Source organism: Streptomyces sp. NRRL F-6676 (genome assembly GCF_000725625.1).
Taxonomy (GTDB): Bacteria; Actinomycetota; Actinomycetes; order Streptomycetales; family Streptomycetaceae; genus Streptomyces.
Window position 1 is genome coordinate 46,745 of sequence record NZ_KL647084.1, and the last position, 115,343, is coordinate 162,087.

Genomic DNA, 115,343 nt, shown 5'->3' on the forward strand with positions numbered 1-115,343 from the left:
CGACGGACCCGACGGTCTCGGCACCGGCGACGGACCCGACGGTCTCGGCACCGGCGACGGACCCGACGGTCTCGGCACCCGCGACGGACCCGACGGTCCCGGCACCCGCGACGGACCCGACGTTCCCGTCGGACCCGACAACGGCGCAGGCCCCTCAGCCCCACCCCGCGGCGGACGGAGCCGCCCCGCCCCGCACCGCTTCCTGACCCGCCCGCCCCCTACCGCCCGGGAGGCCTCCCCATGTCCCGCCCGCACGACCCGTCCGCCGAGCCGTCCCGGGCCACGCCCGCCGCCGAAGGCGCCGCTGCCGCCGCACCCGCTCCCTCCCCGGCCCCCGAGGCGGCCGAACCGGCCGCGCCCGTCGCGGAGCCGGCAGCCGCCGCGCCGGAGAGGGCAGCCGCCCCCGCCGAGGAGAAACGCTCCTCCGGCGAGCCCGCGGCGCAGGAACCGGAGGCCGCGCCCGCCGCCGTGGCCGTCGCCGAGGCCGAGGACCCCGGCGCGGCGGCCGGCACCGCCGCGGCGGCCGCCGCCCTCGCCGAGCCGTCGCCCGGCCGCCCGCGCGCCTCGCTGCTCGCCGCCGCCGGCATCACGGGCACGCTGCTGATCGCCGTCCCCTTCCTCGTCCTCGGGCTGAACGACGACGACGCGCCCGCCGACCGCGTCCGCACCGAATCGGTCGGCGGGGCGACCCTCGACCCCGGCCTGTCCGGCGGCGCGGGCACCGCCTACCGCGCCGAGACCGCGTCACCGTCCCCGACCGCCTCCGCCTCCGCCTCGCCTTCCACGAAGGGCAAGTCCGCCGACGGGGCCGGCAAGGACGACAAGGCACCGGCGGCCGACGCCCCCGCCGCCCCGAAGCGCGAGGAGAAGCCCGCGACGGAGAAGGAGAAGAAGACCACCAAGAAGAAGACGACGAAGAAGAAGTCCGCCGCGGCCACCGCTCGTTCCCGGGCCAACGCCGCCTCCTCCCAGTCCCGCGTCCTGCTGAAGAACGTGACCACCGGCCAGTGCGCCGACGTGCCCAACTACGGCAACGGAAAGGTGGACGGCCCCGTCAATCAGTACCCCTGCAACGGCACGTCCGCCGACAACCAGCTCTGGGACCTCGTCCCGCACCAGGAGGCGGGCAAGGGCCCCGGCGGCTCCGTGCTCTTCCTGATCCGCAACAGCAAGGACGGGCTCTGCCTGGACCTGCCCAACTACGGCGGCGTGGCGGGCGGCACGCGGATCACCGAGTACCCCTGCCAGGCCACCCGGAGAGACAACCAGTACTACTGGCTGGACCGCCGTTCCGACGGCACGTACTGGATCCGGAATCTGGCCAGCCGCAATCTGTGCCTCAACGTGGCCGGCCCCGGCACCGGCCGCAACGACGCGGCCCTTCAGATAGGCACCTGCAACGACAGCGCCAACGACGACGCCCACTGGTACTTCACCCGCAAGTGACGTACCAGTGGGCGCCGTCGGTCCGTTACGCCTTGACCTCGACCTCGGCGTACGGGACCAGCCGCACCGGTCCGACCAGCCCGTAGGCCTGCCGGGCCGAGCTGCCGAAGACGGCGGGGTTGGACACCCGCAGCCGGTTGATCAGCGGCGTCGCCACCTCGACCTCGATGACGTTGGCGCCCTTGCGCAGATGTCCGCCGAGGTCCACGACCGGGTTGATCCGGTCGACGGCCGGCAGCCGCGTGCCGTTGACCGAGACCCGGCAGGTGTCGCTGACCTGGCCGAGTTCCAGGTAGGCGCCGTGCGCGCCGGTCCAGCTCGACGGCAGGGTGACCGTCGTCCGGTAGGTGCCGACACCGGCCACGTCGGCCAGCTCGGTGATCCCCGACCACGGGAGCAGGCTGTCGAGGGTCAGCCTGTGCCGCTTCACCTCGGTGCGGGTGGCGGAGGAGCCGGGCTGCCAGTCGTCCACCTCCAGCGTCCAGTCCGCCGGTGTCACCGGGTCCGGCACCGCCGGGACGCGGGTGGTGACCGAACGGCCCTGGGACAGCCTGGTGGTGTACGTGCCCGCGCTCGCCGCGCGCACGGCGAGCCCGGCGTCGGTGAACAGCGCCCGGTCGGCGTCGGTGGACACCGCGTGCGGCCGGGCCCCGTTGCGGTCGCCGAACAGACCCGGCCGGCCCAGCGCCACGAGGAGCGTCTCGCCCGGCTGGAGCGTCACGCGCAGGGTGACGTCGTCGCCGTCCTCGGTGTACTGGCCCAGCCGCACCGCCTCACCGGTCCACGCGTCCAGGACGTACGGCACCGTCCTGCCGCCCCGGGTGCGGCGCAGCGTGACCTCGTGGTCGATCGCGGCGACGGCCGGCTTGACGGTCTCGGCGTGCTTGCCGTTGCACAGGTAGTAGAAGTCGGCGTCCTTGGTCACCCGGTGCGCGTTGAGCAGCGTCGAGGAGGCCGCGTACCGGACGTCGGGGGCCACGCCCACCTGCGCGAGCGCGTCGCCGACGGCCGTCTTGTCGGTCACGCGGACGACATGGGGCAGGGCGAGCAACTGGTCCAGGACCGCGCGCAGCGCCTCCGTCTCGCCGTCGTCCGGGACGCCCGGGGTGTACGCCTCGTCGAACGCGCCGAGCAGCACCACCGGCAGGCCCGCCCGCGCGAACCTCAGAATCCTGCGGGCGTCGGCCAGGGCGAGGGTGGGGGAGGAGGAGTAGAAGAAGTCGCCCTCCACGAACAGCGCCTTGTAGGCCGGGCCGTCGGGCGCGAGCCGCTTGCCGGACACCTCGGCACTGGGCAGGTCGAGCAGCGGGCCGCTGAGGAACTGGTGGGTCCAGCCCAGCGGGACGCCGGTGGAGGTGAACCAGGAGGCGCCGATGCCGGTGGCGGTGTAGCCGGTCTGCCGGAAGACGGCCACGTCCGCGCGGGCGGTGCCGGATTGCAGCACCTGGTGCACGCGGCCGAGGTAGCCGGAGATGTCCTCGATGTGCGTCCAGGTGGGCTGCCGCGGCCCCCACGACTCGCCGTAGCCCGGTGTGCCGTTGTACGGGCTGAACGCGGCGAAGCCGGGCCAGCTCACCCCGGGCGCGGTCGCGTAGGAGAAGCCGTGGATCACCGTCTGGTTGACGCCGGCCGCGTACGCGCCGCCCATGGTGCGCAGGAACCGGTCCCAGGTGGTGGTGTACGCCGAGCCGGAGTAGGCGCCCGCCTCGCAGGACAGGATGGTGTGCCCGGCCATGTCCCGGCCGCCGGCCAGGCAGCGGTAGTCGTCGAGGTTCTTGAAGCCGAGCGACTCGCCCTCGGGGATGTCCAGGAGCGCCGCCGTGGCGATCGCGTCGGTCTGGAGCCCGTAGGGCTGGGAGCGCAGCTCCATGCCGAGCTTGTGCGCCCAGTCGCGCAGGGCGGTGACGTGGTGGCGGTTGAACAGCTCGGAGACGGTCTCCCAGAAGTCGTGCCGGATCTCCCGGGTGAGTTGCGCCTCGAACGCGAACACCTGGTTGCTGTTGTCGAGGACGAGCGCGGGGAGGTACGGCAGCAGCGGGCGTCCGGTGTGCTTCTCGAACGCCTCCGGGAGCTTCGGCGTCCACTGGAGTCCGTCGGTCTCCAGCTCGATGGAGTCCTCGAAGAAGGCGCCGCCGGCGGCCTTGAGCAGCTTGCGCAGGGAGGGGCTGAGGATCTCCTTCTCCCAGTAGCCGGTGACGGCGGCGGTGCCGGCCGGGCTGAAGTGGTCGACGACGTAGGCGGCGGGGGAGGAGTGCGGGCCCGCCTCGGGCTGCTGGCCCGAGCCGCGCTGCCAGTAGGAGATCAGGACCCAGTCGCCGTCGCCGGGCGCGGTCCAGCTCAGCTTCCCGTCGCTGACCCGGTCGGTGAGGTCGGTGACGCTGTCCGCGTCCAGACCGGTCTCCTTGCGCGTGGAGTTGGCGGTGTTGACGCGGGCGGCCTGCACGGCGACCAGGGTCTGCTCGGTGACGCCCGAGGAGGCCGCGCGGACGGAGGCCGGGACGGCACCCTCGTAGGTGGTGCCGGCCGCCACGGTGGCCTTGCCGTAGGCGAGTTCCTTCACCGCGGCGTCGTCGTCGGGGGTGACGCCGGGGACCGCGGTGGGCCAGGCCGGGCCGAGGGTGATGTCGATCGTCAGTCCGCGTCTCGCGGCCCGCTGGAGGGCGGCCTCGACGCCCGTGCGCCAGGACTTGCTGCCCCAGCCGTGGTGGGCGGTGTCCAGCACGGAGCTGTCGCTGACGCTGTGGTGGACGGCGGCGATCTCGGCGCCCCCGAAGCCGGCGTCGGCGATCTGGTCCACCTCGCGGGCGATCTCGTCCGCGTCGACCAGCCCGTCCGGCCACCACCAGCGGAACTTGGGCCGGACGGCGCGCGCGGGGTCGGCGAACCAGTCCGCGCCGGGGGCCCGGCCGGCCCCGGCCGCCGGGGCCGCGACCGCGCCGGCCGCCGGGAGCACCGGGCCGAGGGCGGCTACGGTACCGGCCACCGCCCCGGCGGCGAGGACCGTACGACGGGTGATCCCGCGACGCTGCGAGAGGGGTTCGTGCATGATTCCAGCCTCAGGTGACGTACTGCTTGCGAAAAGGGGAGCCAGCGGTGAAACGTTTCAATCGAGGGGGGCGCCTGGACGCTAACCGGGCGGTCGTGCGGGGTCAAGAGGTTGAGCAACGATTCAAAGGGGAGGGAAGGGTGACCGGTGGGCGGCGAACGCCCGGCCCGGCCCCGGCGGTTCGTTCGCGATCGTGAAGTGACGGAACGTCAACCGGTGGGTGCGACGGCCGGGGCGCGGGCCCGGCCGGGGGGCGGCCATGGGGATTCCGGAGGGTGTGCGGGCGGTCGAGGGTGCACAGAGGGATAACCCTCGGATGCGGACCGCGAGATGGCATGGACTGGTCAACAGTGTCATGGTCGGTCGGTCACAGCCCCGGTTCCGCCCCCGCACCGGCCCCCGCCGCCCACCCGGCGGCCGGGGCCACGCCCTTCGGGCAGGGGCGGCCACGTCCGCCGGCAGGGCGACCACGCCCGTCCCCGGCGCCCGTGTCCGCGGCCGTGCACGGCACAGCTCGTCCCGCACAGCTCGAGCCAGCCCCGGACAGCACACCCGGCTGCCCGGTCTGTCACCGGCCGCACACCCGCGGCCGCCGCAGATACAGGAGTGCGCGTGAGACGCAACCCCCGCAGACCGGCCGCCGCGGGAGCCCTCGTGGCCACCGCGGCCCTGCTCGTCGTCGGCATCCAGACCGTCCCGGCGACCGCCAAGGCCACTCCCCACCCCAGCCCCCTGCGCACCGGCGGGCTCCCGGCGGACCTCAGCCCCGCCCAGCACACCGCGCTGGTGAAGAACGCGACGGCGAAGACCGACACGACCGCGCGCACCCTCGGCCTCGGCGCCAAGGAGAAACTGGTCGTCAAGGACGTCGTCAAGGACAACGACGGCACCCTGCACACCCGTTACGAGCGCACCTACGCCGGTCTGCCCGTGCTCGGCGGCGACCTCGTCGTGCACACCCCGCCCGCCGCCGAGGCCAAGGGCACGGTGAGCGCCACCTTCAACAACAAGCGCACCCTCAAGGTCCCCACGACCACCGCCTCGGTCACCAAGGCGGACGCCGGGGTCAAGGCGCTGAAGACCGCCGAGTCGCTGGACGCCACCAGGCCCGCCACCGACAGCGCCCGCAAGGTGATCTGGGCCGGCCAGGGCACCCCGAAGCTCGCCTGGGAGACGGTGGTCGGCGGCCTCCAGGACGACGGCACGCCCAGCAAACTGCACGTCGTCACGGACGCCACCACCGGCAAGGAGCTCTACCGCTACCAGGCCGTGCAGACCGGCACCGGCAACACCCAGTACAGCGGCACGGTGACGCTCTCCACCACCAAGTCCGGGTCGACCTACCAGCTGTACGACACCACGCGCGGCGGCCACAAGACGTACAGCCTCAACCGCGCCACGTCGGGCACCGGCACCCTGATGACCGACGCCGACGACGTGTGGGGCGACGGCACCGGCTCCAACACCCAGACCGCGGGCGCCGACGCGGCCTACGGCGCGCAGGAGACCTGGGACTTCTACAAGGACACCTTCGGCCGCAGCGGCATCCGCGACGACGGCGTCGCCGCCTACTCCCGCGTCCACTACAGCAGCGGTTACGTCAACGCCTTCTGGGACGACGACTGCTTCTGCATGACCTACGGCGACGGCTCGGGCAACACCCACGCCCTGACCGCGCTGGACGTCGCCGGCCACGAGATGAGCCACGGTGTCACCTCCAACACCGCGGGCCTCGACTACAGCGGTGAGTCGGGCGGCCTGAACGAGGCGACCTCGGACATCTTCGGCACCGGTGTGGAGTTCTACGCGAACAACTCCTCCGACAAGGGTGACTACCTCATCGGCGAGGAGATCGACATCAACGGCGACGGCTCGCCGCTGCGGTACATGGACGAGCCGAGCAAGGACGGCGGCTCCGCCGACAGCTGGTACTCCGGTCTGGGCAACCTCGACGTGCACTACTCCTCGGGCCCGGCCAACCACATGTTCTACCTGCTCTCCGAGGGCAGCGGCACCAAGACCATCAACGGTGTCACCTACGACAGCCCGACCTCCGACGGCGTCGCCGTGCAGGGCATCGGCCGGGCCGCCGCGCTACAGATCTGGTACAAGGCGCTCACGTCGTACATGACGTCCTCGACCAACTACGCCGCCGCCCGCACCGCCGCCCTGAACGCGGCCGCCGCGCTGTACGGCACGAACTCCGCGCAGTACGCCGGGGTCGGCAACGCCTTCGCGGGCATCAACGTCGGCAGCCACATCACCCCGCCCGCCAACGGGGTGACGGTCACCAACCCGGGCAACCAGTCCTCGGCCGTCGGCACCGCCGTCAGCCTCCAGGTCTCCGCGAGCAGCAGCAACAGCGGATCACTGTCGTACTCCGCGAGCGGGCTGCCCGCCGGGCTGTCGATCAACAGCTCCACCGGCGTGATCTCCGGTACGCCGACCACGGCCGGCACCTCCAACGTCACCGTCACCGTGACCGACTCCACCGGTGCGACCGGCACCGCGAGCTTCACCTGGACGGTCAGCTCCACCGGGGGCGGCACCTGCGCCTCGGCGCAGCTGCTGGGCAACGCGGGCTTCGAGTCGGGCAACACCACCTGGTCCGCGTCCAGCGGTGTCATCACCAACTCCAGCGGCCAGGCGGCGCACGGCGGTTCGTACAAGGCGTGGCTGGACGGCTACGGCTCGACCCACACCGACACCCTGTCCCAGTCGGTGGCGATCCCGAGCGGGTGCAAGGCCACCCTCACCTACTACCTGCACGTCGACACCGCGGAGACCACCGGCAGCACGCAGTACGACAAGCTGACGGTCACCGCCGGGTCGAAGACGCTGGCGACGTACTCCAACCTGGACGCCGCCTCCGGCTACAGCAAGAAGACCTTCGACCTCTCCTCGTTCGCCGGCTCGACGGTCACCCTGAAGTTCACCGGTGCCGAGGACACCTATCTGCAAACCAGCTTCGTCGTCGACGACACGGCCCTGACGACGAGCTGACCCGTACACCTCGGTACGCGCGGGACGCGTGTACGTCCCGCACGCGGAAGCCGTCCGCGTGCGGGACCCGCGTGTTCCCGCGGTGGTGCCGTGCTCAGGAGGGGCTGGGCGCTTCCTTGCCGGACCGGTCCGGCTGTCGCTCGGCCGTGCCAGCGGAGCCCCTTCCGTCCGTGCCGGGCGCCGCCGCGCGTCAGCGGGCCGAAGACCGCCAGGACCAGCGCCCCCACCAGCCATGTACCGGCGATGAAGAAGAACACGCTGTGGTAGCCGCTGCTGTTGTACAGCGCCGCCACGATCAGCGGCCCCGCCGCGTTGGACAGCCGGCCCAGGCCGTAGGAGACGCCCGTGCCCAGCGAACGGCTGCGGGTGTCGAACAGCTCGGGGGAGTAGGCGTACCCGAGGGCCGTGTAACCGCGCTCGAACATGTTGACGAGGAAGCCGAAGACCACGATGAGCACCGGGTTGAACGTCAGCCCGTACAGCAGACCGCACAGCGCGATCACCGTGCCGAAGGCCGCCAGGCACCACTTGCGTTCGAACCGGTCGGTGACCAGGGAGGCCAGATACGAGCCGAGCGGGGCGCCGACCGTGGTCAGGGCCACGAAGAACACCGACTTCTGGACGCTGAAGCCCTCCTTGGCCAGCAGGGTCGGCGCCCAGCTGGAGTAGCCGAAGAAGCCGATGGTCTGGGTCACCCAGAGCACGGTCAGCAGCAGGGTGGGCATCAGGTACCTGCGCTGCAACAGCAGCTTCAGCGGCGCCTTCGTCGACGGGGTCTCCGCCACCGGCGGCGCCGGCTCGGGCAGCGGGCCCAGCTCGGCGGAGACCCGCGTCTCGATCTCGCGCAGGACCGCGTCGGCCCGCTCGTACTCGCCCCGGCTCTCGTACCAGCGCGGCGACTCCTTCAGCCGGCGGGTGAACAGCACCAGCAGCAGGCCCAGCGAGCCCCACAGGAAGACCAGCCGCCAGGACCAGTCACTGAGCGGGACGACGGCGCTCGCGATGAGGTTGGTGGCCGGGGTGCCGCAGATGCCGACGACGATGGCGTACGCCTGGTACTTGCCGCGGACCTTCGAGGGATACATCTCGTTGACGTAGATGACCGCCACGACCGTCATCGCGGACAGCCCCGCCGAGGTCAGCACCCGGAAGACGCCCAGCGAGACCAGGTCCCAGGAGAACACCGAGGCGAACGAGAAGAAACCGAAGAAGACGGTCGTCCACATCAGGGCCCGTTTGCGCCCCCACCGGTCGGCGAGGGACGCGGCGACGATCGACCCGATGAACATGCCGACGAACGACAGCGAGGTCACATAGGCGATCTGGTCCACCGTGATGCCCCACAGGTGGATCAGCTTGGGGGCGGTGGTGGCGAAGGTGTTGATGTCCGCGAACTCGAAGAAGTACGCGAAGGAGACGGCCAGCAGGGTGGCCTTGTGGAACCGGGAGATCGGCAGTCTGTCCAGCCGGTTCAGCGCGTTGGAGTGGTGCATGTGCGGCTCTCTTTCCGGGGCGTTCCGGGGGCGCTTCGTGTCGGGGCGGATCAGACCGCTGTCTCGGTTCCTGCGGACCCGTCGGCTTCCTCGGGCCAGTACAGGCGCATCGGGTTGCCGACCAGGAGCCGGTACTGCTGGTCGGCGGTGGGCGCGAGGTGCGGGATGTGGTCGACGAGGAGTCCGTCGTCCGGCATGTGGCTCTTGAGGTTCGGGTGCGGCCAGTCGGTGCCCCACAGGACCCGGTCGGGGAACTCCTCGACCACACGGCGGCCGAAGGGCACCACGTCGGTGTACGCGTGCCGCTCGCCGTCGAGCGCGGCGGGGCCGGTGACGGTGAGCCGCTCGGGGCAGGTCACCTTCACCCAGACGTCGTTGCCGGCCACGAACCGCAGGAAGCCGGAGAACTCCGGCCCGTCCACCGGCCGGGTCACGTCCGGGCGCCCCATGTGGTCGATCACCAGCGGGGTGGGCAGCGCGCCGAAGAAGTCCGCGAGCTCGGGCAGGTCGGCGCTCTCGAAGTACAGCACGACGTGCCAGCCCAGCGGGGCGACCTTCTCGGCGATGGTGGCGAGGTCCTCCTTGGGCGCGGTGTCCACCAGCCGCCGCAGGAAGTTGAACCGTACGCCGCGCACGCCCGCCTCGTGCAGGTCGCGCAGCTCCTGCTCGGTGATGTCGGGGCGGACGGTGGCGACGCCGCGGGCCCGGCCGCCGGCCGCGCGTACGGCGTCGAGCATGGCGGAGTTGTCCGCGCCGTGACAGGTGGCCTGCACCAGGACGTTGCGCGAGACGCCCAGGTGGTCGCGGAGGGCGAACAGATCCGCCTTGCCGCCGTCGCAGGGGGTGTACTTCCGCTCGGCCGCGAAGGGGAACTCGGCCTGGGGTCCGAAGACATGGCAGTGCGTGTCGACCGTGCCGGGCGGCAGGGCGAACCGGGGCCGGGAGGGGCCGTGGTACCAGTCGAGCCAGCCGGGGGTCTTGGGGGAGAGGGTGCTCATGGGATCTCCGAATAAGGGGAGCGTCCTCGGCGGGAGCGGTGGGGGCGACGGGCCCGTCGGGGAGATGGTGCGGGGCGGTTCAGCGGCCCTGGCGCCGCAGCAGGGCGTCGAGCCGGGGGTAGACGGTGCGGGCGTTGTGCTCCCGCACGGCCGCGAGGTCCTCGGCGGGCAGCTTCGCGGCCTCGGCGTAGCGCCGGGTGTCGTCGAAGTGGAACCCGGTGCAGGGGTCGACGGAGCGGACCGCGCCGATCATCTCCGAGGCGAACAGGATGTTCTTGGTGGGCACGACGTCGAGGAGCAGGTCGATACCGGGCTGGTGGTAGACGCAGGTGTCGAAGAAGACGTTGTTCAGCACGTGCTCCTCCAGCTCCGGCTTGCCCAGCGCCATCGCGAGCCCCCGGAAGCGGCCCCAGTGGTACGGGACGGCTCCGCCGCCGTGCGGGATGATCAGCTTCAGGGTCGGGAAGTCCTTGAACAGGTCGCCCTGGACGAGCTGCATGAACGCGGTGGTGTCCGCGTTGAGGTAGTGCGCGCCCGTGGTGTGGAACGCCGGGTTGACGCTGGTGCTGACGTGGATCATCGCCGGGATGTCGTACTCGGCCATCTTCTCGTAGAGGGGGTACCACGAGCGGTCCGTCAGCGGCGGGGCGGTCCAGTGGCCGCCGGAGGGGTCCGGGTTGAGGTTCAGCGCGACCGCGCCGTACTCCTCCACGCAGCGGGTCAGCTCCGGTACGCAGGTGGCGGGGTCGACGCCGGGGGACTGCGGGAGCATCGCGGCGGGGGCGAAGCGCTCGGGGTAGAGGGCGCTGACGCGGTGGCAGAGCTCGTTGCAGATCGCGGCCCACTGGGAGGAGGTGGCGAAGTCGCCCGTGTGGTGGGCCATGAAGGAGGCGCGCGGGGAGAAGACCGTCAGGTCGATGCCGCGCTCGTCCATCAGGCGGAGCTGGTTGGACTCGATGCTCTCGCGCAGCTCGTCGTCGCTGATGCGGAGGTCCGCGGCGGTGGGGGCGGGGACGGCGGGGTCGGTGAGCGACGCGATCTGCCGGCCGCGCCAGGCCTCCAGGGCGGGCGGGGCGGTGGTGTAGTGACCGTGACAGTCGATGATCATCTGGGGGAGACCTCGGGAGGGGGAGGCGGGGTGATGTGTCCGCCAACCTAACCGCTGACGAAATTGTTGACAATCCCCTCACCCGCAAAAGATTGCGCGGCCCCGCGCCCCGGACAGGGGTACGGGGCTGCGTCGACCTGCGGCTCCGCCCCTTGAAGGGACGGGAAGGGCAGGGACGGCGGGGGCGGCGGGGTCCCGCCGGTCACCCCCGCCCCCTTCGCGTCAACACGTCCCGCACCCGGTCCCACGGCCCCCACACCCTCGCGGCCACCTTCACCAGGGGCGCCGCGGACGGCGCCCCCACCCGCGGACGCGTAGGGGCCCGCGCCTCCACCTCCCGCACCTTCCCACCCAGCTCCCGCAACGTCCCCGGCGGACACATCGCCTCCAGCCGCGGAAACAGCCGCTGCTCCACCTCCACCACATGCCGCGTCACCTCGGTGACCAGCGGCAACAGCAACCGCCCGAACTCCTCGTCCGCCGCCTCCCGCTCCTCCAGCGCCGCCAGGATCTCCGCCACCCGCCGGTGCCCGGCCAGCTCCCGCTCCGCCCACCCGTCACCGTCCAGCACATGCCGCCGCACCGCCGGATACAGATACTCCTTCTCGGCCACCGCATGGCGTACGAGGACGATGCCGGCCCGCTCCACCAGGGTCTTCCGCTCGGCACTGCCGGGCGGGGCGGACCGGATGCGGTCGAACAGCCGCTGCACCTCCCGGTGGTCCGCCGTGAGTTCCTCGATGATCCCGCCGTGCTCGCCCACTGCCACTCCCTCCGAAGGAGACCGCCTGCGCCAGAAAGAGACCCGCACCCAAAAGCCACCGCACCAGAAACGGCACCCGTACCCAAGAGCCACCCGTACCGCTCGTCCCCGTGTGCCCTCACCCCGCCCCCGCCATGCGGCCCCCGCACCGCCGTCGCCCGATCGGGATTGAAAGCCGTGGCCCCCGGGTACCCCCGGGCCTGCCGCGCGGACCGGTCGGCCGGGCGTGCGCGAAGGACGGCATCGAGGCGGAGGGAGCGTGGTGCGGGCATGCTGCTGGGGCGACGGAGGGCCAGAGCCGAGGCGAGGGCCCGACAGGGCGCCTTCCGGACCTATGTGGTCGTGGACCGCCGTACACCCGTGTCCGAGCTGGCCGGACAGCTGCTGCGCAAGGCCTTCCCCGACCACTGGTCCTTCCTGCTGGGCGAGATCGCCCTCTACAGCTTCGTGCTGCTGGTCATCACCGGCACGTTCCTGACCCTGTTCTTCGACCCCAGCCTCGCCGAGGTGCCCTACCGGGGCTCGTACGAGCCGTTGCAGGGTCTGCTGGTCTCCAAGGCGTACGAGTCGACGCTGCACATCAGCTTCGACGTGCGCGGCGGTCTGCTGATCCGGCAGATGCACCACTGGGCGGCGCTCGTCTTCGTCGCCGCCATCGGCGTGCACATGCTGCGGATCTTCTTCACCGGCGCGTTCCGCAGGCCCCGCGAGACCAACTGGCTCGTCGGCGTGACGCTGTTCCTGCTCGCCCTCCTGGAGGGCTTCTGCGGCTACTCGCTCCCCGACGACCTGCTCTCCGGCACCGGCCTGCGCACCGCGTACTCCATCGTGCAGTCGATCCCGGTCGTCGGGACCTATCTCGCCTTCTTCCTGTGGGGCGGCCAGTACCCGGGGGAGGCGATCGACCGGCGGCTCTACATCGTGCACGTGCTCTTCGTGCCCGGACTGCTGGCGGCACTGATCGTGCTGCACCTGATCATGGTCGTCTACCTCAAGCACACCCAGTGGTCCGGCAAGGGCAAGACCAACCGCAACGTGGTGGGCAAGCCGCTCTTCCCCGTCTACACCGCCAAGTCCATCGGTCTGAACTTCATGGTCTTCGGCCTGATCGCCGGGATGAGCGCGGTCGCGCAGATCAACCCGATCTGGACCTACGGCCCCTTCCGCGCCGACCAGGTCTCCACCGACGCCCAGCCCGACTGGTACGTCGGCTTCCTGGAGGGCGCGCTGCGGTTGATGCCCGGCGTCGAGTGGAACGTGGCCGGGCACACCTTCATGTGGAACGTCTTCCTGCCGGCGGTGGTGCTGCCCACCCTGCTGTTCCTCGTGCTGTACCTCTATCCGTTCTTCGAACGCTGGGTGACCGGCGACATCGTGGAGCACCACCTGTGCGACCGGCCCCGCGACCGGCCCGTCCGAACCGGCCTCGGCGTCGCGGCCATCGTCTGGTACGCGGTGCTTCTCCTGGCCGGCGGCAACGATGTGATCGCCACCGAGTTCCGGATCTCCGTCAACCTGCTGACCTGGATCTTCCGGGCCCTGCTGTTCATCGGCCCGGTCGTCGCCTTCATGGTCACCAGGCGGGTCTGTCTCGCGCTCCAGCGCCACGAGCGGCAGCTCCTGGAGGAGGGGGAGGAGACCGGACAGGTCCAGCAGGACGTGGCCGGCGGGATGAGCGAGACCCACCAACCGCTGGAGTCGGAGGAGCGCTACCGGCTGCTGGTGCGGGAGATCCCGCTGCCCCTGGAGAAGCCCGGGCCGGGCGCGCCGCTGCGCGAGCGGCTGCGGGCCGCGCTCAGCACCTGGTACTACAAGGACCGGGTCGAGCTGCCCACCACCGACGAGGAGCGCTTGCAGATCGCCGGCCGCACGGCCGACCCGGTCGCGGGCGGACCAGGGGGAGAGGACTGACGCTCTCCCGGGCATACGACCGGGCATACGACGCGGGGCCGGCGTGACCGGGGCGGACGGGGTGTCCGCGGGTCGCGCCGGCCCTGAGCCGGTTCGGGGGAACGGTTACCGGGGCTGATGCTGCTTGCGCTTGTTCATGCCGACCGTCAACCCCATGGCGGCCAGCCCCAGCAACGCGGTGACAGCACCCGTCACCACATTGCTCCAGATGGCGCCGGTCCGTGCGGTGTGACCGGCGGTGACCACCCAGGGGGAGATCAACAGCCAGACACCGAGCGGCACGAGCACCCACGCCATGCGGAGCATGCGCTCCGGAGCCAGGGTGAGGCCGAGGGCGATCAGGGAGATGGCCAACCCGACGATCAGGTTGTTCGTGCGGAGGTTGGGCGCGGTGAACGAGTAGTGGATCACCCAGGGCGAGATGGCCGCGTAGAGGCCCGCCATGAGGATCAGCCCCTCGAGGGCGATCGCCCGGCCGCTGGACCCGGTCCGCTCGAGACGTGCGCGCATCTCGGCGATCTCGGGGTGCGTCGACATGTCCGAGTGCGAGCCCATCTCGGGGTGCGTCTGCATGCTGCCCTGGCGCGCTCCCGGCCCGTTGGAGTGCTGCGGATACGACATGACTGTCGTCTCCTCTCCGTATGGAGGTCTTTGCTCTGTGACCGTGGAGTGCCCCTGTTCGGGTGATTTATGCCCTTTTTATCTCATCTTTGGTCCTGCCGGCCGGAGACCGGCCCCCGGTCAGGGCGAGGGCCGGTCCGGGGCCGGTGTGGAGGGCGGTGCGGTCGGCAGTTCCGGCGGCGAGACCGGGGGCAGGGTGGGCAGCGGAGTCGACGGCGGGGCCACGGTCGGGGTGGCCGCCGGTCCGCCCTTCTCGCTGGTCAGCACCTCGCCGGTGACCGCGTCCACCTGGTAGGTGCTCAGGTCGTCCTGGTGGATCTCGGCGACGGTGATCCGCCACACCGTCGCGTCGTCCTTGCCGTCGGTCAGCTCGATCTGGGTGACCTTGCCGAAGTACGGCTCCTTGATCTTCTCCACGGCCTCCGAGGGCAGCAGCTCGGCATGGGCGAGGAGGCCGGCCACCCGTGACTTCGCCGCGGCGCTCTGCCCGGCCGGGACCTCCTCGCCCAGCACCCGGCCCTGCGTGGCGTCCATGCGGACCTCGTGCACGGTCCCGTCGGACGTGGCGACCCTGCCGTACCAGACGGGCACCGGCTCGTCGGCGCCGCGCAGGCTCATGGAGTACGGCTCGCTGTCCGGCACCTCGTGCTCCGCCTTCGTGAAGGCCTCGTCGTAGGGGAACTCGACCTGGGTCAGCACCTCGGTGGGCGGGGCAAGCCGGTAGTCGGTGCACCCCGTCAGGGTCACGCCCGCGAGCAGCAGGGCGAGGAGCCCGCCCGGACCGCGGCGGCGTGCGGCCCGGGGGCGCGGGCTGCGCTGCATGGGAGACGTCCTTTCTCGGGGGTGCTCTGCCGGTCCCGGGTGCCCGGCCGGTGCGCGGCGCGCGGCCGGCCGGGCTTCCGTCAGGCGCTGTCCCGGCCGAGGTACTGGAACGCGAGCCCGAAGACGCCGCTGCCGGCGATGCCGACGCCCAGCAGGGCGAGCCAGGCGTGGTAGACGACGCCGATGGCGAGGACCGTGACGCCCAGGGCGGTGACGACCGGGTAGGGACTGTGCGGCGGGAAGAAGTCGACCGGGCCGCCGCGCTCGCGGATCTCGGAGTCCGGGCGGTCCTCCGGGCGCAGCCCCTTGCGCCGGTAGTTGACCATCGAGAAGAACGCGATGATCGCGGCCATGAGGCAGGAGACCAGCAGGGCGACCGTCCCGGCCGGCTCCCGCGAGAACCATCCGTAGGCGGTGGCGGTGACCAGGAAGAACAGCGACACACCGGCGAAGAGATAGGCCTCGTGCTTCATTTGCTCTGCCCCTTCAGCGTGTCGGGCGTCGGTTCGATCTCGCCGCGCGCCTCCGGGTTCAGATACCGCTTGAACTCCGGGTGGTGCAGGTCGAAGGCGGGGGAGTCGGACCGTACGCGGGGAATGGCGTCGAAGTTGTGCCGCGGCGGCGGGCAGGAGGTCGCCCACTCCAGTGAGCGGCCGTACCCCCAGGGGTCGTCGACCTCCACCTTCGGGGCGTACTGCGCGGTCTTCCAGACGTTGTAGAGGAACGGCAGCGTCGACAGGCCCAGCAGGAAGGCGCCGATGGAGGAGATGGTGTTGAGGTCGGTGAAACCGTCGGCGGCCAGATAGTCGGCGTAGCGGCGCGGCATGCCCATCTCGCCGAGCCAGTGCTGGACCAGGAACGTCATCTGGAAGCCGACGAACAGCGTCCAGAAGTGGATCTTCCCCAGCCGTTCGTCGAGCATCTTCCCGGTCAGCTTCGGCCACCAGAAGTACAGCCCGCCGAAGAGCGAGAACACGATCGTGCCGAACAGCACGTAGTGCAGATGGGCGACGACGAAGTAACTGTCGGTCAGATGGAAGTCCAGCGCCGGGGAGGCCACCAGGACGCCGCTGAGCCCGCCGAGCAGGAACGTCACCAGGAAGCCCAGCGACCACAGCATCGGCGTCTCGAACGACAGGCTGCCGTGCCACATCGTGCCGATCCAGTTGAAGAACTTCACCCCGGTGGGGATGGCGATGAGGAACGACATCAACGAGAAGAACGGCAGCAGCACCCCGCCGGTGGCGAACATGTGGTGCGCCCACACGGTCGCCGACAGCATGGTGATCGCGATGGTCGCGCCCACCATGCCGACGTACCCGAACACGGGTTTCCGGCTGAAGACGGGGATGATCTCCGTGACGACGCCGAAGAACGGCAGCGCCACGATGTAGACCTCCGGATGGCCGAAGAACCAGAACAGGTGCTGCCAGAGCAGGGCGCCGCCGGTGGCCGAGTCGTAGATGTGGGCGCCGAACTCACGGTCGATCACCAGGGCGAGCAGGGCGGCGGTGAGCACCGGAAAGGCCAGCAGCGCCAGGATCGAGGTGAACAGGATGTTCCAGGTGAAGATCGGCATCCGGAACATCGTCATGCCGGGGGCCCGCAGGCACAGGATCGTGGCGATGAAGTTGACCGAGCCCAGCGTGGTGCTCAGCCCCGCCACCACCAGCCCCATCGCCCACAGCGACCCGCCCGCCCCGGGGCTCTCCACGGCGCTGTTCAGCGGCGCGTAGGCGAACCAGCCGAAGGGCGCCGCGCCCTCGGAGGTGAGGAAGCCGGAGAGCACGGTCAGACCGCCGAACAGGAACAGCCAGTACGTCAGCGCGTTGAGCCGGGGGAAGGCGACGTCGGGGGCACCGATCTGAAGCGGCATGATCGCGTTGGCGAGCCCGGCGAACGTGGGCGTCGCGAACAGCAGCATCATGATCGTGCCGTGGATCGTGAAGAGCTGGTTGTACTGGTGCTCGGTCACGATCTGCAATCCGGGCCGGGCCAGTTCGGCGCGCATCATCATCGCCAGCAGGCCGGCGAGGAGGAAGAAGGAGAACGACGTGACCAGGTACAGGTTGCCGATCTTCTTGTGATCGGTGGTGGTGAGATAGTCCCGGACCCGCTCACCCACCGAGATCCGGGGATTCTGGTCCGCCTCCACCGGCTTGGCCGGCCCGGGGTGAGTCTGCGACATGTACGCCCTCCGACGCGCGCTGTACCGACGGAGCCGTTCTCCGGCAGGAACGGGGGCGGAGTAGCCCCCGCGGCGTGTTGCTAAACCCCGCGCGCACGGACCGGATGCCGCCGGGCCCCGGGCCTGTCCAGGGACGCCGCCGGCGTGCACGCGCGCCGGGGCCGCCGTCAGTCGCCCGTGGGCACCGCGTCCCCGGCGCAGGCGCCCCCGGCCGGTTCGGCCGCGGCGCCCTTGCCGCGCCCGGCGGGCCTGGCGTGGACGTACAGCTGCCGGCGGTCGCCGACGTCCACGCGCTGCGGCAGCGGCAACTCGTAGTGGACGGGCCGCTGATGGTCGGCGAACTGGCGGCGCGGGTTGTAGACGCTGTTGAACTTCCACAGCATCCGGGCGAAGTTCGTCTGCCCGTGGGCGAGGTTGCGGCCCAGGATCCGCGCGGCACCGAACGCCGTGCGCAGCCCGAGGTGCTTGCGGTTGATGACGCCCTGGGTGCGGACCAGCTCCCGGTAGAAGACGTCCAGCGGCAGCTTCGTCGGGACGACCGCGTGCTGGATGTCGAAGAGCCGGTAGTCCCGGGTGGTCAGCCGCCGCGCCTCGGTGTGCCAGATCTCCGTGCCCGGGTACGGCGTCATCACCGTCAGGTGCACGATCTCCGGCACGGACAGGGCGAACTCCCGTACGAGACGGAACTGCTCCTCGTCCCAGGCGGGGTCCACGATCAGGTTGATCGCCACGCTGATGCCCAGCTTCCGGGCGACCTCCAGGGCCCGGAAGTTCTCGTCCGGACTCACCCGTTTGCGGTACAGGTCCAGGCCCTCGGCGTCGATCGCCTCCATGCCGAGGAACATGTAGCGCAGGCCCAGCCGGGTCCAGCGCTCGAACACCTCGGTGTTGCGCAGCAGTACGTCGCTGCGGGTCTCCAGGTAGTACTGCTTGCGGACGCCGCGCCGCTCCACCTCCGCGGCGATCGCGTTGCCGTGCTCCGGCCGGATGAAGGCCACGTCGTCCACGATGAAGACGTTGGGTTCGCGGATGCTCGCCAGCTCCGCGGCGGCGGCCTCGGGGGAGGCCTTGCGGTAGCTGCGGCCGTAGAACGTCCAGGCGGAGCAGAACGAACAGTCCCAGGGGCAGCCGCGGGTGAACTCGATGGACGCGCACGGATCGAGTTCGCCGATGAAGTACCGCCCCCGCCGGCGCATCAGGTCCCGGGCCGGGCGCGGGCTGTCGATGCTGTGCAGCATCGAGGGCGCCGGGCCGCGCCCGTCGGCGGTGACGAGGCCGGGGACGCCCTCGACACCGCCGTCGCGCACCGCCTCCAGGAGCGGGGCCATCGCCGGTTCGCCCTCGCCCCGGACGACGGCGTCGAGCGCGCCCCCGGCCTGTTCGAGGACCTCCTCGGCGACGAACGAGACGCTGTGCCCGCCGAAGAACACGAAGCAGCCGGGCAGCACCCGTTTGATCGCGCGTGCCAGGTCGATGGCCTCGGGAATGTTGGCGAGGTAGTTGAGCGAGAAGCCGACGACGTCCGGCCGGAACCGGAACACCTCCCGGCGCAGGTCCGCCTCGCGCAGCACCTGAAGGTCCACCACACGGACCTCGTGGCCGGCCTCGCGCGCCGCCGCGGCGACGCGTTCCAGCCCCAGCGGTTCCAGCCTGAGGAAGATCTCGGAGTACATGAGGGCACTGGGATGGACGAGCAGCAGACGCATGAATTCACCTCGGGCCGCATGGTGTGAAGCAGGGGGTAACCGGTCCCGGCCCCCGGGAAACAGCGACTCGGCCGTACGGCGCAGCGGAGGGGCGCGACCTTTGCATACGGCAAACGATGTGGGGCACCCGCTGCTCCAGTCCCGTCTCCCGCCGACAGTACGAGGCCCAGATGACAACGCTGACCAGCTCCGCGCGACCGGAGGAGGACGACGCCCCCGCGGTGTCCTTCGCCGGTGCCGAGGACCCGAGTCTGTGCTCCGAGCGGATCGACGCCCTTGTCGGACGGGTCCACGCGACGCCGCCCGGGCCCGCGCGCCGGGCGGCGCGGGAGGACGCCATCAGCCTGCTCGTGCCCTTCGCGCGCCGGGTCGCCGCCAAGTACCGCAACGTCACCACCGAGGACCCGGACGATCTGGTCCAGATCGCCTGCCTGGGGCTGGTCAAGGCCGTGGACGGCTACGACCCCGGCCGCGGCCACGCCTTCCTCGCCTACGCCCTGCCGACCGTCACCGGCGAGATCAAACGCCACCTCCGCGACCGGAGCGGACTGCTGCGGCTGCCGCGCCCCGTGCAGGAGGCCCGCAACCGGGTGGGCCACGCCCGGCGCGAGCTGGAGCAGCGGTTCGGCGGGCGGACCCCGACGACCGAGGAGATCGCGCGCGTCAGCGGGCTGACCACCGAGGCGGTCACCGAGGCGCTGCGCTCGGAGACGGCGTGCCGGCTGCGCTCGCTCGACGCCCCGGAACGCGGCGAGGACGCCGGCGGGCGGGCCGTCTCGGACGCCGTCGGCGACCACGACCCGGCGCTCGACCTGGTCGTGGACCGGCTCACCCTGGTGAGCGCCGTGCACTGCCTGCCGGAGCGCGAGCGCCGCATTCTCTACCTCCGGTTCTTCCACGACCAGACCCAGCAGCAGATCGCCACGGCCGTCGGGGTGTCCCAGATGCAGGTCTCCCGGCTCCTCACCCGCTGCCTGGCCCGGCTGCGCGAGCGGCTCACGGCCCCGGAACCGGCGACGGAGACCGCACCGGCCCACCCACCGGCCCGTCCACAGGCCCCGGCGCCGGGCCTCCGGCCCGACCCACCCGTCGTTCCCGTCCCCCCTCTGGAGAAGGAGCAGCATGCGTGCCCTGACCGTACGACCCGGCCACGCCGTCACCCCGAGCCCGCAGGAGATCGACGAGCCGGCCCCGGCCGCCGGCGAACTCCTCGTCCGCGGGCTCGCGCTGGGCGTGTGCGGCACCGACCGGGAGATCGCCCGCGGGGAGTACGGACAGGCGCCCGAGGGCCGGGACCGGCTGGTCCTCGGCCACGAGTCGCTGGGCCGGGTGGAACACGCCCCGGACGGCAGCGGGTTCGGCGCCGGCGACCTGGTCGCGGGCGTGGTGCGCCGCCCCGACCCCGAGCCCTGCGGCGCCTGCGCGCACGGCGAGTTCGACATGTGCCGCAACGGCCGCTACGAGGAGCGCGGCATCAAGGGCCGCGACGGCTACGGCTCCGAACTGTGGTCCGTGGAGGCGGACTACGCCGTCCGCATCGACCCCGGCCTCGGTCTCGCGGGCGTCCTGATGGAGCCGACCAGCGTGGTGGCCAAGGCCTGGGAACAGATCGAACGGGTGGGCGCCCGCGCGTGGTTCGAGCCGCGCCGGGCGCTGGTCACCGGCGCGGGCCCGATCGGCCTGCTCGCGGCCCTGCTGGGACGGCAGCGCGGCCTGGACGTGCACGTGCTCGACCGGGTCGCCGACGGGGCGAAGCCGGAGGCGGTGCGGGCCCTGGGGGCGACGTACCACGCCGGTGACGCGACCGACGTGATCTCCGCGCTGCGACCGGACGTGGTCGTCGAGGCCACCGGCGCCGGTCCCGTGGTGTTCGACTGCATGAGCGGCACGGCGGCGTACGGGATCGTCTGCCTCACCGGCGTCTCGCCCGTCGGGCGCCGGCTGACGGTGGACGCGGGCCAGGTGAACCGGGAGATCGTCCTGGAGAACGACGCCGTGGTCGGCTCCGTCAACGCCAACCTCCGCCACTACCGGCAGGCCGCCGACGCCCTGGCCGAGGCGGACGTCGACTGGCTGCACCGTCTGATCACCCGCAAGGTGCCGCTGGAGCGGGCGGGCGAGGCGTTCGAGCAGCGGCCGGACGACGACATCAAGACGGTGATCATGCTGGATCCCGACGCGGCCTGACGTACGGCCGCCGGCCCGTACCAGGGACGTACGACCGGCGGTCGGGGGCAGGGACGTGCGGTCGGCGGTCAGCGGCAGGGACGTGCGGTCGGCGGTCAGTGGTAGGCGTGCATGACCGCGTGGCCCTTGCCGCGGCCGATCATCCACCGGTTGACGGGCGTGGTGACGACGAACGCCAGGGCGAGCGAGAACGCCAGCGAGCCCCAGAACAGGAGGTCGGACAGCCCGGCGGTCATGGCGCCGGGCACGCCGACCATGACGGTGTTGTCGATCAGCTCCATCACGGCGATGGAAACGGTGTCCGAGGCCAGCGCCACCTTCGCCGCCTGCCGCAGCGGCACTCCCGCGCGCAGCACGCTCCGCATGGTCAGCGCGTAGCCGAAGACGAAGGCGAGGGCGACGGACAGCACGACCGTCGCCGCGTTGTGCAGGCCCGCCGCGGTGCCGATCACCATGCCGACGATCTCGCCGAGCGCACAGCCGGTCAGACAGTGCAGCGTCGCCTGCGCCGCCATGGCCCAGCTCGCGCGGGTGCCGGCGTGGTGTGCGTGGTCGTGGTCGTGGTCCATGACCGTCCCCCTTCGGTAGCGGTTGCTGCTTGCGTGGGGTGACAACGGTATACCCCCAGGGGGTATACCTGTGCGGGGGTATTCCTGTGTGGTCCCGTCACTCCTCGCGGAAGCCCCGCGTCGGGTCCTGCACGTGCGGGTGCTCCTGGACCGAGCCGGGGGCCGCCCGGTCGGGTGCGGCGGGGCTGTACGGCGCCTGGGGCGGCGGCGGTGGCCGCAGGTCGCCCGCCGTCCCGGCGCCGGCCTCGGGCAGCCGCAGTGCGAGCAGGGCCGCGTCGTCACCGCTCGGGGCGATCCGTTCGAGGAGCGCGTCGCAGAAGTCGTCCACCGTGTTCCCCGCGGGCCGCCGTGCCAGCACGCCGGCGTGGTGGCGCAGGGTCGCCATCCCCAGGTCGATCGGGCGGTTGCGGCTCTCCACCAGGCCGTCGGTGTACAGCAGCAGGGTGCTCTCCGGCGGCAGCTCCTCACCGGCGTCCGGCCAGCTCAGGCCCAGGTGCAGGGTGGCGCTCATGCCGATCAGCGGGCCGTGCCCGCCCTCGAGGAAGCGCGTGGTGCCCTCGCGGGTGATCAGCAACGGGGGCGGATGGCCCGCGTTGACCCAGTGCAGCCGCCAGGGCCCGCCCTCGGGACCCTCGACCCGGGCGAAGACCACCGTGGCCATCGGCGCGTCACTCGTGTTGGTGACCGCCTCGTCCAGCCGCCGCATGATCAGACTCGGCGGCTCGCAGTGGTCCCAGGCCAGCGCCCGCAGCATGTTGCGGACCTCGGCCATGTGGGCGGCGGCCTTCAGGTCGTGCCCGACGACGTCCCCGATGACCAGGGCCATCACGCCGTCCCCGAGCAGGAAGGCGTCGTACCAGTCCCCGCCGATCTCCATGGCCCGCTGGGCCGGGCGGTAGCGCGCGGCCATCCGCAGGTGGTTCACCTGGGGGAGTGGTGCGAGCAGTTGGCGCTGCATGGTCTCGGCGACGTTGCGCTGTTCGTAGTAGAGCCGGGCGTTGTCCATCACCAGGGCCACCCGTCGGCCGATGTCGGCCAGTACGGCGGCCTCGGCGTCGGTGTGCGGGGTGCCGGTGCGGGCGACGGTGAGCAGGCCGTACGGCCGCTGCCGGGTGCGCAGCGGCACCACGACCGCGTGTTCACCGCCGAGCCGTTCGAACAGCGGCCCGTGGGTGGCGGCGAGGGGCGCGTCCGGGGAGTCGCGCAGCCCGGCGGCGGTCAGCCGGGTGGGGTGGTCGCCGTTCAGCGCCCGGGCCACCGCCAGCCGGGGCTTCTCCGGCAGCGGGGGCAGGGGGCCCTTCAGCCGGCCGGTACGGCGGTGGTGCGTGCTGCGCACGGCGACCCGCTCCAGGGTGGTGGAGTGCTCGGAGCACACGTCGACCGCGGCCCATTCGCCCATCTCGGGGACGAGCAGCCGCAGCAGCCGCCGCATGCTGCCCGAGGTGCTCACGCCCGCCATCAGCACCGAGGAGATGTCGGCGACCAGGTGCAGCCGGGCGGTGAGCGCCTCCAGCGCGGCGGTGTGCGCGGCCGCCTGCTCGGTGGCGCTGCGGTGCAGGCTGAAGTCGTGGAAGACGAGCACCACCCCGGCCCGGCGGCCGTTCAGCCACAGCGGGGTGGTGGCCCAGATGATCGGCACGGGGGTGCCGTCGGCGCGCAGGAAGTACTCCTCGCTGCCCTCCTCGGCCGACTGCGAGCCGCGCAGCGGATCGGTCATCGTGCACTGTTCGCGCGGGACCGGGCCGCCGTCGGCCTGGCGGTGCAGCAGGTCGTGCGCATCCCGGCCGACCATCTCCGCCGCGGTGCGGCCGAGCAGTTCCTCGGCCCAGGGATTGGCGGAGGTGATCCGTCCGCCCGGGTCCATCGTGATCACTCCGGCGCCCAGGTCGTGCAGCACGGCCCTCGGGAAGTCCGCGTCCGGAGTACGGCCGGCGCCGCTCACGGCCCCTCACCGCCTTTCCGTCCCTGTCCGAACCACCATCGGTTCCCCATGGGCCCAGTCTGAACCGTTTCGCGGCATCGGGCCGGGTCGGGAGGCGAGGAGGGGTACCCGGCCGGCGGCAGTGATTACTCAGTCTTGGTTGAGCAGTCCAGACTGATGAAATTAGCGTGGAGCATCATGGGAGCAGGAGCGAAGGCAGGAACGGTGGGCCCCGGCTACAAGTGGATCGCCCTGTCCAACACCACACTCGGCGTACTGATCGCCACGATGGACGCCTCCATCGTGATCATCTCGCTGCCCGCCATCTTCCGGGGGATCGGTCTCGACCCGCTCGCCCCCGGCAACATCGGCTATCTGCTGTGGATGATCCTCGGCTATCTGCTGGTCTCGGCCGTCCTCGTGGTCGTCCTCGGCCGGCTCGGCGACATGTTCGGCCGGGTGCGCATCTACAACCTGGGCTTCCTCATCTTCGCCTGCGCCTCCGTCGCGCTCTCCCTCGACCCGTTCCGCGCGGGCGCCGGCGCGATGTGGCTGATCCTGTGGCGGATCGTGCAGGCCTTCGGCGGCTCCATGCTCACCGCCAATTCCGCGGCCATCCTCACCGACGCCTTCCCCTCCCGGCAGCGGGGCATGGCGCTCGGCATCAACCAGATCACCGCCCTCGCCGGACAGTTCCTCGGCCTGCTCGCCGGCGGCCTCCTCGCGGCCGTCGACTGGCGCGCGGTGTTCTGGGTGAGCGTCCCGGTGAGCATCACCGGCACCGTCTGGTCGTATCTGAGCCTGCGCGAGATCACCACCGGCCGCCCCGGACGCGTCGACTGGCTCGGCAACGTCACGTTCGCGGCCGGTGCCGGCATCCTGCTCGCCGGCATCACCTACGGCATCCAGCCCTACGGCTCCGACGCGACCGGCTGGGGCAACCCCTGGGTCCTCGCCGGACTGTTCGGCGGGGTGTTCCTGCTGCTCGTCTTCTGCGTCGTCGAGAGCCGCGTCGCCGAACCCATGTTCGCGCTGTCCCTGTTCAGGGTGCGGGCGTTCGCCGCGGGCAACCTCGCCGCACTGCTCACCGCGATCGCCCGCGGCGGACTGCAATTCATGCTCATCATCTGGCTACAGGGCATCTGGCTGCCGCTGCACGGCTACGAGTTCGAGGACACCCCGCTGTGGGCGGGCATCTTCATGCTGCCGCTGACCGTCGGCTTCCTGATCGCGGGCCCGGTCTCCGGCTTCCTCTCCGACCGGTTCGGCGCCCGGCTGTTCTCCACCACCGGACTGGTGCTGGTCGCCGCCTCCTTCCTCGGACTGCTCGCGCTCCCCGTCGACTTCGACTACCCGATCTTCGCCGCGCTGCTGCTGCTCAGCGGCATCGGCCAGGGCATGTTCTCCTCGCCCAACACCTCCTCGATCATGGGCAGCGTCCCGCCGGAGTACCGGGGCGTGGCCTCCGGGATGCGCTCCACCTTCCAGAACTCGGGCACCGCCCTGTCCATCGGCGTGTTCTTCTCCCTGATGATCTCCGGGCTCGCCTCCTCCCTGCCCTCCGCGCTGAACAGCGGACTCCAGGCTCACGGCGTACCGGCCGGCACCGCCGAACAGGCCGCGTCACTCCCGCCGGTGAGCACCCTGTTCGCGACGTTCCTCGGCAACAACCCCATCGCCCATCTGCTCGCCGACGGCGACACGCTCGACCGGCTCACCACCGCCCAGCGCGACGTCCTCACCGGTCACAGCTTCTTCCCGCAGCTGGTGTCGGGGCCGTTCCACCACGGGCTCACCATCGTGTTCGGCGTGGCCGCGGGCATGGCCCTGGTGGCCGCCGCCGCGTCCGCCCTGCGCGGCCGGCACCACCCGAGCCCGCGAGACGCGTCCCCCGTCACCGACGACCCCCTCACCGACGACGGCCGGCGCCCCGCGCGCGAGCGCCCGTGACCCGTCGCCGGACCGAGGGCCGGTCCCCTCAGCCCTCCGCGCCGGCCGAGGCCGCCGCCGCGAACGTCACCTCTTTCGTCCCGACCGTCTCCGCCCGGCGGCCCGGGCCGTTGTGGAAACCCCAGTAGAGGTTGGTGTGGGCGATGACCTGCTCGGGGGCCGGTGCCCCATGGGCCGTGAGGTCCTCCGTGGTGTGCGCGTCACCGACGAGCGTCACGTCGTACCCCCGGACGAAGGCGCCGTGGAGCGTGGAGCGGACGCACATGTCGGTCGCCGCGCCGGTCACCACGACCCGCCCCACACCGCGCCCCGCGAGCACCTCCTCCAGCTTCGTGTCCTCGAAGGAGTCCCCGTACTTCTTGTGCACCACCGGCTCGCTCTCCCGGCGGACCAGCTCGGGCACGTACCGCCAGCCCTCGCTGCCCCGCACGAGGCCCTCGTCCGAGTGCTGCACCCACACCACGGGCACGTCCTCGGCGCGGGCCCGGTCCACCAGGGCGGCGATGTTCGCGACGACACCGTCGCGGTCGTGAGCGCCCGCCATCACGTCGTTCTGCACGTCGATCACGAGCAGCGCGGTGTGCGGCCGGCCGGACAAGGTCGTCATGGAAGCCCCCAGTAGTGGTGTCGGTGGTCACGCCGGTGGACGTGCCGGTGGTCGCGGGGGCTGCCGACCCCCGCGCTCTTCCCTCGACACCCACACTAGGCCCGACCACTGACAACGCCTCGGGAAGCCGTCAGCCCTCGACCGCCGCCTCCTTGGCCGGCACGGCGGGGGCGCTCTGCGACCCGCCCGACCCGCCACCGCGCACCGCGGGGATGACCGCCGCGATCAGCGCGGAGACCAGTGCGAGCCCGCCGCCGACCAGCAGCGCCGTGCGGAAGCCGGACTCGGAGGCGAAGGAGTGACCGCCCATCGTCGTGGTCATCTGGGCGAGGATCACGCCGATGACGGCGGAACCGATCGAGGTGCCCAGCGAGCGCATCAGCGTGTTGAAGCCGTTCGCGGCGGCCGTCTCGTCGAGCGGCACCGAGCTCATGATCAGCGCGGGCATCGCCCCGTAGGCCAGCCCCACACCGCTGTTGATGACGATGCCGACGACCATCAGCCCCCACGCCGACCCCATCAGCGGCATGGACACGCCGTAGCCGACGGCGATGACCAGCGCCCCGCAGACCAGCGTGAACTTCGGTCCCCGGGCGTTGGTGAGCTTCCCGCCGAGCGGCGAGACGAACATCATCATGACGCCGCCGGGCGCCATCCACAGACCGGCCGCGAGCATCGACTGCCCCAGTCCGTACCCGGTGGCCTCGGGGAACTGCAACAGCTGCGGCATCACCAGCATGCTCGCGTACATCGCAAAGCCGACGAAGATCGAGGCGGCGTTGGTGAGCAGCACCCGCGGGACGGCCGCGGTGCGCAGGTCGATCAGCGGATCGGTGGTGCGCGTCTCCCACCAGCCCCAGCCCGCCAGCGCCACGACGGCCAGGGCGAACAGGCCCAGTGTGGTGGCCGAGCCCCAGCCCCAGTCGGCGCCCTCGGAGATCGCCAGCAGCAGGGAGACCAGACCGACGGCGAGGCCGAGCGCGCCGGGCACGTCGAAGCGCTGGCCCTTCGCGCCCGCCGGGACGTCCGGGATCAGGAACCAGATCAGGACCGCGACGACGGCGGCCAGACCGGCCGAGCCCCAGAACAGCACGCGCCAGTCCGCGTACTGCGCGACGGCCGCGGCGATCGGCAGACCGAGCCCGCCGCCGATCCCCATGGAGGCGCTGACCAGCGCGATGGAGGAGCTGAGCCGCTCCATCGGGACCACGTCCCGCAGCAGGGCGATGCCGAGCGGCACCATGCCCATGCCCATCCCCTGTAGCCCCCGCCCGATGATCATGGGCGTCACCGAGGAGGACAGCGCGCACACCACCGAGCCCGCGATCAGCGGCACGGCGCACGCGAGCAGCATCCGGCGCTTGCCCAGCAGATCGCCGAGGCGGCCGGATATCGGCACGCACACACCGCCGACGAGCAGGGTGATCGTGATGACCCAGGCGGCGTTCGCCGACGAGGTGTGCAGGATCCGCGGCAGCTCCGGGAGGAGCGGGGTGACCAGCGTCTGCATGATCGCTGCCGTGATGCCGGCCAGGGCCAGCGTGGCGACCACGCCGCCCGAACGGGCCGTGGTCTGGGGGGCGTCCATGGGACTCGACTCCTCGACTGTGTGTACTACCGGAAGACCGCGCGGAGGCTGCGTGCCCCTCGCGTGCCGAACGAGTGCGGCAAGGGATGTGCATCATACATGTCATATGTATCGCGCATGTTATGTGTGTGGTGCACATGCATATGAGACGATGGAGCCATGGACAGTCCGGCGCACGAGGTCGAGTACGAGCAGATGCTGCTCAGCCGCCACACCTTCCTGAACAAGGGCGGCGGCCGCCGCAAGGACGGCGTGCTGGAACGCAGCGCCTACATCCTGCTCAGCCGCATCCGGGTGCAGGGGCCCATGTCGATCGGCGAGCTCAGTGACGCCTTCGGGCTCGACGCCTCCACCCTCAACCGGCAGACCGCCGCCGCGATGCGCGCCGGACTGGTCGAGCGCATCCCGGACCCCGAGGGCGGGATGGCCCGCAAGTTCCGCCTCACCGACAAGGGCGGCCGGCTGCTCGACGAGGAGCGCGAGGGGATCGTCCGCTCGCTCGACCAGGTGATGGCCGACTGGTCCGACGACGACATCGCCGCCTTCGCGTCCTACCTGAAGCGGTTCAACACGGGCATCGAACGGATCGGCGGCCGCCCCTGGCCCCGGCCCTGAACCCCGACGGGCCGCGCGGCGACGCCCGTCACCACCCGACGCCCGTCACCGCCCGATGCCCCTCGGCACCCGATGCCCGTCACCGCACGCCCGTCACCAGCCGGTCAGCAGCAGATGGTTGAGCAGCAGCGCCACCAGAGCCTGCGCGCCGAGCCATACCCGTACGTCACTGACCAGCGCCCCCGCCGGCAGCAGCCACATCGCGAACGGCAGCCAGATCCGTTCGGTCTCCGCCTTGCTCATCCCGGACAGGTCCGCCGCCAGCAGCGCGGCCAGTGCCGCCCCCACCAGCACCGCGAGCCGCACCTCCGCGGACCACCGCGCCGGTCGCGGCCGTACCAGCCGTACGTCCGCCCGGCTCGCCGCGCCGGCCGGCACCGCCCCCGTGCGGCGCAGTCCCGCCACCGTGGCCGGGCCCACCACCAGTACCGTGCACGCCAGGTTCGCCCACACCCAGTAGCCGTACGGTCGGACCCCGCCCGCCCCCTGGTAGTAGCGCCGCACCAGCAGCCGGTACGCCTCCCACCAGTCGAAGCCGAGCCAGGTGAACACCACCGGCACCACCGCACACCCCGCCACCAGCCACGGCAGCACCGCCCGGCGCCGCGTGCCCAGCAGCAGTACCGCGCCCGCGAGGACGACGAACAGCGCGAGGCCGTACGAGAGGTAGACCGTCAGCCCGCACAGCAGCCCCGCGCCGAGTCCGAAGGCCCATGCCCGACGGCCCGTCGCCGCGAGCGCCAGACACGCCACCGCCCACGCCGCGACCCCCGCGAAGTACCCGTCCGCCGAGGTCCCCACCCACACCGCGGCCGGGGCCAGGACCACGAACGGCGCCGCCCGGCGGGCCAGTTGCTCGCCCGACAGCGCCCGCACGGCGACGAGGACCGCGACCGCAGCCGACGTCCCCACGGTCACGCACCACACCCCCGCCCACGCGCCGCCGCCCAGCCCGATCCGGTCGAGCAGGACGAAGGTGAGGGTCGACGCCGGGGGATGCCCGGCCACGTGCGGCGGCCAGTGCTCCGGCGAGTCCAGCAGGATGTGGTGGGTGAAGTCCCGCAGCGTGGCGGGGATGTCGGAGAAACGGTCCACGGCACGCAGATACTCGTAGCGGGTGGTCAGCCGCCGTGCGAGCCCCCGCTGCCACCCGTCGACGAGGGCGAGGGAGAACGTCCACGCCAGCGCCGCACCCCACACCGCGGCGAGCAGCGCCCGCCACGGCAGCCGGGCGGCGAGCGCGGGACCGTACGCCACCACCAGGACCGCCACGGCCACCGCGGCCGGGGTGCCCGGGCCCGTGTGCGGCGCCCAGTTGGCGTACAGCGGCGGCCATCCCACGTGGAGCGTGCCGTCCCGGCGCTCGATCGCGGTGCCGATGAGCGCGGCCGCCGTCACGAGCAGCGCGGCGGCCAGGACGGCGTACAGATCGCGGCGTCGGTCACGGCGGAGGTCCTGCGGACGGTCGGGGCGGCGGAGGTGCGGGCGGCCGCCGGAGCGGTCGCGGAGGGGAGCGCGGTTCACACCGGAACGCTAGGCCGCGGGCGCGCGGGACGGGCGGCGGCCGGGGCGGACGTCAGTGTTTCGTCATGGTTCGCAGCGGCTTCGCGCAGGTGATCCGCGCCTACGGTCGGGCACATGGCACGGACCACCCTCCTCACCCGCTCACCCTTCGCGCCCGCCTTCTGGCGCAGCCCCGTGCGCGGCACCCGCTTCACCGCGCTGCTCGGTGTCGTCCTGCTCGGCGGGATCACCCTGCTCTTCGTCACCGGACTGCTGTCGTACGCCGCCTACAACCCGGATCTGTCACCGGTCAACGACAAGACCCCGGACAAGGGCCTACTCGGCTTCTACCTCTTCGACTGGCCCACCGATCCGCCCTGGCTCTACCGGCTCACCCAGGGCATCCATGTCACGCTCGGCGTCACCCTGGTCCCGGTGCTGCTCGCCAAGCTGTGGTCGGTGGTGCCGAAGCTGTTCACGCTGCCGCCCGCACGCTCCCTCGCCCACGCGGCCGAACGGCTCTCCCTGCTGCTCCTGGTCGGCGGCGCGCTCTTCGAGTTCACCACCGGCGTGCTCAACGTCCAGCTCGACTACGTCTTCCCCGGCTCCTTCTACCCGCTGCACTTCTACGGGGCATGGGTGTTCTTCGCCGCGTTCCTCGCCCACGCGGTCCTGCGGACGCCGACCGCCCTGCGCAATCTGCGCGAACTCCGGTCGCGGCCCGATGAGTCGGCCGCACAGGAGCCCGCCGACCCCACCGTCTCCCGGCGCGGCGCCCTCGGCCTCGTCGGCGGCGGATCGCTGCTGCTGTTCGCCACCACGGCCGGCCGCAGCTTCGACGGGCCACTGCGGCGCACGGCGCTCCTCGCACCGCACGGCGGCGCCGAACCGGGCAGCGGACCCGGTGCCTTCCAGATCAACAAGACGGCGGCGTACGCGGGCATTTCGACGGCGGAGACCGGCGACGAGGCCTGGCGGCTGACCGTCACCGGACGCACCGGCACCGTCCGGCTGACCAGATCCGCCCTGCTGGCCATGGATCTGCGCAGCTCCGCCCTGCCCCTCGCCTGCGTGGAGGGCTGGTCGACCTCGGACCAGTGGTGGCGCGGCGTACGGCTGCGCGACCTCGCCGCGCTCGTCGGCTACGAGGACCCGCCGGACGTGTTCGTCGAGTCGCTCCAACGGCACGGCGCCTTCCGCCACGCGGCGCTGCGCGCCAACCAGGTGGCCGACCCGCGCTCGCTCCTGGCCCTGTACGCCAACGGCGAGGAGCTGACCCCGGACCACGGCTACCCGGCGCGCGTGATCGTGCCCGCGGCGCCCGGCGTGCTCAACACCAAGTGGGTGGCCCGTATGACCTTCGGAGGTGTCAGGTGAAGGGGGCCGTGAGGAGGGCGGGGCGGCGGCTCGCGGGTGTGCGGCGGGCGGCGGTCCTCGGCAGCCCTTTCCAACTCCTGTTGCTCGCCTGCTCGTTCGCGCTCGCCGGATACGCGGGGACGCGGCTGCTGACGGAGGCGGAGGACCGGTTCCGCCTCGTGCTGTGGTTCGTGGGCGCGGCGCTGCTGCACGACCTGGTGCTGCTGCCGCTGTACGCGGGGCTCGACCGCGCCGCCGTACGGGCGTTCGGCGCGGTCCGCCGCCGGGAGTGGGCCGGATACGTACGCGTACCGGCCGCACTGTCAGGGCTCCTGCTGCTGGTGTGGTTCCCGCTGATCGGCGGGCAGGTGGCCGACCGCTACCGGTCCGCCACCGCGCTGCCCGCCGACGGGTTCCTCGGCCGCTGGCTGCTGATCACCGCCGTACTGTTCGGCGGCAGCGCGCTGCTGCTCCTGCGGCGGCTGCGCAGGGCGACGAAGCGGCGCCCGCCGGCCGACCACTGACCGGCCGGGCGCCAGCCCGCGCGCGCGGCGTACCGGAGCAGCGCCGGTGCGCCGAGCCGGGCCCACGGGAACGCGGCGCCGGGTGCCTCGGCGGCGACGCCCGCACCGTACGCCTCCCGTACGAGGCGGACGTCGGCCCGCTCGTCGACGTCCGCCGCCGGTACCGTCTCGGCGAGCAACAGGCCGCCGGAGCGCAGCAGTTCACGCATCCGGGAGAGGAGGGCCACGGGGTCGCCGCCGATGCCGACGTTGCCGTCGACGAGCAGCGCGGTGCCCCAGCGGCCCTCGCCGGGCAGCGGCTCGAAGACCGAGCGGCGCAGCGCCCGGCCGCCGAGCCGGAGCGTGTGGGCCACGGCCGCCTCGCTGACGTCCACCCCGAGCGCGGGCCGGCCCCGCGCCGACAGCGCGGCCACCAGGCGGCCCGGGCCGCAGCCGACGTCGAGCACCGGGCCCTCGCAGCGGCGCAGCACCTCCTCGTCGGCCGCGTCGGCCGCCGCGCACCAGCGCTCCACCTCCAGCGGCAGCAGCCACCCGTCGGAGCGCCGCAGGAAGAGGGGGCCGCGGCCGGTGCGCAGGGCGTCGGCGTACGGGTCCGCCGACCAGGAGACGGGAACCGGCGAGCGTGACGTACGGCCGGGGCGCGGCGCCGGGGCAGCCACCTCGCCCGGGGCCGTGGCGACGGGCGGACGCGCCTCCCGTGCGGTGGTCATCGGACGCCACCCCCAAGGGGCCGGACACCGGCGGCGGCCGGCCGCCGCCCCTCCGCGTCCGCACCCCGCGGGTCCGAACTCCGCTGCCCCCGGACCCCCGTGAGGCGGTCGAACTCGGCCGCGAAGCGGCTTCCCGGTGCCGCCATGGCGACCGCGTGGGCGTCGGAGGCCGTGTCGACGTCGCGCAGCGGGGGCAGTGCGCGCAGCCGCAGCCCCGCGCGGAGCAGGCGGTCGCGCTGGACCGCACCCGTGCGGTCCGTCGACATCGGCACCCCGCGCACCAGCGCGGGGTCGGGCGCGGCGAGGCCCAGCGCCCAGAAACCGCCGTCCTCGGCGAGCCCGAGGTACGCGTCGCAGTCGTCGAAGCCGACCGTGAGGAGGGCGGGCGTGACGTGCGGCGTGTCCATGCCGATGAGCAGGGCGGGGCCCCGGCACTGGGCGAAGGCCGCCGCCAGCCGCTCGTCCAGGCCGCCCGCGCACTGCGGTACCACCTCGAAGCCGGGCGGCAGCCACGGCCCCGGCCGGCCGTCGAGCACCAGGACGCGCCGGGCCGCCGGGGCCGCCGCCACCGCCGCCAGGGTGTCGGCGAGCGCGGCCTCGGCCAGGGCGGCCGCCTGCTCCGGAGTGAACGGCGGCGTCAGCCGGGTCTTGACCCGGCCCGGCCGGGGCTCCTTGGCGATGACGAGCAGGATGGGCGGATGCGCGAGCGTCATCGGGGCGTACCTCCTTCCACGGCGTGGTGCACGGGCGGTTCGGCGAGGACGCGGCGCATGTCGTGGACCGCCTGCCAGGTCCCGCGCCAGGTACCGGTCACCTTCGACGCGCCCGTGCGCGGCAGATACGGCACGTCGTGCTCGGCGACCCGCCAGCCGGCGTCGGCCGCGCGCACCACCATCTGCAACGGATAGCCGCTGCGCCGGTCGGTGAGGCCCAGGCCGAGCAGTGCCTCCCGGCGGGCGGCACGCAGCGGACCGAGGTCGCGCAGCCGCAGCCCGGTGCGGCGCCGCAGCATCCGGGAGAGCGCGAGGTTGCCGGCCCGGGCGTGCGCGGGCCAGGCGCCCGGACCCTGCGGCCGCCGCCGGCCGAGCACCAGGTCGGCCCGGCCCGCGCGCACCTCCCGCACGAACGGGACGAGGAGCGACGGGTCGAGCGAGGCGTCGCAGTCGCAGAAGCAGACGACGTCCGCGGTGGCCGCCGCGAGCCCCGCGTGGCAGGCGGCGCCGAAACCGCGGCGCGGCTCGCGCACCACCGTGGCGCCGAGCGCGGCGGCGAGGTCGGCCGACCCGTCGGTGGAACCGTTGTCCACGACCAAAGCACGCCAGCCGGGCGGGATGCGGCGCAGCACCCACGGCAGGGCGTCGGCCTCGTCGAGACAGGGCAGGACCACGTCGACGCCGACGGCGTCGTCCGGGTCGGAGGAGTGGGGAGAAGGGCTCGTCACGGCCTTCACCCTACGAATCGGAAACGGACATTCCGGGGCGTCCGCTCCTTACGAAACACGGACGTCGAAGGCCGTCGTCGGCGCTCCCGGGGGCGCGGTGGGAGGCTGGTCGCATGCGACAGCCCAACGAGTCCCCGGCCACCGAAGCGACGGCGCGGGAAGGCGGCGGAGTCCCGAACGCCGCCGGAGTCCCGGCCACCGGCGGCGCCCCGGAGGCCGCCGGAGCCCCGGACGCCTCCGGAGCGCGGATTCTGGTCGTGGACGACGACCCGACCGTCGCCGAGGTCGTCTCCGGATACCTGGACCGCGCGGGATACGTGGTGGACCGCGCCGGGGACGGCCCGGCCGCGCTCGCCCGCGCCGCCGCGCACCGGCCCGACCTGGTCGTCCTCGACCTGATGCTGCCCGGCATGGACGGCCTGGAGGTCTGCCGCCGGCTGCGGGAGCGCGGCCCCGTGCCGGTCGTCATGCTGACGGCACGCGGCGACGAGGACGACCGCATCCTCGGCCTGGAGGTGGGCGCGGACGACTACGTCACCAAGCCGTTCAGCCCGCGTGAACTCGTGCTGCGCGTGCAGTCCGTACTGCGCCGCACCCGGCCCGGGGCGGACACCCGGCCGCTGCGCGCCGCCGGTCTCGTCCTGGACCCGGCGGCCCGGCGCGCCACCAAGCACGGCACCGAACTCGCCCTCACCCTGCGCGAGTTCGACCTCCTGGCGTTCCTGCTCGCCCACCCCCGGCGAGTGTTCGGCCGGGAGGAGCTGATGCGCGAGGTGTGGGGCTGGGACTTCGGCGACCTGTCCACCGTCACGGTCCATGTCCGGCGGCTGCGCGGCAAGGTGGAGGACGATCCGGCCCGGCCGCTGCTGATCCAGACGGTGTGGGGGGTCGGATACAGGTTCGAGCCGACGGGGGCGGAGGCGGCCGAGGCGGCCGGGGCGGTCGGGACGGTCGGGACGGCCGAGGCGGCCGAGGCGGCCGGGGGCGCGGGGCGGCCCGCCGAGGGGAGCGCCGGCCGTGCGTGACACGCTGCTCATCGTCCTGTTCGCCTTCCTCGGCGCCGCCGCCGCCGGACTGCTCGGCCTGGGCGCCCTGTGGCTGCTGCGCCGCCGCTCGCTCACCGCCTCCGTGGCCGTCGTCGCCGCCGTCGCCGTCGGGGCGATGCTGGCCGGCACGCTCGCCGTCGCCCAGGCCATGTTCCTGTCCGCGCACGACCTCTCCGTCGTCACCACGGTCGTCGCCATGGCGGCCGTCGTCTCCCTGGCCACCGCGCTGCTGCTGGGCCGCTGGGTCGTCGCCCGCAGCCGCGAACTCGCCCTCGCCGCACGCTCGTTCGGCGACGGCGGGGACTTCGCCGCGCCCGCGAGCCCCGGCACCGCCGAACTCGCCGAGGTCAGCCGCGAGCTGGCCGCCACCAGTGCCAAGCTCGCCCGCTCCCGGGAGCGGGAGCGGGCCCTGGAGTCCTCCCGGCGCGAACTCGTCGCCTGGATCTCGCACGACCTGCGCACCCCGCTCGCCGGGCTGCGCGCGATGGCCGAGGCGCTGGAGGACGGGGTCGCCGCCGACCCCGACCGCTATCTGCGCCGCATCCGCACGGAGGTGGAGCGGCTCAACGGGATGGTGGGCGACCTCTTCGAGCTCTCCCGTATCCACGCGGGGGCACTGGCGCTGTCGCCGTCCCGGATGTCGGTCTACGACCTCGTCGGCGACGCCCTCGCCGGGGCGGATCCGCTCGCCCGTGAGCACGGGGTGCGGCTGGTGGGGGACCGGATCGAGGCGGTGCCGGTGGAGGTGGACGGCAAGGAGATGAGCCGGGTGCTGGGGAATCTCCTGGTCAACGCGATCCGGCGGACGCCGGCGGATGGGACGGTCGCGGTGGCCGCGGAGCGGTCGGCGGACGGGGTGGTGCTGTCGGTCACCGACGCGTGCGGGGGGATTCCGGAGGAGGAGTTGCCGCGGGTGTTCGACACGGGGTGGCGGGGGACCGATGCGAGGACGCCTCCGGCGGGGGCGGGGTTGGGGCTCGCGATCGTGCGGGGGATCGTGGAGGCGCATCGGGGGAGGGCGGAGGTAAGGAATGTGGTGGGAGGGTGTCGGTTCGAGGTGACGTTGCCGGTGGTGGGGGCTTAGGGCGCGTTCAAGCTCGGGGGGTGCTCGTTGGTTGGGCGGGTGCGAGTGGGTTTGTGGTGGTTCGCGCCGTTCCCCGCGCCCCTCACGGGCGCGGGTGCTCCCCTCACGAGTGCGCGAACTCCCGTACCCCCTCCTCGAACGGCACCTCCGGTTTCCAGCCCAGGTCCGCCCGCAACCGGCTCGAGTCGGCCGTGATGTGGCGGACGTCGCCCAGGCGGTATTCGCCCGTCACCACCGGGGGCGGGCCCCCGCAGGCCGTGGCGAGGGCGGAGGCCAGGTCGGCGATCGTGTGCGGGGTGCCGCTGCCGGTGTTGTACGGGGTCAGGGCGCCCCGGGGTGCGTCCGCCTCCAGGGCCGTCGCGTTGGCGGCCGCCACGTCGCGGACGTGGACGAAGTCGCGGCGCTGGCCGCCGTCCTCGAAGACGCGGGGGGACTCGCCGCGGGCCAGCGCCGAGCGGAAGAAGGAGGCGACGCCCGCGTACGGGGTGTCGCGGGGCATCCGGGGGCCGTACACGTTGTGGTAGCGCAGCGACACCGCCGAGCCGTCGGTCGAGCGGGCCCACGCGGCGGCCAGGTGCTCCTGGGCCAGCTTGGTGGTGGCGTACACATTGCGGGGGTCGGTGGGGGCGTCCTCGCCGACCGGCCCGGGGGCGAGCGCCGCACCGCAGCGCGGGCACGGCGGCTCGAAGCGGCCGGCGTCGAGGTCGGCCACCGCCCGGGGGCCCGGCCGCACCGCCCCGTGCCGCGGGCAGGCGTAGGCGCCCTCGCCGTACACCACCATCGACCCGGCGAGCACCAGACGCCGTACCCCCGCCGCCGCCATGGCGGTGAGCAGTACGGCGGTGCCGAGGTCGTTGCGGGAGACGTACTCCGGCGCGTCCGCGAACCCGGTGCCGAGGCCGACCATCGCCGCCTGGTGGCAGACGGCGTCCACCCCGCGCAGCCGGGCCGCGACCACCTCGGGGTCGCGCACGTCGGCGCCGTCCTCCCGCACGTCCAGCCCGACCGTCTCGTGACCGCGGGCGGCGAGGGCGTCGACGACATGGGACCCGATGAACCCGGCCGAGCCGGTGACCAGTACGCGCATGCCGCCCACGCTAGGCCGGTCGGAGCCCCGCACCCGCCCCGCCGGCCCGCACGTCACCGCTCCGTAAGACCTGGAACCGGCAAGAGGGTCACCCCGACGGCGTCGAGGAGGCCGTCGGGGACGTGGTGCGGACGTTCAGGTCGGGGCGCGGGGTGAGCGCCACCAGCGGCGAGCCCGGCTGGGGCGGCGGCGGGGTGAGCTGGTTCGGGTCGAGCTTGGGCGGCGTCGTCTGCTGGAAGTTGACCTGGTCGTGATTGACCAGGCCGGTCTTCTCCAGCACCGTGATGTGGTCGAGGACCGTGTCGTTGGCCTGGTCGGCGAGCTGCCTGACCAGCGTGTTCCGCGTACTGGCACGGATCTTGGCGATGGCTGGGAAGATCTGCCCGTGCGTCACCCGCATGATGTTGACGGCCGTGGAGTCGAACTCCTTGCCCCGCGAGGCGTCCACCGTGGCCACGAACTGCTGCTGTTGCGGGGTCGCCTGGTTGGGCAGGGTGATGTTCAGCTCGGGCGCGATCCTCCGGCAGGTCTCGTCCAGCCCGGCGTGCCCGACGATCAGGTGCCTGCCCGCCTCCTTCATCGCGTCGGTCGTGCCCCGCTCCAGTGCCTTCTCGCCGAGCGGGTACTCCCACAGCCCGGCCGAGCGCACCTTCACCACGAAGTCCCGGTCGCCCTCGGTGAGCGGGCCGTGCGGGGTGTCGGCGATGACACGGTCGGGGTTGGTGGCCGAGTTCCGCATCCCGAGCACGGCCGGGTACGCGAGGGCGGTGAGCGTCAGACTCAGCGCGCCGAACACGAAGACGGTTCCGGCCATGTTGCGGGACATGCGCATGGGTGCCTCCAGACACGGGCTGCTCGTACACCTGGTACGTCTCGTACACGTCGTACGTCTCGTACACCGGAAGGTACGGACGCCGTCGCCGGAACAGTCACCAGGAGCGCGGGTGATTCGTTCCCGCCGTCGCGCGGTACGAGATGAGCCGTGCAGACATTCCTCCCGTATCCGGACTTCACCGAGTCGGCCCGCGTCCTGGACCGCCGCCGGCTCGGCAAACAGCGCGTCGAGGCGCTCCAGGTGCTGCGCGGGCTGACCGTGCCCGGCTACGGCTGGCGCCGGCATCCGGCGGTGCGGATGTGGACGGGGTACGAGGAGGCCCTCGTCCGCTACGGGTTGCAGATGTGCCACGTCTGGCGCGACCTCGGCCACCAGGACAGCTGCGCGGCCACCATGGTCGCCGACTTCGCCGCCCACCGGCCCGGCACCGCGGTACGGGAGCAGGCGGAGCTGGCCGAGGCCGGTGAACTGCCGCCCTGGCTGGGCGATCCCGCCCTGCACCGCAGCCACCGCTCCGCCCTGGTCCGCAAGGACCCCGACTTCTACGCCCCGCACTTCCCCGGCGTACCGGACGACCTGCCGTACCACTGGCCCGGCTCGGACCGCGGCGGCGAGTGAGCCCCCGCGCGGGTCACCCCAGTGGCGTACGCCCGCCCCTGAGATGCTGGCGCCATGCCGACGACCCCGCAGCCGCCCGTGCCCGCCGGACCCGGACCCGCCGGACCGGTGTCCCCGCGGCCCGCCCCCGAGCCCGTCACCCCCGACGCGCCCGCCGCCCTGAAGTGGCCGCTGCTCACCCAGGAGTGGCTGGACCTCGCCTTCGTCCACTGGGCGCTCGACCCGGACGCCGTCGCCCCGCTGCTGCCCGCCGGGACCGTGCCGGACGTGTACGAGGGGCGGACGTACGCCGGCCTGGTGGCGTTCCGGATGCACCGGGTCGGCTGGCTGCGCTTGCCCGGGGTGCCGTACCTCGGCTCGTTCCCGGAGACCAACGTGCGGCTGTACTCCGTCGACGCGCACGGGCGGCGCGGGGTGGTGTTCCGCTCGATGGACGCCGCCCGGCTGATCCCGGTGCTGATGGGCCGGGCCGGGTTCCGGCTGCCGTACGTGTGGTCCCGGATGGCCGTACGCCACAGGGGTGACCTGATCGGCTACACCAGCACCCGGCGGTGGCCCGGACCCCGGGGCGCGTACTGCAAGCTGGTGGTGCGGCGGGGCGAGCCGATCGCCGAGCCGACCGGTCTGGAGCACTTCCTGACCGCCCGGTGGGGGATGCACAACGCCTTCTTCGGGGACACCGGGTTCCTGCCCAACGCGCATCCGCGCTGGCCGCTGCACCGTGCCGAGCTGGTGCGCTGCGAGGAGAACCTGCTGGCCGCGGCCGGTCTGCCCGGCGACTCGGGGGAGCCGGTGAGCGTGCTGTACTCGCCCGGCGTGCCGGTCGAACTGGGCCGCCCCGCCCGCCCGGCGGGCATTCCGACGCCCTGACGGCCCGTCTCATACCCGTCACATACCAGTGGCGCGCAGCCCCGTCAGCACCCGGTCCGGCGTGAGCGGCAGTTCGCGGAAGCGGACGCCGGTGGCGTGGTGGACCGCGTTGCCGACCGCCGCCGCCGAGCCGACGATGCCGATCTCGCCGATCCCCTTGCTGCCCATCGGGTTGGTGTGCGGATCGTCCTCGTCCAGCCAGTGCGCCTCGACGTCCGGCACGTCGGCGTGGGCGGGCACGTGGTACGAGGCCAGGTCGCACTCGACGAAGTCGCCGAACGCGGCGTCCATCGTGCTGCCCTCGGTCAGCGCCATGCCCATCCCCATCGTCATCCCGCCGATGAACTGCGAGCGCGCCGTACGGGCGTTGAGGATCCGCCCGGCCGCGAACACGCCGAGCAGCCGGCGCACCCGGGTCTCCCCGGTGACCGTGTCCACCGTGACCTCGGCGAAGTGCGCGCCGAACGCGTGCCGTGCGTAGGGACTGTCGGCGTCCGCCGACCCGGTGGTGTCGGCCGATGCGCTCAGCCCGCCCTCCGGGATCCGCCCCGCGTGCTCCGCGAGCCGCTCCGTCAGCTCGGTGCACGCCTGGTGCACCGCCCAGCCCCACGAGGAACTGCCGGAGGAACCACCGGCCAGTGAGGCGGGCGGCAGCTCCGTGCTGCCGACCTCGCTGCGCACCCTCTCCAGCGGCACCCCGAGTGTGTCGGCGGCGATCTGGGCCAGGATCGTCCGGGCGCCGGTGCCGATGTCGGTGGCGTTGATCCGGACCACGAACGTGCCGTCGGGCCGGGCCTCGGCGCTCGCGACGGAGGGCTGCACCAGCACCGGATAGGTGGCGGCGGCCACGCCCGTGCCCACCAGGAGCGGGCCCTCGCGGCGGGCACCGGGGCGCGGATCACGCCCGGACCAGCCGAAGCGGCGGGCCCCCTCACGCAGGCACTCCACCAGGTGCCGGCTGCTGAACGGCTTGCCGCTGTCCGGTTCGACGTCCGGCTCGTTGGCGATCCGCAGCTCGACCGGGTCGGTGTTCAGCGCCACCGCGAGTTCGTCCATCGCGGACTCCAGCGCGTACATCCCGGGGGCCTCGCCGGGGGCGCGCATCCAGGAGGGCGTGGGCACGTCGAGCGGGACGACGTGGTGTTCGGTGAGCATGTGCGGCGCGGCGTACATCACCCGGGCGGGGACCGCGGCCTGCTCCACGAACTCCTTGACGCGCGAGGTGTACGTCGTCACTTCGTGCAGCAGCCCGGTCAGCCGGCCGTCCGGACCGGTGCCCAGCCGCAGCCGGTGCAGGGTGGGCGCGCGGTGGCCCACCACGGCCGGCATCAGGCGGCGGGGGAGCGCGACGGTCACCGGGCGTCCCGTGTGCCGCGCGGCCATCACCGCCAGTACCACGTCCGGACGCGGGGTGCCCTTGGAGCCGAAGCCGCCGCCCACGTGCTCCGCGGTGACGGTGATCCGCTCCTCCGGCAGCTCGAACAGCGCGGCCAGCGTGGACCGTACGGCCGTGGCGCCCTGGGAGGAGGCGTGCACCAGCAGCCGGTCCCCGTCCCAGCGGGCGGTGGAGGTGTGCGGCTCCATCGGGTGGTTGTGCAGCGGCGGCACCCGGTAGGAGACGTCCACGCGGGTGGCGGCCGAGGCGAACGCGCCCTCGGGATCGCCTTGTTGACGGCGGCCGGGATACCCGCCGTTGGCCTGCTCGGGGGTGTACGCCGCCGGGTGCCCGGCGGTGAGCGTCACGTCGTGCTCCTCGGCCGCGTACTCCACCCGGACGGCGGCGGCGCCGGCCCGGGCCGCCTCCAGGCTCTCGCCGACGACGAGCGCGACGAACCAGCCGTGGTGCGGCACGCGGTCGTCCTGGAGCACCTTCAGGGTCGGGTCGTCCGGCTCGGCCAGCCGGGGCGCGTCGTCGGGGGTGAGGACCGCGAGGACCCCCGGCAGTTCCAGGGCCGCCGAGGCGTCCAGGGAGCGCACCCGGCCGCGCGCGACCGACGCGGCCACGGGCCACCCGTACGCCCGGCCGGGCAGCGGATGCTCGGCGGCGTACCGGGCCCGGCCCGTGACCTTCTCCCGCCCTTCGCGGCGCTCGGCCGGGGCGCCGACGGCGGAGCCGGTGGCGGCGACGGAAACCATGGGGTCCTCCTGACCTGCCCGGGGGCAGCGGGATGCGAAGAGATGAGGGTGCGGGGCGGGGCTCAGACCGGTGCCGGGGTGCGGGGCGCCAGTCGGGTGAGGACGTCCAGGGCCACGCCCCGGGTCAGCGGCACCTTGTAGGCGTTGTCGCCCAGCGGCCGGGCCGCCGCCAGCTCCAGGTCGACGGCGTGCTCGAACGCGTCCGCCGTCGGCGCGGCGCCCAGCAGCGCCTCCTCGGCCCGGCGCGCCCGCCACGGCCGGTGCGCCACCCCGCCGAACGCGATCCCGGCCCGGTGCACGACACCGTCGGCCACCTCCAGGACGGCGGCCACCGAGGCGAGCGCGAACGCATACGAGGCGCGGTCCCGGGCCTTGCGGTACGCGGAGGGCAGCCCGGCCGTGGCCGCGGGCAGCACCACCCCGGTGATCAGCTCCCCGGGGCGGATCTCGGTGTCCCGCTCCGGGTGCTCACCGGGCAGCCGGTGGAACTCGGCCACCGGCACCTTCCGCTTCCCGTCCGCGCCGTACAGCTGCACCTCGGCGTCCAGCGCGGCCAGCGCCACCGCCATGTCCGAGGGGTGCGTGGCGATGCACCGCTCGGAGTACCCGAGGACCGCGTGGTCGCGGTGCACGCCCTCCAGGGCGCCGCACCCGCTGCCCGGCTCCCGCTTGTTGCACGGCTTGGTGACGTCCTGGAAGTACGGGCAGCGCGTGCGCTGGAGCAGATTGCCGCCGGTGGTGGCGACGTTGCGCAGCTGCCCGGAGGCGCCGGAGAGCAGCGCCTGGGAGAGCGCCGGATAGCGGTCGCGGACGGCGGGGTGCGCCGCCAGATCGCTGTTGCGGACGGTGGCCCCGGCCCACAGCCCCCCGTCGGGCAGCTCCCGCACGTCGTCCAGCGGCAGCCGGCTGACGTCGATCAGGGTGCCGGGCCGTTCCACGTCCAGCTTCATCAGGTCCATCAGATTGGTGCCGCCCCCGAGGTAACGGGCACCGGGGTGCGCGGCATGGGCGTCGACGGCCTCCTCGACGCTGCCGGCCCGCAGATAGGCGAAGGGTTTCACGGCAGTACGTCCTCCACGGCCTCGACGATGTGCGGATAGGCGCCGCAGCGGCACAGATTGCCGCTGAGCCGCTCGCGGATCTCCTCCCGCGTGAGCGGCACCGGCTCGCCGGACGGGGCGGCCGGATCGGTGACGTACGAGGGATGGCCCGCCACGGCCTCGCCGATCGCGCCGACGGCGGAGCAGAGCTGGCCCGGGGTGCAGTAGCCGCACTGGAAGGCGTCCCGGTCCAGGAAGGCCCGCTGCAACGGGTGGAGCGGGCCGCCGCTGCCGTCGCCGTCGGCACCGTCGGTGCGGTCCTCGGGCGTGGCGAGCGCCGGGAGCCCTTCGACGGTGGTGACCTCACGGCCGTCCAGGGCCACGGCGGGGAGCAGGCAGCTGTTGACCCGGCGCCCGTCGAGCAGGACCGTGCAGGCGCCGCACTGGCCGTGGTCGCAGCCCTTCTTCGCGCCGACGAGGTCGAGGTCCTCGCGCAGCAGGTCCAGCAGGACACGCCGGTTGTCGACGGTCAGCGTGTGCGACACGCCGTTGACGCGGAGCGTCGTCGTGGACCGGCAGTCCTCCGGCAGGGTGCCGACGGCACCGCCGCCCGGTGCCTCGGACCCGGTGGGGCGGGCGCCGTCGCGGGCCCGGTCGCCGGTGCCTGTCTCGTAGTGCGGACCGTCCATGGCGTGGGGAGCCTTCCGTCGCGGCGGGACGCGGTCGCGGCCCGCGCGCCGGCCGGGGCCGCGCGCGGTGCCGTGGGAACCGCGTAACCAGGCTGCGCCACCTGACACGTCCCGGCACGTCGGGAGTGCGGCGCGCGAGCCCGCCAGGAGGGGCCGGGGGCTCAGACGGTGACCACGATCTTGCCGTGGGTGTGCCCCTCCTGGCTGCGCGCGAAGGCGTCCGGCAACCTCTCCAGCGGGTACGTCGCGGCGACGGGCACCGTCAGCTTCCCCTCGTCCGCCAGCCGGCCCAGTTCGGCCAGGTCGGCGCCGCTGGGCCGGACCCACATCCACTGCCCGCCCGCCTCGATCACGCTGTTGTCGGCGATGGACGCGTGCCGCCCGCCCTCGGCCAGGACCGCCCGGGTGACGTCCAGGACACCGCCCACGAAGTCGGCCACCACGTCCACCCCGTCCGGCGCCAGCTCCCGCACCCGGCCGGCGAGCCCGTCGCCGTACGCCACGGGCTCGGCGCCCAGCTCGCGCAGCGTGTCGTGCCGCTTCGGCGACGCCGTGCCGATCACCCGGGCGCCCAGCGCCACCGCGATCTGCACGCCCATGGTGCCCACCCCGCCGGCCGCGTTGTGGATCAGCACGGTGCTGCCCTTGCCGGTGCCCAGCCGGGTCAGCGTCTGGTACGCGGTCAGCCCCGCCAGCGGCAGTCCGCCCGACTGCTCCCACGACAGCGACGCCGGCCGCCGGGCCAGGGCGCGCACGGGGACGGTGACCAACTCGGCGAACGTCCCGCCGTGCACGTAGTCCTTCCGCGCGTACGCCACCACCTCGTCGCCGACCGCGAACTCGGGCGCGTCGATGCCGGTCTGCTCGACGACGCCGGCCACGTCCCAGCCGGGCACCACCGGGAAGACGGTGTCCATCAGGTCCTTCAGGCCGCCGGCCATGAGCTTCCAGTCGACGGGGTTGACCGAGGCGCAGCGCACCCGGACGAGCACCTCGCCGGGGCCCACCTTGGGGCGGGGTCGCCGGGTCTCCGACAGCACCCCGTTGTCGCCGAAGCGGTCGTAGGTCATGGCGCGCATCGAGGTGTCCGCGGTCTTCTCCTGGTCGGTCATGGTGAGGTCTGCCTTTCCGGTGGTCGTCGGCCGCCGTCACTGGTGGTCGTCGGGGCGCGGGCGGTGGTCCGGGTGCCAGGGCGCGGGACCGGTGCCGTCACTCCAGGCTTGCAGGGTGTCCCGGTCGACGCAGAGGATGCCGCACTGCTCGGCGTACTCGACGGCGGGCGCGGTGAAGCCGCTCGTGGTCACGACGGCGGCGACCTCGGCCTCGTGCACGGTGAAGCACGTGCCGCCGAAGCGCTGCATGTCCTGCGAGCCGACCTTGTGGGTGTCGCCGTACCGCTTGCACTGGACGACGAGGCGCCGGCCGTCGGGGGTGATCCCCACCACATCCGCGCCGAGGTCCCCGGCGCCGCCGACCACCTCCACCTCCGTGCATCCGTCGCGCTCGCACAGCGCGGCGACGGCCTGCTCGAACGCGTCGGGGTCGAGGAGGCCGTAGTCGACGGCGGTGTACTCCACGGGTTCGGGACCGAGGTCGGGTTCGGGGCCGAGGTCGGGTTCGGGGAGCGGCGCCGTTGTCCGCTCCGGCTCGAACTCCGGGGCGGCGGGCAGGGGTTCGGTGAGCGTGCGCCCGGTGTGTGCCGGCCCGGCCGGGTGGGGTCCGGCGGTGGTGGGCGCCGCGGGGGCCGGTTCCGTCAGGGAGTCGAGCGCCGTCGTCGTCGCGGCGTCGATCGCGGTGACCGCGCGGCGCGCGGCCCGGCGGGCGGAGAAGCGGCGGCGGCCGTGGCGCAGGGCGAGCGCGGCGGACGGCAGCGCCACCAGACACAGCGCCACCGCCAGGACCGGCCAGTCCGCGGCGGCCCGGGCGGCCGTCCGCGCGGCGAGCCCCAGCACCACCACGACCAGGGCGAGCAGGACGAAGAACAGCGAGGTACGCCGCAGGTCGAAGCCGCGGCCGGGGCGCCGCACACGTATCCGGCGCACAGGTGTGGTGGTCATGGACGGCGGTCCCCCCTCGTGGAGCACACTTCGAAGATCACTCTCTCCGGACGTGTGCCCAAGATCGCCGACTTGAGCCGGAACCGGCGGTGGCTCGCGATGCCGTGCGAGCCCCCGCCGGTTCCGGCGGTGCCGCTCAGCGGCGTGCGGTGTACCGCCGCGAGCGGAGCAGGACGACCAGACCGGCGCAGAGCATCAGGGCGCCGGCCGCGGCGGGCCACAACTGCGACCCGGTCTCGGCGAGGCTGCCCTGCGAACCCTCGGCCTGCGGCGCCGGGTTGGAGCCCACCGTGTCCTGGTCGTCGGTGCCCTCGGCCCGGGAGACCGCGGAGGGCGAAGCGGAGCCGGTGGGCGCTTCGGTGGCCTCCGAGCGCTGGGCGTCGGAGGCGACCGTCGACTCGGTCTTCGGGGTGTCGGCGCCGGTGTTGCCGCCGCCCTTCACGGCGTCGCCGCCGGAGCCCTTGGTGCCGTTCTGCGCGTCCTCCCCGGCCTTCCCGTCCTTCCCGTTCTGCTCGTCCTGCGAGCCGGTGTCGTTGCCCTTGTCGCTGTTGTCTCCCTTGCCGGCGCCGTTGTCCTGACCGCCTTTGCCGCCGCCGTTGCCGCCCTGGTCACCGCCCTTGTCGTCGCCGGGCTCGGTCGCAGGCGGGGCGCCGGCGCCGCAGGTGCGGCCCGCGTTGAGGCAGTCGACCATCTCGTCCATCAACTTCTCGTCCATGATGTTGATGAAGTCGTCGTGGTCGTTGATCGGCTTGTGCAGCTGCTCCGGGAATCCGTCGACCGCGTAGGCGTTCTTCACCCGACCGTTCTCGACGGTCGGGGCCGGGACCTCGTACACCAGGCGCATCGTCAGCCGCGGAATGGCCTTGAAGCCGTTGGCGCAGTTGCCGTCCGCGTCGGCGAACGCGACATGCGTACGGTGGTTGGCGCTGTCGATGTTCTGGCCGTCCCAGCAGCTCTGGAAGGCGAACGAGCGGACCACGTCACTGCCCTCGAAGTGCGCGTTGGCGTTGGCGGGGCCGTTGGTGAAGGCCTTGGCGTCACCGGTGATGATGCGCAGGAACTTCGGCATCGCGACGACCTCGGCGGTCTTGCTGCCGACGTACGTGATCTCGGCCTGCTTGGCGGTGAGGATCTTGCCGACGTTGCCCTCCTTGCCGCCGCCGTCGCTGTTCTGGTCGAAGTCCTGCGTGCCGTCCTGGACGCGGACCACCGGCCAGTAGTACGCCGACCTGTCGCCCTGCTCCTCGCAGGAGGTGTCCGCCGCGGCGAACGTGTCGTTGTTGGAGAAGGCGTTGACGTCCTGGTTGCCGACGTAGTCGTGCAGGTGGTGGGCGCCGTTGGTCACGCCGGGCGCCGCGATGACGTTGTCGGTGTTGTAGTTCTTGTTCTCGTTCACCCCGCAGTCGACGGTGAACGAGCCGCGGGCGACGCCGGCCCCTGCCACGGGGCCGCTCACGTTCGGCTTCACGGTCCGGATGTCGACGAAGTCCGAGGCGTCCGGGCCGTTCTCGTTCTGCCCGTCGCTGCCGGACGGGACGGTTCCGCCACCGCCACCGGTGCCTGCCGTGCCGCCCGGGTCCCTCTTCACCTCGCAGGCCGCCAGATCGTCCAGGCCCGACGGCCGCTGACCGGTGCTCTTGTCGATCGAGTCGCTGATCCGGCCGATGCTCTCCGTCCTCGACTCGGCCAGGGGATCGAGGACTTCGCCCTTGACCTTCTCCCCGGCTCCGGACCTCGCTGCCGTGCCCATCGCGGTCAGCCGCTGGTAGGCGTCGGTGATCTGGCTGTCCATCGCGGCCAGTTCGTCGCTCACGCCCGCCCGGGCCTTCTCCGACAGCTCGGGCAGGTGGTCGGCGACCTCGGGACAGTCGATCGTGCTCCCCGCGGCACCGGCCGGCAGTCGCTGGGAGGTCTCCGACGAGCCCGTCTCGGTGGCCGAGGCGTACGTGTTGACCGCGATCAGACCGGCCCCGCCGAGCATCAGCGCGATCGCCGCCGCCGTACTGCGCCGTGCGGCCTTCGGTCTCCTGCGGGTCCCTCCGGTCACGACATCCTCCTCGACTTGCCACCGGACAGGGCGGGAACAGCCCTCGGGCTCTATACGGAGCCGGGACACAGGATGTTCACAGCAGTCTCAGGGGAATCGGGACCGGCCGACCGCGCCGTCTCAGGAGAATCGGGACCGGCCGTCCGCGCCGTCTCAGCCGGGGAGCCTGGCCGTCAGGCCCTTCGCGCCCGCGCGGACGCTGCCCGCCGCGGCCGCCGGGAGCGCGCCCATCCGGGCCGAGCGGCGCACGAGCTTCGCCTCGCGCCGCAGCTCCTTCGCGGTGTGGCGGCCGCGCCACAGGAGCGAGGGGAGGCCCCCGGTGTCGTCGGCGGCGACGAGGAGCCCGCCCAGCATCGAGACGTTCTTGAGGAAGTGGATGCGCTGCTGGACGCGGTCGGCGTCGTCCTCCGCCTCCCAGAACCGGTGGCCCGCCAGCGTCGTCGGCACGAGCGTGCCCGCGAGGGCCAGCGCGGAGAGCCGGGGCATGCGGCCGAGCCCCAGCAGCACGCCGGCCGCGACCTGTACGGCACCGCTGAGCCGTACGGCCTGCTCGGTGCTGTCGGGCACCACCGGCACACGGTCGGACACGGGCCGGACCACGGGCTCCGCGATTCCCGCCACCCGCTCCGGGTGGCGGACGGAGTCCAGTCCGCCCGCGATGAACATGGAGGCCAGCATCGGACGGCCGAGCACTCGCAACAGACTCATGGGATGGCCCTCTCAGACGGGTCGGCAACGGTGGCGAGCGCGGGGGAGGCGCCCGCTGCCGGGTTCCCCACTGGCCGGACGATCAATCCGCCGACCGTCCCGGTCGCCCCGACCGCGTCATCGCCCCGGTCGCCCCGACCGCGTCAACCGCCCCGGCCGCGCACGGCCGCGTCAACCGCCCCCACCACCCCGGCCGCCCGCTCCGGCTCCGTCCACGAGGGACCCGCACCGGCTCCGTCACAGCTCGGGCGGGACCTTCGCCTGCGTCTCGTCGGTGAGGTGACGGGTGTCGAGCGGCAGCCGCAGCGCGTTGCGCCGGTGCGCGGCCTTCCAGTCGGCCGCCAGCGGCGAGGGCGGCACCGCGAGGACCGGGCAGGCGGCGTGGGCGATGCAGTACCGGCTCACGGAGGGCGACAGCAGCCGGTGCAGCCGGCCGCGCCGTCCGGCGCCGACGACCAGGAGGTCACCGGCGCGGTCGGCGATGTGCACCAGGGCCCGGCCCGCCGGCCCCCGGCCGAGGACGGCCCGCAGCGGCACGCCGGGCCCCGCCGTGCCGAAGGTCTCGTGCAGCACCGTCAGCAGGGCGCGCCGGGCCGGCCGCCGCCACTCGTCGAGCAGCGGTTCCGTGCCGGCCGGGCGGTGGGCGGTGAGCTCGCCGCCGGGCGCGTCCCAGGCGAGCACGGCCCACAGTTCGGCGCCCCTGCGCCGGGCTTCCTCGGCGGCCCGGTACAGGGCCGTCCGGCTGCTGAGGGAATCGCTCGTACCGACCACGACACGAGCGGGTCCCACACCGTCGGCTTCAGACATGACTTCACCGTTCCACGTGTTCGTCTCCCGGACCGCCGCCGCGCGGGCGTCGCATGCGCGTGCGCGCTCCCGCGGGGACCACCGTCCGGCTCACTCCCGGCACGGAGTCCCGGGTACCCGCTCGGCGCCGTTCGGCACGTCCGCGTTCGGGCTCGCGGACCGCGCGGCACGGGTCCGGGCGCCGGATACTCGCTGTTCACCACCGGTCGACCGACCGTACACTGCAACCCACGCGTGCGCGGGTGGGGTTGAATGGGGGGAACGGCATGTCCGGGGATCAGAACGGCACGTCCGCAGACGGCTACGACGAGGGCGGCGACCGGCCGCCCGCGATCGGCGAGCCGCAGCATGAGGCCACCGGGGGCAGGCCCGGTCCGGCGTGGGGACCGCCGGGCTCGGCCGGGAACGCGCCGGGTGCCGCCGGGAGCGCGCCCGGTGCGGTCGGAGGCGGGTCCGGTGCGGCCGGGGACCAGGCCGACACCGGCTGGAGCCGCCCCGTTCCGCTCGAGGGCGGCCGGCCCGAGCCGGCCGCTCCCACGGGGTCGCCGTACGCCCCACCGGGTGCTCCGGCCGGTCCGGCCAGTGCCCCGTACGGTCCGGCCGGGGCGCCCTACGGCCCTGCCGGGGGCGGGTTCCACGTTCCGCCCATGCCCGCCGCCCCGCCGGCCGCCCCCGCGGACGGCGGGCGGGCCGCCGCCGTGGGGCTGCTGAACCTCAGCGGCCTCGGCCTGGGGTACGCGCTCGTACGGCGCCCGCTGCTCACCCTGGTGTGCTGGGTCGCGACCGCCGTCCTGCTCCTCGTCGCGCTGCCCGCCGACCCGGACGGCGTCCCGGCGCTCGCCCTCGCCCTCTACGCCGCGCTCCTCCTCGCCGCCGCCGCCCACGGCGCCGCCGTGGGCCTGCGCACCCGGCTGAGGTGGCCGCCGCGGACCCCGGTGGCCCTCGCGCTCGGCGTCCTGCTGCTCGCCGTCCCGGCGGGCGGTGTCGTGCTGTACGACGGCGCCCGCGACGAGGCCACCGAGCAGCTGCTCCTCGACCGGCTGGACGGCGCCGACCACCTCGTCGAAGCGGCCTCCGAGCAGCCGTTCGACAAGGCCGAGCCCGACTACCGCCGGGCCCTGAAGGCCTACGACGCCCTCGCCACGGACCACGCCGGCTCCCGCGCCGCCGCCCGTGTACCGGACCGGCTGCACGACTTCTACACGACGGTCGGCGCCTCCTACGAGCGGCACCGGTACTGCGACGCCGTACCCGCACTGAAGTACCTGCGCACCGTGCCGCGCACGGTCGACCGCGAGCGGCTCGGCTCACTGGCCCACTGGCCGGACGACCGGCTGGCCACCTCCCTCTACAGCTGCGCGTCGGACGGCCTGACCTCGGGCGACGCGGAGTGGCCCGGCCTCTTCGGGGACCTGCTGACCACGTTCCCGCAGTCCGAGCAGGCGGCCAAGGTGGAACCGGCCGTGAAGTCGGCGGTCGGCAAGGCCGTCAAGGAGGTGGACGGCGACGAGCCGTGCACGGCGGTCTCCCGGCTCGAGGGCCTCTCCGCGCAGATCACGGATCTGCCGGGGGAGAAGGCGGGCGTCGGCCAGGCCCTGGCGAAGGACGCCGACCGGGCGGGCCGCGGCGCCGACGAGGGTGCGTACGACTGCGGCGTCGACCAGTACAAGGACAAGGACTTCGACGCGGCCCTCGAAAGCATGAACGACTTCGTCAAGAACAACAAGCACCACAGGAACCGGGCCCGCGCGCAGAAGATAGCCATCGCCGCGGAGGTCGCGCAGACCGTCCCGGCCGCCGGCAAGCGGCTGCCCACGACGGCCTCCGGCGGCAGCATCTCCGTCACGGTCGAGAACGACAGCCCCGACGACATCACGGTCCTCTACACGGGCCCCGTCACCGGCAGCTTCACGCTCAAGGGGTGCGGCAGCTGCTCCGAGTACGACTGGGGCAGCACACTGAGCCCCGGCTTCGAACCGTGCGGCAAGAGCGGGCGGAACTACCCGCAGCGCACGATCTCACTGCCGGTCGGCACGACGTACTTCGTCCACAAGTCGCGGTCCGACGCGACGACCACGACGCCGTCGTCGGACACGGCCAAGCTGCGCCCCGGGTACGTGTACACGGAATGCGCGTACACGACACGGGGATTCGGCACGGGCACCGGCACGGGGACGGACACCTGACAGAGGGGCGCGGGGCTGTGGCAATGTGCGGCGGGCGCGATCAGACGTACCGCGCCCCCACACCGCCTCATCGCGTCAGCGTCTGGGTGCCCAGGACCGTCAGAAGCGCCAGCCGGTCCGCGTCCTCGCTGCCCGGCTCCGCCGTGTACACCATGATCCGCAGATCGCTGCCGGACACCGCGAGCACGTCGCAGTCCAACGTCACGTCCCCCACCTCCGGATGCTCGATGACCTTGCGCGCCGCCTCGTGCGCACCCACCGCCCCCGACTCCCACAACTCCCCGAACCGCCCACTGCGCGCCCGCAGTTCACCCACCAGCCGCCGCAACCGCGGATCCTCCGGATAGCGGGCGACGGTCGCCCGCAGATCGGCGACGAGCGCCCGCTCGAACGCCCGCAGGGACTCCGGCGTGTGCCGCGCCCGGCTGCCCGGCCCGACGAAGTGCCGCCACACACTGTTGCGTTCGTTGCCCCGCCACCCGGACGGATCGCCCATCAGCGCCGCATACGGCGGATTGGCGAACAGCAGCGTCCAGGACGCGTCGAACACCGCGGCCGGCGTCCCCGCCAGCCGGTCGAGCAGCCGCTGCACACTGGGCGTCACATGCGTGGGCACGGTGTCCCCGCCCGGCGCGAGCAGCCCGGCCAGCCGGAACAGATGGGCCCGCTCGGTGCCCGACAGCCGCAGCGCCCGCGCCAGCGCCTCGACGACCTGGGGCGACGGGTTGGAGGCCCGCCCCTGTTCGAGCCGGGTCACGTAGTCGACGGAGATGCCGGCCAGCATGGCCAGCTCCTCACGGCGCAGCCCCGCCGCGCGCCGTTGCCCGCCCGAGGGCAACCCGGCCGCCTCCGGGGACACCCGGTCCCGCCAGCGACGTACCGTACCGCCGAATTCCGCTGTCGCCATGACCCCCAGTGTGCCGCGCCCGCCGCCCGGCTACCTGGTACTGCTGGTCCCATGAAGCGGGGACTCCTGGCTGCCCCCGCCGCACCGGCGCAGCCTGGACCCATGACCACGACACTCATCACCGGGGCCAACAAGGGCCTCGGACTGGAGACCGCCCGCCGCCTCACCGAGGCGGGACACACCGTCTATCTCGGCAGCCGGGACGCCGCCCGCGGCCGCCGTGCGGCCGACGCGGTCGGCGCCCGCCTGCTCGTCCTCGACGTCACCGACGACGCCTCCGTCGCGGCGGCGGCCGAAGCCGTCGAGGCGGACGGCGGCCTGGACGTACTGATCAACAACGCCGGCATCGAGGGCCGCGGCCCCGGCAACAGCGTCATCGGTGCCGCGGACGTCACCGCGGACATGATGCGCGAGGTGTTCGAGACGAACGTCTTCGGCATGGTCCGCGTCACCCATGCCTTCCTGCCCCTGCTGCGCCGCTCCGCCGCCCCGGTGATCGTCAACGTCAGCAGCGGCCTCGCCTCGCTGACCGCGATGACCACCCCGGGCACGCCGGCGTACGGCTACCCGGGCGTCGCCTACCCGGCCTCGAAGACGGCCGTCAACACGGTCACCGTGCAGTTCGCGAAGGCGTTCCCGGAGATGCGGATCAACGCGGTCGAGCCCGGGTTCACCAAGACGGACCTCAACGGCAACACTGGGATCCAGACCGTGGAGGAGGGCGCCGAGATCATCGTACGGATGGCACGGGTGGGGGCGGACGGTCCCACCGGCGGCTACTTCACCGCCGAGGGCCCGCTGCCCTGGTGAGCCGCGGCCGGTCAGTGGCGTGCCCGCAACTTGCTCAGCAGGCGCTGGGCCTGGGCGCGGCGCCGGGGGTCGGCGGCGGCGCGGCGCGCCTGGTCGATCGTGCGCCGGCCCTGCGGGCTCCTGGCGAACCGCTTGATGCGCTCCATGACTCCGGGCATGACGTTTCCTCCCGGCCCGGCCGGCCACCACGGCCGCCGTGCCTTCGCTCGGTGTGCGCGCGCTTCCTCGCGTGCGCTCCCCGCTCCGGCTACCCCGCATCGGCCGCCCGGCACCTGCCGGACGGCCGGCGCGGGCCCCGGCGGCCCTCCGCGGTGCTCATCGGAGCAGCACCCTTTCGGGTGCAATAGAGCGCGCCGTTGCGGGAACACGGGGGTCCTACCGGCGATGAGCGCAGCGGCGTCCACGACCCGTTGCCGCCGTCGCGACCGCTCGCAGCAAGGAGCCACCCGTGGGACACGGCGGAGACGTCATTCACGAACTGACCACCGACCATCGTGAAGTGGAGGAGATGTTCGCCCGATTCGAGGCGCTCCCGGCCGGGGACAGCCGCCGCAAGGAGCTGGCCGACCAGGCCACCATCGAACTCGTGCGCCATTCCGTGGCCGAGGAGATGCACCTCTACCCGGCGGTGCGCGAATACCTCCCCGACGGCGACTCCCTCGCCGACAAGGAGATCGAGGACCACAGCACGGCCGAGCGCACCATGAAGGAACTGGAGGGCTGCCAGGCCGACGACCCCCGCTTCGACCAGTTGATGACCTCCCTGATGAGTGAGATCCGTGAGCATGTCGCCGACGAGGAGAACAACCTCTTCCCGCGGCTGCGCCGGGCGGCCGGCGCGGAGGACCTCGAGAAGCTCGGCGAGAAGGTGCGTACGGCCAAGAAGACGGCCCCGACCCGGCCGCACCCGGCCTCCCCGGACAAGCCGCCGGCCAACAAGCTGCTGGCCCCCGGCGCCGGCATGGTCGACCGGGTCCGCGACGCCCTGTCGGGCCGCGGCAAGAACGGCTGACGGGACGACCGCCGGCGGCCCGCGCGGCCCCCGCGGCCACCTCGCGACCGGTCCGGGACGGACACCCCGTCCCGGACCGGTCGTCGCGTCGTGTCCGAACCGGTCGCGTCGTACGCGGTCGTCACCGTCCCCGCGGCGAGGCGGTGGTCCGCCGGGGGCCCTGACCGGGGTCCGTGGCGGCGGCGCCCGCGGACACGTCCGGAGCGGGCCGGGGGCGCCCCCTCGTACCGCGCATCCGGGGCGCGAGGTGGCGCGGCGCGGCCCATTGCACCCCGGCGCACACCGCGACGACGAGGACGGCCGCCGCCGCGTCGAACCAGAAGTGGTTGCCGGTGACGACCACCACCGCCAGGGTGAGGACCGGATGCGCGACGGCCGTCCAGCGCACCCGCCCGCGCCCCGCCAGGACGACGGCCGCCGCGACGAGCACCGCCCACGCCACATGCACGGACGGCACCGCCGCGAGCTCGTCGGCGACGACGCTCCCCGGACCGCCCCCGTACACGGACTGCCCGTACAGGGCCGCGGTGTCCACGAAACCGAGCCGCGGCACCAGGCGCGGCGGGGCCACGGCGATCAGTTGCAGGAGCAGCGAGGCGACGGTCACCAGCACCACGCAGGTGCGCAGCCGCCGGTAGGCGGCGCGGTGCCGTCGGAACAGCCACACCAGAACCGCGGCCATGGCACCGAAGTGCAGCACCGCGTAGTACCAGTTGGCGGTCTGCACCAGCCACGAACGGGGCAGCACGGCCTGCTGCCAGGAGACCTCGTCGGGCAGTCCGAGCGACTGCTCCCAGGAGTGGATGCGCACCGCCCGCGCGGTGGCCGTGGCCAGGTCCCCGGCCGCCATCCGGGTGGGGATCTGCCACACCAGGAACACCGCGCACACGACCCCGGCCTCGCGGCACAGCACCGGCACGAGCGGCCACCGCCAGCGCCAGCACGGCAGCCCCGCCGCGCACAGCAGCACGGGGGCCGCGCAGACGGCGGCCCAGGCGAGCACTGTCCGGTCCACGACATCCACCGGGTCCAACCGACGCTCCTTCCGTGAGGACAGGGACGGGGAAGCCCTGAGGTAGGGAAGCCCTGAGGTTCCCGCCCCCACGGGCGGGAAACGGTGAGCGCCGTGACCTCACTCCGTCGCGGCGGCACGCACCCCGAGCGGCGGGACGCGAGGAGGCCAGAGTTGCCGAAACGGCAAAACGCGTGGTCGGCGCCGCCGCGCGTGCCGCAGGATCGTCCCGCGTGCCGGCCCGTCCGTACGCGAGCCGTCCCGCCGAGTCCCGACCCGTCCGCACGCCTGCCGTTCCGCCGAGCCCCCGGGAGACCCCGTGTCACCTTCGCCCGCCACCACCGCCCTCACCCACCGCCTGGTGCCCGCGCCCGCCGGGCGGATCCATCTGGCCGAGCAGGGCAGCGGGCCGCTGGTCCTGCTCGTGCACGGCTTCCCGGAGTCCTGGTACTCCTGGCGCCACCAGCTCCCCGCCCTCGCCGCGGCCGGGCACCGCGTCGCGGCCCTCGACGTACGCGGCTACGGGCGCTCCTCGCGGCCCGCGGCGCTGGAGGCGTACCGCATGCGCGAGCTGGTCGAGGACTGCGTCGCCGTCGTGGAGGCCCTCGGCGAGCGGACGGCGGTGATCGTCGGGCACGACTGGGGCGCGAACATCGCCGCCACCTGCGCACTGCTGCGGCCCGAGGTGTTCCGCGCCGTCGCGATGCTCAGCGTCCCCTACGCCCCGCCCGGCGGCCCCCGGCCCACCGAGGTCTTCGCGCGGATCGGCGGCGAGGACGAGTTCTACGTCTCCTACTTCCAGGAGCCGGGCCGCGCCGAGGCGGAGATCGAGCCCGACGTACGGGGCTGGCTGGCCGGCGTCTACGCCGCACTGTCCGCCGACACGATGCCCGCCCCGGGCGCACCCGACCCGCACTTCGTCTCCCGCGGCGGCAGGATGCGCGACCGGTTCCCCGCCGGGCGGCTGCCGTCCTGGCTCACGGAGGACGAACTCGACGTCTACGCGGGCGAGTTCGAGCGGACCGGGCTGACCGGGGCGCTCAACCGCTACCGGAACATGGACCGCGACTGGGCCGACCTCACCGCCCACCACGGCGCCGCCCTCACCCAGCCGTCCTTCTTCGCGGGCGGGGCGCTGGACGCGTCCACCACCTGGATGAGCGACGCGATCGAGGCGTTCCCGCGCACCCTGCCCGGGCTGGTCTCCTCGCACCTGCTGGAGGGCTGCGGCCACTGGATCCAGCAGGAGCGCCCGGAGGAGGTCAACCGGCTGCTCACGGAGTGGCTCGCCGCGCTGCCGGACGCCTGACGGACCGGGGCGCCGCCCAGCCCGTCCGCGTCGGCCCGGGCACGGCTCCTGCTCCGAACGGCGCCACGTACCGCACCGACCGGCGCGTACTGCCGTCCCCGGGGAACCGCCGGACCAGCATGGTGCCATGCCGGACCGCGACCCCCGCCCCCGCACGCCCGCCGCCGCCGAGGCCGTACGACGGGTACGGCCGCGCCGGCCCACGGAGGTCACGCTGTTCAGCGGCGTCTACGGACTCGTCATGGCCGGTGCCATGGCGGCGGCGCTGGACAGCCCCGGCGAGGCGCCCGACCCCGGCTCCGACGCGCTGTGGGTGCTGCTCACCGCCGTGGCCTCCGCGGCGGCGCACGGCTACGCCCACGTCGTCGCCCACCGCGCCTCGTCCGGCGGCAGGGGCGCCCGTGCCGGGCTGCGGGCGATGGCCGCGGAGTGGCCCGTGGTCGCCGCGGCCGCTCCCACCGTCGTCCTGCTGCTGTTCGCCGTGCCCCCGCTGTGGCGGGAGGAGACGGCGGTCGACACGGCGCTGGTGCTCAACGCGCTGCTGCTCACCGGCTGGGGCGTGTGGACGGCGTGGAGCGCGGGCCGGGGCAGGGGCGCGTGTCTGCGCGCCGGGGCGGCCGACCTGGTCATCGGACTGGTCATCATCCTGGCCAACGCCGTGATCAAGTGAGGGAGCCGGGGAAACGTCCGCCACGTCCGCCGTGGCCGCCAAGGCTGTACGGGGCACGAATCAGCCAACCACCGTGGCGGACCGGCCGTTGTCGCGCGGGCGGCCTCGGGATCGTACGGTGCGATCTGGCCGGAACCTGATCGGTGTGCTTCCCTGAATACAGAACCGCACCACTCCGCCCGCAACTCGGCACGCCGCAGTGCCCGTTGCGGGTTGACACATGTCCGCAACCGCTCGGCCCGCGCAGGAGCCGGCGACGAGAGAGCGCACGGGGGGCGATGAAGACGTCAGCGAGCGACGTGGAGTTCGACGTGGTGAACCTGTCCGGTTCGACGGCCGTGGACCTCGACGACCTGCCCGACAGCGCGCTCGGGGAGTCCCTGCGGCGGGTGTTGAGAGACGTCGTCGACGGTTCGTTCCCCGTGGTGGCCGCGTTCGACTCGGCGATCTGACCGCGCGGGTGGCGTCCGCCGGACGCGGAGAGCAGGGGGTGGCACGTGACGGAGGTACGGCCCTTCCAGGAATGGGTGGTCAAATGCGCTCAGCCGTGCAATCTGGCCTGTGACCACTGCTACGTCTACGAGTTGCGCGACACCAGCTGGCGCAGCAAGCCCCGGGTCATGGCGGAGGAGACGGCGAACCGGCTCGCCGAGAGAATAGCGGAGCACGCGCGGAACCACGGCCTGGAGTCGGTGAGAATCGTGCTGCACGGCGGCGAACCACTCCTCGCCGGCCGGCGTCGAATCGAACATCTGCTGTCAGTGCTCAGGAGTGAACTACGGGGCGTCGCCCACTGTGATATCTCTCTCCAGAGCAATGGAACACTGCTCAGTCCGCACTGGTTGGAGCTGTTCCGCCGGTACGGGGTATCGGTCGGAGTCAGTCTCGACGGCGACCGGGAGGCCAACGACCGCCACCGGCGTTCCAGGAACGGACGGAGCAGTCACACGGCCGTTCAGAGGGGGCTGGAACTGCTGAAGAGGCCGGAGAACCGCGCCCTCTACCGCGGCCTCCTCTGCACCGTCGACCTCGCCAACGATCCCGGATCCGTCTACGAGGCGCTCCTCGCCCACGCTCCGCGGCGAGTCGACTTCCTGTTGCCGCACGCCACTTGGGAGTACCTGCCCCCCGGGCACGATCCACGGCGCACGCCCTACGCGCGCTGGCTCGTCGAGATCTTCGAACGCTGGTACTCCGCACCACGCCGCGAGACCGGGATCCGTCTCTTCGAGAACATCATGGATCTTTCTCTCGGCGGTGAAGTACGCTCCTCCAGCGTGGGACTGGCCGCCTCCGACGTCATCGTCGTGGAGAGCGACGGATCGGTCGAGTTACCCGATTCGCTCAAGGCCGCGTACGAGGGAGCCGCCGCCACCGGTATGAACGTGTTCGACCACGACTTCGACGCGGTGGCCCGCTGCCCGGCCGTCGTGGAGGCACGGGACGAGGGGCCGGAGGCACTCGCCGAGGAATGCCTCGGCTGTTCCGTCTTACGGATCTGCGGCGGCGGACTGCGGACCCACCGCTTCCATCCCCGTACGGGTTTCGCCAACCCCAGTGTCTACTCGGCCGATCTGCGGGTGCTCATCACGCACATCCGGGACCGGGTGACGGCCGACGCCGCCGCTCTGCTGGGGAGGGCATCGTGAGCGATCCCCGGACCCTGCGCATGACGGCGGAGGACTTCGCGGCCCTGGCGGGCTGCCGCCCCACCGCCTCCGCGCTCACCGTCCTGCGGGACGGACAGATCAGCAGACGGCTGCTGATGCTGAAGAGCGTGGCGGACGGAGCCCGGCGCGAACTGCCCGGCCTGTGGGAGGAGTCCGGGGCGGCCGAGGGCTGGGAGCTGTGCACCCGGGCCCGCGCGGCCGACGTGGCCGCCTTCGAACGAGTCCTGCTCCATCCGCATCTGGGCGTCTGGCTCGCCCGCTGTCTGCGTGCCCTGGCGGGCGCCGGTCCCGCGACGGGGCTCGCCGTGGACCTCGCCCGGCTCGGCTCCTTCGGAGCCGCGGCCGCGTTACGCGCCGGCCTGCGCCCGCGCCTGACGCTCCGGGCGCCGGACGGACTGCTGTGGCTGCCCACGCTCGGCACCGTGCGGGTCCCGCGGGGGACGCGGGCGATCCCGCTCGACGGCCGGCACGTCGAACTGCCGGGACACACGCTCACGCTGGACGCGCCCCAGGACGAATGGTCCGCCACCGCGGGTCCCCTGCTCGCCCCGCGTCGGGTCGACGTCGCCGCGCGCGGTACCGCACCCCCGCTGTCCGTCGTGCTGGAGGACAGCGATGTCTACCGGGACGCACACGGACACCCGGTGCAGGGCCGCCAGACGCCCCGCCAACTCTCCTTCTGGCGTGGCACGTTGGCGGAGGCGTGGCAACTGCTCACCGACACGGTGCCCGAACGGGCGGCCGCCTGTGCCGCGCTCTGCGCGGCGGTGGTCCCGCTGCGTCCGGGCCACGACCGGCACGGCCGCAGCTCCTCGGCACGGGAGGCCTACGGGGCGGTCGCCGCCGCCCCCGAACGCGATCCGGCGCGTCTGGCGGAGACCGTGGTGCACGAGACGGCGCACATCGCCTTCGCGGCCCTGGCCGACCTGGTCGACCTCGTCGCCCCGCACGACCGCAGCCGTCACCGGGTCGGCTGGCGCCCGGACCCCCGCCCCCTCGGCGCGGTGCTCACCGGGACCTACGCCCACCTCGCGGTGCTCGAGTTCTGGCGGCGCAGGGCCGAGGAACTGCGGGGCCAGGCCGCACGGGAGGCCGGGGCACGGCTGCACCGGCACGGCGCGCGCGTGGCCGGGGCGCTGGCCACGCTGGACGGCCGCCCGGCCCTGACGCCCCTGGGCGCGCGGTTCGTGCAGCACATGAGTGACGAGGCCGCGCGGTGCGGCTTCCCCGTGAACGGGTTCCCGGTCGTTCACCCGGGCGGAGGTCCGCTGGGCGATTCACTCGTCCGGGCGAGTCCGGTCGAGCCCCCGGTGCCGGAGGAACGGCGGGGCGCGGCCCCGCCGATACGGGCGGAGGCAGGCCGTCACGGCGCTGCCGGGGTCGATGAGAAGGCGTCAGCCAAGGAGATGAGGAGGGGGGCATGGGCGGAACCTACGGCGGGGTGGTGCCGCGAGAGCGCGACGGACACCCCTTATTGTGCGTAAGTGGCAGCATTTCTTCTTATCTAGCCCGTATTCCGATGAACAACCGATTCGGTGTGACCGGCGGCAGTGGGGTTGGCGGCAGCTCCTCATCCACCGCCTGGCACACCCCAAGGTCGCCCACGCCCTGGGAACGTGCCATGCAACTGGAGTCACCGTGAGCCACTTCTACCTGAGCCATGTCCGCAGGGTCGACGAAGAGTGGGTCGCGGCATTTTTCCGTGATCTGAGCGCGGCGGTGGGGGCCCGCATCGGGCGGCCCCCCGAAATGGTGGGCACCCGCGGGGATCCGCACTCCCTCGACGTGCCCCTCGACGCCCTGAGCCGTTCCACGGTCCTGGTCCCCTTGCTCTCACCGCGCTACTTCAGCCAGTCGTACTGCGCCGCCGAGTGGAACTACTTCCAGCAGCGGCTCGACGTGCACTGGTCCCGGACCGGCCGCCGCGCCGACGCCGTCGTTCCCGTCCTCTGGGAACCGGAACCGGATCACGCCCCGCCCGCCGCCCTGCCCTACCCGCCCTTGAAGGTGCCCTCGGAGGCCTACCGGCGGGACGGCGTGCTGCACCTGCTGCGGCTGCGGGCGCGATACCAGGAGGAGTACACGGGCGTGCTCCAGGCGCTGGCCGAGCGCATCGCCGCCCACGCCGAGCGGCTCCCGGAGGTGCACGGCTTCCGTGCCGCGTCGGCCGGTGCCGGGGTCCGCTCCGTCACCCGCACGGGCCGCAGAACGGTCGACTTCGTCATGGCCGCCATGCCCCGCCAGGACCTGCCCGCCGACCGGCACGCACAGCAGTTCTACGGCAACCGCGCCCTGGACTGGTCGCCCTACGCCCCCGACGACAAGGGCGCGCTCGCCTCCCTCGTCACGGACGTCGCCACCGCCCTCGACTTCGCCCCGGACGTCCTCACCCTGGACGACAGCGCCGTCGACCGGGTGGGCGAGGACCCCGACCGGCTGGTGGTGCTCCTGGTGGACGCCTGGGTCGCCAGGGTCCGCGAGAAACAACGGCTGTTCGCCGCGGTCGACGGCCGCCCCGGCCGGTCCACCACCGTGCTGGAGCCGCGCAGCGAGGACGACACCGAGTCCGCCGCCCAGGCCGCCGAACTCGACGAGGCCGTCGACCGCATGCTCCCGCTGCTGCGGCGCAGCTTCGCCGAGTACCAGCGGTGGAGCCTGCCCGACGCCGACCGTTTCACCTCCGCGCTCCGCAAGGCCCTCATCCGCCTGCAGAACGACGCCATGAAGTCCGTGGAGGCCGACCGGGCCCCGGCCGCGCCGGCCACCGGCCTCGCCCCATTTCCCCTGCTTGGAAGGCGCTCCTCATGAAGTTCGACTCGGGTGACGCCGGCACCGCGGAGTCCGGCACCATCGTCACCTTCTACTCGTTCAAGGGCGGCACCGGCCGCACGATGTCCCTGGCGAACGTGGCGTGGATCCTGGCCAGTAACGGCAAACGTGTGCTCGTCATGGACTGGGACCTCGAAGCACCGGGCCTGCACCGCTACTTCACCCCCTTCCTGGGGGACCCCGACCTCGCCTCCACCGAGGGCCTGATCGACCTCGTCCGCAAGTTCGAACTGCGCGTCCCGCGCACGACCGACGAGGACCTGCGGGAGTACGCCCGCGTCGAGCGCTACGCCACGACGCTGACGTCCACCTTCCCCGACGGCGGCTACATCGACTTCGTCTCCTCGGGCAAGCAGACCGAGGAGTACTCGGAGACGATCAACACCTACGACTGGCGCGGCTTCTACGAACGCCGCGACGGGGCGGCCTTCCTCCACGCACTGCGCGAGGACATGCGCCGCAACTACGACTACGTCCTGATCGACAGCCGCACCGGCTTCGGCGACACCTCCGGCATCACGACCATGATGCTCCCGGACGTCCTCGTCAACTGCTTCACCCTCAACACCCAGTCGGTGGACGGCGGCGCGGACATCGCCCGGGACGTCAAGCGCGGCGCCCCCCACGTGAAGATCATCCCGGTGCCCATGCGGGTCGACTACGCCGAGCAGGAGAAGCTCGAGGCCAGCCGCGACCACGCCCGCCGGCGCTTCCAGGAGTTCCTCAAGGACACCCCGCGCGCCGCCGACCCCGACAGCTACTGGGGCGCGGTCGAGATCCCCTACCGCTCCTACTTCGCCTACGAGGAGGTCCTGGCCACCGTCGCCGACACCCCCCGGCAGCCCGCCTCCCTCCTCGCCGCCTACGAGCGCCTCACCACCGCCGTCACCGACGGCGCCATCACCACGTTGCAGGCCCCCGACGAGCAGACGCGCAGGCAGATGCTCGCCCGCTTCCAGCGCGTACGGATGCCCGGCGGCGGGCTCGTGCCCCGGGTCCGGCTGGACTTCGCGGTACGTGACGGCGCCTGGGCGGAGTGGCTCGCCGCCCAGATGCAGGCGGCCGGCATCGCCGTGACCCTGCGGGCCAGCAGCCCGTCCGTCCCGCTGGCGGTGCGCCCCGCCGACAGCGCCGACGTGGTCATCGCGCTCCTCTCGCCGGACTTCGCGACCACCCCCGTCGCGGACGAGATCCGGGCCCTGGCCGCCGCACCCGAAGGGCCGCGCATCCTCGGCCTGCGCACCCGGGAGTACACCCCGGAGCCGGCGCTGCGAGGACTGCCCGGATTCGTCCTGGTCGACGTGGCCGCCGCACAGGCGCTCAACCAGGTCTTCGCCCTCCTCGAACTGGAGCCGCCCGCCGACGTCGCCCCCGAGGGCCCCGCCTACCCCGGCCTGGTCCCCAAGGCGTTCAACGTGCCCCCGCGGAACAACTCCTTCACCGGAAGGGACCTGCACCTGGACCGGCTGCGGACCGACCTGGGCACGGAGGCGCTGCGCCAGGACACCCCGGTGGGCAGGGTCTTCCTGTACGGCCTCGGCGGCATCGGCAAGACCCAGATCGCCCAGGAGTACGTGCACCGCTACGGCGCGCAGTACGACGTGGTGCACTGGATCCCGGCCGAACAGCCGGAGACCATCCCGCCGTTGCTCGCGGAACTCGGCACCGAACTGGGACTGCGCGGCGAGTCGGTCGACGAACTCGTCCAGGCCACCCTCGCCGCGCTCCGGACCGGGCTCGCCGGCCGATGGCTACTGGTGTTCGACAACATCGAGAGCCAGGGCCCGGACCAGGCCGACGCGTCCGTGGAGCAGTACATTCCCGCCGACGGCCCCGGACACGTCATCGTCACCGCGCGCCGCTCGCCCATCGGGCAGGGCCAGAACTCCATCGAGATCGACGCCTTCAACCGGTCCGAGAGCATCGCGCTGCTGCGCCGGCGCGTGGACGGAATGACCGCCAAGGAAGCCAACCGGATCGCCGACACCCTGGGCGACTTCCCGATGGCCATGGAAATGGCGGCGGCGTGGCTGCGCCAGACCGGCATGCCCCTGGAGACGTACCTCGAACTGGTGGGCAGCCGTGTCAGCGCGGTCCTCAGCCGGGACGACGGCACCAGTGGCGGGCCGCAGGAGTCCCTCACCGCGGTCTGGCGGCTCTCCGTCGACCGGCTCGCCCAGAACCGCCCCGCGGCCGTACGCCTGCTCGAACTCTGCTCCTTCCTCTCGCCCGAACCCATCGCGCACTCGCTGCTCTACAGCGACGGCATGCGCAACTACCTCGCCGAAGTCACCGGGGACACCTCGGTGTTCGACCCGATGGTGATGGGTTACCTGATCCGCGACCTCGGCCGGTACGCCCTGGCCACGGTGGACCAGCGCAACCGCTTCATCCAGGTGCACCGGCTGCTCCAGGCCGCCGTACGGGAGTGGCTGGAGGAGGACCCGGAACGGTACGAGCAGATCCGCCACCGCGCCCAACTGGTGCTGGCGGGCGCCCTTCCCTCGGCCGCACTTCCGGAGGAGAGCCCGCAGGTACGCCAGCGCATGGCCGAACTGCTGCCCCACCTGGACCCCTCGGGCGCCGTCTCCAGCACCGACCCGCGCGTCTGCGAGTGGGTGATCCGGCAGGTCCGCAACCAGTGGCTCATCGGTGACCACCGGGCCGCCGCCGCCCTGGGCCGCCGCGCCCTCAATGCCTGGACGGAGTCGGAGACCCTGGGCCGGGACCACCCCCTCACCCTCCGAGTGGCCGCCCAGGCGGCCAACCCCCTGCGCTCGCTGGGACTGTTCCAGGAGGCCTACGACCTCGACGAGGACACCCTGCGGCGACAGCGGGAACAACTGGGCCGGGACAACGGCCACACCCTGGTGACGGCCCGCAACTACGGGGCCGACCTGCGGGGCCTCGGCCGGTACCGGGAAGCCTACGAGTCCGACCAGGAGACCTACGAACTCTGCCGGAACCACCCCGACTTCGGTGAGGAGAACGAGGCCACCCTGCGCGCCGGCAACAACCTGGCCGTCTCGCTGAACCTGGCGGGACGCCCCGCGGAAGGACTCGCCCTCGCGAGGGAGATCCACGAACGGAGCCGGAGCGTCCTGGGCCAGCGGAACCGGCGCACCCTCAACGCGCGCAGCGGTGTGGCGCTGGACCTGCGCGAGATGGGCGAGTACCAGGCGTCCCTGGACGAACTGACCGCGCTGCGCAGGCAGTTCGCCGAGTTGCAGGACGAGTCGAACGACGTTCTGCGTACCGACGCCTCGCTCGCGGTGACCCAGCGCAGGCTCGGGAACCACACCGCCGCCGAGGCGCTGACCCGCACGACACTCAACTCGTTCCAGAAGCGGTACGGCGAGCTCCACCCCGACACCATGTCGTGCGGCGCCAACCTCGCCTGCGACCTGCTCGCCCTGTCCGAGACCAACCCCGAACGCCGGGCCGAGGCACTCGAACTGGGCAAGCGCAGCGTGCAGCTCTACCAGAGCCGGCTGGGCGCCGACCACCCCTTCACCCTGGCCGCGGCCACCAACCTGGTGGCGATCCTGTGCCATCAGGGCGAGTCGACGGAGGCGCTGAAGCTCGGTGACGACACGCTGCGGCAGTTGGTCGCGCGGCTGGGTGAACAGCACCCCGCCACCGTCGCCTGCCGCGCCAACCGCGCCGGGGCGCTCTCCGCGCTGGGGCGGCACCGGGAGGCGACGGCGGAGGACGAGAAGGTCCAGGAGGCCTATCTGGCGCTGTACGGCCCGGACCATCCGCGGGTGCTGTGCGCGCGGTACAACACCGCGCTGGAACGGGTCCTCGCCGGGGACGAGGAGGCGGAGACCGCCCTGCGGGAGGCCGGGGAGGGCACGGAGCGCAAGCTCGGGCCCCGCCATCCCACCTGCCGCGCGATGGTGAACCGCCGGCGGATCGACTTCGACCTGGAGATGCCGCCGATCTGATGCCCCGAGCGGTACCGGACGTGTACGTCCCGCGGGCCCCGGCCGACCGGCCGGGGCCCGCGGGCTGTCCGGACGGGCGCCGGGGTCCGCGGGCATTCCGGACGGGCGCCGGGGTCCGCCGCCCCGGTCGACGCGCGTCAATTCTGGCGTGACGTCGCATACTTGCGGACGAAGCGGCGGACCGTGCGGTTCATCTCCTCCTCGCGCCAGGCCGGCAGACCGTCCAGACGGGTGTGGGCGCCGGCCGTGCCCAGCAGGTCGCCGTCGACGACGAACAGGAACAGCACGCCCACCGGGAACTCGGCGTCCAGCGCCCGCACCAGGTCGCTGTCCGGCGGATGCGGAACGATCACCACCACCGGGCCGAAGTCCCGCTCGTGCTCGCGCAGGGTCTCCTCGTCGTAGACGTCGACGTCCTCCAGCAGGTCCCGGATGCCCTCCACCAGGCCGTCCAGCACACCCGTGCCCGCGGTGATCGGCACCACGAAGTGGTCCCAGGCCAGCGGCTGCTCGGTCGCCCGGTGGACGTAACGGCGCGCGGTGTCGGTGGAGCGGGCGGGCAGCACCGCCACCCGGGGACCCGGACCGCACAGCGTCTCGCGCATCCGGGCGGCCTCCGTGCCCGGCACCCGGGCGTGGGTCACGCTCAGCTCGATCAGCTCCCGGGAGTCCCCGGGCCCGGGCAGCGGCAGCAGTTCGGTGAGGGCCGCGCGCAGCGGGTCGGCGTCCGCCTCCTGCTCGCTCGGCCGCTCGGCGAGCAGCCCGGAGGCCAGCCGGTGCTGCTTCAGCGGCGACAACCCGGCCAGCGGCACCCCCAGCGTCGCGCTGGCCCGGTCCAGGCTGCGGTCGGGCACCTCGCGCAGATGCCGTACCACCTGGTGGTGCACCCGGGAGTCGTTCAGCCCGGCCCGCATCAGCTCCAACTGCGGTGCGATGTCCCGCCGTACGGCCTCCAGATCGCCCCGCTCCGGCCACTCGACGGTCTGCCGGCGGGTCGGGTTCAGCGAGTTGAGCCCGCTGCGCTCCAGCGCCTTCAGATCCACCTCCGGCAGCATCAGCAGGATCACCGGGAAGCCGTCGGTGCGGTTGCGCAGCTCGGCCATCGCGAGCTCGTTCTGCACGTGCTCCGACTTCAGGGCGTGCACCGAGACGATGAGCAGCATGCCGTGCGCGCTGCCCATGCCGTCGGATATCGCCTCCATCCACTCCTGCCCGGGCACCAGCGACTCCCGGTCCACGACGACCGGGGCGCAGCCCTCCGCGCGCAGCAGCTCCTCCATGGCACGCCGCGCGGGCCAGCAACTGCACGGGCAGTCCAGGGGTTCGCTGCGACTGAGGAAGACATGGGGACCGGGCATGGTGCTCCTCGCTGAACTGGGGACGGGGCGACGACGGCGGCCGGCGGCTCGCGGCGCGTGTCGTCAGGGGACGGGTGGGCCGAAGGGGTCGGTCGCCTCCGTCGACCGGGGGCCCGGAGCGGACCGGAGCCGGAACCAGCGGGTGCGGCCCGGTCCGACGGTGAGGGTGAAGGCACCGTCGGCGGCCGCGTGCACGGTCTCCGGTCCGGTGGTGGCCGCCGGGTGCGGGGCCGGTGCGTCGTGGGCGATCTCGATCAGTTCGGACGGCGGCTCCGGGGCCGGCCGGGGGAGCCGGGCGACGACGGGGGTGTCCGCCGTGTTCGTCAGGCACAGGACCGTCTGCCCGGCATGGCCGCGCAGGACGGCGGTGAGCCGCGGGTCCCCGGTCGGCTGCGGTGCGAACATCTCGCCGCGCAGGGCCAGTTGGGCGGCCCGCACGGCCAGCAGGGTCCGCAGCGCCGTCGCCTCGGGCGTCTGTGCGTCCAGCACCGCGAGCGGGACCTCGTGGCACCCGGGCAGGGCCAGCAGCAGGCAGGCCGCGGAGTACGGGGCGTCGGGCGGCAGCGCCCAGGGGGGCACCGGGTGCGAGGCGTCCGCCGGGGTCGCGGGCGGGGCGCCGACCACGAGGTGGCAGTGGGTGTCCGCGGCGCCCGGGCCGCCCCCCTCCGGACCGCCTTCCTCCGCCCTCCCCACCAGCGCCGCCTCGGGGAACGCGTCCAGCAGATGGCGCAGGCGGATCAGCAGCGCCTCGGGCCAGCGGGCGGCGTGGCGCAGACGCAGGCCGTCGAACCGCTCCTCCAGCAGGTCGTACGCCCGCCGCAGCAGCGCCCCGTGCGCGGCGGTGTCGTCCGGCGGGTGCAGGTCGGCGAGCACGCGCAGCCCCTGCGCCCGCGCCTCCTCGACCAGTGCGGTGGTCTCCGGCGCCCCCGGCTCGCGGGAGGCGGGCAGGCAGACGTGGCCCACGCCCCAGCGGCGTGCCCGCACCGGCAGCAGGGGATCGTCCGCGGGCAGTGCGACCCCCACGCTGCCCCGGAGCCACGCCGGACCGGTGCCGTCCGGTGCGGCGGGCACGGGGGCGGGGGTGAACAGATGGGTGCGGCCGTCCTCGGACCGGATCTCGACCTCGCCGCCGTGCCCCGTCAGCAGCAGCCGTCCGCCCGGCGCGGGGCACACCTCCTGGACCGAGAAGGGCACCGGCGCCCCCGTGACCGGCCCGCCGTCCGGCCACGGCAGCCGCAGCAGCCGGGGTCCGCCGTCCGCCGCGACGACCAGCCCGGTCGCGGGCGACACCGCGAGCGAGGTCGCCGGGGCCGGCAGCACCGCCAGGACCACGGAGTCGTCCTCCCGGCCGCGCCCACCGGCCCCGTCGTCCTGCCCGTCCCCACCCCCGTCCGGCCGCCATGTGTGCACCCGGCCGTCCGCCGTGGCCCACACCACCGCGCCCGAGGCCGGGTCGCCGCTCAGCGCGGTGATCGGCTGCCCGGTGCCCCACAGTGTCGTCGGCGTGCCGGTGCCGGACGCCGGGCGGTGGACGACGAGGTCGCCGCGCGCGTCGGCCACCGCCACCACCCCGGCCCGGACCGAGCACCACAGGCGCACCACCCGGGCGGAGTGCGTGAGCGTCGCCAGGTCGCGGCGCGGGTCGCCGTCGGCCGCGAGGACCACGTCGATCCCCGACGCCAGGCACAGCACGGTCTGCCGGGCCAGTCGCGACCAGCCCAGCGCCGTCGGCTCCGCCATGGCCGCCGGGAGGCGGTGCAGTACGGCGTCGGCGGAGCCGTCCAGCGCCGTCGACACCACGTGCAGTCCGCTGTCCGTGACCGCGGCCGTGGCGGCGGGGCCCGCGTCCGCCACGGCCAGCAGCCGCGGAGCGCCCGGCAGTTCGAGGGGCAGTACGGTCTCGCCGTCGTCGACCGACAGGGCGGTGCGGCCGTCCGCGGTGACCGCCGTGGCGCCGCGCCCGGCCGCCCGGACACAGACCAGGGTGGAGCCCAGCTCCGCCTGCGCGCGCAGCACAGTGCCGTCGGGACGGGCCTCGGCGACGACGCCGAGGCGCAGCGCGGCCCGCTCGTCGTCGTACAGGTCCAGTTCGTGCCAGCCGGCCCCCGGCAGTGCGCCGCGCAGCCGCAGCCGGACCCGGGCGGCGCCGCTCGCCGGGCAGACCAGGGCGTCGGGCTCCGGCGGCCGGGTCAGGACGAGGCCGTCCGCCACCGGCCGTACGCCGATGTCGACCTCGCTGTGCACCAGGGACCGCACCGCCCGCACCCGGTCGGCGCCGGTGCGGGCGGCCACGCCGGTGGGCGGCTCCATGCCCAGCCGCTCGGCCGCCATCACCTGTAGCCGCCAGGCCGGCCAGGAGCCGTGCACGTCCTCGGGGAGGCGGGGCAGGAAGCGCAGCACCCAGCGGCTGGCGTCGGCCGCCCCGCCGCCGTCGGCGAGGACCTGCCGGAACAGCGGTGCCAGCGCCTCCTCCACCTCCGCCTCGGCCGGCCGCGGCCCGATCGTCGCCCGCCACAACAGCTCCTCGAACGCGCGGACGAGGGGCGGGGCACCGCGGTGGGCCGTGCGGGTGTACTCGCGGACCGAGCCGAGCAGGCTCAGGTCCCGCGCGGACAGCTCCTGCCGCAGCTCGGCGCCGACCTCCGGGTGCAGCACCAGCGCCCGGCTGTCGGCGGCCTCCACCAGCGGCGAGAACCACAGCCTCGCCTCGAGGCCGATGCCGCTGCGCGGCAGGAACCGCAGCCGGGCGCCGCGCACGAAGTACGGCTCGGCCTGCGCCGCCAGGCAGAGCGAGCGCGCCAGCAGCACCACGTCGGGCTGGTCGCGGCGCTGCTCGGCGATGAGCCGGAAGGCGGCGCTGCGCTCGGGCGCCGCCGTCACGACCCGCGCCCCGATCTGCGCCTGCCGCCCCGGGAGCCGGACCGCCCCGCCCGCACCGGGATGCCGCGGTCCAGGGTGAACAGCGTGACGAGCTGCCGGATCGCGGCCGGGTACTCCCGCACGGGGTGCGGGGTGAGGCAGACGACGGGTGTGCCCGCGCGGCACAGCCGGCGCAGATACGGCAGCCACTGGGCCGGGGTGGCGTGGTTCCGGCCGGGCAGCGGCGGTCGCAGCCTGCCGAGGTCGGACATCAGCAGCACCGGCCGGCCGTGCGGCGGGACAGGGTGCGGCTCCCAGGTGCGGCCGCCGTCGCGGCTCGCGCCCCGTCTGAGCCGGAAGTCGAGCACGGTCAGCCGGTCGGACGGCACCACCCGGGCGGCGAGGGCGGCGAGCCAGGCCTGGTCGTCGCGGAAGGGCCGCATCGACTCGCCCCGGTCGAGCAGCAGGTGCACCCCGGCCCGGGTGGTCGCCCGCTGCCGGTAGGGGACCCGGGGGCGGCCGAGGGGGCCGCCGGCCAGGCTGCGGACCACCAGCTCCAGCAGCCGGTCGTGGTCGACGGTGTGCCCGCCGCGGTACGTGCTGGCCACGGCGAGGAAGACGGCGCGCTCGGACCGCGGGTCCCACGGCGGGGCGGGCCGGGGCGGGGCGGTGACCCAGGGGACGTCGAGAATGTCCGGATGGTCTTCGGGTCCGGCCGGGTCCGCCGGGTCGGCGAGGTCCCGCAGGGCGGGCTCGCCGTCGGGTCCGGTGGGGTCCGGCGGGGGGAGCGGCGCCCGGAGCATGAGCAGAGAGGCGCCGGTGGTCTCCGGGGGAGCGGGGTACGGCTCGGGGGCGGAACCGGCGAGCTCGACCCGGCGAACGGCTCCGGCGGCCGTGGCGTCGGCCCCCGTACCCGCCGCCTCGCCGGCCCCCTTCAGCGGCGCCGGCCCGGCCCTGCGGGACGGGGCCGGCGGACGCTCCTGGCGCCCCGTCCGCGGCACCGCGTCGGCGTGCGGCGCACGCACGGGACGCCGCTCGCCGTCCCGCCCGCCGTCCTCGGCGGTGGACGGCCCGCCGGCCGCCTCCGGCCTTCGTCCCGCCCGCCCGCCCACCGGCGCGTCCGCACCGGCCCGGCCGGCCCCCGCCGGCAGCCCCATCGCCTCGGCGAGCCGCGCCACGCCGTCCGCGTCCCGGACGCCCAGCAGACGGGCAGCCCGCAGCAGATCCCCCACCTGGGTCCGGCGACGGCTCATGCGTACGGCAGGACGTCGGGGGAGCCCTTGACCATGGCGAGGCCCGCCACCGCACGCCACTCCGGGGAGTCGGCGGTGAGCCCCAGCTGCTGACAGGCCCGCAGGGTGTCGAGGAACTCCGCGGTGCTCGCCACCGGCCGCGCGGCGGAGGACTCGGCGTCGAACATCTCGGCCAGCTCGTCGGCGAGCAGCGGGTCGTAGGCGGCTCCCATGTGCAACTGGGCGACCCGCAGCAGGTGTTCGCGGTCCGGGGGTTCCAGGACCAGCGGGATGCAGCGGCGCCGGAAGGCGGCGGACAGCTCCCGCTCCTCGTTGCTGGTGATGACCACGAGCGGTGCGTCGATCCCCTCGGCGGCCGTCACCAGGCGGCGGCCGGGGCCCTCGAAGCGCAGGTTGTTCAGCGGGTCGAGGAGCGCGTCCGGCACGTCCGGGTCGGCCTTGTCGATCTCGTCGATCAGCACCACGGCCGGGCGCCCGCGCAGCGCCGGGTCCGGCGCGGTGCCGGAATGGGCACCGGAACCGTCGGCGGCGGCGTCGAAGGCCGGGTCGACGGACGGGTCCAGGGCCTTCCACAGCACGCCGGGTCGGAAGTACGCCGGCGAGTCGGGGGCGGCCAGCTTCCCCGAGTAGGCGTCGTTCAGCTGCCGGAAGGCCTCCTCGCGCCAGAGCAGGTCGTGCGGCTCGGTGCGGGCGGTGACGACCTCGGCGTAGTAGCGCAGGCCCATCAGCCGGGCCACGTTGGGCGCGAGCGTGGACTTGCCGGAGCCGGGCGGGCCCAGCACGAGCAGCGGACGGCCGGTCGCCAGGGCGATGTTGACCGCGAGGACCGTACGCTCGTCGAAGAGGTAGACCTCGTCGTCCGGCCGGGCCACGCCGCGCGGCGGCAGGAGGGGTAACGGGCTGTCGTGCCGGGTCCCGCCGGGCTCGTCGTCGGGGTCGAAAAGCTTGACGTAGCCCACTGGTTCCCCCTGGTCCCAACTGCCGCGAACGCTCCCTCGACGAGGGTAGCCGACACCCCTGTCAGTGCTGAAGGTTGCCTCCGCGGGTCCGGCCCGGGCGCACCACCCGTACGCCGGGGAACACCGCCCCCTGCCTGGGCACACCGCCCGGCCGGGGGGCGGCGTGCGCCCCGGCGCGCGCGGACGGGCGCGCTCCCGGTGACACCAGATCGACCTGGCTGAGCCACGGCATGTCGTACAGACCCTCCGGTATCGGGCCGTCCGGCCACGGGTCGACGGTGAGGAACATGACCGTGGAGGAGGCGAGGGCCGAGAGGTCGGTCAGGGCCGGACAGCGCACCACCCGCAGCGCGCGCAGGGAGGGGCAGGCGTCCAGCGGGGGGAGCGCGGTGCGGGCGGGGTCGTCGGCGAGGACCAGGGTGCGCAGTCCGGGCAGGTGCGGCAGCAGCTCGTCCAGGCCCTCCACCGCTCCCTCGCACCACAGTTCGGGACATCCGGCCCCGGTCAGCGCGCGCAGTTCCGCGGCCGAGCGGACGACGGCACGCCGCGCCGGGGCGGGCGCCGCCGGCCGTGCCGCCGGCAGCCGGCGGAGCGGCCGGTGGCCGTCGGTCAGGATGCCGCGCGGCTCCTTGCGGTCCCGCGCGGCCCGCAACTCGGCCAGCAGGTCCTCCAGTTCGGCCGACCCGGAGCGGGCCAGCAGACGTGCGGCGTCCGCGGGTTCCACGCCGGCGAGGTGGTGGGCCGCCAGGAACGTACGGACCGCCGGGTCGGAGAAGGCGACGGTGTCGGGCCCGGGCTGGTAGAGCGTGCCCGTACGGTCCGCGAGGGCGGCGAGGAGCCGGTCGGGCGCCGGGGCGGCACCGGCCGCGCGGGTGCCGCGGTCGCGCAGCGCGTCCAGCGCCGTGCGCAGCGGGATGCGCGCGCCGTCCATGTCCAGGGTGGCGACGGCCAGGCTGCCGCAGGCCGTGCGCAGCACGCTGTCGGGCACCGCCGCCCCGTCCTCCCGGACCGGGGGCACCCCACCGGGCTCCGGCCGGGCCCGCCGCCACCCGGCGGAGATCCCGGCCCGCAGCAGTTGGTGGCGCGGGACAGGCCCCGGCAGGGCATGCGCGCGGGAGGCCCGCCAGATCGCCGCGGTGGCCGCCGGGCGCCCGGCGACGCCGGACAGCACCGGGTCCTCGTCCAGCCGCCGTGTCAGCGCGCCCGACAGCTGCCGCTCGCCGCCGGCGGCGAGGGTGTCGAGCAGGGCGCGGACGCCCGCGGGGGCCAGCGCGCGCAGCCGGACGGTGCGGAACTCCGGGCCCAGCCGCTCCCAGGGCACGGTGGCCCCGTTGGTGGCGATGACGCACGGGGCCTGCGGGTGGGCGCGCAGCAGGCGCAGCAGGGACTCCCAGACGGCGGTGCGGTTGCGCGAGGGCACCGCGTCGAGGTCGTCGACGGCCACGAAGGCGTGTCCGGCGCGCAGTTGGCGGGCCGCCCAGCCGGCGGGCTCCCGGGCGGCGGCGCCCGGGGCGAGGGCCGGCACCAGCCCGTCCAGGTCGGGCAGCGCCCCCGAGCGGGCGGAGAGGACGAAGGGGATACGGCAGCCCCAGGGCGCCCGGGCGGCGCCGGCCGTGGTGTGCGGGACGGCGTCCAGGGCCTGCCCGGCCAGCCGGGCCAGTTCGGTGCTGTGGCCCGCGCCCAGCGGCCCGACCAGGAGCAGCCGCCGGCCCAGTTCGGGCAGCAGTTCGGCGGGTACGGTCTCGTCCGTGCCGTCGCCCGCCACCAGGGTGCGCGGGATGCGGGGCGCGGGCACGGCCGGCGCCAGGTGCTTGCGGAACTCCTCGGTGAACACGGCGTCGTCCACGGCGAGGGCGCGGGGCGGCTCGCCCGCCGACCGGTCCTGGAGCGCGGGCGCCGTCGCACCGCTCCTGACGGCCTCGTTCATGTGTGCGACGATCGTCGCGAGGACCTCGTCCAGGGCCGCGCGGTACCGCGGCGCCTGCATCGTGAGCAGGGCGAGCCCCAGCGAGCGGTACTCCGGCGGCTGCCCGGCCGTGAAGACGTCGGCCGCCGCCACCGGTTCCGGCAGCCGTTGCGGGACCGGTTCCCACAGCAGCGGCAGCGCGGTGCGGGGCGCGGTGCCGGTACGGGCCTGGCCCAGCGTCTGGCGGTGCGCGAGGACCGCCCAGTCCTGGTCGGCGGGGCCCTCGCTGAAGTAGGCGGGGCTGCACAGGGCCAGCACGACGTCCGCGGTGGCCACGCCGGGCGACTCGGCGGGCGGCGTGTGCCGCGCGTCCTGCGGGGCCGGCGCCGGGACACGGGTGAACCGCGGGCCCTTGGAGGCGTCCAGCCGTCTGCGCAGCTCGTACAGGAAACGGGCGACCCAGGCCTCGTCCCGGCCGCGCAAATAGCTGACGGCATAGCGGTACACGGACACCACTTCCCCCGTAGATCGGCAGGCGCACCGGCTTCTCGTCCCAGTCTGGCACTGCGGCGGGCGACGGGCGTGGCAGAATCCGGCGCAGCACAACTGATGGCCCGTCAGGGCCGCTCGAAGAAATGTACGGTGCCATGCTCGATGTGTCCGAAGGGGCGGCGCCGCCCCTGGGGAAGAAACAGGAGAACCTCCTCGCCGCGATCCTGCGGGGGGTTCCGGTCCTGGGACACGACAACGAGGCCAGACCACTGGCCGAGGGGGAGGCCCGGCGCCTGCTGCGCGACACCCCCGGCCCCGCCCTCGCCCCGTCGGCCGAGGAGACCGCCGAGCTCAACCGGACCAGGCCACGGGTGCTGAACGCGGTGATCGGCCCGGAGGCCCGGCGCACCGGCTACGTCCAGGGCCTGCCCCGGCACGGCGTGCGGCCGCTGCTGCGGGCGGCTAGCGCGGCGGCCCGCGCCCCGCTGGTCCTGCGGGTGGTCTACGGCGCCAGCACGCAGGTCCCGCTGCGGGCGCTGAGCTACGTGCTGCCGGCCGTCCGCATGGCCGCGCGGCTCGCCGCCGGCGGCCACCGCGGCTGCCATGTCCAGGTGGTCCTCGCAGGCACCCTGGGCGGCCGGCTCAACGCGCTCGCCGAGGAGACCGTCGCCGAGCAGACCGCACTGCTCGGCCACTGCCTGCAACGGCTGCTGTCCTTCGTGGGCCCGGTCGACCACAGCGTCTACGGCACCTCGGCGCCGCCCCCGGTACTGGGCGCGCTCACCGACCTCGTGGACGCGCTCCCGCCCGACCGGCGCGCCCTCGTCCTCGACCGGCTGGACGGCAAGGGCGGCGCCGTCCACGCGGACCAGACCCTGCGGTACGCGGCGGCGCACGTCCTGGTGCACGACCGCCCGCACGGCCGGGCACCCGTACCGCTCACCCTGACGCACGGCACCCCCGCCCCCGCCGACCCCGCGGTGATCGACGTCGGCAGCCTCCAGGAACGCCACTTCCACGACGTACGCCGCTGGTTCGCGCGCTCCACCGGGGCCGAGGACCCCGGCGCGCTGGTCCTCACCCGCCACTCCGTGCCGCCGTACACCATGGCCCGGGGCGGCGACCTCGCGCTGCGCGACTTCCTCGACGGCCGGGACCACGAGGGCGACCCCCTCGCCGCGGCGGCCCGGCACGACCTGCGCCACCTGTGGGACCTGCTCCCGCCGGGCCCCCTGCGCCAGCTCCTCGACGCCCCCGTGGGCGCCGCCCGCTGACCGGGCCCGCGCCCCCTCCGGGGCGCCCACCTGGGGGAATGGAACCCCCGTTCCGGGGCAGTCGGCCCGGCGGCGCGGTCGCACACCGGCCGCGCGCCCCGCACAGCCGACACCCCACGGAGGTCACGGTGACAGAAGGCATCTGGCGGTACGCCCCCACGGCCGGACACACCCCGGACGACGATCTGACCGGCTACCGCGTCGAGGCGACCGACGGCCACATCGGCAAGGTCGACAAGCACTCCGCCGACGTCGGCTCGCAATACCTCGTGGTCGACACCGGCGTCTGGATCTTCGGGAAGAAGGTGCTGCTGCCCGCGGGCGTGGTCACCCGCATCCGCAACGAGGACCGCACCGTGCACGTCGGCCGCACCAAGGAGCAGATCAAGGCCGCCCCCGAGTTCGACGAGGACAGGCACCTCGGCGACCCCCGCTACCGCGACCAGCTCGGGGGCCACTACGGCTCCGGCCACTGAGCCGGGGCCCGGGGCCCGGGGCGGGCGGGTGACCCCGGCCCCCGGCCGGGGCCGACAGGACGCCGCGGCACGGCGGAGGGAGACTGGTACGCATGGGCGCCACCGCACTCGTCGTCATCGACATGATCAACACCTACGATCACGACGACGCCGACCTGCTCCTGCCGTCGGTGAAGACGGTGGTGCCGGTCGTCGCCGGACTGCTCGACCGGGCCCGCGCCGCCGGTGCGCCCGTGATCTACGTCAACGACAACTTCGGCGAGTGGCGCTCGCACCACGGCGAGCTCCTCGACAAGGCGCTGGCCGGGGCGCACGCCGACCTCGTCGAGCCGGTGCGGCCCGACGACGCGTCGCTCTTCGTCGTCAAGGCCCGCCACTCGATCTTCTTCGAGACCCCGCTCGGCTATCTGCTGAGCCAGCAGGGCATCGACCGGCTCGTGCTGTGCGGACAGGTCACCGAGCAGTGCGTGCTGTATTCGGCGCTGGACGCGCACATCCGTCATCTGGAGGTGGTCGTTCCGCGTGACGCGGTCGCCCACATCCACGACGACCTCGCGCGGGCCGCGCTGCGGATGATGGAGCGGAACATGGGGGCGGAGGTGTGCGAGAGCGCGGAGCTGTGGGGCGAGGAGTCGTGACGGGGCGCGGTCCCCGCCTCCCCCGAGGGGTGCGGGGACCGCGCCCCCCTCTCACGCCCGCTTCAGCCGCAGCGTCACCAGCTCGAACGGGCCCAGCGGCAGGGTGATCCGGCCGTTCTCCGTCCGGGGCGCCGGGGCGTCCGGCAGCGCGCGCTCCAGCAGGTCCGTGACCGTCACCGACGCCACCTCGAAGCCCGTGGTGAGCGTCGCCGACGTGCGGCCGCCGTGGGCCTCGTGGAAGCGGACCACCACGTCACCGCTGCCGTCGTCGGCCAGCTTGACCGCGGTGACGACCACCGCGTCCTGTGCGACCGACACCAGCGGCGCCACCGCGCCCGCGCCCGTCACCCGCCGCTCCGGCAGGTTGACCCGCCAGCCCTCGCGCACCGCGTCCCCGATCTCCGCGCCCGGCACCAGGGCGTGCCGGAAGCGGTGCACGCCCTGGTCGGTCTCCGGGTCGGGGAAGCGCGGGGCGCGCAGCAGCGACACGCGGACCGTGGTGGTGGCACCGCGCCCGCCGTCCTGCCGCACGGCCCGGGTCACGTCGTGCCCGTACGTCGAGTCGGTGACGACCGCCACGCCCCACCCGGGCTCCGCCACGTGCACGAACCGGTGGTTGCACGCCTCGAACTTGGCCGCCTCCCAGCTGGTGTTGGTGTGCGTCGGCCGGTGGAAGTGCCCGAACTGTGTCTCCGACGCGTACCGTTCGGCGTGCACGTCGAGCGGGAAGGCCAGCTTGAGGAACTTCTCCGTCTCGTGCCAGTCCACCTCCGTGTCCACCACCAGGCGCCGCTCGCCCGGCGCCAGCGACAGCACCTGCACGACCCGGGAGCCCCCGAAGGACCGTACGACCCGCACGGACGCCCCGTCCTCGCCCGCGCGCACCTCCTCCGCCTCGGTCAGGTCGGTGACCGTGTTGCGGTAGAACTCGTCCACGTCCCACGCGTCCCACATGTTGGGGAAGTCGGGGTGCAGTTGCAGCAGGTTGGCCGGCCGGCCCGGGGCGACCGCCTCCCGGCCCGCCGCCAGGTCGTACACGGAGGGCACCAGGCCGCGCGCGTCCACCTCGATCCGCAGCAGCCCGTTGTCCAGCACGAACCCGCCCTCGGCGCGCGGCTGAAGCGCCGTGGTCCCGTCGGCGGTGACCGCGCCTGCGCCGCCCGCCGGAATGCCGTGGCGGGCGTGCGGGGCCGCGTTGAACACCAGCTCCGCGTCACCGCTGCCGGCCAGCGCCGTCTGCGCCGCCTCGACGATCGCGGTCAGCTCGCGCTCCAGCCGCTCGTACGTGGCACGTGCCTCGCGGTGCACCCAGGCGATGGACGAGCCGGGCAGGATGTCGTGGAACTGGTGCAGCAGCACCGTCTTCCAGATCCGGTCCAACTCCTCGTACGGGTAGGCGAACCCGGTGCGCACGGCCGCCGTCGCCGCCCACAGCTCCGCCTCGCGCAGCAGGTGCTCGCTGCGCCGGTTGCCCTGCTTGGTGCGCGCCTGGCTGGTGAGCGTCGCCCGGTGCAGCTCCAGGTACAGCTCGCCCACCCACACCGGAGGTTCGGGATACTCGGCCTCCGCCTTGCGGAAGAACGCCTCCGGCGTCTCCCAGGCGACGGTCGCCGAACCCTCCAGGTTCCGCATCCGGGCCGCCTTGGCCACCATCTCCCGGGTGGTGCCGCCGCCCCCGTCGCCCCAGCCGGTCGGCGCGAGCGAGTGCCGGGCGACGCCCTTGTCCTTGAAGTTGCGGGCCGCGTGCGCGATCTCGCGGCCCTGCATCGAGCAGTTGTAGGTGTCGACGGGCGGGAAGTGCGTGAAGATCCGTGTGCCGTCGATGCCCTCCCACTGGAAGGTGTGGTGGGGGAACTTGTTCGTCTGCGACCAGGAGATCTTCTGCGTGAGGAGCCACTTCGACCCGGCCGCCTTGATGATCTGCGGCAGCCCGGCGGCGAAGCCGAAGGTGTCCGGCAGCCACGCCTCCTCGTTCTCGATGCCGAACTCGTCGAGGAAGAACCGCTTGCCGTGCACGAACTGCCGGGCCATCGCCTCCGAACCGGGCATGTTGGTGTCCGACTCCACCCACATCCCGCCGGCCGGCACGAACCGGCCGTCCGCCACCGCCTTCTTCACCCGCGCCCACACCTCGGGCCGGTGCTCCTTCACCCAGGCCCACTGCTGCGCCTGCGACATGGCGAAGACGAAGTCCGGCTCCTCCTCCAGGAGCGAGGTCATGTTGGCCGTCGTACGGGCCACCTTGCGCACCGTCTCGCGCAGCGGCCACAGCCACGCCGAGTCGATGTGCGCGTGGCCGACCGCGCTGATCCGGTGCGCGGAGGGCACGGCGGGGGAGGAGAGCACCCCGGTGAGCCGCTCCCGGGCCCGCCCGGCCGTGCCGTTCACGTCCTGGAGGTCGACGGCGTCCAAGGCGCGCTCGATCGCGCGCAGGATGTCCCACCGGCGGGCGGACTCCACCGGCAGCTCGGCCATCAGCTCGCCGAGCACCTCCAGGTCGAGCACCAGCTGCCACACCGTCTCGTCGAAGACGGCGAGGTCCATCCGGGTCAGCGTGTACTGCGGCTCGCTGCCCGCCGTCTCCTTGTCGCCGAGCTGCGTGGGCAGGAAGGGGTGGTAGTCGAGGATGACGGGGTTGGAGGCGGCCTCGACATGCAGGCGCACCTCCTCGCCGCCGGCGACGGGCGCGCCGACGCGCACCCACTGGTTGCGCGGGTTGAGGCCCTTCACCGGGGTGCCGTCGGGCCGGTACACCAGGCCCTCGCACTGGAAGCCGGGCATGTTCTCGTCGAAGCCGAGGTCGAGCAGGGCCTCCACGGTCCGCCCGGCCCACGCCTCGGGGACGGTGCCCGTCACCCGGAACCAGCTGGTGCCCCAGGGCGCCCCCCAGCGGGCGCCCACCTCGATCGGCTCCGGCTCGGCGGCGAGCCCTTCGGCCACCGGTACCGGCTCGCCGGGCGCGTGCCACACCGCCACCTGGAGCGGGACGGACTCGGGGTACACGGCGGGACGGATGCGTTCCTCGAGGACGCGCTTGAGGCGGGCTTCCACGAGGCTGCGGTCGTCATGCATGCGTGTTGCTCTCCATGGGTCTGGACAAACAAGTGCGGGTCACCAGGTGTGGGTGACGTGGGCCGGGGACGATGTGGTGTAGACCTCCCCCACCGTACGCACCTCGAACCGTGCCCTTTCCTCCCCCTCCGCCGGTACGAGCCCGGGCACGAAGAACGCGTGCTGGCAGGTGCCGCCGAGGAACCGCCGGGTGCCGTCGGGCAGCACCCGGTGCAGGGTGTACTGCCGCACCTGCCCGCGCGCCGGCCGCCACGCGAACCGCAGGTCGCCGCCCGAGGCCGCGGTGACCCGCAGCCCGGTGGGCGCCTTGGGCCGCGCGGCCGGCCGGTCGCCGTGCCGTACGGCGAGACCGCCCAGCCGCCAGGCGACCGGTGACCCGTCGGCCGCGGTGAGCCGGACACCCAGCGCGTGCACCGTCCCGGAGTGCCCCGGCAGCCGTACGGCGGCGGTCCGCCAGCCGCCCGTGGCCCCCCGGCTGTGCCGTACCGGCAGATACGTGTACGGGGGCGCCGCCCCGGCCGTCGGCTCGGCGGTGGCCACCGCCAGCTCCACACCGGCCGCCGCCCCGCCGTCGTCCCGGTAGGTCAGCTCGACGACCGTGCCGCCGCGCAGTGGCAGCCGCGTCGCGTACAGGTCGAGGGTGACGGGCGCGGTGAGCGTCCCGGAGACCAGGACGCTGCTGCCGCCCCGCCAGGCGTCCGCGAAGTCGAAGGCGACCGCGGGCCGCTGCCCGTCGGTGCGCACCACCCAGCGCCGGGACGGCAGCCGGTCCTGGAGGCCCAGGTGGTTCCAGGGCGTGTCCGAGGTGACCCGGCCCCGCTCGTACCAGCGCAGTCCGTGGCCGGTGTTGAAGGTGCTCGCGAATGGTACCGAGGTCACCGTCGAGCGGTCGGCGACGGACAGCGCCGGGGCCCGCCAGGGGTCCGTGGTGTCCGGGTGGGCCGGGTCGAGGGAACGGCCGGTCCAGAAGCGGTCGTCGGCGGCGTGGAAGTCGGCCGGGGTGTGCCCGGCGGGCAGGTGGTTGCGGGTCCACTCGGGCCGGTAGAAGCCGAGCGAGGTGACGTGCGGGGCATCGGCCGGGACGATCGCGTCCCAGTTCACCGAGCGGTTCCAGCCGCTCGCCTCGACGTCCACCCCGGCCCACAACGCGTAGCGGTCCCGGCCCAGTCGCTCGGCGAGCTGTCCGGAGGAGGCGAGGGAGGACGCCGACCAGCGGAAGTCCACGAACATGTCGTCGGCCGTCGCGAAGAACGCCTCGTTGCGGCTGTTCAGCGCCCCCTGCCAGCTCACCGAGCCGTCCACCGTCATCGCGTCGTACCAGGTCACGCGCTGCCCCCGGGCCGCCGCCCGGGACTTCAGCTCCGTGACGAAGCCGAGCATGGCGGCGCCCAGCGCGGCGTCCCCGCCCCCGGTCTCGGCGTTGACGAACCAGCCGTCGAAGCCGTAGGCGGCGGCCACCGCGACCAGTCGCTCGGCGAGCGGATAGTGCCCGTCGGCGTCGGTCCGCACCAGGTCACGCGTCCACCGCAGCTGCCCGCCGTAGGCGACGGGCGGCAGGAAGATGTTGCCGAGGACCCGCACCCCGTGCCGGTGGGCGGCGTCCACGATCGGCGCGTTCGGGGCGAGGATCAGCCCCTCGCCCGCCGAGCCGCCCCAGAACACCAGCTCGTCGAGGTACGCCCAGTGGGTGAGCGCGTAGGAGTCGGCGGTGGCCGAGCCCTGCGAGGGGTTGCCCGAGGTGGGCCCGAAGGAGACCAGCGACTGGACACGGGCCTGCCCGGCGCGGGCGGTGGTGTTGACCGGGGCCGGGGTGAAGCGGGGCGCGAGCGGCACGGTGGAGGCGTTGAACGCCAGGTCGGGGTCGTCGTCGGCGCTCCAGCCGCGCAGACTCCGCCAGGTGATCCCGGCGCCGGGCTCGCCGGAGGGCAGCGAGCCCGGGTACCAGTAGGAGGCGAGGGGCGGGGTCGCGGCGGGGAGGGCACCGGGGGCCGTGGGGGCGTCGGCCGCCGCCGGGAGCGACGGCAGCAGGGCGGCGGTCGCGGTGGCGGCGCCGGTGAACAGGACGGTGCGTCTGGTGGGGGTCATGGCGGTTCCTCCTCGGGGGTGGGGGAGTACCTCATGGGGGTGGCGCGGGCTCATGGGGGTGGTGCGGGCTCATGAGGGTTCTGTGGGCGAGGGCGTGCTGCCCTAGGCCGAGGGCAGCACCGCGTCGGGCGTGACGACCTCGGTGATGCCGCGCGTGGCGAGATGGTGAGCGTCGTCCGCGCGGCTGTCCAGCACGGTGGTCGGGCGGGCACCGTCGGCGGTCAGCCGGAAGAACGCCTCGAACACGGCGCCGCCCGGCGCGCACCGGGACCGGGCGGCGGGGTCGGCGGGGACGACCAGGGCCGTGGTGCGCGGTTTCGGGGCGCGGGTGTGCTCCCGGGCTGCGCGGGCGAACACCTCCGCGCTCGGCTTCGGCCGCCGGTCGTTGGTCAGCAGGCCGAGCCCGTACTCGAGTTCGGGGAAGTCGGCGAGGGCGCGGGAGACGTCGTGCGAGCACCACCAGGTGATGCCCCACAGCCCGGGGCAGTCCAGGGCGGCGGCGATCGTCGCCTCCGTGAAGGCCGCCGCGTGCTCGGCCGGAACGAGCGGGGCGGGCGCGCCGACTTCCTGGAGCCACACCGGCCGCCGCACGTCGTCGGCCCACGCCTTGCTCAGCTCGATCAGATAGGCGGCGTGGTGCTCGGTGGGCACCGAGGCACGGCCGTGGCGCTGGGCGGTGCCGTCGAAGACCCAGGAGTGCACGGCCGTCATGGCGCCGTGCCGGGCCGCCTGGGCGGGGGTGAACGGCATGTCGTCCTGGTACCAGGTGGCGTCGTACTCGGCGTGCAGATGCAGCGCCCCGGGGGCACCCTCCTCGCAGGCCGTGAGCATGCGCGTCAGCCAGGCGTCGATCTGCTCGGAGGTGGCGCGGTCGGGGTCGGGGTGCGGTCCCGCGGAGAACTGGTTGACCTCGTTGCCCAGCGTCATGCCGAGGAAGCCCGGCCGGCCGGCGAGGGCGGCGGCGAGCGTGCGGAGATAGGCCGCCTGGCCGTCGAGCACCTCGGGGTCGGTGAACAGATTGCGCCGGTGCCAGGTGCGGGTCCAGGCCGGGAGGTAGTCGAAGCTGCTCAAGTGCCCCTGCAACCCGTCCACGTTGACGTCGAGCCCGCGCTCGGCGGCCGCGTCCACCAGCCGTACCAGGTCCTCGACGGCACGGGGGCGGATCAGGGTGCGGTTGGGCTGGAAGTAGGGCCAGAGCGGGAACACCCGGATGTGGTCGGCGCCCAGCGCCGCGACGGAGTCCAGGTCCGCCCGTACGGAGTCCAGGTCGAAGTCGAGCCAGTGGTGGAACCACCCTTCGCTCGGGGTGTAGTTGACGCCGAAGCGCACGGCAGCAGGCACAGGCATACGTGTCCTTGGACGCGGGGGAGGCGGAAGGAGTGCGCGGAGGTGGGAGGTCAGCCCTTGACGGCGCCCTCGCCGACGCCGCGGAAGAAGTACCGCTGGAGGCAGGCGAACAGGACGATCAGCGGGGCCACGGCGATGATGGTGCCGGCCGCCACGAGACGTTCGTCGTTGGCGAAGGTGCCGTGCAGATAGTTCAGGCCGATGGTCAGGGTGAACTTGGACGGATCGCTGAGCACGATGAGCGGCCAGAGGAAGTCGTCCCAGGAGAACATGAACGCGAAGATCGCGACGACGGCCAGGGTGCCCCGCACCGAGGGCAGCGCCACCCGCCGGAACCGCTGCCAGACGTTGGCGCCGTCGACGTACGCCGCCTCCTCGATCTCGTACGGCAGGTTGAGGAAGGCGTTGCGCATGAGCAGCACGTTGAGCGCGCCGACGGAGCCGGGCAGGACGACGCCGATGAGCGTGTTGTTCAGGCCGAGTTCCCGCATGGTCGTGAACTGGGCGATGATGATGCCCTCCGCCGGCACGAGCATCGCGAGGATGAACACCAGCGTGGCGGCCCGGCGGCCCCGGTAGCGCAGCCGGGCCAGCGCGTAGCCCGCGAGCGCCGAACCGACGCAGTTGGTGACGACGTTGGCGGCGGCCACCTTCAGGGAGTTCAGGACGTAGTCCCAGACCGGGATGGTGTCCGCGACCCGCGCGTAGTTGTGCAGGGTGGGATCGCTGGGCAGGAACTTCGGCGGGGAGGTGAAGATGTCCTCCGTCGGCCCCTTGAGGGACGTGGACAGCTGCCACAGGAACGGGCCGATGGTCAGCGCCAGTACGGCGAGCAGCAGCACGTAGCGCAGGGCCAGTTCCCAGCCGCGGACCCGGCGGCCGTGCTCGTCGGTGATCCGGCGGCGCTCACGGACAGGGGTGGGCGGCTTCTCGACGGTGCTCATGTCTCCTCCCTCCGGTCGGCGCGCAGCACCAGCAGCATCAGGACGACGGCGACGACGAAGACGACCAGTGAGAGGGCGGAGGCGTAGCCGACCCGGCCGGTGAGGCCCGTGCCGGTGCGCTGCACCAGCATGACCAGGGTGGTGTCCTCGCCCGCGGGGCCGCCGTTGGGGCCCGCCATCAGGTACACCTCGGAGAACACCTTGAACGCGGCGACCGAGGAGAGCGCGCCCACCAGCACCATCGTGGAGCGCAGGGCCGGCACCGTGACGGTGAAGAAGCGGCGCACCGCGCCCGCGCCGTCCACCGCGGCGGCCTCGTGCAGTTCGCGCGGCACGTTGGCGAGTGCCGCGAGATAGATGATCATGTAGTAGCCGAGGCCCTTCCACACGGTGACCGCCATGGCGCTGAGCAGCAGCAGCCACTGGTCGCTGAGGAACCCGACCTTGCCCACCCCGATCGTTTCGAGGAGCGAGTTGACGAGGCCGCGCTCGTCCAGCAGCCACACCCAGATCAGCCCCACCACGACGATCGAGGCGACGACCGGGGTGTAGAAGGCGGACCGGAAGAAGGCGATGCCGGGGATGTTCCGCCGCACCAGCAGCGCGAGCAGCAACGGCAGGACCACCAGCGCCGGAACGACACCGAGGACGTACAGCGTGCTGTTGCGCAGCCCGATCCAGAACATGTCGTCGTGCAGCAGCTCGCGGAAGTTGGCGAGCCCGACGAAGTGACCGGGGACCAGGGTGCGGCGGTCGGTGAAGGAGTTGAGCACCGTGGAGACGAACGGGTACAGGATGAAGACGGCGGTGACGAGCAGCCCGGGTGCGGCGAACAGCCAGGGGCTGGTGGCCAGTTGGCGCCGTATCCGGACCGCCGGGCGCGGTGTCCGGCCCTCGGGTCCGCCGGGGCGGGCCAGCCGGCCCAGGCGCCCCAGCGGGCCCGGGCGGCGGTCCGGGCGCCGGGGGCGGGTGACGGTGGAGGTGGCCATCGTGTGCCTCAGCCCTGCTGCTGGAGCAGCCGGTCGCAGGCCTTCACGGCGTCGTCCAGCGCCTCCTTGGGGCTCTGCTTGCCCTGGAGCGCCCTGGCCACCGAGTTGCCCAGCTCCGTCTTCATCTGGTCGCTGAACAGCACCGGTGTGTAGTTCACCGCGGTCTTCAGCGACTTGGCGGAGGCCACCCGTACCCGGGTCTCGTCGGTGCCGTCCTCCTTGGTGAAGTACGGGTCCTGGAGGGAGCCCGCGGTGCTGGGGAAGATGGCGACCTTCTTGGCGAACGACATCTGGTGCTCGGCGTCGGTGACGTAGTGCGCGAAGGCCACCGCGGCCGGTGTGTGCTTGGTCCTGGAGTTCACCATCACGCCCATCACGTACATGTTGACGTGGCCGGTGCTGGTGATCTGGTCGGTGATGCCGATGTTCTTGTACAGGTGCGGCGCCTGCTTCTTGAAGTTGCCGAGGTCCAGGGCGCTGCCGGGGTTCATGGCGACGGCCTCGGTGAGGAACTTCCGGCCCGACGACTCGGGGGTGGCGGTCAGGGCCTGCGGGTCGAGGGCCTTGGCGTCGTACAACTCCTTGTACTTGGTGAGGAGTTCGACCCCCTTGGCGTCGTTGAAGGTGAACCCGGTGCCCTCCTTGTTCATCAGCGGGACCCCGTAGCGGCCGAAGTCCTCGATGGTGGGCACGTTGGCGAGGGTGGCGACCTTGCCGTCGGTCTTGTCAGAGATCTTCAGCGCGTCGGCGAAGAGTTCGTCGTACGTCTTCGGCGGCTGGGCCGGATCGAGGCCGGCCTTCTTGAACAGCGCCTTGTTGTAGAAGAGCGGGCCGGTGTTGAGGTACCAGGGGAAGGCGTACGTGCCGTTCATGCCCGGGACCTGATGGCTCGCCCAGGCGCCGGACAGGTACTCCTTCCGGTACTTCGACGCGGCCTTGTCCAGGTCGAGCGCGAGACCGGCCTTGGCGAGCGGGGCGACCAGGTCGGGGGAGACGTTGACGACATCGGGCAGGGTGCCGCCGGCCGCGTCCGCGCTGATCTTGTCGGCGTAGCCCTCGGCGGGCTGGTCCACCCACTTCACATGGGTGCCCGGGTACTTCTTCTCGAAGTCGGAGACCAGTCCCTCGAAGTACGACTTGAAGTTGGCCCGGAGGTTCCAGGTCTGGAACGTGATGTCGCCCTCGACCTTTCCGGAGGCGTCGGTCGAACCGCCCCCGTCGTCCCCGGAGCCGCAGGCACTCAGCGGCAGGACGACGGCGACGGCGGCAGCGGCGGCGAGGGCTCTGCGGGAGAGGGGCACGGTGACACGGCTCCCTTGCGGTGTCGGAAAAGGTGACGGCAGCGACCCTGCCGCGCACCGCCGAGCCGCGTCAATGCATTAGGCGGAGCTAAATGCATTAGTAGCCCGTCCACGCAGGTCAGCGGTTTGCGGATGCACCCTTGCGGGAGATCGCTAATGCGCTTTAGCCTTGATCACTGAAGCGCATTAGTTCCTCCGGGGTGTTGTATGTTGCGCGGTACGTTCCCCGAGACGTTCTCCGACCCGGGCGAGAGGGAGTGGCACCGATGCCGGCCAGACGGTCACCGGCCCGACGGCCGACGATGAAGGACATCGCGCGGCGCGCGGGGGTCTCCGAGAGCGCGGTCTCCTTCGCGCTCAACGGACGCCCCGGAGTCTCCGAGGTCACCCGCGAACGGGTGCGCCGGGTCGCGGAGCAGCTCGGCTGGCGGCCCAGTACGGCCGCCCGTCAGCTCTCCGGGGAGGGCGCGGCCACCGTCGGCTTCGTCGTGGCCCGCCCCGCCGACACACTCGGCGTCGACTCGTTCTTCCTCCAGCTCATCTCGGGCATCCAGGAGGTGCTGGCCGAGCGTCATCTCGGGCTGCTGTTCCAGGTGGTGGAGAGCGTCGAGGACGAGTGCGCGGTCTACCGCCGCTGGTGGGCCGAGCACCGGGTGGACGGCGTGCTGGTGGTCGATCCGCGCGCCGACGACCCCCGGCCCGACCTCCTCGGCGAACTCGGCCTGCCCGCCGTGGTGATCGGCGGCGGCCCCGACGCCCGCCGGCCGGGCACCTCCACGGTGTGGGCCGACGACGCCGGCGCGATGGCCGCGCTGGTGGACCGGCTGTACGCGCTCGGGCATCGGCGCATCGTGCACATCGCCGGGCTGCCCCAGCTCGCCCACACCGAGCGCCGGATGCGGGCCCTGCGCACCGAGGCCGCGCGGCACGGCCCGGCGGCCGAGGCCGGCTCCGTCACCACCGACTACTCCGACGCGGAGAGTGCCGCCGCCACCCGCCGCGTCCTGGGCGCCGCCGCGCCCCCGACCGCGCTCGTCTACGACAACGACGTGATGGCCGTCGCCGGGCTCGCCGCCGCCACGGAACTGGGCTTCGCCGTGCCGGCGGACCTCTCGGTGGTGTCCTGGGAGGACTCCGCCCTGTGCCGTCTGGTCAAGCCCTGGCTGTCGGCCCTGTCCCGCGACACCGTCGGCTTCGGCCGCACCGCCGCGGGCGAGCTGATGGCCCTGCTGGACGGCGGCCCGGCGCGGACGGTGCAGGTGCCGGTGCCGCGCCTGATCGAACGGGACAGCACGGGTGGGGCGCGCGGGGCGGGCGAGGGCTGAGCGCGCGGCACGGCCGCGGGGCCGACACGCGTCACCGCGGGCGGGTTCCCGGACATGGGTTCCCGGACATGGCTTCGTCCAGGACCCGCCCCCCGTAGCGGGTCCTGGGAAGGGCACCACCATGACCGGCGCGGACGCCGCGCGCCATGCGTAGAAGTGCGTATGGGCGCCGGACGGCGGGGCCTGGCAGTGTCGGGGGAGGGGGAGGGGGAACGCGGGGCTCGGCTTCAGGCGCCGGGGGCGGGCACCGGGAGCAGACCGAGGCGTTGCGCCCTGAGGACGGTGTCGACGCGGTCCCGGGTGCCGAGCTTGCGGTAGAGGTTCTCGACGTGTTTGTGCACGGTACGGGGGGAGATGCCGAGCCGGCGGCCGATCGCGTCCGCGGTCAGCGCCTCGGCGAGCAGCAGCAGGACGGTGACCTCGCGCGGGGTGAGGCGGCACTCGGCGGTCAGGTCCTCGGGGGTGGGGAAGCGGTCCTCGTAGGCGGCGGTCCGGTCCTCGTACGCGGCGGTGCGTGACGGACGTCCGGCGTCCGTGGACCGCTCGCCCCCGACCGTGGTCGCGCGCCAGCGGCCCAGCAGTCCGCGCTGCTCCTCGACCGCGGCGAGCAGGGGCTGGATCCGCTCCGCGAGCCGCAGTTCGTCCTCGGTGAAGTCCGCGCCCGGACGGTAGAGGAGGCAGCCGGTGACGGGGGCCACCGGCCGGGGCAGGGGAATGGCCAGGACGTGGTCGGCGTCCATGACCCGGCCGAGCATGTCCGCCGTCGGGGAGGCGGACCAGGCGCGGCCGGCCGCCCGGCGCGCGGTCACCGGCGTCCGGTCGGCGCCCGTCCCGTAGTGCCGCGCGAAGGGGTACCCCTCGCGCAGCAGTGTCAGCGCGCCCGCGCCGAGCGCCTCGGGCGGCAGGGCGGCCGGGAGGCCGATCTCCCCTTCCGCGCCGTCCCACTCGCCGAGTTTGTAGATCAGCGATTCGCCACCGCACAGCGCGGGCAGCGTCTCGGCCACCAGGGGCCACATCTGGTCGGGATCCCGCTCGTGCAGCGCCGCCACCGCCAGTGACAGCATGCGCTCGTAGGCACCGCCCGGCACGCCTGACATCCGCCCTCTCGCCTTCTCACCCGCACATTCGCGCCACCAACCTAAGCGACGGCGCGGGGGCGGGGCGAAACGGTGTGCGGCGGAGCCGCGGATCCACCCGCCCTCGCACCCTTCGAGGGGCGCTGTGGTTCAGCTCACCTCGTGGGCGTGGCGAGCGGTGGAACAAACCCGCATCCGTGGCCGTTCCTACCTACGTGACTGCGGAGGGAACAGTGTCCCCGGGCCTCACCCTCCGCCCATGGGGAAGATCGTTCGGCTGAAGCCCCATGGAGCCATTCGCCGCGAGGCGACCGCCCTCCGTATGTCACCCTGGACGAGCCCCGGCCGGCCTCCCCCGTCCGGCCGGGGCTCTTTTTTCTGTCCGGAGGCGGGGTACCCGTCGCCGGGTGTCGACGAAGCGGCCCGCAAGGGCGGGTGCGCGGGGCGGGTCGGCCGGCGGCTCCGGCCGCCCGGGCACCGACGGCCGCCCCGTGGTGCTCGTCCCCGGCCTGGGCGCCCCCGGCTACCTGCGGCGCACTACCCGCTGCCGCGCCGCCCACGGCCCCGTACGGCTGCTGGACCTCCCCGGCTACGACGACCCGAGGGGGCCCGTCTGCCCCTCGGCCCTGGCACCGCTCGCCGCCACGGTGGCCCGGTGGCTGGCCGGTACCGCCGGGCCGCCCGTCGTGCTCGCCGGGCACTCCACCGGCGCCCAGGTCGCGCTCCGCGCCGCCACGCTGGCTCCGGAGCGGGTGCACGCCCTGGTGCTGCTCGCCCCCACCTTTCCGCCCGCGCTGCGGCGCCCACTGCCGCTGGCCCGCGCGTTCGCCCGTACCGCCTGGTGGGAGTCGCCCGCCGTACTGCCCACGCTGCTGCCGTCCTACGCCAGGGCCGGCACCCCCCGTCTCGTGCGGTACCTCCGCTCGGCCCAGGCCGACGCCCCCGAGGACACCCTGCCCGCGGTGACCTGCCCCGTCACCGTGGCCGGCGGCGAGCACGACGCGCTCAGCCCGCCCGGCTGGATCCGCACCCTGGCCGACCGCGCCCCGCACGGCACCCCCGTCCTCCTCCCCGGCGCCCACGCCTTCCCGCACGCCGACCCGCACACCACGGCCGCCCTGCTGACCCGCGCGGCGGGCGGCCGGGCGGACGACTGGTGAGCGCCGCCCCGGGTACCCCACCCCCTCGCAGAGCCGGAGCACGCGCGACACCAGGGAGCGGGCCATGGGCCGGAACGGACCACCGCGGGCGGACGACGACACCGCCCGCCTGCGCGCCACCGCCGCGGACGTCTTCGGCTGGGACCATCTCCATTCCGCCCAGCTCACCGCCATGGAGGCGGTACTCGCCGGCACCGACACCCTCGTCGTGATGCCGACCGGCTCCGGGAAGTCCGCCATCTACCAGGTGCCCGGCCTCCTCCTGGACGGGCCCGTCGTGGTCGTCTCGCCGCTGCTCGCCCTGCAACGCGACCAGATCGCCGGTCTGCCCCCGGACACCGGTGCCGTCGCCGTCAACTCAGACCTCACCGCCGCGCGGACCGAGGAGGCCTGGCAGGCGGTCGAACGGGGCGAGGCCCGCTTCGTGTACGTCTCCCCGGAACAGCTCGCCAAGGACGACGTCCTCGACCGGCTCGCCGCCGCCCGCCCCGCGCTCCTCGTCGTCGACGAGGCCCAGTGCGTCACCTCCTGGGGCCACGACTTCCGCCCCGACTACCTGCGTCTGGAACGGGCCGCGCGGCGGATCGGCCGGCCGCCGCTGCTGGCGCTCACGGCGACCGCCGCGCCGCCCGTGCGCCGCGAGATCGTCGAACGGCTCGGCATGGAACGGCCGCGCGAGCTGGTCACCGACTTCGACCGGCCCAACATCCGGCTGGAGGTCACCCGCCACCGGGACGAGGACGACCGCCGCCGGGCCGTCGTCGAACAGGCCGCCGCCCAGCCGAAGCCCGGGCTCGTCTACGCCGCCACCCGCAAGGACACCGAGCGCTGGGCCGAGGAGCTGGCCGCGCTGGGCCTTGCCGCCGAGGCGTACCACGCAGGGCTGAAGGCCGCCGAACGCGCCCGTATCCACGACGCGTTCCTCTCCGGCGCGGCGGACGTCGTCGTGGCGACCTCCGCCTTCGGCATGGGCATCGACAAGGAGGACGTACGGTTCGTGCTGCACGCGGCGCTGCCGGGGTCCCTGGACGCGTACTACCAGGAGATCGGCCGCTGCGGCCGCGACGGGCGGCCCGCCCTGGCCGCGCTGCACTACCGGCCGCAGGACACCGGCATGCAGACGTACTTCGCCGGCCGCGCCCCCGGCCACGACACCCTCGCCGAGGTCGCCGGCGCCGTCCACGAACACGGCGAGGACCCCGCGGACCTGGACGGACTGCGCGCGGACACGGGACTGTCGAGGAACCGCGTCACCACCGCGGTGAACCTCCTCGAGGAGGCCGGCACGGTCACCACCGGCGCCGGCGGCGAGGTGGCCCCCGACCCCGGCACACCGCCCGGCGCCGCCGTGGCCCGGGCCGAGGAGACGGCCGAGGCCCACCGGCGCACCGACAGGTCCCGTGTCGCCATGGCCCGCGCCTACGCCGAGACCACCGGCTGCCGACGGCGCTTCCTGCTCGGCTACTTCGGCGAGGAGTACGAGGCGCCCTGCGGCGACTGCGACGTCTGCGAGGCGGCCGAGCGGGAGGGGACCGGCACCGGGGAGCCGCCCGCGTCCCACCCCGCCGCCGCGGAGTACCCGGTCGGCGCCCAGGTGCGGCACGAACAGTGGGGCGAGGGCACGATCCTCAGCGAGGAGGGCGACCGGATCACGGTCCTCTTCGACACCCACGGCTACCGCACGCTCTCCCTGGAGACGCTGGCCGACCGCGACGACCTGCTGGAGGTCGTACGGCACCCGGGCCGGAACGACCCGCCCGCCTCGTGACACGGGGTCGATCCGGCGTCGTAACCTGGGCCGGTGTCCGGCACCCCCCGTCCCCAGTCCCTCATGCTCACCTTCCTCGGCGACGAGGTGCTCGGGCGCGGAGTCTGCGTGTACACCGGGAGCGTCATCGAGGTGTTCCGCAGCGTCGGGGTCGGCGAACAGGCCACCCGGTCCACGCTCACCCGGATGGTCGGCCGGGGGCTGCTGCGCAGGCAGCGGGAGGGGCGGCGCACGTACGTGGGCCTCACCGGACGGTCGGAGGCCATCCTGCGCGACGGCGAGCGGCGGATCTGGAAGACCGGCGCCGTCAACCGCGACTGGGACGGCACCTGGACGCTCCTCGGCTTCTCCCTCCCCGAGTCCTGGCAGCGCCAGCGGCACGACCTGCGCTCCCAGCTCACCTGGGCCGGGTTCGGGCCGCTGTTCAGCGGGCTGTGGCTGGCGCCGGGCGAGATCGACGTCTCCGGTCTCGTGGGCGAACTGGGCCTCGGTGCCCATGTGAAGGTCTTCCGCGCCACCGCGGACGCGGGCATGGACATCGCCGAGATGATCCACGACACCTGGGACGTTCCCGGACTCGCCGCGCGCTACCGGGAGTTCGACGAGTCCTGGCGCCCCCTGCGTACCGGCGGCGCCGCCTCGGCCGGCGGTGACGCCCTCGCCGCCCGGCTGCGCCTGGCGACCGAGTGGCTCGGCATCATCCGCGGCGACCCCCGGCTCCCCGTGCGCCACCTGCCCGACGACTGGCCGGCGGCCCGCGCGGAGGAGACGTTCCGCACGGTGCACGCCCTCCTGGACGCCCCCGCCCGGGACACCGCCCGCCGCCTCATCGAAACGGTCCCGGCGCTCTAGTACTCCGTGGCGGTTTCGTGAGCCATCCGGTGAGTGGGGACGGACTGCCTGGACGCCGGTACCGGTCACGTCGACCGTCCCCGAGATCCGCCGAACGACGGTCGGCTGACAGCCCCGCGAGGTGTCAGACCTGGCCGTAACCACCGTCGACCTGGTAGTCGGCGCCGTTGACGTGGGAGGCCGCGTCCGAGGCGACGAAGGCGACCACGGCGGCGACCTCTTCCGCGGTACCGGCCCGGGTCATCGGGGTTCCGGTGCCCATCGTGGTGATGAGCGCCTCGCGCTCCTCTGCGGTGGCGGCCAGCTGCGCCATACCGGGCGTATCCGTCGGGCCCGGGCTCACCACGTTCACCCGGATCCCGCGTGGGGCCAGCTCAAGGGCCCAGGTACGGGCGAGAGCGCGGACCCCGGCCTTGGAGGCCGCGTAGAGACTCCGCCCGCGCGACGCCTTGTGAGCGGCCATCGAGCCGATGAGGACGATGACACCACCGTCCGCCAGCAGCGGCAGCGCCTTCTGGACGGTCATGATCGTGCCGGTGATGTTGACGTCGAAGACCGACCTGATGACGTCCTCGGTGATGGTTCCCAGCGGTGCGGTCGCGATCGCCGCCGCGTTGACGACCAGCACGTCCAGCCGGCCGCTGCGCCGCTCCACCTGCGCGAAGAGCCGGTCGAGATCGTCGGCCGAGCGCGAGTCGGCCCGCACCCCGACGACATCACCCGCTATGTCCGTGGCCGCCGCCGTCAGGGTGTCCTGGTCCCGTCCCGTGATGTAGACGGTGCCGCCCCCTTCAACGATCTTCCGCGCGGTGACGTGGCCGATACCGGCACTTCCACCCGCCACGACCGCGACCTTGTTGTGAAATGCGTTGCTCATGGAACTCGTCGTCCGTTCAGCTGGGGGGGGCGTTCCGAAGGGAACGTCCTGGGGAACACAGGCGGTACGAGCCTGCGTCTTGTGCGGACACCGGTGCCAGAAGCCTGCTGATACTGGTACTGGCAGCACCAGGCCGGCACCTCCCGGCTCTGGCACAGTGGACAGGTGCCCACGACCACGCATCGGACCGAACTGCGCGAGTTCCTTCGCTCACGACGCGCACGGGTCTCACCCGAGGACGTCGGCATCCTCCCGGGAGACCGGCGGCGCACCCCCGGACTGCGCCGCGAGGAGGTCGCCCAGCTGGCCGGTGTCGGCATCACCTGGTACACGTGGCTGGAACAGGGGAGGCCGATCAACGTCAGCTCCCAGGTGCTCGACGCGGTGGCCCGCACACTGCTGCTGGACACCGCCGAACGCGACCACCTCTACCGTCTGGCCGAGGTCCCCCAGCCTCCGGTCACCAGCGATCCGCCCGCCGAACTCCCCGGCCACCTCGACACCGTCCTGGAGGCCCTGGACCCGCTGCCCGCCATGCTGGCCGACGCCCGCACCGACGTGCTGCGCTGGAACCGTGCCTACGCGGCCCTGCACCCCGCTCTGGTCAGTGCTCCGCCCGGCAGGCGCAACACCCTCTGGCACCTCTTCGCGGCACCGGAGGGCCGGTACCGCATCGTCAACCGCGAGGAGCAGGCGCCCGAGGCCGTGGCAGGGTTGCGCTATCGCTACAGCCAGAACGCGGGCGACCCGCGATGGCAGGACTTCGTCACCCGTCTGCGCACCGCCAGCCCGCTGTTCTCCCGGCTCTGGGCCACGCACGACGTCGCCCCACCGCACCTGTGCGACAAGCGCTACGACATCACGGGGATCGGTGAAGTGAGCCTGCGTGCCACCGGCATGGACCTGACCGACCACCCCGGCATCCGTCTCGTCGTCCAGACCCCCACCGACAGGGCCGGCCGCGAGAACATGGACCGCCTGCTGCGCCGGGCGAGGCACCCGTGACCAAGGAACCAAGGCCGGGACGGCCCGAGCCGTCAGCACCCGCACACCGGACCGGATCATGATTCCGGACAGCGGCGAGGGTCTGTCGAACGAGCGGTGCCACCAGGGTCGTCGGGGTCACTGACGGGCTGCGGAGAGCCGGCCGTCGAAGGTGATGCCGAAGGCGTTCGGACGACGCGGAGTACCAGGGGCCTGTCTCTCCGTTCCCGTCTGCCGGGCGACGCCCCACGTGCGGTGCGTCCCGTGCATCCCGTGCGCCGTGATGTTGTGCACTCCATTGACTGCGGTGAGAAAACGGCCCTACATTCCCCCGAGCCGTTCCTTCAGTGCACTGATCGTCGCCACCGTCACCGGCCCTTCCGCACCGCACCGCACCCGCCCCGTCCGTCCCCCGACCCTGGGAACGCCCATGTCCGACACCTCCGCGGCGCCGCGCGGCTCGCTGCCCCTCGGTACGCTCCTCGCCGGCTGTCTCGCCGTCTGCCTGGCGCAGATCGGCCTCGCCATGCCGGCCACCCTCAACGGTCTCTTCCAGGAACACCTGCGTCCCGTCGGCTCCCAGCTGACCTGGATATCGGACGCGTTCCTGCTGCCCGTCGCCGTCCTCGAACTCTCCTTCGGCGTCCTCGGCGACCTCTTCGGCCGCAAACGGCTCCTCGTCGGCGGTGCCGCGCTGCTGTGCGCGGGCGAGGTGGTCGCCGCCACCGCCACCGGCATCCACCAGCTCTGGACGGGCCAGGCACTGGCCGGGCTCGGCGCGGCCGCACTCTTCCCGACCTCCCTCGCCATGATCGCGGCCGGCACCCGCACCGGCGCCCAGCGCGCCCGGTCCATCGCCCTGTGGGCGTCCAGCCTGTCCGCGGGCGGCTTCCTCGCCCCGCTGATCGGCGGCATCACCGGAACGTACGGCTCCTGGCGCTCGGCGTTCGTCGTGGTGGTCGTCCTGGCCGCGGTCAGCGCGCTGGTCAGCGGGCTGCTGGCCACGGACTCCCGCTCCCCGGAAGGGCGCTCCCTGGACATCGGCGGGCAACTCGCCATCGGCGTCGGCCTGTTCGCCCTGCTCTACGCCGTCATCCAGGGGCCGGAGGACGGCTGGGGCTCGGCCCCCGTGGTCGTCGCCTTCGTCCTCGCGGCCGTCTTCCTCGCCCTGTTCCTCGCCGCCGAACGCCGGGCCCGCTCGCCGCTGCTGCGGCTGGAACTGTTCCGCAACCGCTCCTTCGCCGTCGCGTCCGTCGTCGCGGTCGTGGGCATGTTCAGCTTCCTGGGCACGGCCTACGCGGCGAGCATCCGGCTCGGCCCGATCCAGCACCAGAGCCCGATGCGGACCGCCTTCGCCTTCCTGCTGCTCAACGCCATCACCCCGGCCCTGACCCCGCTCACCTCCCGGCTGCTGCACCGCCTGCACGCACGGGTGCTGCTCACCGGGGGCCTGGCGCTGATGGCGGCCGGTGACTTCCTCGCCGCCACCCTGGACGTCGACGACCGGGCGCTGACCTCGCTGATCCTGCCCCTGGGCCTGGTCGGCTGCGGGTTCGCCCTCACGGTGTCGTCGATCACCGCCACGGCCGTCAACACGGTGCCGGTGCCGCTCGCGGGCATGGCGAGCGCCGCGACCAATCTGCTGCGCGACTTCGGCTTCACCCTCGGCCCCGCCGTGATCGGCGCGGTGGCGCTCAGCCAGGCCGCGTCCCGTGTGAGCGGGACGCTGGCGGGGGCCTCCTCGCTGGACGCGGAGTCCAGGGCGGCGGCGCACGAGGTGCTCGCGGAGGGCGGACCGCTGGCCCTCAACTCGGTGCCCGCCTCCTCCCCGCCGGGCGCCGCCCGCGCGTACGCGCTCGACGCGCTGGGGCACGGCTACGGCATCGGCTTCGTGGTCTGCGGCGGCGCCGCGCTGCTGGCGGCGCTCCTGGTGGCCACGGCACTGCGCGGACGGAAGGCCGAGACCGGACCGGAGGACCCCCTGCTCGACGACCACCACTCGGCCCCGGTGACCTCCTGACCCTCGCCACCCGGACGAACCGCCCCGCCGACTTCCCCGCGCGCCCTCTCCCGTCCCGCCCCGCGGGGAAGGAGAGGATGGGTACGCAGCGATCCCCCGGCGGTGACGGAGTGTGACACCCATGCGAGCGGTGGCCCGGTTCGACGAGTACCAGCGACGCCACCGCTGGGTGGGGCTGCCGCTCGCCGTGGTCTACAAGTTCTTCGACGACCAGGCCACCTATCTCGCCGCCCTCCTCGCCTACTACACCTTCCTCTCCCTCTTCCCGATCCTGCTGATCCTCGTCGCCGTCCTCGGCACCCTGCTCAGTGACAATCCGGGCCTGCAACGGAGCGTGCTGGACTCCGCGCTCGGCGAGTTCCCCGTCCTCGGCGACCAGATCGGCGAGAACATCCACTCCTTCCACGGCAACGGCCTCGCCCTCGCCGCCGGTGTCGCGGGCAGCCTCTACGGCGCGCTCGGCGTCGCCCAGGCCGCGCAGCACGCGCTGAACAAGATCTGGGCGGTGCCGCGGCACGCCCGCCCCGACCCGTTCCGCTCCCGGCTCAAGGGCGCCCTGTTCCTGTCCGTGCTGGCGCTCGGCCTGTGTCTGACGACGATGCTGTCCACCGCCGTCTCCGCCGTCAACGTCTTCGGGACCGATCCCGGCACCGGCATCCGGGTGAGCGCCGGCATCGCCGCCGTCGTCCTCAACGCAGCGCTGCTCCAGCTCAGTTACCGGGTCCTGACACATTGCAGGCTGCCGCTGCGGCACATGCACGGCGCGGCGCTCGGCGGGGCCTGCGCCTGGCAGGCGTTGCAGTGGGCCGGCTCGTACTACGTCCAGGACGTGCTGCGCGGTGCGACCGCCACGTACGGCATGTTCGGGATCGTCCTCGGCCTGCTGGCGTGGATCTACCTCGGCGCCCTGGTCTTCCTGATGACGGCCGAGGTGAGCGCGGTGCGTGTGCTGCGGCTGTGGCCGCGCAGCCTGCTCACCCCGTTCACCGACCGGGTGCGGCTGACCAGGGGCGACCACCGCGCCTACCGGGCGTACGCGCGGACCGAGGCGTTCAAGGGCTTCGAGCGTGTCGACGTGCGCTTCGGCACCCCGCCGCCGCCCTGGCCCGAGCCCCGGGGCGGGGAGCGGCCCGGGGACGAATCCCCGTAGTCGCCCGGCACGCCAATTTGCAGTGTGCAATGCTCTGTTGGGGCTGCCGGTGGCCGACGGGCGGCCCGGTGCTCAGGAGTGACCTGTACCAGCGGCGGGGCGCTGGGCCCGCCGTGACGGCCACCGGCAGTTCCTCATCCGCTCAGCGGGTTCACGGGTACGACACGACCGTGGACGGCACCGTGGACGTCCCCGACGTGGGCGAGCCCGTGTCGTTGATGACCCGCTCGTACTGTCCCGCCCCGCCGAGCGAGACCACCAGCAGGTCGTGGAACTTCACCCCCGGCGTGTTCGGGGCGGCGAAGCCGTGGTGCTGCACGATGGTGGGGTCGACGTTGTAGTAGCAGTAGCTGCCGAGCCCCCAGCCCTCGTGACTGGTGACCCGGTCGCCCACCTTGTAGGCGGCGTACCCCTTGACCGAGCCGTTCTGGATCGCGGCCTGGTTCGGGGCGTCGTACGCCTTCTCGTTCTGGAAGAAGATCGTGCGCCCGCGCTGCCCGTTCCACTGCACGTCGTACTTGTTGAAGTGCTCCACGAACAGACCCGTGGCCAGCACGTCGTCGCCGTTGACGACGAGCCCGTAGTCGGCCCGGTTGGTCTCCCAGCCGACCCCCGTACCGTGGTCGGCGCGCCAGATCCAGGTGTGGTCGACGATGGTGTGCCGGCTGTTGATCACCATGCTGGTGGTGGCCTTGCCGGCCCCGGCGCCGCCGATGCGCACGAACACGTCCTGCACGGTGGTCGGGTTGGCGGAGTGGTCCTTCGACGCCCCGTTCGGCCCGACCTCCAGCAGGGTGGCGGAGTTGACCGGACCCGCGTCGATGAGGAAGCCCGCGAGGCGTACGCCGTCGACGTCGGCGACCTTCACGGCGGTGGCGCCGTTGTCCGGGACGAGCGTGGCGTACCCGAGGCCCAGCACGACGGTGTTGGCGCGGTCCACCCGGATCGGCTGGTCGACGTGGTAGATCCCGGGCGTGAGCAGCAGGTGCAGGCCCTGCGCGAGCGCCTGGTTGAGCGTGGCCGCGCTGTCGCCGGGGTGGGCGACGTAGAACTGCGACAGCGGCAGCGAGGTGCCGCGGGGTGTGCCGTTGCCCCAGGTGACACCGCGGGCGTTGGTCCGCTTCTCCGGCAGGAAGACCCGGTACTCGCTCCCGCTCAGGTACAGGAACGGCTTCTCGCGGGAGACGGGGGTCGTGCCCAGCGTGGTGTACGGCGGGTCGGGGAAGCTCTGCGCGGGGGCGCCCTCGACACCCGAGAACACCATGTTCCAGACGCCGTTGAGCCAGCTGCCGATCGCGCTGTCCCGGGTGTACCACTGCTGCTGGGAGTACGGTCCCACCTGGCCGTCGATCCGAGAGTCGGCGATGTAGCCGCCGCTCGCCCAGCCGTACCCGGTGGGCTCCAGGTCGAGCCCGCCGCGTACGTGCATGCGCCGGAAGGGGGCCGCCTGAGCCACGGCCCACCGGTTGGTGCCGCTCACCGGGACGAGAGCGAGGTTCTCGGCCGAACGCCAGAAGTTCTGTGTGGCGTTGCCGTCGAACCAGCCGGCGTCGACCGTGACGTCACCGTTGATGGTGGTGTCGTCGGGGGAGAGGCCGAGGCCGGCGATGGAGGTGTAGAAACCGATCTGCGCGTTGAGCCCGTGGTACGTGCCGGGCTTGAACAGCAGCGCGTAACGGCCGGTGTCGAACTGGGCCTTCTCCTGCTTGCGGAACACCTCGTCCAGCTTGGCCTGGATGTCGGGCGTCGAAGGGTCGAAGACCAGCACGTTCGGGCCCAGGTCGCCGCCGGCCGCGAGCCGGCGGGAGCGCGGGCGGGGCCGCGGGTGCGGGCGCCGGTGGTCGGCGGGGGCGGCGGAGGCGGGCGCGGACAGGGCGAGCAGGGCCGGTGTCGCGGCCACCGCGGCGGCGGCCCCGAGAACGGCCCTGCGGCCCAGCTCGCGCGGGCCGGGGGACGCGGGGGAGCGGGTGGGATCGGAAGGGGGCGTGGCGTCCGGGGAGGACGAAGGGCGCATGGGGCGGCTCTCCTGCCGGGAGGGGGTCCGATGGTTCGGAAACTGAACGACGAGGGGGAGGTGAGAGCGCTCTCGTGCCGTGCATGCTTCATCTGGCGTGATCCGTGCGTCAAGAGCCGGGCGGCAAGTTTCCTCGCCGGCGGCCGAGGAAGCGTCAATTGGCCCTGCTCTGCCGGTGGTTGTCCGCTTTCATCGTGATCGTCACCGGACCGGCGTCCTTCACCGTGTCTTCAACAAGTGTGTGTCGCAGGTGCTGCCGCATCTCTTGACGTGTACGCGCGGCCGGGATTAACTCACGTCCTAAATTAAGCCGTGACCGTGCATCACCGGCGCCCCCACCTCCCCGAGGGAGAACCCGCATGCGTTCCTCTCGCACTCCCCGCACCCTGCTCACCGCCCTCGCCACCCTCGCCGCGGCGGCCCTGCTGTCCCCCGCACCGGCCCTCGCCGCCCCCGCCCACCAGGCCGCCGCCACCGCCGGCTGGGACACCGACCGCGCCGCGGCCGCCTACGCCGCCACCCCCTCCGCCGCCACCGCCTCCGGCAGCGAGAACGCCGGCACCGCGCCCGGCCTCGCCTTCGACGGCAACACCTCCACCCGCTGGTCGAGCGACTTCGCCGACAACGCCTGGATCCGCCTCGACCTCGGCACCACCCTGCGCATCGACACCGTCGTCCTCGACTGGGAGGCCGCCTACGGCAAGAGATACGCCCTGGAGGTGTCGAAGAACGGCACCGACTGGACGCCCTTCTACACCGAGACCGCCGGCACCGGCGGCACGGTCACCGCGCACACCTACCCGCAGGAGGTCACCGGCCGCTACGTCCGGATGCGCGGCATCGAACGCGCCACCCCGTACGGCTACTCGCTCTACTCGTTCAAGGTCTACGGCGGCGAACCCGCGCCCGCCTCCACCACCCGCAGCAACCTCGCCCTCAACCACCCCGCGTACTCCAACTTCTACCAGCACGCGGGCAATTCGCCCTCCTACGTCACGGACGGCGGCATCCCCGCCAACCTCAAGGACGACGCCACCCGCTGGTCCAGCGACTGGAACGCCGACCGCTGGGTCTCCGTCGACCTCGGCGCCACCTCCACCATCGACACCGTCGACCTCTACTGGGAGGCCGCCTACGCCGTCGACTACCGGCTCCAGGTCTCCGACGACAACCGCACCTGGCGCACCGTCTACCAGCCCTCCGCCGCCGACGTCGCCGCCCGCCGCGCCAACGTCAAGTCACCGGGCGACGCGGTCGGCCTGCACGACACCGTGAAGCTGCCGCAGCCGGTCACCGGGCGCTACGTCCGCATGCTCGGCGTGGAGCGCCGCTCCTTCTACAACCCGGCCCCCGCCACCGCCCAGTTCGGCTACTCGCTCTACGAGTTCCAGGTCTGGGGCACCGGCGGCAGCGCCTCGGCCGCCTACCCGGCGCTGCCCGGAGAGCAGTCGGGCAGCTACCGCACCACGTTCTTCGACGACTTCACCACCTCCTCCCTCGACCGCTCCAAGTGGCGGGTGGTCCGCACCGGCACCGAGATGGGCCCGGTCAACGGCGAGTCGCAGGCGTACGTCGACTCCCCCGACAACATCCGCACGGAGAACGGCAACCTGGTGCTGCGCGCCAAGTACTGCAAGGGCTGCACCACGGCGGGCGGCGGCACCTACGACTTCACCTCGGGGCGCATCGACACCAACACCAAGTTCGACTTCACCTACGGCAAGGTCAGCGCCCGCATGAAGCTGCCGGTCGGCGACGGCTTCTGGCCCGCGTTCTGGCTGCTCGGCAGCAACGTCGACGACCCGTCCGTCTCCTGGCCGGCCTCCGGCGAGACCGACATCATGGAGAACATCGGCTACGGCGACTGGACCAGCTCGGCCCTGCACGGCCCGGGCTACTCGGCCGACGGCAACATCGGCGCCCGGCAGACGTATCCGAACGGCGGCACCGCCGACCAGTGGCACACCTACGCGGTCGAGTGGACCCCGACCGCGATGCGCTTCCTCGTCGACGACCGCCTCGTCCAGGAGACCACCCGCAGCGTCCTGGAATCGACGCGCGGCAAGTGGGTGTTCGACCACAACCAGTACGTCATCCTCAACCTCGCGCTCGGCGGCGCCTACCCGGCCGGCTGGAACAAGGTGACCAGCCCCTACTGGGGGCTGCCGCAGTCGAGCGTGGACCGGATCGCGGCCGGGAACGTGCAGGCGGAGGTGGACTGGGTGCGCGTCGAACAGAAGGGGTGACGGCCGGCCGCCCCGGACCCCGCCCCGCACGGCGGGGTCCGGGGCGGCCACGACTCCGGGAGCGGTCATTCCTCCGCGGCGTGCCGTCGCATGCGCTCGTTGTGCCAGGCGATGGCCCGGCGCAGCTCCGGCTCGTGCAGTCCGGTGCGGCAGCCGAGCTGGTCCATGGTGAGCGTCGGCGGACCGGTGGTCAGCACCCGCGTTATCTTGGCGGCCCACAGCTCCTCCTCCACGTAGGGCCGCCGCAGATACTGCTTGCGCAGCACCTCGAAATGCTCGTCGCCGCAGGCCGTCAGGGCCCGCAGCCCGTCGTAGCCGTCGTTCGTCGGATGCACGGACGACGAGTCCGGCACATAGCCGCGCTTGGCCTCGTCCTGCGGGAAGGTCGCCGCGCACAGATCGCACAGCTCCAGCGGGAGGATCCTGGCCGGCCGGGCACCTTTCCTGCGCTTCCACATGGTTCCTCCAGGTCTCGTCTCAGGCGGCCTTCTGTGAGGCGGCCGCGTCGGGGCGGAGGTCCGCCAGGGTGAGCCGGTGCGCCGGTGGGTCCGGCAGCACGACATGGTGCGTGGCGTGCAGATCGGGGCCGACGTGCAGCAGTTCGCCCGGCTCCATCAGTCGCCACTGCGGGTTGTCGTCCATGCGTTCGCTGGCGACGACCACGGCGGGGGAGTCCGTCAGGTGCGCGGAGTGGACGCGCAGATGGCCGTCGCTGCCGCTGTGGTCGAGGTGCCGGGTGCCGTGGTGGCCGCCGGCGTGCCGGCGCAGGGTGTAGAGCCGGTGGGTCTCGGGGTAGCGCAGCGCCCACAGTTCGTGGGGCGTGGTGAGGATCAGGTTGAGGGCGTAGACGGGCAGGTTCTCGGCGATCCAGCCGACGGCGCTCTCGAGACCCGCGGCGACGTCGCCGCCGTTGCGGCGGATCTCCCGGGTGACCAGGGCGAAGCACCGCTCGGAGTCGGTGTCGCCCTTCACCAGGGCGCGGTCCTCGCCCAGGTGGCCGTCGAGCCGGTCCAGGCCCTCGACCACGCCGTTGTGGGCGAACAGCCGCCCGTCCTGCTCGAAGGGGTGGGTGTTGCGGGTCTCCAGGCCGCCGGTGGAGGCGAACCGGATGTGGGCGAGGAAGGTCTCCGACTCCACCTTCCGCGCCTCCCGCGCGAACGCCCGGTCCTCGTGGGCGGCCAGTGGCGCCTTGTGCACCTCGGGGGCGCCGGCGGCGGTGAAGTACCCGAGACCGGTGCCGTCGGGATCGTCGTGGCTCTGTTCGCTGAGGCTGTCGGGGGCGTCCAGCAGCCAGAACGTGGCGCGGGTGCGCCGGGGCGCGCTGCTGAGGCCGAACAGACGGCACATCGGTCTCCTCCTTCGGCTCGGACCAGTGGCGGCTCGGATCGGTGGCGGCTGGGATCGGTGACGGCTGGGAGTGCCGGCGGCCCGGACCGGATCAGTGGCGGCCCGGGGTGCGGGGGTTCTTGGTCTCCGCGCCGTGGGCGAAGCCGCCCGCGTCGTCGGCGTCGCGGTGCGGTTCGTGCTGCTTGTCCAGCCGGGCCAGGACCCGGCGCAGGTCCTGCATCAGCAGGTCGGCCAGGTCGTGGCTGAACCCGTTGCGCACCACGATCCGCAGCACCGCCAGGTCGGTACGGTCCTTGGGGAAGGTGTACGCGGGCACCAGCCAGCCGCGTTCGCGCAGCCCGGCGGAGACGTCGAAGACGCTGAAGTGCTCGACGCCGTCCCGCATCCGGAACGCGAACACCGGGATGTCGCTGCCGTCGGTGAGCAGTTCGAACGGGCCGAGCCCGGCGATCTCGCGGGCGAGCCCGGTCGCGACGTCACGGCAGGTCTGCTGCACCCGCCGGTAGCCCTCGAAGCCCAGGCGAAGAAAGTTGTAGTACTGGGCGACGATCTGGGCGCCCGGCCGGGAGAAGTTGAGCGCGAACGTCGGCATGTCGCCGCCGAGGTAGTTCACGTGGAACACCAGGTCGTCCGGGAGGGCGTCCTCGTTCCGCCACAGGGCCCAGCCGACGCCCGGCATGACCAGGCCGTACTTGTGGCCGGAGGTGTTGATGGAGGCGACCCGCGGCAGCCGGAAGTCCCACTCCAGCTCCGGGTCGAGGAACGGGGCGATCATGCCGCCGGAGGCGCCGTCGACGTGGACGGGGATGTCCAGTCCGGTACGGGACTGGAGGTCGTCCAGGGCGGCGGCGATGTCGGCGACGGGCTCGTAGGAGCCGTCGAAGGTGGAGCCGAGGACCGCGACGACACCGATGGTGTTCTCGTCGCACAGCTCGACCGCCTTCTCCGGAGTGAGGTGGAACCGGTCGCCCTCCATCGGCACGTACCGGGGCTCCACCTCGAAGTAGTCGGCGAACTTCTCCCAGCAGATCTGCACATTGATGCCCATGACCAGGTTGGGCCGGTCGGCCGGCCTGCCCTCGGCCCGGCGCCGCTGCTGCCAGCGCCGCTTCAGCGCCAGGCCGCCGAGCATCGCGGCCTCGCTGGAACCGGTCGTCGAGCAGCCCATCGCCCGGTGCGGGTGCTCGGCGTGCCAGAGCCGGGCGAGCATGTGGACGCAGCGCGTCTCCAGCTCGGCGGTCTGCGGGTACTCGTCCTTGTCGATCATGTTCTTCTCGGCGCACTCGTCCATCAGCCGCCGGGCCTGGGGCTCCGCCCAGGTCGAGACGAACGTCGCCAGGTTCTGCCGGGCGTTGCCGTCGAGCATCAGCTCGTCATGGATCACCTGGTAGGCGGTGTCCGGTTCCATCTCGCCGTCGGGCAGCGCGTACCGGGGCACGCGCAGGGGCTCCCGGCTGAAGACCGGGTTGATCTCCAGGTCCCGGCTCTCCTGGCCGTCGTCACCATGATGCTGCACGGGCATGCGCGGTCCGCCTCTCCTCCGGTCACCGGGGCACCGGTTTCGCTCTCCCCCTGCGGGAGTTCCCGCCGCCCGCCCCGCGAACCGCCCACGGCCGGACGAAAGAAGCCCGGGAGCCGTTCGCCGGCCCCCGGTGGCGGGAGGCGCGCGCGGCCCGGATCACCCGGATGGCGGCCTTGATCGCGGCCCGGGGCCGCCCGGCGGGGTCTCCTGGAAGGTGCGTCGTCCCAGGAGGTGCTGACCATGCACGAGATGCGCGTCGGTCCGGAACCCGGCAGCGGAAAACCGGTGTGGCACGTGGTGACCGGGCAGCGGGGCACCAGCCTGTGCGGAGCGGACGTCCCGGACGGCTCGGGACCGTCACCGGACGAGACGGACCACCACTGCCTGCCCTGCATGACCCGCTTCCAGCAGCTGCTGGAGGCGGGACGGTGAACCCGGCCGCGCAGGCGCCGCGGCGCTTCGTGCGGTCCCGGGCCGTGTGTCCGGCGGGAGACCGGGCAGGCGCTCGGGGTGCGCCCGGTGATCACCGCGGCGCCGCGTCCGCCCGGCGGTACGGGAAGGAAACCGTCGAACCGGGCCGAACGGTACATGCACGGCACGTAGTGGAAAGGCGGCAGCGTGAGCGACGCGAGGCCTGACGGACAGTCCCCTCCCCGGAACCGGACCAAGGTGCCGGGGACCGTCGCGGCGCTGCCGCGGCAGGTCCGGGAGGAGCTGGTCTCCAGGCTCCGCCGCAACCGGCGGGCCTTCCGTGCCGAGGACGTCCAGGTCGTCGAGCCACCCCTGCTCAAGCGGGCCGTCGGCGCCTCGGCGCTCGGCAACTGCATGGAGTGGTTCGACTTCGGCGTCTACAGCTACCTCGCCGCCACCCTGGGCAAGGTGTTCTTCCCCGGCGCCTCGCCGGGCGCCCAGCTGATCTCGTCCTTCGCCACCTTCGCCGCGGCCTTCGTCGTACGCCCGCTCGGCGGCCTCGTCTTCGGTCCGCTCGGCGACCGCGTCGGCCGGCAGAAGGTGCTCGCCACCACCATGATCATGATGGCGATCGGCACGTTCGTCATCGGGCTCATCCCCAGCTACTCCACCATCGGCATCGCCGCGCCCGTCCTGCTGCTGCTCGCCCGGATGCTCCAGGGCTTCTCCACCGGCGGCGAGTACGGCGGCGCCACCACCTTCGTCGCCGAGTACTCGCCGGACCGCCGCCGGGGCTTCCTCTCCAGCTGGCTCGACTTCGGCACCTTCGTCGGCTACGCGCTCGGCTCCGCGCTGGTCACCGTGCTGAACCTGGCGCTCACCGACGCCGAGATGCTCGCCTGGGGCTGGCGCATCCCGTTCCTGATCGCCGGGCCGCTCGGCGTGATCGGCCTGTACATGCGGCTCAAGCTGGAGGAGAGCCCGGCCTTCCAGCAGCAGCTCGACGAGCACGAGAAGAGCCTCGCCCAGGAGTCTGCGGGCACGGAGTTCAGGACCATCGTCAAGGAACACTGGCGGTCCCTGCTGATCTGCATGGGCCTGGTGCTCCTCTACAACGTCACCAACTACATGGTCACCGGCTTCCTGCCGACCTACCAGACCGAGACCCTGGACCGCTCCAGCGGCTCCGCCGACGTGCTCGTGCTGATCGGCATGGTGTGGATCGTCCTGCTGATCACCTTCCTCGGCCGGCTCAGCGACCGGGTCGGCCGGCGGCCCGTCTACGCCGTCGCGGCCGCCGCGATGATCGTCCTCGCGATCCCGTCGTTCCTGCTGATCAAGATGGAGGGGACATGGGCGCCGATCGGCGGTGTCCTGATCCTGTCCACGCTGCTCGCCGGGTTCGCCGCGCCGAGCGCCGCGACGCTGCCCGCGCTGTTCCCGACCGCCGTCCGCTACGCGGCCATGGGCATCGGCTTCAACGTCGCCGTGTCCGCGTTCGGCGGGACGACGCCGCTGGTCACCGAGGCGCTGATCAACGCCACGGGGAACGACATGATGCCCGCGTACTATCTGATCCTCGCCGGGGTCATCGGGCTGGTGACCGTGAAGTTCCTGCCGGAGAGCGCGCAGGTTCCGTTGCACGGCTCGCAGCCGATGGTGGGCTCCGCGGAGGAGCGGAGCGAGCTGATCCGGACGTCGAAGGACCTGTACCGGGTGGAGCAGGGGTCGGGGGCGCGCTGAGACCGACGCCCGGGTCCGCCGCGGCAGCCGTGGCACTCGGTTCCGCCGTGGCCGTCGTGCACTCGGTTCCGGCGTGGCCGTCGTGCACTCGGTTCCGGCGTGGCCGTCGTGGCACTCACGGTGACGTGGCCGAGGCCACGTCCGGGGCGTGGTCCGCGCCATATCGCGGGGCGGGACGGCGGGGATATCTTTCCCGCGTCCTCCCCTCCGCCTCCGCGATCGAACGGCCCCGTCGTGTCCGCAGACCTCTCCCCGCTCATCGCCGCGACCTCGCAGTGGCTGACGCTCAGCTACCCGTCGGCGGGCAGCGCGCTGGACTCCGCCCTCGCCGAGGTCCAGGCCCGGCAGGCGGTGACCGTCGCCGCGTGGCTGTGCTACCCGACCGCCGTCGACGCCGAGCTGGCCGCGATGGCCGGATCCGGGGGCTCCGCCCGCCTCGACCGGGTCACGGGCGCGGAACCCGTCGGCGAGGACGAGGAGGGGCTCGGCCTCGCCTGGCGCACCTGGGTGGACGAGGTCGTGGCGAGCTGGGCCACCTGTCTGCTCAGCGACCCGGCGCTCGCCGAAGGGGCGGTCGCCGCGGTCACGGCGGGGGAACACGCGGGCGGACTCCCCCTCGACTTCCGCCGCCTCCTCGCGCCGGACCCACGGGACGTGCGGGCGGCGGCGCTGCTGCGCCACCCGGACCTGGTGGCACCGGTCGCCGACCTGCACCGCGCCCGGCTGCTCGACCACCTCGGACTGGACGAGACGCTGCCGGCCTGACGCCGTGCGCCGGTGGGGGCGCGGGTGTCAGGAGGACGGCGTCGGTGCGGGCGGCGGCGCGGTGGTCATGAGCGCGGTGGTTGTGGTCGCGGGCGTGGTGCGTGGCGGCGAGGCCGTCGGCGGCGGTGTGGTCCTGGGCGGTGTGGGCTCCGGACTGCTCGGCGGCAGCGAGGACGGTTCGATGACCTGCGTGGGCACCGTCAGGGTCGTCGAGCCGGCCTTACGGAAGGTCAGGGTGAGTTTCAGGAAGTCGCCGGCCCGCAGCCGTTCGCCGATGTGCCGCAGCTCCAGGTGCGGTTTCCCGGCGTACAGCTTCCCGGTCGTCTCCGGGGCCACCGTGATCCCGTCCGGCAGCTCGTGGCCCTCGCCGTCGACCAGGGCCACCGACTCGGCCCGGTCGCTCTTCGCCGCGACGAGGGTGTCCTTCGCGTCGCCCTCGTTGCGCACGTACAGATAGACCGGCACGTCCGAGCCCGCCCGCCAGGAGCCGCCTTCGGGATGGGCCGCGTGGACATAGCGGATCGCCAACCGCCCGAGGTCGGCGTTGGCGCCCGGCGCCGAGTAGGGCGGCTTCTGCTCGCCCTCGCTTCCCGCGCAGCCGCCCGTCAGCAGCACCGAAGCGGCCACGGTGAGCGGCGCGATGCCGCGGATCAGTGAGCGCACCGTCATGGGACCTCCCGCGTGACTGTGCGCCGGGAGTACCCGCCGCATGCCCTCCGCAACACGCGGACCGGCGCCGTCCCTCCACCGGCCGCGCCGCACCTCGCGGTCCCTCCGCCGTCCGGGCTCGTCACCCCAGGTGGCGGGTCGGGGCGGCGCCGCTCGGGGCCACCCGCGGGGTGGGCCCCGGTGTCGCCGGGACCCAGAACGGGGCGTCCTCGGACTGCTCCACCCTGGAGCCGTCGGGCCGGTAGCCGTCGCGCGCGCCGACGGGGGCGCGGGAGGCGACCGTCCACAGCAGGACGACCGCGGCGGCCGCGCCGAGCAGCCGGGCGATCCGGCGGCGCCTGGCCCGCGCGTCGAGGTCGCGCCAGGCCGGGCCGGCCCGCCACTCCTCCGGCCGCCACAACTCACCCACGGCATCGGCCGGTTCCCACCCGCCGCCGCCGGAGCCGCCCGCGGCACCCGGGCCGCCGGTGACCGCACCCGCGCCGCCGGACCCGGCGCGGTCGGTGCGGGTCCGGACCCGCGCGCCCTCCGCCCGTTCCCGGGCCGACGGCTCGCGCGGGGCCGATTCCGCGATCGCCCGCTCGTCGTCGTGGGCGAAGCGCGTCCACACCCCTTCCGGTATGGCGGCCCCGCCGTCCTCGTTCTCCGGGGAACCCTCGCCCCCCGGCCCCTGAAGGGTCACGATCCGCTGCTCCCTGCCTCGTACACCCCCGCCCCCGGCCCCCGCCCCGGGGAGCCGCCGGTTTCCGGGGGTCCGCAGATTTTTGCACAGACCAAAGAACCCGGGAACCGGTGCGCGGCCACCCGGCCGCGCCCGACGGGGTGGCCGTCCGTATCCGCCGTTTACCGGACGCCGGGGCGGGTCACCCAGAGGTGACCAACCACGCGTGAAGTGTGAAACCAGGTGTGCCCGAAGGAGTGCGTCATGGCATTGGTGGCCGATTTCGTCTTGCAACGGCTGCGGGAATGGGGGATCGAGCGGGTCTACGGCTATCCCGGCGACGGGATCAACGGCCTGCTCGGCGCGTTCGACCGGGCGGAGGGGCACCCCGAGTTCATCCAGACGCGCCACGAGGAGATGGCCGCGTTCATGGCCTGCGCGCACGCCAAGTTCACCGGTGAGGTGGGCTGCTGCACCGCCACCTCCGGCCCCGGCGCCGTCCACCTCCTCAACGGCCTCTACGACGCCAAGCTGGACCACCAGCCCGTCGTCGCCGTCGTCGGCCAGCAGAAGCGGCTCTCCCTGGGCTCCCACTACCAGCAGGAGATCGCGCTGGAGCAGCTGTTCTCGGACGTCTCCGAGTACTGCCAGATGATCACGCACCCGGGCCAGGCCCGGCACGTGATCGACCGGGCGTTCAAGACCGCCCTCACCACCCGCTCGGTGGCCACCATCATCGTCCCGGACGACATCCAGGAGGAGGACGCCCAGCCCTCCCCGCCCAAGATGCACGGCTCCGTGTTCTCCAGCGTCGGCTGGAGCCGGCCGCGGATGCTGCCCGACGAGGGGGAGTTGCGCAAGGCGGCCGACATCCTCAACGCGGGCGAGAAGGTCGCCATGCTCATCGGCCAGGGCGCCGCCAAGGCCGCGAGCGAGGTCGTGGAGGCGGCCGAACTGCTCGGCGCCGGTGTCGCCAAGGCGCTGCTCGGCCGCGAGGTGCTGCCCGACGACATCCCGTTCGTCACCGGCCCCATCGGCCTGCTCGGCACCAAGGCCAGCGACAAGATGATCCAGAACTGCGACACCCTGTTCATGATCGGCACCAGCTTCCCGTACGCGGAGTGGCTGCCCGACGAGGGCCAGGCCAAGGGCGTCGAGATCGACATCGACGGACGCATGATCGGCATCCGCTACCCGATGGACGCCCATCTCGTCGGCGACTCCAGGGAGACGCTCAAGGCCCTGCTGCCGCTCCTGCGGCGCAAGGAGGACCGCGGCTGGCGCGAGGAGATCGAGAAGGACGTCAGGGAGTGGAACGACCTGTGCGAGAAGCGGGCCGGCCAGCACTTCGAGGGGAAGATCAACCCCGAGGCGGTGGCCAGTGAGCTCTCGCCGCGGCTGCCCGACAACTGCGTCCTGACCGCCGACTCCGGCTCCGGCACCAACTGGTGGGCCCGCCACCTCAAGCTCCGCAAGGGCATGCAGGCCTCGCTCTCCGGCACCCTGGCGACGATGGGCCCCGGCACGCCGTACGCCATCGCGGCCCGGTTCGCCTACCCGGACCGCCCGGTGATCGCCTTCGTCGGGGACGGCGCGTTCCAGATGAACGGCATGAACGAGATGATCACCATCAAGCGGTACATGGACCGGCTCGCCGGGCCCGCGCCGTTCATCTTCTGCGTCTTCAACAACCAGGACCTCAACCAGGTCACCTGGGAACAGCGCGCCATGGCCGGGGACCCCAAGTTCCCGGGCTCGCAGTACATCCCGGACGTCCCCTACGCCCAGTACGCCGAACTCCTCGGCCTCAAGGGCATCTACTGCGACCAGCCCAAGAAGGTCGGCAAGGCCTGGGACGAGGCGCTGGCCAGCGACCGGCCGGTGGTCCTGGAGTTCAAGGTCGACCAGGAGATCGCGCCGATCCCGCCGCACATCATGCTCGCCCAGGGCAAGAAGGCCGCGAAGGCCGCCGTGCACGACCCGGAGAAGGCCGGCATCGCCGCCAAGGGCATGCGGCAGAAGCTCTCCGAGGTCGCCGAGCACCTGCCCGGACGCCACCATGACGGGGAGTGACCCGGCCCCCGGCGCCGGCTCGCCGGCCGACCGCCCGGTCGACGCCGTCGACGTGCACGCCTTCGAGGTGCCCGTCGACGGCCCCGACGGCACCGAACAGGACGGCACCCTGGACTGGGACTCCACCACCATGGTCCTGGTCCGGGTGCACGCCGGCGGCCGCACCGGCATCGGCTACACCTACGGGGACACCTCGGTCGCCTCGTTCGTCGAGTCCAAGCTCGCGCCGGTGGTGCGGGGCGGCTCCGCCGCCGCACCGGCCGCGCTGTGGCACGAGATGGGCGTGCGGACGCGCAACGCGGGCCGCCCCGGCGTCGGCGCCATGGCGCTCTCCGCCGTCGACGTGGCCCTGTGGGACCTCAAGGCGCGGCTGCTGGACCTGCCGCTCGTCCACCTCCTGCCCGCCTACCACGACCGGGTGCCGGTCTACGGCAGCGGCGGCTTCACCAACTACTCCCTCGGCCGGCTCACCGACCAGCTCGGCGGCTGGGTCCAGCAGGGCATCCCCCGGGTGAAGCTGAAGACCTCCCGGGACCCGGAGCAGGACCCCGGGCGGCTGACCGCGGTGCGCCGGGCGGTCGGCGACGAGGCGGAGATCTTCACCGACGCCAACGGCGCGCTCGGCCGCAAACAGGCCCTGTACTGGGCGCACCGGTTCCACGAGGAGTGGGACGTGCGCTGGTTCGAGGAGCCCGTCAGCTCCGCCGACCTGGAGGGCCTGCGGCTGCTGCGCGACCGCGGACCGGCCCGGCTGGAGATCGCCGCGGGCGAGTACGCCTACACCCCGCAGGACTTCGTCAACCTCGTGAACGGCCGCGCGGTGGACTGCCTCCAGGCCGACGTCACCCGCTGCGGCGGCATCACCGGGGTCCTGGAGATCGCCGGCCTCTCGGCCGCCGAACACCTCGACCTGTCCGCCCACTGCGCCCCGGCCGTCTCCGCCCACGCCTTCTGCGCGGTGCGCCGGCTGCGGCACCTGGAGTACTTCCACGACCACGTACGCGTCGAGAGCCTGCTCCTCGACGGCACCCTGTCCCCGGCCGGCGGCGCCCTGCGCCCCGACCCCGCCCGCCCCGGGCTCGGCCTCGACGTCAAGTGGGCCGACGCGGAGCCCTACCGCGTGTACGGAACGCGCCCGGCCCGACCGGGCCAGTGAAGGAGAGCTGACACCAGATGGCGACCACAGCACGCCGCTCGACGCGCGACGTCCCCGCGAAGACCCACCCGGACATCGCCGGAGCGCCCCGGGGCCGGGAGACCGTCGACGTCGGCAGACTGGAGCGCGCGCTGCGCAAGGCGGTGGACGGCGAGGTCCGCTTCGACACCGCTTCCCTCGGCCTGTACGCCCAGGACGCCTCCAACTTCCGCCAGGTGCCGATCGGCGTCGTCGTCCCGCGCACCCTGGACGACGTCGTCGCCGTGCACAGGATCTGCCACCGCTTCGGTGCCCCCGTCCTCAACCGCGGCGGCGGCACCAGCCTGTCCGGCGAGACGGTCAACGAGGCCGTCGTCATCGACCACTCCAAGTACCTCACCGCCATCGGGGAGATCGACCCCGCCAAGCGACTGGTCACCTGCGAGCCGGGCGTCATCAACGAGGAACTCAACCGGCACACCGGGAAGTACGACCTGGTCTTCGGACCCGACCCCTCCTCGCACTCGCGGTGCGTCATCGGCGGCAACATCGGCAACAACTCCTGCGGCATCCACTCCGTCCAGTCGCAGCTCTACGGCCCCGGACCGCGCACCAGCGACAACGTGCACGCCCTGGAGGTCGTCACCTACGACGGCGCACGCTTCTGGGTCGGCGTGAACGAGGAGGAGCACCTCGACGAGATCATCGCCGCCGGCGGCCGCAAGGGCGAGATCTACGCCGCCCTGCGCGACCTGCGCGACAAGTACGCCGACGCCATCCGGGCCGGCTTCCGCTCCGTGGAGGAGGTGCCGCGCCGGGTCTCCGGCTACAACCTCGACGAACTCCTGCCCGAACGCGGCTTCAACGTCGCCCGCGCCCTGGTCGGCACCGAGAGCACCTGCGCCACCGCGCTCCGGGCCGTCCTCATGCTCACCCCCGCCCTGCTCCAGCGCACCACCGTGGTCGTGGAGTACGACGACCTGGCCGGGGCGTCCGAGCACTGCACGGAGATCATCGAGGGCTTCAAGCCGATCGGCCTGGAGGGGCTCGACCACCAGCTGATCAAGGATCAGCAGCTGAAGAACATGAACGTCGAGGACATCAAGGAGCTCCCGCACCCCGAGGGCGGAGCCTGGCTCGTCGTCCAGTTCGGCGCGGACACCACCGAGGACTCCGTCGCCCAGGCGGACCGCTTCGTCGCGTGGCTGACCGGTGAGAAGGGCTACGACCGCGACCGCGTCAGGATCGCCAGGAGCGCCCAGGAGGGCGGCACCAGCGAGCACCTGTGGGCCATCCGCGAGAGCGGCCTCGGCTCCACCGCCTTCCCGCCCGACGGCCAGGACCACTGGCCCGGCTGGGAGGACTCCGCCGTCCCGCCCACCCGCATCGCCGAGTACGTGCGCAAGCTGCGCGAGGTCATGGACCGGTACGGCATCACCGGCGCCATGTACGGCCACTTCGGCCAGGGCTGCATCCACTGCCGGCTCAGCTTCGACCTGCGCACCGCCGACGGACTGGCCACCTACCGCGCCTTCATGGAGGAGGCCGGCGACCTGGTGGCGTCGATGGGCGGCTCCGTCTCCGGCGAGCACGGCGACGGACAGCAGCGCGCCGAACTCCTGGAGAAGCAGTACGGGCCCGAACTCCTCCAGGCCATGCGGGAGTTCAAGACCATCTGGGACCCGCAGTGGAAGATGAACCCGGGCAAGGTCGTCGACCCCTACCGGATGGACGAGAACCTCAAGCTCGGCACCGACTACAACCCGCCGCGCCCCCAGGTGAAGTTCGCCTACCCGGACGACGGCGGCGACTTCGCGCACGCCACCGTGCGCTGCGTCGGCATCGGCAAGTGCCGGGTCCCGCAGGCGGAGAACACGATGTGCCCCAGCTTCCAGGTGACCCGCGAGGAGAAACACTCCACCCGGGGCCGTGCCCGACTGCTGTACGAGATGCTCGAAGGCGACGTCGTCACCGACGGCTGGCAGTCCGAGGAGGTCAAGGACGCCCTCGACCTCTGCCTCGCCTGCAAGGGCTGCACCAACGACTGCCCGGTCAACGTGGACATGCCCACGTACAAGGCGGAGTTCCTGCACCACCACTACAAGTCCGCCCGCCGCTGGCGCCCCCGGTACGCCTACGCCTTCGGGTTCATCGACCAGGCCGCCCGGATCGCCTCCCGCGTCCCCGAGGTCGCCAACCTCCTCACCCACACCCCGGGCCTCGCCCGCCTGGCCAAGCTGGTCGCGGGCATCGACGGCAAGCGGCCCCTGCCGCGCTTCGCCCCGATGACGCTCCAGGAGTGGTTCGCCCGGCGCGGCGGCACGGCCAACCCCAACGGCCGGCCCGTCGTCCTCTTCCCCGACACCTTCAACAACCACTTCCACACCGGCGTCGGCGTGGCCTGCGTCGAGGCGATCGAAGCCGCGGGGTGGCGGGTCATCATGCCCGAGCAGCACGTCTGCTGCGGCCGGCCGCTGTACGACTACGGGTTCCTGGACGCCGCCGAACGCTATCTGCACCGGGTGCTGGACGTGCTGCGGCCCCATCTGCGGGCGGGCACGCCCATCGTCGGCATGGAGCCGAGCTGTCTGGCCGTGTTCAAGGACGAACTGCCCAAGCTGCTCCCGCACGACGACGACGCCCGCCGGCTCACCGGCAACGCGTACCACTTCGCCGAGTTCTTCCAGAAGTTCGACGTCACGCCGCCCCGGCTGGAGGGCAAGGCGCTGCTCTGGGGCCACTGTCACCAGCGTGCCACGGGTGGCATGAGCCCCGACCAGCGACTGCTGGAGAAGATGGGCCTGGAGGTGGAGAACCTCAAGGGCGGCTGCTGCGGGCTGGCCGGGTCCTGGGGCTTCGAGGGCGGCAAGTACGACATCTCCATGGACTGCGGCGAACAGGCCCTGCTGCCCGCGGTCCGCGACGCCGACGAGGACTGCCTGGTGGTGGCGGACGGCTTCTCCTGCAAGACACAGATCAAGGACGCGCGGACGGGACGGCAGGCACTGCACCTGGCCGAGGTGATGAAGGCGGCGCGGGACGGTCGCGCACGGGTGGGTTCCCGGCGGCCCGAGCGGCGGGCGGCGGCCGGGCGCCCGACGCCGCCGGTGCGCGTGCGCGCGGTGCGGGTGGGGGCGGCG

The 115,343-nt window shown here is 73.3% G+C and carries 88 protein-coding genes and 2 pseudogenes (1 of these 90 cut by a window edge); 40 read left to right on the plus strand and 50 right to left on the minus strand.

All coding sequences use genetic code 11. The annotated features are described in order from the left end of the window. Positions 1-206: pseudogene (locus tag IO29_RS39915) on the plus strand (hypothetical protein); the annotation flags it as partial. A gap of 34 nt (positions 207-240) precedes the next feature. Next, entirely contained in the window at positions 241-1,446 is a 1,206-nt protein-coding gene (locus IO29_RS33200; protein ID WP_051718277.1) for an RICIN domain-containing protein, read from the plus strand. A gap of 25 nt (positions 1,447-1,471) precedes the next feature. Here the strand turns inward: IO29_RS33200 and IO29_RS33205 are convergent, their stop codons facing one another. Further along, complete coding sequence (locus IO29_RS33205) at positions 1,472-4,492, minus strand: glycosyl hydrolase (RefSeq protein WP_030379066.1); 3,021 nt, start codon at positions 4,490-4,492, stop codon at positions 1,472-1,474. Between the two features lie 612 nt (positions 4,493-5,104). Here IO29_RS33205 and IO29_RS33210 point away from each other — a divergent pair. Continuing rightward, complete coding sequence (locus IO29_RS33210; RefSeq protein WP_030379067.1) at positions 5,105-7,495, plus strand: M4 family metallopeptidase; 2,391 nt, start codon at positions 5,105-5,107, stop codon at positions 7,493-7,495. Here IO29_RS33210 and IO29_RS33215 read toward each other — a convergent pair. The 4 genes from IO29_RS33215 to IO29_RS33230 all read right to left on the minus strand — a co-directional run bounded on the left by IO29_RS33215 (position 7,444) and on the right by IO29_RS33230 (position 11,857). After that, positions 7,444-8,988: an MFS transporter gene (locus tag IO29_RS33215; protein ID WP_234307469.1), complete on the minus strand. Its 1,545-nt coding sequence runs from the start codon at positions 8,986-8,988 to the stop codon at positions 7,444-7,446. The genes IO29_RS33210 and IO29_RS33215 overlap by 52 nt on opposite strands. A gap of 50 nt (positions 8,989-9,038) precedes the next feature. Further along, positions 9,039-9,986: an amidohydrolase family protein gene (locus IO29_RS33220; RefSeq protein WP_033225169.1), complete on the minus strand. Its 948-nt coding sequence runs from the start codon at positions 9,984-9,986 to the stop codon at positions 9,039-9,041. Positions 9,987-10,065: 79 nt separating this feature from the next. Then, a complete protein-coding gene (locus tag IO29_RS33225) occupies positions 10,066-11,094 on the minus strand; it encodes an amidohydrolase family protein (RefSeq protein WP_030379070.1) in 1,029 nt (342 codons plus the stop codon). 202 nt (positions 11,095-11,296) lie between these two features. After that, entirely contained in the window at positions 11,297-11,857 is a 561-nt protein-coding gene (locus IO29_RS33230) for a hemerythrin domain-containing protein (RefSeq protein WP_030379071.1), read from the minus strand. A gap of 270 nt (positions 11,858-12,127) precedes the next feature. On the opposite strand from IO29_RS33230, the gene IO29_RS33235 reads away from it, so the two are divergent. Next, entirely contained in the window at positions 12,128-13,768 is a 1,641-nt protein-coding gene (locus tag IO29_RS33235) for a cytochrome bc1 complex cytochrome b subunit (protein WP_030379072.1), read from the plus strand. Positions 13,769-13,873: 105 nt separating this feature from the next. Here IO29_RS33235 and IO29_RS33240 read toward each other — a convergent pair whose 3' ends face one another. The 5 genes from IO29_RS33240 to hpnR form a co-directional block, all read right to left on the minus strand. Then, a complete protein-coding gene (locus tag IO29_RS33240; protein ID WP_030379073.1) occupies positions 13,874-14,323 on the minus strand; it encodes an SPW repeat protein in 450 nt (149 codons plus the stop codon). Positions 14,324-14,509: 186 nt separating this feature from the next. Further along, the gene (locus tag IO29_RS33245; protein WP_030379074.1) at positions 14,510-15,211 is read right to left on the minus strand and encodes a PepSY domain-containing protein; all 702 of its coding nucleotides are present in this window, start codon (positions 15,209-15,211) and stop codon (positions 14,510-14,512) included. An 80-nt stretch (positions 15,212-15,291) separates the two neighbouring features. Next, a complete protein-coding gene (locus IO29_RS33250) occupies positions 15,292-15,684 on the minus strand; it encodes an aa3-type cytochrome oxidase subunit IV (protein WP_030379075.1) in 393 nt (130 codons plus the stop codon). Continuing rightward, the gene (ctaD, locus tag IO29_RS33255) at positions 15,681-17,399 is read right to left on the minus strand and encodes an aa3-type cytochrome oxidase subunit I (RefSeq protein ID WP_030379076.1); all 1,719 of its coding nucleotides are present in this window, start codon (positions 17,397-17,399) and stop codon (positions 15,681-15,683) included. The genes IO29_RS33250 and ctaD overlap by 4 nt, the downstream gene beginning before the upstream one ends. Before the next feature lie 167 nt (positions 17,400-17,566). Continuing rightward, positions 17,567-19,105, minus strand: a complete 1,539-nt coding sequence (hpnR, locus tag IO29_RS33260; RefSeq protein ID WP_030379077.1) for a hopanoid C-3 methylase HpnR — start codon at positions 19,103-19,105, stop codon at positions 17,567-17,569. Positions 19,106-19,275: 170 nt separating this feature from the next. Between hpnR and IO29_RS40500 the strand changes: the two are divergent. Both IO29_RS40500 and IO29_RS33270 read left to right on the plus strand, forming a co-directional pair. Further along, positions 19,276-20,091: pseudogene (locus IO29_RS40500) on the plus strand (sigma-70 family RNA polymerase sigma factor); the annotation flags it as partial. A 136-nt stretch (positions 20,092-20,227) separates the two neighbouring features. Beyond that, complete coding sequence (locus IO29_RS33270) at positions 20,228-21,292, plus strand: glucose 1-dehydrogenase (RefSeq protein ID WP_030379079.1); 1,065 nt, start codon at positions 20,228-20,230, stop codon at positions 21,290-21,292. 95 nt (positions 21,293-21,387) lie between these two features. Here the strand turns inward: IO29_RS33270 and IO29_RS33275 are convergent, their stop codons facing one another. Both IO29_RS33275 and IO29_RS33280 read right to left on the minus strand, forming a co-directional pair. After that, positions 21,388-21,861, minus strand: a complete 474-nt coding sequence (locus tag IO29_RS33275; RefSeq protein WP_030379080.1) for a DUF4396 domain-containing protein — start codon at positions 21,859-21,861, stop codon at positions 21,388-21,390. A 97-nt stretch (positions 21,862-21,958) separates the two neighbouring features. After that, positions 21,959-23,803 (minus strand): SpoIIE family protein phosphatase, encoded by a 1,845-nt coding sequence (locus IO29_RS33280; protein WP_030379081.1) that lies wholly within the window; start codon positions 23,801-23,803, stop codon positions 21,959-21,961. A 177-nt stretch (positions 23,804-23,980) separates the two neighbouring features. Between IO29_RS33280 and IO29_RS33285 the strand changes: the two genes are divergently transcribed. After that, positions 23,981-25,732, plus strand: coding sequence for an MFS transporter (locus IO29_RS33285; RefSeq protein ID WP_051707501.1), 1,752 nt, complete (start codon positions 23,981-23,983; stop codon positions 25,730-25,732). 28 nt (positions 25,733-25,760) lie between these two features. On the opposite strand, the gene IO29_RS33290 is transcribed toward IO29_RS33285, so the two are convergent. Together IO29_RS33290 and IO29_RS33295 are read right to left on the minus strand one after the other, a co-directional pair. Beyond that, positions 25,761-26,339: a cysteine hydrolase family protein gene (locus IO29_RS33290; protein WP_030379083.1), complete on the minus strand. Its 579-nt coding sequence runs from the start codon at positions 26,337-26,339 to the stop codon at positions 25,761-25,763. Positions 26,340-26,469: 130 nt separating this feature from the next. Beyond that, positions 26,470-27,927 (minus strand): MFS transporter, encoded by a 1,458-nt coding sequence (locus tag IO29_RS33295; protein ID WP_030379084.1) that lies wholly within the window; start codon positions 27,925-27,927, stop codon positions 26,470-26,472. A 159-nt stretch (positions 27,928-28,086) separates the two neighbouring features. Between IO29_RS33295 and IO29_RS33300 the strand changes: the two genes are divergently transcribed. Beyond that, on the plus strand, positions 28,087-28,542 hold the full coding sequence (locus IO29_RS33300; RefSeq protein WP_030379085.1) for a MarR family winged helix-turn-helix transcriptional regulator: 456 nt from the start codon (positions 28,087-28,089) through the stop codon (positions 28,540-28,542). A gap of 93 nt (positions 28,543-28,635) precedes the next feature. Here the strand turns inward: IO29_RS33300 and IO29_RS33305 are convergent, their stop codons facing one another. Continuing rightward, positions 28,636-29,970 (minus strand): hypothetical protein, encoded by a 1,335-nt coding sequence (locus IO29_RS33305; protein WP_030379086.1) that lies wholly within the window; start codon positions 29,968-29,970, stop codon positions 28,636-28,638. Between the two features lie 210 nt (positions 29,971-30,180). On the opposite strand from IO29_RS33305, the gene IO29_RS33310 reads away from it, so the two are divergent. Beyond that, positions 30,181-31,422: a molybdopterin-dependent oxidoreductase gene (locus IO29_RS33310; protein ID WP_030379087.1), complete on the plus strand. Its 1,242-nt coding sequence runs from the start codon at positions 30,181-30,183 to the stop codon at positions 31,420-31,422. A gap of 358 nt (positions 31,423-31,780) precedes the next feature. Here IO29_RS33310 and IO29_RS40295 read toward each other — a convergent pair whose 3' ends face one another. The 3 genes from IO29_RS40295 to IO29_RS33325 are packed head-to-tail and all read right to left on the minus strand — an operon-like array spanning position 31,781 to position 34,085. Next, entirely contained in the window at positions 31,781-32,635 is an 855-nt protein-coding gene (locus IO29_RS40295) for a class I SAM-dependent methyltransferase (RefSeq protein ID WP_030379089.1), read from the minus strand. After that, entirely contained in the window at positions 32,632-33,348 is a 717-nt protein-coding gene (locus IO29_RS33320) for a TIGR04282 family arsenosugar biosynthesis glycosyltransferase (protein WP_030379090.1), read from the minus strand. The genes IO29_RS40295 and IO29_RS33320 overlap by 4 nt, the downstream gene beginning before the upstream one ends. Beyond that, positions 33,345-34,085, minus strand: a complete 741-nt coding sequence (locus IO29_RS33325) for a glycosyltransferase family 2 protein (RefSeq protein WP_030379091.1) — start codon at positions 34,083-34,085, stop codon at positions 33,345-33,347. Before IO29_RS33325 ends, IO29_RS33320 begins: the two co-directional genes overlap by 4 nt. A gap of 104 nt (positions 34,086-34,189) precedes the next feature. Here IO29_RS33325 and IO29_RS33330 point away from each other — a divergent pair, with 104 nt between their 5' ends. Further along, the gene (locus tag IO29_RS33330) at positions 34,190-35,101 is read left to right on the plus strand and encodes a response regulator transcription factor (RefSeq protein WP_051707502.1); all 912 of its coding nucleotides are present in this window, start codon (positions 34,190-34,192) and stop codon (positions 35,099-35,101) included. After that, complete coding sequence (locus IO29_RS33335) at positions 35,094-36,206, plus strand: sensor histidine kinase (protein ID WP_030379093.1); 1,113 nt, start codon at positions 35,094-35,096, stop codon at positions 36,204-36,206. Before IO29_RS33330 ends, IO29_RS33335 begins: the two co-directional genes overlap by 8 nt. Positions 36,207-36,309: 103 nt before the next feature. Here IO29_RS33335 and IO29_RS33340 read toward each other — a convergent pair whose 3' ends face one another. After that, on the minus strand, positions 36,310-37,293 hold the full coding sequence (locus tag IO29_RS33340; RefSeq protein ID WP_030379094.1) for an NAD-dependent epimerase/dehydratase family protein: 984 nt from the start codon (positions 37,291-37,293) through the stop codon (positions 36,310-36,312). An 88-nt stretch (positions 37,294-37,381) separates the two neighbouring features. Then, positions 37,382-38,125: a DUF4142 domain-containing protein gene (locus IO29_RS33345; protein ID WP_030379095.1), complete on the minus strand. Its 744-nt coding sequence runs from the start codon at positions 38,123-38,125 to the stop codon at positions 37,382-37,384. Positions 38,126-38,275: 150 nt separating this feature from the next. On the opposite strand from IO29_RS33345, the gene IO29_RS33350 reads away from it, so the two are divergent. Continuing rightward, the gene (locus IO29_RS33350) at positions 38,276-38,746 is read left to right on the plus strand and encodes an MSMEG_6728 family protein (protein WP_030379096.1); all 471 of its coding nucleotides are present in this window, start codon (positions 38,276-38,278) and stop codon (positions 38,744-38,746) included. Positions 38,747-38,800: 54 nt separating this feature from the next. After that, positions 38,801-39,616 carry a YqjF family protein gene (locus IO29_RS33355; RefSeq protein WP_234307471.1) on the plus strand — a complete coding sequence of 272 codons (816 nt, stop codon included), beginning with the start codon at positions 38,801-38,803 and terminating at the stop codon, positions 39,614-39,616. Positions 39,617-39,634: 18 nt separating this feature from the next. On the opposite strand, the gene IO29_RS33360 is transcribed toward IO29_RS33355, so the two are convergent. The 8 genes from IO29_RS33360 to IO29_RS33395 form a co-directional block, all read right to left on the minus strand. Next, positions 39,635-41,752, minus strand: coding sequence for a xanthine dehydrogenase family protein molybdopterin-binding subunit (locus IO29_RS33360; RefSeq protein ID WP_030379098.1), 2,118 nt, complete (start codon positions 41,750-41,752; stop codon positions 39,635-39,637). 62 nt (positions 41,753-41,814) lie between these two features. Further along, complete coding sequence (locus tag IO29_RS33365; protein ID WP_030379099.1) at positions 41,815-42,813, minus strand: FAD binding domain-containing protein; 999 nt, start codon at positions 42,811-42,813, stop codon at positions 41,815-41,817. Further along, a complete protein-coding gene (locus tag IO29_RS33370) occupies positions 42,810-43,481 on the minus strand; it encodes a (2Fe-2S)-binding protein (protein WP_234307472.1) in 672 nt (223 codons plus the stop codon). The genes IO29_RS33365 and IO29_RS33370 overlap by 4 nt, the downstream gene beginning before the upstream one ends. Positions 43,482-43,642: 161 nt before the next feature. Beyond that, on the minus strand, positions 43,643-44,560 hold the full coding sequence (locus IO29_RS33375) for an NADP-dependent oxidoreductase (protein ID WP_199806869.1): 918 nt from the start codon (positions 44,558-44,560) through the stop codon (positions 43,643-43,645). Positions 44,561-44,629: 69 nt separating this feature from the next. Further along, positions 44,630-45,538, minus strand: a complete 909-nt coding sequence (locus tag IO29_RS33380) for a restriction endonuclease (protein ID WP_030379102.1) — start codon at positions 45,536-45,538, stop codon at positions 44,630-44,632. Positions 45,539-45,674: 136 nt separating this feature from the next. Next, positions 45,675-47,585: a DUF1996 domain-containing protein gene (locus IO29_RS33385; protein ID WP_051848719.1), complete on the minus strand. Its 1,911-nt coding sequence runs from the start codon at positions 47,583-47,585 to the stop codon at positions 45,675-45,677. 153 nt (positions 47,586-47,738) lie between these two features. After that, positions 47,739-48,293 carry a DoxX family protein gene (locus IO29_RS33390; RefSeq protein ID WP_030379104.1) on the minus strand — a complete coding sequence of 185 codons (555 nt, stop codon included), beginning with the start codon at positions 48,291-48,293 and terminating at the stop codon, positions 47,739-47,741. A gap of 237 nt (positions 48,294-48,530) precedes the next feature. After that, complete coding sequence (locus tag IO29_RS33395) at positions 48,531-49,100, minus strand: universal stress protein (protein WP_030379105.1); 570 nt, start codon at positions 49,098-49,100, stop codon at positions 48,531-48,533. Positions 49,101-49,747: 647 nt separating this feature from the next. Between IO29_RS33395 and IO29_RS33400 the strand changes: the two genes are divergently transcribed. Then, on the plus strand, positions 49,748-51,286 hold the full coding sequence (locus tag IO29_RS33400) for a hypothetical protein (RefSeq protein WP_033225224.1): 1,539 nt from the start codon (positions 49,748-49,750) through the stop codon (positions 51,284-51,286). A gap of 67 nt (positions 51,287-51,353) precedes the next feature. Here the strand turns inward: IO29_RS33400 and IO29_RS33405 are convergent, their stop codons facing one another. Next, the gene (locus IO29_RS33405; RefSeq protein ID WP_030379107.1) at positions 51,354-52,193 is read right to left on the minus strand and encodes a helix-turn-helix transcriptional regulator; all 840 of its coding nucleotides are present in this window, start codon (positions 52,191-52,193) and stop codon (positions 51,354-51,356) included. 102 nt (positions 52,194-52,295) lie between these two features. Here IO29_RS33405 and IO29_RS33410 point away from each other — a divergent pair, with 102 nt between their 5' ends. Continuing rightward, positions 52,296-53,003: an SDR family NAD(P)-dependent oxidoreductase gene (locus IO29_RS33410; RefSeq protein ID WP_030379108.1), complete on the plus strand. Its 708-nt coding sequence runs from the start codon at positions 52,296-52,298 to the stop codon at positions 53,001-53,003. Between the two features lie 11 nt (positions 53,004-53,014). Here IO29_RS33410 and IO29_RS39170 read toward each other — a convergent pair whose 3' ends face one another. Further along, positions 53,015-53,161, minus strand: a complete 147-nt coding sequence (locus IO29_RS39170; RefSeq protein ID WP_199806867.1) for a hypothetical protein — start codon at positions 53,159-53,161, stop codon at positions 53,015-53,017. A gap of 290 nt (positions 53,162-53,451) precedes the next feature. Here IO29_RS39170 and IO29_RS33415 point away from each other — a divergent pair, with 290 nt between their 5' ends. After that, positions 53,452-54,015: a hemerythrin domain-containing protein gene (locus tag IO29_RS33415; protein ID WP_030379109.1), complete on the plus strand. Its 564-nt coding sequence runs from the start codon at positions 53,452-53,454 to the stop codon at positions 54,013-54,015. A 121-nt stretch (positions 54,016-54,136) separates the two neighbouring features. On the opposite strand, the gene IO29_RS33420 is transcribed toward IO29_RS33415, so the two are convergent. Further along, the gene (locus tag IO29_RS33420) at positions 54,137-55,039 is read right to left on the minus strand and encodes a phosphatase PAP2 family protein (protein WP_234307479.1); all 903 of its coding nucleotides are present in this window, start codon (positions 55,037-55,039) and stop codon (positions 54,137-54,139) included. A gap of 307 nt (positions 55,040-55,346) precedes the next feature. On the opposite strand from IO29_RS33420, the gene IO29_RS33425 reads away from it, so the two are divergent. The 7 genes from IO29_RS33425 (at position 55,347) to fxsT (ending at position 65,452) form a co-directional block, all read left to right on the plus strand. Beyond that, positions 55,347-56,336 (plus strand): alpha/beta fold hydrolase, encoded by a 990-nt coding sequence (locus tag IO29_RS33425; protein ID WP_030379111.1) that lies wholly within the window; start codon positions 55,347-55,349, stop codon positions 56,334-56,336. A 127-nt stretch (positions 56,337-56,463) separates the two neighbouring features. Continuing rightward, on the plus strand, positions 56,464-57,006 hold the full coding sequence (locus IO29_RS33430; RefSeq protein WP_030379112.1) for a hypothetical protein: 543 nt from the start codon (positions 56,464-56,466) through the stop codon (positions 57,004-57,006). Positions 57,007-57,284: 278 nt separating this feature from the next. Further along, on the plus strand, positions 57,285-57,458 hold the full coding sequence (gene fxsA / locus IO29_RS36080) for an FxSxx-COOH cyclophane-containing RiPP peptide (RefSeq protein ID WP_063738084.1): 174 nt from the start codon (positions 57,285-57,287) through the stop codon (positions 57,456-57,458). 45 nt (positions 57,459-57,503) lie between these two features. Beyond that, positions 57,504-58,655: an FxsB family cyclophane-forming radical SAM/SPASM peptide maturase gene (locus IO29_RS33435; RefSeq protein ID WP_030379113.1), complete on the plus strand. Its 1,152-nt coding sequence runs from the start codon at positions 57,504-57,506 to the stop codon at positions 58,653-58,655. Continuing rightward, on the plus strand, positions 58,652-60,160 hold the full coding sequence (locus tag IO29_RS33440; RefSeq protein ID WP_051707505.1) for an HEXXH motif domain-containing protein: 1,509 nt from the start codon (positions 58,652-58,654) through the stop codon (positions 60,158-60,160). The genes IO29_RS33435 and IO29_RS33440 overlap by 4 nt, the downstream gene beginning before the upstream one ends. Positions 60,161-60,314: 154 nt before the next feature. Then, a complete protein-coding gene (locus IO29_RS33445; RefSeq protein WP_030379115.1) occupies positions 60,315-61,484 on the plus strand; it encodes a TIR-like protein FxsC in 1,170 nt (389 codons plus the stop codon). Then, a complete protein-coding gene (gene fxsT / locus IO29_RS33450; protein WP_030379116.1) occupies positions 61,481-65,452 on the plus strand; it encodes an FxSxx-COOH system tetratricopeptide repeat protein in 3,972 nt (1,323 codons plus the stop codon). Before IO29_RS33445 ends, fxsT begins: the two co-directional genes overlap by 4 nt. A gap of 137 nt (positions 65,453-65,589) precedes the next feature. Here the strand turns inward: fxsT and IO29_RS33455 are convergent, their stop codons facing one another. The 5 genes from IO29_RS33455 to IO29_RS33475 form a co-directional block, all read right to left on the minus strand. After that, positions 65,590-66,810: a toll/interleukin-1 receptor domain-containing protein gene (locus IO29_RS33455; RefSeq protein WP_030379117.1), complete on the minus strand. Its 1,221-nt coding sequence runs from the start codon at positions 66,808-66,810 to the stop codon at positions 65,590-65,592. A 63-nt stretch (positions 66,811-66,873) separates the two neighbouring features. Further along, positions 66,874-69,690, minus strand: coding sequence for a hypothetical protein (locus IO29_RS33460; protein ID WP_030379118.1), 2,817 nt, complete (start codon positions 69,688-69,690; stop codon positions 66,874-66,876). Beyond that, complete coding sequence (locus IO29_RS38755; RefSeq protein WP_158709311.1) at positions 69,687-70,922, minus strand: hypothetical protein; 1,236 nt, start codon at positions 70,920-70,922, stop codon at positions 69,687-69,689. Before IO29_RS38755 ends, IO29_RS33460 begins: the two co-directional genes overlap by 4 nt. Continuing rightward, positions 70,919-71,881 (minus strand): AAA family ATPase, encoded by a 963-nt coding sequence (locus IO29_RS33470; protein ID WP_030379120.1) that lies wholly within the window; start codon positions 71,879-71,881, stop codon positions 70,919-70,921. The genes IO29_RS38755 and IO29_RS33470 overlap by 4 nt, the downstream gene beginning before the upstream one ends. Before the next feature lie 61 nt (positions 71,882-71,942). Further along, positions 71,943-74,294, minus strand: a complete 2,352-nt coding sequence (locus tag IO29_RS33475) for a hypothetical protein (RefSeq protein WP_030379121.1) — start codon at positions 74,292-74,294, stop codon at positions 71,943-71,945. 140 nt (positions 74,295-74,434) lie between these two features. Here IO29_RS33475 and IO29_RS33480 point away from each other — a divergent pair, with 140 nt between their 5' ends. The 3 genes from IO29_RS33480 to IO29_RS33490 all read left to right on the plus strand — a co-directional run bounded on the left by IO29_RS33480 (position 74,435) and on the right by IO29_RS33490 (position 76,667). Further along, positions 74,435-75,553: a hypothetical protein gene (locus IO29_RS33480; protein WP_030379122.1), complete on the plus strand. Its 1,119-nt coding sequence runs from the start codon at positions 74,435-74,437 to the stop codon at positions 75,551-75,553. Between the two features lie 128 nt (positions 75,554-75,681). After that, positions 75,682-76,029, plus strand: a complete 348-nt coding sequence (locus IO29_RS33485; protein ID WP_030379123.1) for a hypothetical protein — start codon at positions 75,682-75,684, stop codon at positions 76,027-76,029. Between the two features lie 92 nt (positions 76,030-76,121). After that, positions 76,122-76,667 (plus strand): cysteine hydrolase family protein, encoded by a 546-nt coding sequence (locus IO29_RS33490; protein WP_030379124.1) that lies wholly within the window; start codon positions 76,122-76,124, stop codon positions 76,665-76,667. Positions 76,668-76,718: 51 nt separating this feature from the next. Here IO29_RS33490 and IO29_RS33495 read toward each other — a convergent pair whose 3' ends face one another. The 6 genes from IO29_RS33495 to IO29_RS33520 form a co-directional block, all read right to left on the minus strand. Next, positions 76,719-79,739: an alpha-mannosidase gene (locus IO29_RS33495; protein ID WP_030379125.1), complete on the minus strand. Its 3,021-nt coding sequence runs from the start codon at positions 79,737-79,739 to the stop codon at positions 76,719-76,721. A gap of 39 nt (positions 79,740-79,778) precedes the next feature. After that, positions 79,779-81,824 (minus strand): endo-beta-N-acetylglucosaminidase, encoded by a 2,046-nt coding sequence (locus tag IO29_RS33500; protein ID WP_030379126.1) that lies wholly within the window; start codon positions 81,822-81,824, stop codon positions 79,779-79,781. 102 nt (positions 81,825-81,926) lie between these two features. Next, complete coding sequence (locus IO29_RS33505) at positions 81,927-83,153, minus strand: glycoside hydrolase 5 family protein (RefSeq protein WP_030379127.1); 1,227 nt, start codon at positions 83,151-83,153, stop codon at positions 81,927-81,929. Between the two features lie 68 nt (positions 83,154-83,221). Beyond that, the gene (locus IO29_RS33510) at positions 83,222-84,115 is read right to left on the minus strand and encodes a carbohydrate ABC transporter permease (RefSeq protein ID WP_030379128.1); all 894 of its coding nucleotides are present in this window, start codon (positions 84,113-84,115) and stop codon (positions 83,222-83,224) included. Beyond that, positions 84,112-85,104: a carbohydrate ABC transporter permease gene (locus IO29_RS33515; protein ID WP_030379129.1), complete on the minus strand. Its 993-nt coding sequence runs from the start codon at positions 85,102-85,104 to the stop codon at positions 84,112-84,114. Before IO29_RS33515 ends, IO29_RS33510 begins: the two co-directional genes overlap by 4 nt. Positions 85,105-85,112: 8 nt before the next feature. Then, positions 85,113-86,405 carry an ABC transporter substrate-binding protein gene (locus IO29_RS33520; protein WP_030379130.1) on the minus strand — a complete coding sequence of 431 codons (1,293 nt, stop codon included), beginning with the start codon at positions 86,403-86,405 and terminating at the stop codon, positions 85,113-85,115. Positions 86,406-86,671: 266 nt separating this feature from the next. Between IO29_RS33520 and IO29_RS33525 the strand changes: the two genes are divergently transcribed. Continuing rightward, complete coding sequence (locus tag IO29_RS33525) at positions 86,672-87,730, plus strand: LacI family DNA-binding transcriptional regulator (RefSeq protein WP_030379131.1); 1,059 nt, start codon at positions 86,672-86,674, stop codon at positions 87,728-87,730. A 227-nt stretch (positions 87,731-87,957) separates the two neighbouring features. Here the strand turns inward: IO29_RS33525 and IO29_RS33530 are convergent, their stop codons facing one another. Then, on the minus strand, positions 87,958-88,827 hold the full coding sequence (locus tag IO29_RS33530) for a helix-turn-helix transcriptional regulator (protein WP_030379132.1): 870 nt from the start codon (positions 88,825-88,827) through the stop codon (positions 87,958-87,960). A gap of 386 nt (positions 88,828-89,213) precedes the next feature. Between IO29_RS33530 and IO29_RS35850 the strand changes: the two genes are divergently transcribed. The 3 genes from IO29_RS35850 to IO29_RS33545 all read left to right on the plus strand — a co-directional run bounded on the left by IO29_RS35850 (position 89,214) and on the right by IO29_RS33545 (position 92,586). Next, positions 89,214-89,966: an alpha/beta fold hydrolase gene (locus IO29_RS35850; RefSeq protein WP_051707507.1), complete on the plus strand. Its 753-nt coding sequence runs from the start codon at positions 89,214-89,216 to the stop codon at positions 89,964-89,966. 64 nt (positions 89,967-90,030) lie between these two features. Beyond that, the gene (locus tag IO29_RS33540; protein ID WP_030379134.1) at positions 90,031-91,734 is read left to right on the plus strand and encodes a RecQ family ATP-dependent DNA helicase; all 1,704 of its coding nucleotides are present in this window, start codon (positions 90,031-90,033) and stop codon (positions 91,732-91,734) included. 33 nt (positions 91,735-91,767) lie between these two features. Beyond that, positions 91,768-92,586 (plus strand): PaaX family transcriptional regulator, encoded by an 819-nt coding sequence (locus IO29_RS33545; RefSeq protein ID WP_030379135.1) that lies wholly within the window; start codon positions 91,768-91,770, stop codon positions 92,584-92,586. Between the two features lie 124 nt (positions 92,587-92,710). Here the strand turns inward: IO29_RS33545 and IO29_RS33550 are convergent, their stop codons facing one another. After that, a complete protein-coding gene (locus IO29_RS33550; protein ID WP_030379136.1) occupies positions 92,711-93,463 on the minus strand; it encodes an SDR family NAD(P)-dependent oxidoreductase in 753 nt (250 codons plus the stop codon). A gap of 165 nt (positions 93,464-93,628) precedes the next feature. Between IO29_RS33550 and IO29_RS33555 the strand changes: the two genes are divergently transcribed. The 3 genes from IO29_RS33555 (at position 93,629) to IO29_RS33565 (ending at position 97,617) form a co-directional block, all read left to right on the plus strand. Continuing rightward, positions 93,629-94,468, plus strand: coding sequence for a helix-turn-helix transcriptional regulator (locus IO29_RS33555; RefSeq protein ID WP_030379137.1), 840 nt, complete (start codon positions 93,629-93,631; stop codon positions 94,466-94,468). A 409-nt stretch (positions 94,469-94,877) separates the two neighbouring features. Continuing rightward, positions 94,878-96,467 (plus strand): MFS transporter, encoded by a 1,590-nt coding sequence (locus IO29_RS33560; RefSeq protein ID WP_030379138.1) that lies wholly within the window; start codon positions 94,878-94,880, stop codon positions 96,465-96,467. A gap of 121 nt (positions 96,468-96,588) precedes the next feature. Then, entirely contained in the window at positions 96,589-97,617 is a 1,029-nt protein-coding gene (locus IO29_RS33565; RefSeq protein WP_030379139.1) for a YihY/virulence factor BrkB family protein, read from the plus strand. A gap of 151 nt (positions 97,618-97,768) precedes the next feature. On the opposite strand, the gene IO29_RS33570 is transcribed toward IO29_RS33565, so the two are convergent. Next, positions 97,769-99,631, minus strand: a complete 1,863-nt coding sequence (locus IO29_RS33570; protein WP_030379140.1) for a hypothetical protein — start codon at positions 99,629-99,631, stop codon at positions 97,769-97,771. Between the two features lie 359 nt (positions 99,632-99,990). On the opposite strand from IO29_RS33570, the gene IO29_RS33575 reads away from it, so the two are divergent. After that, complete coding sequence (locus IO29_RS33575; RefSeq protein ID WP_030379141.1) at positions 99,991-101,877, plus strand: discoidin domain-containing protein; 1,887 nt, start codon at positions 99,991-99,993, stop codon at positions 101,875-101,877. A gap of 65 nt (positions 101,878-101,942) precedes the next feature. On the opposite strand, the gene IO29_RS33580 is transcribed toward IO29_RS33575, so the two are convergent. The 3 genes from IO29_RS33580 to IO29_RS33590 all read right to left on the minus strand — a co-directional run bounded on the left by IO29_RS33580 (position 101,943) and on the right by IO29_RS33590 (position 104,746). Then, a complete protein-coding gene (locus IO29_RS33580; RefSeq protein WP_030379142.1) occupies positions 101,943-102,335 on the minus strand; it encodes a hypothetical protein in 393 nt (130 codons plus the stop codon). A 19-nt stretch (positions 102,336-102,354) separates the two neighbouring features. Beyond that, positions 102,355-103,224, minus strand: coding sequence for a class II glutamine amidotransferase (locus tag IO29_RS33585; protein ID WP_030379143.1), 870 nt, complete (start codon positions 103,222-103,224; stop codon positions 102,355-102,357). Positions 103,225-103,315: 91 nt separating this feature from the next. Beyond that, positions 103,316-104,746: a glutamate decarboxylase gene (locus tag IO29_RS33590; protein WP_030379144.1), complete on the minus strand. Its 1,431-nt coding sequence runs from the start codon at positions 104,744-104,746 to the stop codon at positions 103,316-103,318. 240 nt (positions 104,747-104,986) lie between these two features. On the opposite strand from IO29_RS33590, the gene IO29_RS33595 reads away from it, so the two are divergent. From IO29_RS33595 to IO29_RS33605, 3 genes are all read left to right on the plus strand, one after another. Further along, complete coding sequence (locus IO29_RS33595; RefSeq protein WP_030379145.1) at positions 104,987-105,178, plus strand: hypothetical protein; 192 nt, start codon at positions 104,987-104,989, stop codon at positions 105,176-105,178. A 186-nt stretch (positions 105,179-105,364) separates the two neighbouring features. Next, positions 105,365-106,900 carry an MFS transporter gene (locus IO29_RS33600; RefSeq protein WP_030379146.1) on the plus strand — a complete coding sequence of 512 codons (1,536 nt, stop codon included), beginning with the start codon at positions 105,365-105,367 and terminating at the stop codon, positions 106,898-106,900. Between the two features lie 234 nt (positions 106,901-107,134). Further along, the gene (locus IO29_RS33605; RefSeq protein WP_030379147.1) at positions 107,135-107,665 is read left to right on the plus strand and encodes a hypothetical protein; all 531 of its coding nucleotides are present in this window, start codon (positions 107,135-107,137) and stop codon (positions 107,663-107,665) included. A 27-nt stretch (positions 107,666-107,692) separates the two neighbouring features. Here IO29_RS33605 and IO29_RS38320 read toward each other — a convergent pair whose 3' ends face one another. Both IO29_RS38320 and IO29_RS38325 read right to left on the minus strand, forming a co-directional pair. Next, positions 107,693-108,334: a copper chaperone PCu(A)C domain-containing protein gene (locus IO29_RS38320; RefSeq protein ID WP_051707509.1), complete on the minus strand. Its 642-nt coding sequence runs from the start codon at positions 108,332-108,334 to the stop codon at positions 107,693-107,695. A 121-nt stretch (positions 108,335-108,455) separates the two neighbouring features. After that, positions 108,456-109,016: a hypothetical protein gene (locus IO29_RS38325; RefSeq protein ID WP_030379149.1), complete on the minus strand. Its 561-nt coding sequence runs from the start codon at positions 109,014-109,016 to the stop codon at positions 108,456-108,458. A 243-nt stretch (positions 109,017-109,259) separates the two neighbouring features. Between IO29_RS38325 and IO29_RS33620 the strand changes: the two genes are divergently transcribed. The 3 genes in view from IO29_RS33620 to IO29_RS33630 are tightly spaced (at most 17 nt apart) and all read left to right on the plus strand, a layout consistent with a single transcriptional unit that may run on beyond the window. Then, positions 109,260-111,068, plus strand: a complete 1,809-nt coding sequence (locus tag IO29_RS33620; RefSeq protein WP_030379150.1) for a thiamine pyrophosphate-requiring protein — start codon at positions 109,260-109,262, stop codon at positions 111,066-111,068. Further along, positions 111,055-112,224, plus strand: coding sequence for an enolase C-terminal domain-like protein (locus IO29_RS33625; RefSeq protein WP_030379151.1), 1,170 nt, complete (start codon positions 111,055-111,057; stop codon positions 112,222-112,224). The genes IO29_RS33620 and IO29_RS33625 overlap by 14 nt, the downstream gene beginning before the upstream one ends. A 17-nt stretch (positions 112,225-112,241) precedes the next feature. Then, positions 112,242-115,343 carry the 5' portion of an FAD-binding and (Fe-S)-binding domain-containing protein gene (locus tag IO29_RS33630; protein WP_051707510.1) on the plus strand. 60 nt of this gene lie beyond the right edge of the window, so the window shows 3,102 of its 3,162 coding nt (coding positions 1-3,102); the start codon lies at positions 112,242-112,244; the stop codon falls past the right edge of the window.

Excerpts from the sequence above, each read along its gene's own strand:
- IO29_RS33300 (WP_030379085.1), top strand. The coding sequence starts at position 28,087 with ATGGACAGTCCGGCGCACGAGGTCGAGTACGAGCAGATGCTGCTCAGC.
- IO29_RS33590 (WP_030379144.1), bottom strand. The coding sequence starts at position 104,746 with ATGCCCGTGCAGCATCATGGTGACGACGGCCAGGAGAGCCGGGACCTG.
- IO29_RS33495 (WP_030379125.1), bottom strand. The coding sequence starts at position 79,739 with ATGCATGACGACCGCAGCCTCGTGGAAGCCCGCCTCAAGCGCGTCCTC.
- IO29_RS33215 (WP_234307469.1), bottom strand. The coding sequence starts at position 8,988 with ATGCACCACTCCAACGCGCTGAACCGGCTGGACAGACTGCCGATCTCC.
- IO29_RS33530 (WP_030379132.1), bottom strand. The coding sequence starts at position 88,827 with ATGTCAGGCGTGCCGGGCGGTGCCTACGAGCGCATGCTGTCACTGGCG.
- IO29_RS33270 (WP_030379079.1), top strand. The coding sequence starts at position 20,228 with ATGCGTGCCCTGACCGTACGACCCGGCCACGCCGTCACCCCGAGCCCG.
- IO29_RS33625 (WP_030379151.1), top strand. The coding sequence starts at position 111,055 with ATGACGGGGAGTGACCCGGCCCCCGGCGCCGGCTCGCCGGCCGACCGC.
- IO29_RS33240 (WP_030379073.1), bottom strand. The coding sequence starts at position 14,323 with ATGGGCTCGCACTCGGACATGTCGACGCACCCCGAGATCGCCGAGATG.
- ctaD (WP_030379076.1), bottom strand. The coding sequence starts at position 17,399 with ATGTCGCAGACTCACCCCGGGCCGGCCAAGCCGGTGGAGGCGGACCAG.
- IO29_RS33360 (WP_030379098.1), bottom strand. The coding sequence starts at position 41,752 with ATGGTTTCCGTCGCCGCCACCGGCTCCGCCGTCGGCGCCCCGGCCGAG.
- IO29_RS33330 (WP_051707502.1), top strand. The coding sequence starts at position 34,190 with ATGCGACAGCCCAACGAGTCCCCGGCCACCGAAGCGACGGCGCGGGAA.
- IO29_RS33340 (WP_030379094.1), bottom strand. The coding sequence starts at position 37,293 with ATGCGCGTACTGGTCACCGGCTCGGCCGGGTTCATCGGGTCCCATGTC.
- hpnR (WP_030379077.1), bottom strand. The coding sequence starts at position 19,105 with ATGCGTCTGCTGCTCGTCCATCCCAGTGCCCTCATGTACTCCGAGATC.
- IO29_RS33620 (WP_030379150.1), top strand. The coding sequence starts at position 109,260 with ATGGCATTGGTGGCCGATTTCGTCTTGCAACGGCTGCGGGAATGGGGG.
- IO29_RS33275 (WP_030379080.1), bottom strand. The coding sequence starts at position 21,861 with ATGGACCACGACCACGACCACGCACACCACGCCGGCACCCGCGCGAGC.
- IO29_RS33515 (WP_030379129.1), bottom strand. The coding sequence starts at position 85,104 with ATGGCCACCTCCACCGTCACCCGCCCCCGGCGCCCGGACCGCCGCCCG.
- IO29_RS33320 (WP_030379090.1), bottom strand. The coding sequence starts at position 33,348 with ATGACGCTCGCGCATCCGCCCATCCTGCTCGTCATCGCCAAGGAGCCC.
- IO29_RS33575 (WP_030379141.1), top strand. The coding sequence starts at position 99,991 with ATGCGTTCCTCTCGCACTCCCCGCACCCTGCTCACCGCCCTCGCCACC.
- IO29_RS33290 (WP_030379083.1), bottom strand. The coding sequence starts at position 26,339 with ATGACGACCTTGTCCGGCCGGCCGCACACCGCGCTGCTCGTGATCGAC.
- IO29_RS33375 (WP_199806869.1), bottom strand. The coding sequence starts at position 44,560 with ATGCGCGCCATGACCTACGACCGCTTCGGCGACAACGGGGTGCTGTCG.
- IO29_RS33205 (WP_030379066.1), bottom strand. The coding sequence starts at position 4,492 with ATGCACGAACCCCTCTCGCAGCGTCGCGGGATCACCCGTCGTACGGTC.
- IO29_RS33580 (WP_030379142.1), bottom strand. The coding sequence starts at position 102,335 with ATGTGGAAGCGCAGGAAAGGTGCCCGGCCGGCCAGGATCCTCCCGCTG.
- IO29_RS33395 (WP_030379105.1), bottom strand. The coding sequence starts at position 49,100 with ATGTCTGAAGCCGACGGTGTGGGACCCGCTCGTGTCGTGGTCGGTACG.
- IO29_RS33245 (WP_030379074.1), bottom strand. The coding sequence starts at position 15,211 with ATGCAGCGCAGCCCGCGCCCCCGGGCCGCACGCCGCCGCGGTCCGGGC.
- IO29_RS39170 (WP_199806867.1), bottom strand. The coding sequence starts at position 53,161 with ATGCCCGGAGTCATGGAGCGCATCAAGCGGTTCGCCAGGAGCCCGCAG.
- IO29_RS33400 (WP_033225224.1), top strand. The coding sequence starts at position 49,748 with ATGCCCGCCGCCCCGCCGGCCGCCCCCGCGGACGGCGGGCGGGCCGCC.
- IO29_RS33455 (WP_030379117.1), bottom strand. The coding sequence starts at position 66,810 with ATGCCCGGTCCCCATGTCTTCCTCAGTCGCAGCGAACCCCTGGACTGC.
- IO29_RS33355 (WP_234307471.1), top strand. The coding sequence starts at position 38,801 with ATGCCGACGACCCCGCAGCCGCCCGTGCCCGCCGGACCCGGACCCGCC.
- IO29_RS38320 (WP_051707509.1), bottom strand. The coding sequence starts at position 108,334 with ATGACGGTGCGCTCACTGATCCGCGGCATCGCGCCGCTCACCGTGGCC.
- IO29_RS33295 (WP_030379084.1), bottom strand. The coding sequence starts at position 27,927 with ATGGACGCCCCCCAGACCACGGCCCGTTCGGGCGGCGTGGTCGCCACG.
- IO29_RS33370 (WP_234307472.1), bottom strand. The coding sequence starts at position 43,481 with ATGGACGGTCCGCACTACGAGACAGGCACCGGCGACCGGGCCCGCGAC.
- IO29_RS33380 (WP_030379102.1), bottom strand. The coding sequence starts at position 45,538 with ATGACCACCACACCTGTGCGCCGGATACGTGTGCGGCGCCCCGGCCGC.
- IO29_RS33410 (WP_030379108.1), top strand. The coding sequence starts at position 52,296 with ATGACCACGACACTCATCACCGGGGCCAACAAGGGCCTCGGACTGGAG.
- IO29_RS33595 (WP_030379145.1), top strand. The coding sequence starts at position 104,987 with ATGCACGAGATGCGCGTCGGTCCGGAACCCGGCAGCGGAAAACCGGTG.
- IO29_RS33585 (WP_030379143.1), bottom strand. The coding sequence starts at position 103,224 with ATGTGCCGTCTGTTCGGCCTCAGCAGCGCGCCCCGGCGCACCCGCGCC.
- IO29_RS33235 (WP_030379072.1), top strand. The coding sequence starts at position 12,128 with ATGCTGCTGGGGCGACGGAGGGCCAGAGCCGAGGCGAGGGCCCGACAG.
- fxsA (WP_063738084.1), top strand. The coding sequence starts at position 57,285 with ATGAAGACGTCAGCGAGCGACGTGGAGTTCGACGTGGTGAACCTGTCC.
- IO29_RS33225 (WP_030379070.1), bottom strand. The coding sequence starts at position 11,094 with ATGATCATCGACTGTCACGGTCACTACACCACCGCCCCGCCCGCCCTG.
- IO29_RS33560 (WP_030379138.1), top strand. The coding sequence starts at position 94,878 with ATGTCCGACACCTCCGCGGCGCCGCGCGGCTCGCTGCCCCTCGGTACG.
- IO29_RS33565 (WP_030379139.1), top strand. The coding sequence starts at position 96,589 with ATGCGAGCGGTGGCCCGGTTCGACGAGTACCAGCGACGCCACCGCTGG.
- IO29_RS33200 (WP_051718277.1), top strand. The coding sequence starts at position 241 with ATGTCCCGCCCGCACGACCCGTCCGCCGAGCCGTCCCGGGCCACGCCC.
- IO29_RS33490 (WP_030379124.1), top strand. The coding sequence starts at position 76,122 with ATGGGCGCCACCGCACTCGTCGTCATCGACATGATCAACACCTACGAT.
- IO29_RS33540 (WP_030379134.1), top strand. The coding sequence starts at position 90,031 with ATGGGCCGGAACGGACCACCGCGGGCGGACGACGACACCGCCCGCCTG.
- IO29_RS33405 (WP_030379107.1), bottom strand. The coding sequence starts at position 52,193 with ATGGCGACAGCGGAATTCGGCGGTACGGTACGTCGCTGGCGGGACCGG.
- IO29_RS38755 (WP_158709311.1), bottom strand. The coding sequence starts at position 70,922 with ATGAGCCGTCGCCGGACCCAGGTGGGGGATCTGCTGCGGGCTGCCCGT.
- IO29_RS33550 (WP_030379136.1), bottom strand. The coding sequence starts at position 93,463 with ATGAGCAACGCATTTCACAACAAGGTCGCGGTCGTGGCGGGTGGAAGT.
- IO29_RS33480 (WP_030379122.1), top strand. The coding sequence starts at position 74,435 with ATGCTCGATGTGTCCGAAGGGGCGGCGCCGCCCCTGGGGAAGAAACAG.
- IO29_RS33220 (WP_033225169.1), bottom strand. The coding sequence starts at position 9,986 with ATGAGCACCCTCTCCCCCAAGACCCCCGGCTGGCTCGACTGGTACCAC.
- IO29_RS33390 (WP_030379104.1), bottom strand. The coding sequence starts at position 48,293 with ATGAGTCTGTTGCGAGTGCTCGGCCGTCCGATGCTGGCCTCCATGTTC.
- IO29_RS33525 (WP_030379131.1), top strand. The coding sequence starts at position 86,672 with ATGCCGGCCAGACGGTCACCGGCCCGACGGCCGACGATGAAGGACATC.
- IO29_RS33285 (WP_051707501.1), top strand. The coding sequence starts at position 23,981 with ATGGGAGCAGGAGCGAAGGCAGGAACGGTGGGCCCCGGCTACAAGTGG.
- IO29_RS33310 (WP_030379087.1), top strand. The coding sequence starts at position 30,181 with ATGGCACGGACCACCCTCCTCACCCGCTCACCCTTCGCGCCCGCCTTC.
- IO29_RS33500 (WP_030379126.1), bottom strand. The coding sequence starts at position 81,824 with ATGACCCCCACCAGACGCACCGTCCTGTTCACCGGCGCCGCCACCGCG.
- IO29_RS33430 (WP_030379112.1), top strand. The coding sequence starts at position 56,464 with ATGCCGGACCGCGACCCCCGCCCCCGCACGCCCGCCGCCGCCGAGGCC.
- IO29_RS33510 (WP_030379128.1), bottom strand. The coding sequence starts at position 84,115 with ATGAGCACCGTCGAGAAGCCGCCCACCCCTGTCCGTGAGCGCCGCCGG.
- IO29_RS40295 (WP_030379089.1), bottom strand. The coding sequence starts at position 32,635 with ATGACCACCGCACGGGAGGCGCGTCCGCCCGTCGCCACGGCCCCGGGC.
- IO29_RS33570 (WP_030379140.1), bottom strand. The coding sequence starts at position 99,631 with ATGCGCCCTTCGTCCTCCCCGGACGCCACGCCCCCTTCCGATCCCACC.
- IO29_RS33345 (WP_030379095.1), bottom strand. The coding sequence starts at position 38,125 with ATGCGCATGTCCCGCAACATGGCCGGAACCGTCTTCGTGTTCGGCGCG.
- fxsT (WP_030379116.1), top strand. The coding sequence starts at position 61,481 with ATGAAGTTCGACTCGGGTGACGCCGGCACCGCGGAGTCCGGCACCATC.
- IO29_RS33250 (WP_030379075.1), bottom strand. The coding sequence starts at position 15,684 with ATGAAGCACGAGGCCTATCTCTTCGCCGGTGTGTCGCTGTTCTTCCTG.